Annotated in this window: 104 protein-coding genes, 4 pseudogenes, 1 riboswitch and 1 other annotated feature (1 of these 110 cut by a window edge); of the genes and pseudogenes, 29 read left to right on the forward strand and 79 right to left on the reverse strand. The window is 36.1% G+C overall.

Going from position 1 to position 92,793, the window contains the following annotated elements:
• The 5 genes from BAU23_RS03345 to dacF all read right to left on the reverse strand — a co-directional run.
• On the reverse strand, nucleotides 1-455 hold the start of the coding sequence (locus BAU23_RS03345; protein WP_000450059.1) for a sodium-dependent transporter. It extends 1,072 nt beyond the left edge of the window; the window shows 455 of its 1,527 coding nt (coding positions 1-455); the start codon lies at nucleotides 453-455; the stop codon falls past the left edge of the window.
• A gap of 143 nt (nucleotides 456-598) precedes the next feature.
• Complete coding sequence (gene sigF, locus BAU23_RS03350) at nucleotides 599-1,357, reverse strand: RNA polymerase sporulation sigma factor SigF (RefSeq protein ID WP_000350729.1); 759 nt, start codon at nucleotides 1,355-1,357, stop codon at nucleotides 599-601.
• Between the two features lie 12 nt (nucleotides 1,358-1,369).
• Complete coding sequence (spoIIAB, locus tag BAU23_RS03355; RefSeq protein ID WP_001243400.1) at nucleotides 1,370-1,810, reverse strand: anti-sigma F factor; 441 nt, start codon at nucleotides 1,808-1,810, stop codon at nucleotides 1,370-1,372.
• Nucleotides 1,811-2,161, reverse strand: a complete 351-nt coding sequence (gene spoIIAA, locus BAU23_RS03360) for an anti-sigma F factor antagonist (RefSeq protein WP_000059128.1) — start codon at nucleotides 2,159-2,161, stop codon at nucleotides 1,811-1,813.
• A gap of 165 nt (nucleotides 2,162-2,326) precedes the next feature.
• Nucleotides 2,327-3,517, reverse strand: coding sequence for a serine-type D-Ala-D-Ala carboxypeptidase DacF (gene dacF, locus BAU23_RS03365; protein WP_071733497.1), 1,191 nt, complete (start codon nucleotides 3,515-3,517; stop codon nucleotides 2,327-2,329).
• 167 nt (nucleotides 3,518-3,684) lie between these two features.
• Here dacF and BAU23_RS03375 point away from each other — a divergent pair, with 167 nt between their 5' ends.
• The 4 genes from BAU23_RS03375 to BAU23_RS03390 are packed head-to-tail and all read left to right on the forward strand — an operon-like array spanning nucleotide 3,685 to nucleotide 7,067.
• Entirely contained in the window at nucleotides 3,685-4,104 is a 420-nt protein-coding gene (locus BAU23_RS03375) for a GntR family transcriptional regulator (protein ID WP_000548048.1), read from the forward strand.
• Nucleotides 4,070-4,951 (forward strand): ABC transporter ATP-binding protein, encoded by an 882-nt coding sequence (locus tag BAU23_RS03380; protein WP_071733500.1) that lies wholly within the window; start codon nucleotides 4,070-4,072, stop codon nucleotides 4,949-4,951. The genes BAU23_RS03375 and BAU23_RS03380 overlap by 35 nt, the downstream gene beginning before the upstream one ends.
• The gene (locus tag BAU23_RS03385; RefSeq protein ID WP_071733503.1) at nucleotides 4,941-6,002 is read left to right on the forward strand and encodes an ABC transporter permease; all 1,062 of its coding nucleotides are present in this window, start codon (nucleotides 4,941-4,943) and stop codon (nucleotides 6,000-6,002) included. Before BAU23_RS03380 ends, BAU23_RS03385 begins: the two co-directional genes overlap by 11 nt.
• A gap of 12 nt (nucleotides 6,003-6,014) precedes the next feature.
• Entirely contained in the window at nucleotides 6,015-7,067 is a 1,053-nt protein-coding gene (locus BAU23_RS03390) for an ABC transporter permease subunit (RefSeq protein ID WP_071733505.1), read from the forward strand.
• A gap of 36 nt (nucleotides 7,068-7,103) precedes the next feature.
• Here the strand turns inward: BAU23_RS03390 and BAU23_RS03395 are convergent, their stop codons facing one another.
• Together BAU23_RS03395 and BAU23_RS03400 are read right to left on the reverse strand one after the other, a co-directional pair.
• Nucleotides 7,104-7,649, reverse strand: a complete 546-nt coding sequence (locus tag BAU23_RS03395; protein WP_016130220.1) for a hypothetical protein — start codon at nucleotides 7,647-7,649, stop codon at nucleotides 7,104-7,106.
• A 101-nt stretch (nucleotides 7,650-7,750) separates the two neighbouring features.
• Nucleotides 7,751-8,170: a MarR family winged helix-turn-helix transcriptional regulator gene (locus tag BAU23_RS03400; RefSeq protein ID WP_001004995.1), complete on the reverse strand. Its 420-nt coding sequence runs from the start codon at nucleotides 8,168-8,170 to the stop codon at nucleotides 7,751-7,753.
• Nucleotides 8,171-8,330: 160 nt separating this feature from the next.
• Between BAU23_RS03400 and BAU23_RS03405 the strand changes: the two genes are divergently transcribed.
• Together BAU23_RS03405 and BAU23_RS03410 are read left to right on the forward strand one after the other, a co-directional pair.
• Nucleotides 8,331-9,002 carry an SIMPL domain-containing protein gene (locus BAU23_RS03405; RefSeq protein WP_001190569.1) on the forward strand — a complete coding sequence of 224 codons (672 nt, stop codon included), beginning with the start codon at nucleotides 8,331-8,333 and terminating at the stop codon, nucleotides 9,000-9,002.
• A gap of 134 nt (nucleotides 9,003-9,136) precedes the next feature.
• Complete coding sequence (locus BAU23_RS03410) at nucleotides 9,137-10,426, forward strand: NCS2 family permease (protein ID WP_000676230.1); 1,290 nt, start codon at nucleotides 9,137-9,139, stop codon at nucleotides 10,424-10,426.
• Nucleotides 10,427-10,458: 32 nt separating this feature from the next.
• Here the strand turns inward: BAU23_RS03410 and corA are convergent, their stop codons facing one another.
• The 9 genes from corA to spoIIM form a co-directional block, all read right to left on the reverse strand.
• The gene (gene corA, locus BAU23_RS03415; protein ID WP_002094422.1) at nucleotides 10,459-11,421 is read right to left on the reverse strand and encodes a magnesium/cobalt transporter CorA; all 963 of its coding nucleotides are present in this window, start codon (nucleotides 11,419-11,421) and stop codon (nucleotides 10,459-10,461) included.
• A 61-nt stretch (nucleotides 11,422-11,482) separates the two neighbouring features.
• Nucleotides 11,483-12,787: a pyrimidine-nucleoside phosphorylase gene (locus BAU23_RS03420; RefSeq protein WP_016130222.1), complete on the reverse strand. Its 1,305-nt coding sequence runs from the start codon at nucleotides 12,785-12,787 to the stop codon at nucleotides 11,483-11,485.
• A 7-nt stretch (nucleotides 12,788-12,794) separates the two neighbouring features.
• Nucleotides 12,795-13,616, reverse strand: coding sequence for a purine-nucleoside phosphorylase (locus tag BAU23_RS03425; protein ID WP_071733507.1), 822 nt, complete (start codon nucleotides 13,614-13,616; stop codon nucleotides 12,795-12,797).
• A gap of 12 nt (nucleotides 13,617-13,628) precedes the next feature.
• Nucleotides 13,629-14,813, reverse strand: coding sequence for a phosphopentomutase (gene deoB, locus BAU23_RS03430; protein ID WP_001046076.1), 1,185 nt, complete (start codon nucleotides 14,811-14,813; stop codon nucleotides 13,629-13,631).
• 365 nt (nucleotides 14,814-15,178) lie between these two features.
• A complete protein-coding gene (locus BAU23_RS03435; RefSeq protein ID WP_033656790.1) occupies nucleotides 15,179-15,907 on the reverse strand; it encodes a FixH family protein in 729 nt (242 codons plus the stop codon).
• Between the two features lie 143 nt (nucleotides 15,908-16,050).
• Nucleotides 16,051-16,941: a site-specific tyrosine recombinase XerD gene (gene xerD / locus BAU23_RS03440; protein ID WP_000390077.1), complete on the reverse strand. Its 891-nt coding sequence runs from the start codon at nucleotides 16,939-16,941 to the stop codon at nucleotides 16,051-16,053.
• A 6-nt stretch (nucleotides 16,942-16,947) separates the two neighbouring features.
• Complete coding sequence (locus tag BAU23_RS03445) at nucleotides 16,948-17,178, reverse strand: YqzK family protein (RefSeq protein ID WP_001250436.1); 231 nt, start codon at nucleotides 17,176-17,178, stop codon at nucleotides 16,948-16,950.
• 103 nt (nucleotides 17,179-17,281) lie between these two features.
• Nucleotides 17,282-17,737 carry a ferric iron uptake transcriptional regulator gene (gene fur / locus BAU23_RS03450; RefSeq protein WP_000392654.1) on the reverse strand — a complete coding sequence of 152 codons (456 nt, stop codon included), beginning with the start codon at nucleotides 17,735-17,737 and terminating at the stop codon, nucleotides 17,282-17,284.
• Nucleotides 17,738-17,843: 106 nt separating this feature from the next.
• The gene (gene spoIIM, locus BAU23_RS03455; protein ID WP_000269098.1) at nucleotides 17,844-18,491 is read right to left on the reverse strand and encodes a stage II sporulation protein M; all 648 of its coding nucleotides are present in this window, start codon (nucleotides 18,489-18,491) and stop codon (nucleotides 17,844-17,846) included.
• 126 nt (nucleotides 18,492-18,617) lie between these two features.
• Between spoIIM and BAU23_RS03460 the strand changes: the two genes are divergently transcribed.
• Entirely contained in the window at nucleotides 18,618-19,169 is a 552-nt protein-coding gene (locus BAU23_RS03460; RefSeq protein ID WP_000803501.1) for a GNAT family N-acetyltransferase, read from the forward strand.
• A 25-nt stretch (nucleotides 19,170-19,194) separates the two neighbouring features.
• Here BAU23_RS03460 and BAU23_RS03465 read toward each other — a convergent pair whose 3' ends face one another.
• On the reverse strand, nucleotides 19,195-19,734 hold the full coding sequence (locus tag BAU23_RS03465) for an NUDIX hydrolase (RefSeq protein WP_000067049.1): 540 nt from the start codon (nucleotides 19,732-19,734) through the stop codon (nucleotides 19,195-19,197).
• Between the two features lie 74 nt (nucleotides 19,735-19,808).
• Here BAU23_RS03465 and mciZ point away from each other — a divergent pair, with 74 nt between their 5' ends.
• Both mciZ and lolS read left to right on the forward strand, forming a co-directional pair.
• On the forward strand, nucleotides 19,809-19,943 hold the full coding sequence (mciZ, locus tag BAU23_RS03470) for a Z-ring formation inhibitor MciZ (protein WP_000870297.1): 135 nt from the start codon (nucleotides 19,809-19,811) through the stop codon (nucleotides 19,941-19,943).
• 132 nt (nucleotides 19,944-20,075) lie between these two features.
• Nucleotides 20,076-20,990 carry an aldo/keto reductase gene (gene lolS, locus BAU23_RS03475; RefSeq protein ID WP_071733509.1) on the forward strand — a complete coding sequence of 305 codons (915 nt, stop codon included), beginning with the start codon at nucleotides 20,076-20,078 and terminating at the stop codon, nucleotides 20,988-20,990.
• A 29-nt stretch (nucleotides 20,991-21,019) separates the two neighbouring features.
• Here the strand turns inward: lolS and BAU23_RS03480 are convergent, their stop codons facing one another.
• From BAU23_RS03480 to BAU23_RS03490, 3 genes are all read right to left on the reverse strand, one after another.
• Nucleotides 21,020-21,847, reverse strand: a complete 828-nt coding sequence (locus BAU23_RS03480) for an aldo/keto reductase (RefSeq protein ID WP_000548010.1) — start codon at nucleotides 21,845-21,847, stop codon at nucleotides 21,020-21,022.
• 129 nt (nucleotides 21,848-21,976) lie between these two features.
• Nucleotides 21,977-22,501 (reverse strand): GrpB family protein, encoded by a 525-nt coding sequence (locus BAU23_RS03485; protein WP_001227196.1) that lies wholly within the window; start codon nucleotides 22,499-22,501, stop codon nucleotides 21,977-21,979.
• A 68-nt stretch (nucleotides 22,502-22,569) separates the two neighbouring features.
• Complete coding sequence (locus BAU23_RS03490; RefSeq protein WP_000727554.1) at nucleotides 22,570-22,833, reverse strand: YqkE family protein; 264 nt, start codon at nucleotides 22,831-22,833, stop codon at nucleotides 22,570-22,572.
• A 201-nt stretch (nucleotides 22,834-23,034) separates the two neighbouring features.
• On the opposite strand from BAU23_RS03490, the gene BAU23_RS03495 reads away from it, so the two are divergent.
• Together BAU23_RS03495 and BAU23_RS30995 are read left to right on the forward strand one after the other, a co-directional pair.
• A complete protein-coding gene (locus tag BAU23_RS03495) occupies nucleotides 23,035-24,624 on the forward strand; it encodes a bifunctional metallophosphatase/5'-nucleotidase (RefSeq protein WP_016130225.1) in 1,590 nt (529 codons plus the stop codon).
• 164 nt (nucleotides 24,625-24,788) lie between these two features.
• Nucleotides 24,789-25,379, forward strand: a pseudogene (locus tag BAU23_RS30995) (ferritin family protein).
• A 46-nt stretch (nucleotides 25,380-25,425) separates the two neighbouring features.
• On the opposite strand, the gene BAU23_RS03510 reads toward BAU23_RS30995, so the two are convergent.
• Nucleotides 25,426-25,902 carry a ribbon-helix-helix domain-containing protein gene (locus BAU23_RS03510; RefSeq protein WP_000151936.1) on the reverse strand — a complete coding sequence of 159 codons (477 nt, stop codon included), beginning with the start codon at nucleotides 25,900-25,902 and terminating at the stop codon, nucleotides 25,426-25,428.
• Between the two features lie 131 nt (nucleotides 25,903-26,033).
• Here BAU23_RS03510 and BAU23_RS03515 point away from each other — a divergent pair, with 131 nt between their 5' ends.
• Nucleotides 26,034-27,035, forward strand: coding sequence for an alpha/beta fold hydrolase (locus BAU23_RS03515; protein ID WP_000898959.1), 1,002 nt, complete (start codon nucleotides 26,034-26,036; stop codon nucleotides 27,033-27,035).
• Between the two features lie 116 nt (nucleotides 27,036-27,151).
• Nucleotides 27,152-28,471: a Na+/H+ antiporter family protein gene (locus tag BAU23_RS03520; RefSeq protein ID WP_000994775.1), complete on the forward strand. Its 1,320-nt coding sequence runs from the start codon at nucleotides 27,152-27,154 to the stop codon at nucleotides 28,469-28,471.
• Nucleotides 28,472-28,494: 23 nt separating this feature from the next.
• Here the strand turns inward: BAU23_RS03520 and BAU23_RS03525 are convergent, their stop codons facing one another.
• Both BAU23_RS03525 and BAU23_RS03530 read right to left on the reverse strand, forming a co-directional pair.
• Complete coding sequence (locus tag BAU23_RS03525; protein ID WP_000201367.1) at nucleotides 28,495-29,421, reverse strand: LacI family DNA-binding transcriptional regulator; 927 nt, start codon at nucleotides 29,419-29,421, stop codon at nucleotides 28,495-28,497.
• A gap of 114 nt (nucleotides 29,422-29,535) precedes the next feature.
• Nucleotides 29,536-30,012 carry a GNAT family N-acetyltransferase gene (locus BAU23_RS03530; RefSeq protein WP_000233417.1) on the reverse strand — a complete coding sequence of 159 codons (477 nt, stop codon included), beginning with the start codon at nucleotides 30,010-30,012 and terminating at the stop codon, nucleotides 29,536-29,538.
• 82 nt (nucleotides 30,013-30,094) lie between these two features.
• Between BAU23_RS03530 and BAU23_RS03535 the strand changes: the two genes are divergently transcribed.
• On the forward strand, nucleotides 30,095-31,018 hold the full coding sequence (locus BAU23_RS03535; RefSeq protein WP_000819301.1) for an alpha/beta hydrolase: 924 nt from the start codon (nucleotides 30,095-30,097) through the stop codon (nucleotides 31,016-31,018).
• Between the two features lie 10 nt (nucleotides 31,019-31,028).
• Here BAU23_RS03535 and BAU23_RS03540 read toward each other — a convergent pair whose 3' ends face one another.
• On the reverse strand, nucleotides 31,029-31,274 hold the full coding sequence (locus BAU23_RS03540) for a YqkC family protein (protein WP_000358701.1): 246 nt from the start codon (nucleotides 31,272-31,274) through the stop codon (nucleotides 31,029-31,031).
• A gap of 139 nt (nucleotides 31,275-31,413) precedes the next feature.
• Here BAU23_RS03540 and BAU23_RS03545 point away from each other — a divergent pair, with 139 nt between their 5' ends.
• The 5 genes from BAU23_RS03545 to ribH all read left to right on the forward strand — a co-directional run bounded on the left by BAU23_RS03545 (nucleotide 31,414) and on the right by ribH (nucleotide 35,674).
• Nucleotides 31,414-31,620 carry a CDGSH iron-sulfur domain-containing protein gene (locus tag BAU23_RS03545; protein WP_001151582.1) on the forward strand — a complete coding sequence of 69 codons (207 nt, stop codon included), beginning with the start codon at nucleotides 31,414-31,416 and terminating at the stop codon, nucleotides 31,618-31,620.
• A gap of 176 nt (nucleotides 31,621-31,796) precedes the next feature.
• A riboswitch (FMN riboswitch) is annotated at nucleotides 31,797-31,940 on the forward strand.
• A 309-nt stretch (nucleotides 31,941-32,249) separates the two neighbouring features.
• On the forward strand, nucleotides 32,250-33,362 hold the full coding sequence (ribD, locus tag BAU23_RS03550; protein WP_000131950.1) for a bifunctional diaminohydroxyphosphoribosylaminopyrimidine deaminase/5-amino-6-(5-phosphoribosylamino)uracil reductase RibD: 1,113 nt from the start codon (nucleotides 32,250-32,252) through the stop codon (nucleotides 33,360-33,362).
• Entirely contained in the window at nucleotides 33,344-33,988 is a 645-nt protein-coding gene (gene ribE, locus BAU23_RS03555; protein ID WP_071733513.1) for a riboflavin synthase, read from the forward strand. Before ribD ends, ribE begins: the two co-directional genes overlap by 19 nt.
• Nucleotides 33,989-34,000: 12 nt before the next feature.
• On the forward strand, nucleotides 34,001-35,194 hold the full coding sequence (gene ribBA, locus BAU23_RS03560) for a bifunctional 3,4-dihydroxy-2-butanone 4-phosphate synthase/GTP cyclohydrolase II (RefSeq protein WP_071733515.1): 1,194 nt from the start codon (nucleotides 34,001-34,003) through the stop codon (nucleotides 35,192-35,194).
• A gap of 18 nt (nucleotides 35,195-35,212) precedes the next feature.
• On the forward strand, nucleotides 35,213-35,674 hold the full coding sequence (gene ribH, locus BAU23_RS03565) for a 6,7-dimethyl-8-ribityllumazine synthase (protein ID WP_000230895.1): 462 nt from the start codon (nucleotides 35,213-35,215) through the stop codon (nucleotides 35,672-35,674).
• A gap of 30 nt (nucleotides 35,675-35,704) precedes the next feature.
• Here ribH and BAU23_RS03570 read toward each other — a convergent pair whose 3' ends face one another.
• The 8 genes from BAU23_RS03570 to BAU23_RS03605 all read right to left on the reverse strand — a co-directional run bounded on the left by BAU23_RS03570 (nucleotide 35,705) and on the right by BAU23_RS03605 (nucleotide 42,464).
• The gene (locus BAU23_RS03570; RefSeq protein WP_000280035.1) at nucleotides 35,705-36,025 is read right to left on the reverse strand and encodes a hypothetical protein; all 321 of its coding nucleotides are present in this window, start codon (nucleotides 36,023-36,025) and stop codon (nucleotides 35,705-35,707) included.
• Between the two features lie 178 nt (nucleotides 36,026-36,203).
• On the reverse strand, nucleotides 36,204-37,202 hold the full coding sequence (bioB, locus tag BAU23_RS03575) for a biotin synthase (protein ID WP_000815863.1): 999 nt from the start codon (nucleotides 37,200-37,202) through the stop codon (nucleotides 36,204-36,206).
• 1 nt (nucleotide 37,203) lies between these two features.
• On the reverse strand, nucleotides 37,204-38,013 hold the full coding sequence (bioC, locus tag BAU23_RS03580) for a malonyl-ACP O-methyltransferase BioC (RefSeq protein WP_071733517.1): 810 nt from the start codon (nucleotides 38,011-38,013) through the stop codon (nucleotides 37,204-37,206).
• On the reverse strand, nucleotides 37,979-38,719 hold the full coding sequence (locus BAU23_RS03585; RefSeq protein WP_000661301.1) for an alpha/beta fold hydrolase: 741 nt from the start codon (nucleotides 38,717-38,719) through the stop codon (nucleotides 37,979-37,981). Before BAU23_RS03585 ends, bioC begins: the two co-directional genes overlap by 35 nt.
• Nucleotides 38,716-39,903 (reverse strand): 8-amino-7-oxononanoate synthase, encoded by a 1,188-nt coding sequence (gene bioF, locus BAU23_RS03590; RefSeq protein ID WP_001072916.1) that lies wholly within the window; start codon nucleotides 39,901-39,903, stop codon nucleotides 38,716-38,718. Before bioF ends, BAU23_RS03585 begins: the two co-directional genes overlap by 4 nt.
• A complete protein-coding gene (gene bioD / locus BAU23_RS03595; RefSeq protein ID WP_071733519.1) occupies nucleotides 39,869-40,597 on the reverse strand; it encodes a dethiobiotin synthase in 729 nt (242 codons plus the stop codon). Before bioD ends, bioF begins: the two co-directional genes overlap by 35 nt.
• Nucleotides 40,597-41,985, reverse strand: a complete 1,389-nt coding sequence (bioA, locus tag BAU23_RS03600; RefSeq protein ID WP_071733521.1) for an adenosylmethionine--8-amino-7-oxononanoate transaminase — start codon at nucleotides 41,983-41,985, stop codon at nucleotides 40,597-40,599. The genes bioD and bioA overlap by 1 nt, the downstream gene beginning before the upstream one ends.
• Nucleotides 41,986-42,107: 122 nt before the next feature.
• On the reverse strand, nucleotides 42,108-42,464 hold the full coding sequence (locus BAU23_RS03605) for a hypothetical protein (RefSeq protein WP_002094419.1): 357 nt from the start codon (nucleotides 42,462-42,464) through the stop codon (nucleotides 42,108-42,110).
• Between the two features lie 142 nt (nucleotides 42,465-42,606).
• Nucleotides 42,607-42,826, forward strand: a binding site (T-box leader).
• 277 nt (nucleotides 42,827-43,103) lie between these two features.
• Between BAU23_RS03605 and nhaC the strand changes: the two genes are divergently transcribed.
• Nucleotides 43,104-44,477 carry a Na+/H+ antiporter NhaC gene (gene nhaC / locus BAU23_RS03610; protein ID WP_000253738.1) on the forward strand — a complete coding sequence of 458 codons (1,374 nt, stop codon included), beginning with the start codon at nucleotides 43,104-43,106 and terminating at the stop codon, nucleotides 44,475-44,477.
• Nucleotides 44,478-44,529: 52 nt separating this feature from the next.
• Here the strand turns inward: nhaC and cpdB are convergent, their stop codons facing one another.
• Nucleotides 44,530-46,941, reverse strand: a complete 2,412-nt coding sequence (gene cpdB / locus BAU23_RS03615; protein ID WP_071733523.1) for a bifunctional 2',3'-cyclic-nucleotide 2'-phosphodiesterase/3'-nucleotidase — start codon at nucleotides 46,939-46,941, stop codon at nucleotides 44,530-44,532.
• A gap of 272 nt (nucleotides 46,942-47,213) precedes the next feature.
• Here cpdB and BAU23_RS03620 point away from each other — a divergent pair, with 272 nt between their 5' ends.
• Both BAU23_RS03620 and BAU23_RS03625 read left to right on the forward strand, forming a co-directional pair.
• The gene (locus tag BAU23_RS03620) at nucleotides 47,214-47,993 is read left to right on the forward strand and encodes a GDSL-type esterase/lipase family protein (RefSeq protein WP_000755829.1); all 780 of its coding nucleotides are present in this window, start codon (nucleotides 47,214-47,216) and stop codon (nucleotides 47,991-47,993) included.
• A 72-nt stretch (nucleotides 47,994-48,065) separates the two neighbouring features.
• Nucleotides 48,066-48,512 carry a MarR family winged helix-turn-helix transcriptional regulator gene (locus tag BAU23_RS03625; protein WP_000445823.1) on the forward strand — a complete coding sequence of 149 codons (447 nt, stop codon included), beginning with the start codon at nucleotides 48,066-48,068 and terminating at the stop codon, nucleotides 48,510-48,512.
• 24 nt (nucleotides 48,513-48,536) lie between these two features.
• Here BAU23_RS03625 and BAU23_RS03630 read toward each other — a convergent pair whose 3' ends face one another.
• The 12 genes and pseudogenes from BAU23_RS03630 to argC form a co-directional block, all read right to left on the reverse strand.
• A complete protein-coding gene (locus tag BAU23_RS03630) occupies nucleotides 48,537-48,755 on the reverse strand; it encodes a hypothetical protein (RefSeq protein ID WP_000291938.1) in 219 nt (72 codons plus the stop codon).
• 58 nt (nucleotides 48,756-48,813) lie between these two features.
• Complete coding sequence (locus BAU23_RS03635; protein WP_000858888.1) at nucleotides 48,814-49,365, reverse strand: DUF2062 domain-containing protein; 552 nt, start codon at nucleotides 49,363-49,365, stop codon at nucleotides 48,814-48,816.
• A 653-nt stretch (nucleotides 49,366-50,018) separates the two neighbouring features.
• A complete protein-coding gene (locus tag BAU23_RS03645) occupies nucleotides 50,019-50,480 on the reverse strand; it encodes an Imm30 family immunity protein (protein WP_071733528.1) in 462 nt (153 codons plus the stop codon).
• A 277-nt stretch (nucleotides 50,481-50,757) separates the two neighbouring features.
• Nucleotides 50,758-51,174, reverse strand: coding sequence for a hypothetical protein (locus BAU23_RS03650; RefSeq protein ID WP_000597525.1), 417 nt, complete (start codon nucleotides 51,172-51,174; stop codon nucleotides 50,758-50,760).
• A gap of 343 nt (nucleotides 51,175-51,517) precedes the next feature.
• Nucleotides 51,518-51,838, reverse strand: coding sequence for an immunity protein Imm33 domain-containing protein (locus BAU23_RS03655; protein WP_000749723.1), 321 nt, complete (start codon nucleotides 51,836-51,838; stop codon nucleotides 51,518-51,520).
• A complete protein-coding gene (locus BAU23_RS03660; protein WP_000353925.1) occupies nucleotides 51,835-52,365 on the reverse strand; it encodes an ankyrin repeat domain-containing protein in 531 nt (176 codons plus the stop codon). The genes BAU23_RS03655 and BAU23_RS03660 overlap by 4 nt, the downstream gene beginning before the upstream one ends.
• A 16-nt stretch (nucleotides 52,366-52,381) precedes the next feature.
• Nucleotides 52,382-53,122 (reverse strand): annotated as a pseudogene (locus tag BAU23_RS03665) (GH-E family nuclease); the annotation flags it as partial.
• A 239-nt stretch (nucleotides 53,123-53,361) separates the two neighbouring features.
• A complete protein-coding gene (gene argF, locus BAU23_RS03670; protein WP_071733532.1) occupies nucleotides 53,362-54,312 on the reverse strand; it encodes an ornithine carbamoyltransferase in 951 nt (316 codons plus the stop codon).
• 12 nt (nucleotides 54,313-54,324) lie between these two features.
• A complete protein-coding gene (locus BAU23_RS03675) occupies nucleotides 54,325-55,485 on the reverse strand; it encodes an acetylornithine transaminase (protein ID WP_071733534.1) in 1,161 nt (386 codons plus the stop codon).
• Nucleotides 55,482-56,249, reverse strand: coding sequence for an acetylglutamate kinase (argB, locus tag BAU23_RS03680; protein ID WP_001286776.1), 768 nt, complete (start codon nucleotides 56,247-56,249; stop codon nucleotides 55,482-55,484). The genes BAU23_RS03675 and argB overlap by 4 nt, the downstream gene beginning before the upstream one ends.
• Nucleotides 56,250-56,260: 11 nt before the next feature.
• The gene (argJ, locus tag BAU23_RS03685; RefSeq protein WP_000598464.1) at nucleotides 56,261-57,484 is read right to left on the reverse strand and encodes a bifunctional glutamate N-acetyltransferase/amino-acid acetyltransferase ArgJ; all 1,224 of its coding nucleotides are present in this window, start codon (nucleotides 57,482-57,484) and stop codon (nucleotides 56,261-56,263) included.
• A 10-nt stretch (nucleotides 57,485-57,494) separates the two neighbouring features.
• Nucleotides 57,495-58,532 carry an N-acetyl-gamma-glutamyl-phosphate reductase gene (gene argC, locus BAU23_RS03690; RefSeq protein WP_000861259.1) on the reverse strand — a complete coding sequence of 346 codons (1,038 nt, stop codon included), beginning with the start codon at nucleotides 58,530-58,532 and terminating at the stop codon, nucleotides 57,495-57,497.
• Between the two features lie 224 nt (nucleotides 58,533-58,756).
• Here argC and BAU23_RS03695 point away from each other — a divergent pair, with 224 nt between their 5' ends.
• Nucleotides 58,757-58,942, forward strand: coding sequence for a YqzH family protein (locus BAU23_RS03695; protein ID WP_001035524.1), 186 nt, complete (start codon nucleotides 58,757-58,759; stop codon nucleotides 58,940-58,942).
• Between the two features lie 29 nt (nucleotides 58,943-58,971).
• Here BAU23_RS03695 and BAU23_RS03700 read toward each other — a convergent pair whose 3' ends face one another.
• Both BAU23_RS03700 and BAU23_RS03705 read right to left on the reverse strand, forming a co-directional pair.
• Nucleotides 58,972-59,766 carry an SDR family oxidoreductase gene (locus tag BAU23_RS03700; RefSeq protein WP_000147785.1) on the reverse strand — a complete coding sequence of 265 codons (795 nt, stop codon included), beginning with the start codon at nucleotides 59,764-59,766 and terminating at the stop codon, nucleotides 58,972-58,974.
• A gap of 9 nt (nucleotides 59,767-59,775) precedes the next feature.
• Entirely contained in the window at nucleotides 59,776-60,729 is a 954-nt protein-coding gene (locus BAU23_RS03705; protein ID WP_000125113.1) for an MBL fold metallo-hydrolase, read from the reverse strand.
• A gap of 165 nt (nucleotides 60,730-60,894) precedes the next feature.
• Here BAU23_RS03705 and proI point away from each other — a divergent pair, with 165 nt between their 5' ends.
• Nucleotides 60,895-61,734 (forward strand): pyrroline-5-carboxylate reductase ProI, encoded by an 840-nt coding sequence (gene proI, locus BAU23_RS03710; RefSeq protein ID WP_000027281.1) that lies wholly within the window; start codon nucleotides 60,895-60,897, stop codon nucleotides 61,732-61,734.
• Between the two features lie 57 nt (nucleotides 61,735-61,791).
• Here the strand turns inward: proI and sdaAA are convergent, their stop codons facing one another.
• The 4 genes from sdaAA to rnz all read right to left on the reverse strand — a co-directional run bounded on the left by sdaAA (nucleotide 61,792) and on the right by rnz (nucleotide 65,017).
• Nucleotides 61,792-62,670, reverse strand: coding sequence for an L-serine ammonia-lyase, iron-sulfur-dependent, subunit alpha (gene sdaAA / locus BAU23_RS03715; protein ID WP_000489468.1), 879 nt, complete (start codon nucleotides 62,668-62,670; stop codon nucleotides 61,792-61,794).
• A gap of 18 nt (nucleotides 62,671-62,688) precedes the next feature.
• The gene (sdaAB, locus tag BAU23_RS03720; RefSeq protein ID WP_000877440.1) at nucleotides 62,689-63,348 is read right to left on the reverse strand and encodes an L-serine ammonia-lyase, iron-sulfur-dependent subunit beta; all 660 of its coding nucleotides are present in this window, start codon (nucleotides 63,346-63,348) and stop codon (nucleotides 62,689-62,691) included.
• Between the two features lie 45 nt (nucleotides 63,349-63,393).
• Entirely contained in the window at nucleotides 63,394-63,531 is a 138-nt protein-coding gene (locus tag BAU23_RS30880; protein ID WP_321198006.1) for a hypothetical protein, read from the reverse strand.
• Between the two features lie 562 nt (nucleotides 63,532-64,093).
• Nucleotides 64,094-65,017, reverse strand: coding sequence for a ribonuclease Z (gene rnz / locus BAU23_RS03730; protein WP_000397461.1), 924 nt, complete (start codon nucleotides 65,015-65,017; stop codon nucleotides 64,094-64,096).
• Nucleotides 65,018-65,206: 189 nt separating this feature from the next.
• On the opposite strand from rnz, the gene BAU23_RS03735 reads away from it, so the two are divergent.
• Complete coding sequence (locus tag BAU23_RS03735; RefSeq protein ID WP_000656496.1) at nucleotides 65,207-65,458, forward strand: DUF3932 family protein; 252 nt, start codon at nucleotides 65,207-65,209, stop codon at nucleotides 65,456-65,458.
• A 154-nt stretch (nucleotides 65,459-65,612) separates the two neighbouring features.
• Here BAU23_RS03735 and BAU23_RS03740 read toward each other — a convergent pair whose 3' ends face one another.
• Complete coding sequence (locus tag BAU23_RS03740) at nucleotides 65,613-66,851, reverse strand: DNA polymerase IV (RefSeq protein ID WP_001208846.1); 1,239 nt, start codon at nucleotides 66,849-66,851, stop codon at nucleotides 65,613-65,615.
• A 142-nt stretch (nucleotides 66,852-66,993) separates the two neighbouring features.
• Between BAU23_RS03740 and BAU23_RS03745 the strand changes: the two genes are divergently transcribed.
• A complete protein-coding gene (locus tag BAU23_RS03745) occupies nucleotides 66,994-67,200 on the forward strand; it encodes a hypothetical protein (RefSeq protein ID WP_000809197.1) in 207 nt (68 codons plus the stop codon).
• 46 nt (nucleotides 67,201-67,246) lie between these two features.
• Here BAU23_RS03745 and BAU23_RS03750 read toward each other — a convergent pair whose 3' ends face one another.
• The gene (locus tag BAU23_RS03750) at nucleotides 67,247-68,365 is read right to left on the reverse strand and encodes a tripeptidase T (RefSeq protein ID WP_000609797.1); all 1,119 of its coding nucleotides are present in this window, start codon (nucleotides 68,363-68,365) and stop codon (nucleotides 67,247-67,249) included.
• Nucleotides 68,366-68,492: 127 nt separating this feature from the next.
• Nucleotides 68,493-69,038, reverse strand: a complete 546-nt coding sequence (locus BAU23_RS03755) for a GNAT family N-acetyltransferase (RefSeq protein WP_033656621.1) — start codon at nucleotides 69,036-69,038, stop codon at nucleotides 68,493-68,495.
• 188 nt (nucleotides 69,039-69,226) lie between these two features.
• Here BAU23_RS03755 and prli42 point away from each other — a divergent pair, with 188 nt between their 5' ends.
• Nucleotides 69,227-69,319 carry a stressosome-associated protein Prli42 gene (prli42, locus tag BAU23_RS30095; RefSeq protein WP_000549036.1) on the forward strand — a complete coding sequence of 31 codons (93 nt, stop codon included), beginning with the start codon at nucleotides 69,227-69,229 and terminating at the stop codon, nucleotides 69,317-69,319.
• A gap of 90 nt (nucleotides 69,320-69,409) precedes the next feature.
• Here the strand turns inward: prli42 and BAU23_RS03760 are convergent, their stop codons facing one another.
• The 19 genes from BAU23_RS03760 to BAU23_RS03855 form a co-directional block, all read right to left on the reverse strand.
• Nucleotides 69,410-69,649, reverse strand: coding sequence for a DUF3894 domain-containing protein (locus BAU23_RS03760; protein WP_000281171.1), 240 nt, complete (start codon nucleotides 69,647-69,649; stop codon nucleotides 69,410-69,412).
• Nucleotides 69,650-69,862: 213 nt separating this feature from the next.
• A complete protein-coding gene (locus tag BAU23_RS03765) occupies nucleotides 69,863-70,423 on the reverse strand; it encodes a L,D-transpeptidase (protein ID WP_001146552.1) in 561 nt (186 codons plus the stop codon).
• A gap of 16 nt (nucleotides 70,424-70,439) precedes the next feature.
• Nucleotides 70,440-71,408 (reverse strand): aromatic acid exporter family protein, encoded by a 969-nt coding sequence (locus tag BAU23_RS03770; RefSeq protein ID WP_071733536.1) that lies wholly within the window; start codon nucleotides 71,406-71,408, stop codon nucleotides 70,440-70,442.
• Nucleotides 71,409-71,508: 100 nt separating this feature from the next.
• Nucleotides 71,509-72,231 (reverse strand): amino acid ABC transporter ATP-binding protein, encoded by a 723-nt coding sequence (locus BAU23_RS03775; protein WP_000598461.1) that lies wholly within the window; start codon nucleotides 72,229-72,231, stop codon nucleotides 71,509-71,511.
• Nucleotides 72,224-72,883 (reverse strand): amino acid ABC transporter permease, encoded by a 660-nt coding sequence (locus BAU23_RS03780; protein WP_001046913.1) that lies wholly within the window; start codon nucleotides 72,881-72,883, stop codon nucleotides 72,224-72,226. The genes BAU23_RS03775 and BAU23_RS03780 overlap by 8 nt, the downstream gene beginning before the upstream one ends.
• Nucleotides 72,884-72,919: 36 nt before the next feature.
• Complete coding sequence (locus BAU23_RS03785; RefSeq protein WP_000735468.1) at nucleotides 72,920-73,702, reverse strand: transporter substrate-binding domain-containing protein; 783 nt, start codon at nucleotides 73,700-73,702, stop codon at nucleotides 72,920-72,922.
• Nucleotides 73,703-73,952: 250 nt separating this feature from the next.
• A complete protein-coding gene (locus BAU23_RS03790; protein WP_002008492.1) occupies nucleotides 73,953-74,366 on the reverse strand; it encodes a BrxA/BrxB family bacilliredoxin in 414 nt (137 codons plus the stop codon).
• Between the two features lie 143 nt (nucleotides 74,367-74,509).
• Nucleotides 74,510-74,917 (reverse strand): YjdF family protein, encoded by a 408-nt coding sequence (locus BAU23_RS03795; RefSeq protein WP_000366605.1) that lies wholly within the window; start codon nucleotides 74,915-74,917, stop codon nucleotides 74,510-74,512.
• 121 nt (nucleotides 74,918-75,038) lie between these two features.
• Complete coding sequence (locus BAU23_RS03800) at nucleotides 75,039-75,503, reverse strand: NUDIX hydrolase (RefSeq protein WP_000542548.1); 465 nt, start codon at nucleotides 75,501-75,503, stop codon at nucleotides 75,039-75,041.
• A gap of 70 nt (nucleotides 75,504-75,573) precedes the next feature.
• Nucleotides 75,574-76,278 (reverse strand): DUF421 domain-containing protein, encoded by a 705-nt coding sequence (locus BAU23_RS03805; RefSeq protein ID WP_000550980.1) that lies wholly within the window; start codon nucleotides 76,276-76,278, stop codon nucleotides 75,574-75,576.
• A gap of 105 nt (nucleotides 76,279-76,383) precedes the next feature.
• Entirely contained in the window at nucleotides 76,384-77,562 is a 1,179-nt protein-coding gene (locus tag BAU23_RS03810) for an FtsW/RodA/SpoVE family cell cycle protein (RefSeq protein WP_000831205.1), read from the reverse strand.
• Between the two features lie 341 nt (nucleotides 77,563-77,903).
• Entirely contained in the window at nucleotides 77,904-79,220 is a 1,317-nt protein-coding gene (locus BAU23_RS03815; protein ID WP_000257655.1) for a dihydrolipoamide acetyltransferase family protein, read from the reverse strand.
• A gap of 15 nt (nucleotides 79,221-79,235) precedes the next feature.
• The gene (gene bfmBAB / locus BAU23_RS03820) at nucleotides 79,236-80,219 is read right to left on the reverse strand and encodes a 3-methyl-2-oxobutanoate dehydrogenase subunit beta (RefSeq protein ID WP_000290070.1); all 984 of its coding nucleotides are present in this window, start codon (nucleotides 80,217-80,219) and stop codon (nucleotides 79,236-79,238) included.
• Between the two features lie 13 nt (nucleotides 80,220-80,232).
• Nucleotides 80,233-81,234 (reverse strand): 3-methyl-2-oxobutanoate dehydrogenase subunit alpha, encoded by a 1,002-nt coding sequence (bfmBAA, locus tag BAU23_RS03825; protein ID WP_000852551.1) that lies wholly within the window; start codon nucleotides 81,232-81,234, stop codon nucleotides 80,233-80,235.
• Nucleotides 81,235-81,261: 27 nt separating this feature from the next.
• Nucleotides 81,262-82,683 carry a dihydrolipoyl dehydrogenase gene (gene lpdA, locus BAU23_RS03830; protein WP_001051284.1) on the reverse strand — a complete coding sequence of 474 codons (1,422 nt, stop codon included), beginning with the start codon at nucleotides 82,681-82,683 and terminating at the stop codon, nucleotides 81,262-81,264.
• 4 nt (nucleotides 82,684-82,687) lie between these two features.
• Nucleotides 82,688-83,791: a butyrate kinase gene (gene buk / locus BAU23_RS03835; protein WP_000056192.1), complete on the reverse strand. Its 1,104-nt coding sequence runs from the start codon at nucleotides 83,789-83,791 to the stop codon at nucleotides 82,688-82,690.
• An 87-nt stretch (nucleotides 83,792-83,878) separates the two neighbouring features.
• Nucleotides 83,879-84,979 carry a leucine dehydrogenase gene (locus BAU23_RS03840; RefSeq protein WP_000171358.1) on the reverse strand — a complete coding sequence of 367 codons (1,101 nt, stop codon included), beginning with the start codon at nucleotides 84,977-84,979 and terminating at the stop codon, nucleotides 83,879-83,881.
• 35 nt (nucleotides 84,980-85,014) lie between these two features.
• The gene (gene yqiS / locus BAU23_RS03845; RefSeq protein WP_000763065.1) at nucleotides 85,015-85,914 is read right to left on the reverse strand and encodes a phosphate butyryltransferase; all 900 of its coding nucleotides are present in this window, start codon (nucleotides 85,912-85,914) and stop codon (nucleotides 85,015-85,017) included.
• 195 nt (nucleotides 85,915-86,109) lie between these two features.
• The gene (locus BAU23_RS03855) at nucleotides 86,110-88,182 is read right to left on the reverse strand and encodes a sigma-54 interaction domain-containing protein (RefSeq protein ID WP_000811011.1); all 2,073 of its coding nucleotides are present in this window, start codon (nucleotides 88,180-88,182) and stop codon (nucleotides 86,110-86,112) included.
• Between the two features lie 137 nt (nucleotides 88,183-88,319).
• On the opposite strand from BAU23_RS03855, the gene BAU23_RS03860 reads away from it, so the two are divergent.
• Entirely contained in the window at nucleotides 88,320-88,553 is a 234-nt protein-coding gene (locus BAU23_RS03860) for a DUF2627 domain-containing protein (protein ID WP_001190193.1), read from the forward strand.
• Nucleotides 88,554-88,604: 51 nt separating this feature from the next.
• On the opposite strand, the gene BAU23_RS03865 is transcribed toward BAU23_RS03860, so the two are convergent.
• A complete protein-coding gene (locus BAU23_RS03865; protein WP_000172552.1) occupies nucleotides 88,605-89,333 on the reverse strand; it encodes a glycerophosphodiester phosphodiesterase in 729 nt (242 codons plus the stop codon).
• Nucleotides 89,334-89,383: 50 nt separating this feature from the next.
• On the opposite strand from BAU23_RS03865, the gene BAU23_RS03870 reads away from it, so the two are divergent.
• On the forward strand, nucleotides 89,384-89,530 hold the full coding sequence (locus BAU23_RS03870; RefSeq protein WP_001247671.1) for a YycC family protein: 147 nt from the start codon (nucleotides 89,384-89,386) through the stop codon (nucleotides 89,528-89,530).
• A gap of 148 nt (nucleotides 89,531-89,678) precedes the next feature.
• Here BAU23_RS03870 and BAU23_RS03875 read toward each other — a convergent pair.
• The 5 genes and pseudogenes from BAU23_RS03875 to BAU23_RS29650 form a co-directional block, all read right to left on the reverse strand.
• Nucleotides 89,679-90,251, reverse strand: a pseudogene (locus BAU23_RS03875) (PRK06770 family protein).
• Between the two features lie 251 nt (nucleotides 90,252-90,502).
• Nucleotides 90,503-90,601 (reverse strand): annotated as a pseudogene (locus tag BAU23_RS30465) (sporulation initiation factor Spo0A C-terminal domain-containing protein); the annotation flags it as partial.
• Nucleotides 90,602-90,839: 238 nt separating this feature from the next.
• Entirely contained in the window at nucleotides 90,840-91,085 is a 246-nt protein-coding gene (locus tag BAU23_RS03885; RefSeq protein ID WP_033670477.1) for a hypothetical protein, read from the reverse strand.
• 69 nt (nucleotides 91,086-91,154) lie between these two features.
• Nucleotides 91,155-91,724 (reverse strand): imm11 family protein, encoded by a 570-nt coding sequence (locus BAU23_RS03890; RefSeq protein ID WP_000707096.1) that lies wholly within the window; start codon nucleotides 91,722-91,724, stop codon nucleotides 91,155-91,157.
• 34 nt (nucleotides 91,725-91,758) lie between these two features.
• Nucleotides 91,759-92,793 (reverse strand): AHH domain-containing protein (locus tag BAU23_RS29650; protein WP_244159701.1); only part of this gene is annotated, 1,035 nt, incomplete at its 5' end.

Genomic DNA, 92,793 nt, shown 5'->3' on the forward strand with positions numbered 1-92,793 from the left:
GGAATTAATACTTCCGGCACAAGCCCCCCAAACTGTCCTGGCTTATCTGCAACATGTAAATATTCTTTAAATAAAAATGATTGCGTGTCTTTCCCCCATGCTCCAGTAATCGCAAAGTACGTATACGAAATAGACCAAGCAATAATTACTGCATAATATGTTGAAACGATAAATGTTACACACATTTGCCACCATCCAATAAATTCAGCACGTGGATGAATACGGAAGAACGTAAGTGGTGCCGAACCACGATGACGATGCCCAAGAGCAAACTCGAATGCTAATAATGAAATACCAGTTGTTAATAATGCGAATAAGTACGGTAAAAAGAATGCGCCTCCTCCGTTTTCATACGCTGTATAAGGAAAACGCCATATGTTTCCTAATCCAACGGCAGAGCCGATCGCTGCGAAAATAAATCCAGCCCTCGTTCCCCATTGTTGCCTCGTTTCCATGTTTCCTTCCCCCTTTGTGACAAGTTCATACTTGGATTATATTTTAAATTAACTAAATTATCAATAAATTCTGTAAACTTTTTTTTCGAACAATAGTTGTAATCTTCCCCTTTTCATTACAATAAAAAAAATCGAATAGATAGCTATTCATCTATTCGATCTTTCATCTGTTTCAATATTTTCTTTTCCAGTCTGGAAACTTGTACTTGCGAAATGCCTATGCGCTCCGCTACTTCTGATTGGGTTTGGTCTTTATAGTAACGCAAATACACAATTAGACGTTCTCGTTCATCCAATTCTCTAATTGCTTCTTTTAAAGCAATTTTATCAAACCATTTCGTTTCCGATTGATCTGCAATTTGATCTAAAATAGTAATTGGATCTCCATCATTTTCATACACAGTTTCATGTATTGATGAAGGAGCACGACTCGCTTCTTGCGCCAGAACAACTTCTTCTGGTGTTAGTTCCAGAGCCTCCGCCACTTCATTAATCGTTGGAGCCCTTCCGAACTCTTTCGAAAGCTCGTCTCTCATCTTTCGAATTTTGTTTCCTGTTTCCTTTAAAGATCTACTTACTTTCACTGATCCATCGTCACGTAAAAATCGTTGTATTTCACCGATAATCATTGGAACTGCATATGTTGAAAATTTCACGTCGAAAGATAAATCAAATTTATCTACCGATTTTAAGAGTCCAATACATCCAATTTGAAATAAATCGTCTGGTTCATATCCTCGATTAAGAAATCGCTGCACAACCGACCATACGAGACGCATATTACTTTGAACGATTGTGTCTCTCGCTTGTTGATCTCCATCTTGACTCTTTTGAATTAACGCTTTTAGCTCGTGGTCCTTTAACTGAGGTTTCTTCTTCTCATTTTTGACCTCTATGTCCATTGGCTATTCTCCTTAATTGCATAGAGCGTTACTATTTGATAAGTATTTTGTCAAATGGATTGTTGTCCCGAAAGATTCGTTTGAAATAACTTCTACTTCATCCATAAAGTTTTCCATGATAGTAAATCCCATTCCGGAACGCTCTAATTCAGGTTTAGTTGTAAAAAGGGGTTGTCTTGCTTCATCTAAGTTAAAGATACCAATCCCTTCATCTCGAATCGTGAGTTTCACCATCGCTTCTTCCAAAATCACTGAAATATAAACAACACCTTCTGCATTTCCTTCATACCCATGAATAATTGCATTTGTAACCGCTTCTGACACAACTGTTTTAATCTCTGTTAGTTCTTCCATCGTCGGGTCTAATTGCGCAATAAAAGCAGCTACCGTAACACGAGCAAATGATTCATTCTGACTTAACGCTGAAAATTGAAGGTTCATTTCATTTCTCATCTATGCCACCCCCAACGTCGCGAGCGCATGCGCTTCACTTTCTTCTAAACGAACAATTTTGAATAGACCTGACATTTCAAATAAACGTTTAACAGGCGGTGAAATTGCACAAACAACCATCTCTCCACCTAATCCTTTTACATGTTTATATCGGCCTAATATAACACCTAAACCAGAACTATCCATAAATGATAAGTTCTCTAGGCTCAAAACAATATGATGAACACCATGTGTCTCAATCATATCTGTTACTTTCGTTCGCAACTCTTCAGCGGTATGATGATCTAATTCACCCTCCAGCCTCACACATAAGACGTCACGTTTTACTTCTAAATGCATGGAAAGACTCACACGATTTCCTCCTTATGCTCAAACTTTACTCTTTAACATAAGATTTTCGTGATATAAAATAAGAATCCTTCCTACTGACAAAAGAAGAACTATTTCGTCATAATGTGAAACCTTTCAGCAATTATTCCAGTAAATATGAACAGAAAAACGGCAAAATTTTTGCCGCTATTTTGATGTTGAAAACATCCCAAAACTTCTTTTAAATAACTCCCACCAACTCGCTGCAGCAACATCTTCTTTCGCTACAATGGTTTGTTTTAATAAAACCTCTTTATCTTTTTTAATGACAAGTGTGCCAAGTGCATCACCCTTTTTAATCGGTGCCTTCACTTTCTTTTCAGCGATTACTTCTTGTTTTACTTTGTCCATATTTTCGCCCTTCTTCATAAGAAGAGATACGTTATCTGACGCAACTAAATCTACTTTTTCTTCTTTCCCTTTTCCTACTTGTACAGTCTTAATTTTTTCACCACGTGTATACAATTTCTTTGTCATATATTGTCCAAATGCATAATCAAGCAGCTTCGTTACTTGATTGTTCCGCTCTTTTGATGTAGGTGCTCCCATAACAACTGAAATGACACGCATTCCATTCTTTTCAGCTGATGCAGTTAAACAATATTTCGCTTCTGTCGTAAAGCCCGTTTTCACACCATCTACTCCAGGATAAAAACGTACTAACTTATTCGTATTAACAAGCCAAAACTTCTTATCCGTATCTTCACGTAAATAGTCTTCATATTTACCTGTGTATTTGCGAATAAGTGGATACTTCATCAATTCTCTCGCCATTATAGCCATATCATTTGCTGTAGAATAATGATCTTTGGCCGGGAGACCTGTTGGGTTTTGAAAATGTGTATTCTTCAGTCCTAAATCTTTCGCTTTTTTGTTCATCATATTTACGAATCCTTCTTCTGAACCAGCGATATGCTCAGCTACTGCAACAGATGCATCATTTCCAGATGCAATGGCAATGCCCTTTAGCATTTCATTTACGGTCATCTCTTCCCCAGGTTCTAAAAAGATTTGTGATCCACCCATTGAAGCTGCGTGTTCACTTGCTCTAACTTTATCGGTCAGTTTTAGTTTTCCTCTTTCAACTTGTTCCATAATTAATAGCATTGTCATAATCTTCGTCATACTGGCAGGTGGTAACTTTTCATTCGGATTTTTATCAAATAAAACTTTACCTGTATCTTGCTCAATTACGATTGCTGACGACGCTTGTTCCGCTAACTTCGGCGTGGTTTCTTCTGTTTTCTCCTGCTTCGTTTTCTCAGATTGCGCAAAACTAACTGAAGTACCAGAAAGAAATAACATGAAACAAACAAGTATTCCAAAAACTCGCTTCATGACTAACCCTCCATTCTATATCAAACCTATTTTTTCCAATTTTTCATTTTTTAATACCATATTTTTCTATCATTTTTCAGTTGACAAATACATTTATCGCCTATATTGTATTAAGTGTATTACACACATTAGTACACTTAATACATAACAGGAAGGAGACATTGCTCTTGCATATTCAACTTGATCCAAGAAGCAACACTCCGATATGGGAACAAATTGTTCAAAGTATAAAAGAACTCGTATTAAAAAACATATTAGCTCCAAGTGATAAGCTTCCTTCTGTGCGCGAGCTCGCTTCTTTACTAGTTATAAATCCAAATACAGTTAGTAAAGCGTACCAAGAGTTAGAACGCCAAGGGATTATTGAAACATTGCGAGGAAAAGGAACATTTGTATCCCAATCGATTACCCCAACATTAGACGAAAGGAAAATCGCTATGGTTGAAAAGCAGTTTCATCAATTACTATTAGAAGCCTCTTATCTCGGGGTTACGAAAGATAAAATTCACGATTGGATAGATTCATACTACAAAGAGATTGGAGGAAATACAGATGTTGAAAGTGACAAGCTTGAAGAAAACAATTGATAATCAAACGATTTTAGACGATGTTTCTTTCACATTACAAAAAGGTAGTATCGTCGGATTACTCGGAAGAAACGGTGCGGGGAAAACAACTTTATTACGAACGATGGTCGGCATTTTAGACCCTGATGCAGGAACAGTTACATATGAGGATACGGATATTCATAAGCATCCTGAAATGAAGCAAAAAATCGTATATGTTCCGGATTCTACTAACATACTGAACGGATATACAGTGAAAGAAATTGTAAAGTTTTATAAAGCTGTTTATACAGCATTTGATGAACAGTATTTCTACGAATTATTAGAGCGGTTCAATTTACCAAACAAGCGAATTCGTAGTTATTCAAAAGGAATGAAAGCATTGCTTGCTATCATTTTAGCCGTTGCTGCAAAAGCAGAATATATCATTTTAGATGAACCGACAAACGGGTTGGATCCTATCGTTAAAAGGCAAATCCTCCAGTTTCTCGTTGGAGAAGTTGCAGAAAAAGAGATTACCATTTTCATCTCAACTCATCACTTAGATGAAGTTGAACAAATTGCCGATACAATCATTATATTAAAAGGCCATACCATATCTTCTATTACGTCACTAGATGATGCAAAATCACGATTTGCCAAAATACAAGTAGCTTACGAACGATCACTACCTCAAAAACTAGAAAACTTAAGTAATATTAAAATATTAAACCAAACAGGAAAAGTATATACAATCTTAATTGAGGGAAATGTGGCTACAACACTGGAGAAGTTTTATAAAGAGCAACCTATACTCATTGAAGAACTAACAATGTCACTTGAAGATGTCTTCGTTACGACACTTGAGGGGGATGAGTATGTTTCATAAGGCGCTGTGGATGTGGAATTGGAAGCGCGGAAAATATGCTGTGTTACTCTTTTTCTTTAGTTCACTTTATCTTTTATCTTTCGGATACTATAAAGCAGCCGATCGACAACTTGCTGAATATCACGATTTGCAAGAAAAGGGAACGTACTATTATTTCTATTATTTTGGATTTGGGGAAAGTAATAGCCTTTGGTTAACTGTTCTTATCATTGCTTTAGCTTGTTTATTGATGGGATGGGAACGTAGTAACCAGTCTAATACTTTACTTATGACGATGCCATTTAAAAGAAAAGATGTTTTTTTATCAAAATGGGCTTTGGGTTCATTTTGTATTGTAGGTTCATTACTTATAAATTGGATCCTTATGTATGTTATTTATAGAACAACAATCCATTTTGATTATCAATCATTCGGACCATTTCATCGATACTTTCTTTATGCAATTGTCTCTTATATTGCAGTATATACAGCTGCATTATGTATCGGTACTTTTACTGGAAGCGTTGTTTCGCAAGTCGTTTTTTGTATTCCGTGGCTTCTAATGGGGCTTACATTTATTCCATTAGTGTACACTTTTACAATAAACCATTTACATGCTACAGATACTAGAAATAACAACTTGTATGAACAACTTCATGAAATCAATCAAAAAACAAATATAGTTGCACCAATATATAATTATACGATTCGTTACCACTATGATCCAAAATCACGTAAGAAAGAAAACGATTCAACCACTTTAAGAGATCCGGCAAATCATACGTATTATTCAGCTAAGTCAGTGCTAGTTCCTATTTTCTATACGATTTTCTATTTACTACTTGGCACATATTTATATACACGATCGCCAAATGAAAACGCTCAAAAAATATTTATTTTCCAAAAACATTTACGAATATGGGTATGGGGGACAACCATTTATTTTGCATTACTAGGTGGCTATAAAATAAATCAATTTAATTTTTTACTTAACTACTATATCAGTTTGCTTCTCGCTGGAATCATTACTTATTTTGTACTATCACGTCTAACAAATTATAAAGTTTTTTAAAGGAGGGGGCCTATGTTTCAAAAAGCACTATGGCTAAGAACATATCAACAAAGTAAATATGTTGTGTGGTTGTTTTGGTTCGTTAGCTTCTATACTTTATCATATAAATACTATATGGCTTCTATTCAACAGCTATACTTTCTAAATGACAATAAAAAGTGGAACTATGTATATCACTACCACTTTGATTTAACACTTATAGACCCTGCCCTACTGTTAGGTGGTGTACTTATCGTTCTAGCTTGTACATTAATTGGTTGGGAAAGACAAAATAACTCTAGTGACTTGCTATGGTCTATGCCATTTAAACGTTCACACATCTATATAACAAAGTGGTTGTTTGGGATCTGCAACATTACAGCAATCATCGTATTAAACTGGGGACTATTCGCCATTATGAAAAAAACAACTTTTCATAATAAATATCAAATATTTTCACCATTTCATACTTATTTTCTATACATGTTAATTGTGTTAATCGCTATTTATACGCTCGCATTATGTATAGGAACAATTACTGGGAATATTCTCTCGCAGGGACTTCTTACTGCAGCTATATTCATGTTTCCATTGTTATTTCCATCCCTTATCTCAGCGGTCATCGCTGTTCACTCGAATACTGACTTTCATGAGGACAATGGCAATATTCATCGTGTTATGGAAAACATACGCATTTCGGGTCCAGCAGAAAATTTTCATATTAGATTTGATTATGATCCACAAAATGCTTATACCGATAAAGATGGAGTGCGTCATAATGAACCAAACTTTACAGAAATCCCTTCAGTAAAAACATTGATTGGACCTATTGTAAATATAATTATTCTATTACCACTCGGTATATATTTATATGTTCGTTCAGCCAATGAGCGGAATGGTAGTTTCTTACTATATCCAAAGCTTCAAAAAACATTTATGGTCTGCGCTATTTTCTGTATTGGAATTAGCGGCGGTTTAATACTTGGTGGGACCCATTCGTTGCTTAATTTTTACGTTGGTTTATTCGGAACAAGCATAATTAGCTATTTTCTTCTATCTAAAATATTGAGATTGAAGGTCTCTTGAAATTTCAAATAAAATAACCTCCTCACTAAGAGGAGGTTATTTCACATTCTCTCTCCTATCTCCATACACCATCTCTTCTTTCATCCCAAATCCATCACCATTTTGCACAATTTGCTCTGTCGGCGCGACTACACTTTCAGCAATTTTCCATTCGCCGCGCTCTTTCACAAATACTTGCAAAAAATAGTTCATGCCATTTAACTGATATGCATTTTCTCTTTTCACATTATAGTGCACCGCAATGTAGTACACTTGAATGTTTTCTTTTCCTGCTTTTGATACGTATTGCGATAATCTTGGAATGTACATTGATGCTTTCTTAAATGGCAAGTGCTTCGCTTTCACGAGCGATGAACTTGTTACATTACGCAATGTGTCCTGATTACGAATGTTATCACTATGATGAAATAATACTGCATTTTGCATAGAACGAACCCATAATTTCGAATATAGGATCGTATTATCGTTTTCAATATACTTCACTTCTTTTTGCACCACTTGGATAGGAGTATCCGCGTATAAGAATGTATTAAAACAAAAAAAACTCCCAAATAAAATGGTAAGTCCAGCAATATATTTCATAATCTTTCCTCCGATTCTTTTTAATTAAAGTATCGGAGTTTCAAAATATTTTTATTCAAAAGAAAAAGGATAGGAAAGCCCTCGCTTCCTATCCTCATTTATTATAAGACGCGGCCAAATAGTTCTAAAACCATTTCTATCTCTTGGTCGCTCCAACCTTTAAATCTCTCTTTATAATATTCTTTACGCACAGCTTCAAGTTTTTCAGTTACTTCTCGTCCGTTTTCTGTAATTTCTAAGTATACGATACGACGGTCTGAATTTGATCTCTTTCTTTCAACAAACCCTTTTCGCACGAGACGATCTGTTACAGCTGTAATATGACTGGAGGTTACGTTTACTTCACTCGCAATTTGCGAAGCCATCTGTGGACTTTTCAAAAATAACGCACGTAATACAGAGAATTCATTATATGGCATATGCTCTGAAAAACGTGTATTAATATCATTTTGTAATAAACGTATCATCTTTCGAAATGATGCAGATAAATCTAAAATCAGTGTTTCTCTATTTTCGTTCACTAGCCTCGTCCCTTTTTTATCATATTTACACATATTATAATCTATAAATACCTATGTTGTATATGCTTTCTTCCCTTAACATTCTCATTTATGTAACTTTTTTCATACGATTTTCTTTTTTGTTCACACATATACATGTAAAAAAGGATGGTGAGCATAAATGCAAAGTGGAATGAATCCGTATTTACATAATATCCGTACGACAAATACTGGTAAAGAAGCTACTATTACTGTACAAGGAGAAGGCATTATAAAAGCCAAACCAAATGTTGTTATATTAACACTAGGCATTCGAACAGATAGTAAAAATGTAAAACAAGCGCAAGAAGAAAATGCAGTGCAATCGAAACAATTGCTTGATGCACTCAAACAGCTAGGTATTGCCGATAAAGATATAGAAACCATTTCCTATACGATTACCCCTCAATACGAATATGTAAATGATAAAGCCTTACTACAAGGCTACCGTGTGGAGCATTTGTATGAAATTACCGTTTTAAATGTGCAAAAAGCAGGGGAAGTATATGATATAGCCGTTTCGAATGGTGCAAACGTTGCAAAAGGGTTACGTTTTCGAATATCTCATCCAAATAAATATTATGAGCAAGCTCTCATTCAGGCTCTACACCAAGCAGTAGAAAAAGCTCGCGCTATTGCGAGTACATACAATTTAAACATTAATCCTGTTCCCCTCTCACTCGTTGAAGAATCTGCCCAATTACCACGGGAGGTTGCATCCTATGCTACTTTACATGCACAAGCAGCCCCGCCCATTCAATCTGGAGAACTAGAAATCATTTCAACCATACGAGCCATTTTTACGTATTTATAAATAATTTCGTTTATAAGTAAACGTTATCATTTTCGTTGTTGTAAAAACATGATGTTCTGATATAATAAAGGACGGTGAGCTCTTATATAAGAGATATCACGGGTGGGAGAGGGATATGAAAAAGAAGGTTTAACATGAAAGGAATACTTGAAAGAACATTTAAATTAGACTTACACCAAACATCACCAAAACAAGAAGTTTTAGCTGGAGTTACGTCATTTTTCACGATCGTTTATATTATGATTGTAAATGCGTCAATCTTATCAGATGCCGGCATTCCTCTTGAAGCTGGAATTTTAGCAACTGTTTTTAGTTCATTTGTCGGATGTCTACTTATGGCATTTTGGGCAAATGCACCTGCTATTCTTGTCCCAGGTATGGGTGTAAATGCATTCTTCACGTACACTGCTGTGCACACGCTCGGTCTAGCTTGGCAAGAAGCATTAGCAGCTGTTTTTATCGCCGGTATTATTTTTGCAATTGCTGCTTTTACACCGATTGCTCGCGTGCTTTCGGTATCGATTCCAAAGTCATTAAAGGAAGCGATCACTGTCGGTATCGGTTTATTTTTAGCTTTCATCGGCTTGCAAAAAGGTGGTTTAGTCGTTTCGCATCCTAATACTGCTGTTGCAATGGGGAAATTAAGTAGTCCTGTCGTTCTTGCAACACTACTTACTCTTATTGTGGCACTTGTGCTATTTGTGCGTAACGTACGTGGAAACTTTTTATGGACGATTGCAATTGGAACTGGTATTGCATGGCTATTTGGCCTTGTTGATACGAGTCAAGTGGGAAATAGTTCATTTTCATTCGCTAATTACGGCGATGTGTTTGGAGCTATGTCATTCGGGAAACTTTCTTCCTTACCATTTTGGATTGCAACATTCTCCTTAAGCATGGTGCTTATTTTTGAGAACATGGGACTACTGCACGGTTTATTAGAAGATGACCGTAAATTCCCACGTGCTTACCAAGCAAATGCAATTTCAGCAATGACATGTGGTCTATTTGGCACAAGCCCTACCGTTTCAACAGTAGAGAGTGCCGCAGGTATTACTGCAGGCGGAAAAACAGGTCTGACGTCTATCGTTACAGGGTTGTTATTCTTCGCGTCACTGTTTGCGCTTCCGTTTGTCAAACTAATTCCTGATAGTGCCATTGCACCAATCTTAATTATTATTGGCGGCCTGATGATTACAAGCATTCAACAAATTCCTCTGAACGACTTTTCAGAAGGATTTCCAGCGTTTTTAATTATCGTTATGATTCCGCTCACATATAGTATCGCTGATGGCATTGCGTTCGGATTTATTGCTTATCCTATCTTGAAAGTTGCTCTTGGAAAGCGTAAAGAAGTCGCACCGTCCATGTATATCATTACATGCTTATTCTTAGCCATGTTCGTATTACACGCTATTGGCTAGTAAAAAACACCGAGGAAATCCTCGGTGTTTTTTTACTTAAACCAACCTTTTTTATAAAACCATGCCATCATGCCCCCGCCAATTAACGCCATAATTAATAGACAAATAAAGTAACTATACTTCCCGCCAAGCTCTGGCATATGCGAAAAGTTCATGCCGTATACCCCTGCAATAAATGTTAACGGCATGAAAATAGTTGAGAAAACAGTTAATGTTTTCATAATATTGTTCATATGGTGGGAATTCAATGAAAAATAACTATCTCGAATATCTGCTGTTAATTCACGGCTTGCTTCAATCATCTCAGTCAGTTTAAGCAAATGATCATGTATATCTTTAAAGTAAATTTCATGATCGCTTATACCGTAAAAACGAGTTGAATTTAAAATACGATACAATAAATCACGCATCGGAATAATCGTACGCCTTAACTTAGATAAATCTGCACGAATATCAAATACTTCTTCTAGCACGCTTCCTGCTGTCTCACCCGTTAAATTATCATCAATTGCATTTAAATGGTCTTCAATGTAATAAACAGGTGCGAAATAATCATCTACAATTTGGTCAATAATTGTATGTGCTACATGTAAAGGACTCTTCTTAATACGTTTTTTCTCACCGAGCGTTTTCCATACTCTTTCAATCGCATTATTATGAGAGAAGTGGAAAGAAACTATATATCGATCACTAACAAATAAATCGATTTCATGCGGTTCTAATCCGTCTTCTCCGAATGCATGGAGAACTAAAAAGTTATATCCATCATAAAAATCTACCTTTGGCCTCTGTACATACTCTACACAATCTTCAATCGCAAGGGGATGGAACTTGAAGTGATCTTGTAAAATATATGTATACTCCTCTTTCGTCGGCTTATATAAATCAAGCCAATACCATACGATGTTTTCTTTTTTCGTGTCTTCCAGCGAAACATCATATAAAACTTCATTTTTTTTCGTTATTGCACAAATTCTAATCATAATTTCACCCATTATTATTATAAACAAAAAATAGTAAAAAAAGCCAAGGAGAAATCTCCTCAGCTTTTTTTTATTACTTCGTTACAATACCGTGTACTAAAGTTGGTGCATCTACGTGGTCTTTAGCGATTTTCATGTTCTCATAAATTTTCGCTTTTACATCTTCAACATTTTCGCGGTTTGCGTAAATTGTAACAAGAGAGTCACCTTTTTTCACGCTATCGCCTACTTTTTTGCGAAGCATTAGACCAACTGCTAAATCAATTTCAGACTCTTTCGTTGCACGTCCTGCTCCTAAAAGCATTGCTGCTGTTCCGATTTCATCTGCAACGATTTCCGATACGTAACCGTCTTCTTTCGCTTCCACTTCAATTTTAAATTGTGCTTGTGGCAATTTAGAAGGATCATCAACAACAGATGCATCGCCGCCTTGCGCTGATAAGAACGTTTTAAATGATTCTAGCGCTTTACCATTGTTCATTACTTCAATTAACTTTTCACGCGCATCTTCTAAAGATGAAGCTTGTCCAGCAAGGTACACCATCTGACTTCCAAGCGTTAAACATAACTCTTCTAAATCTTTCGGTCCTTTACCTTGTAATGTATCAATTGCTTCTTGTACTTCTAATGCGTTACCAATTGCTTCACCAAGCGGCTGACTCATATCAGAAATAACCGCCATCGTATTACGACCAACGTTATTACCGATGCGTACCATTGCTTCAGCTAAACGCTTTGCATCTTCATCCGTTTTCATAAATGCTCCTGCTCCAGTTTTTACATCAAGAACAATTGCATCTGCACCAGCAGCAATTTTTTTACTCATAATCGAGCTTGCAATAAGCGGAATTGAGTTTACTGTTGCCGTTACATCACGAAGTGCATACAATTTTTTATCAGCAGGTGTTAAGTTTCCACTTTGACCGATAACAGCAATTTTATTTTCATTTACAAGACGCATGAATTCATCATTTTCAATTTCCACATGGAATCCTGGAACTGCTTCTAATTTATCAATTGTACCACCAGTATGTCCTAAACCACGTCCAGACATTTTCGCTACTGGTACACCTAAAGCAGCTACTAATGGACCTAATACAAGTGTCGTTGTATCACCAACACCACCTGTTGAATGCTTATCTACTTTTATCCCTTCAATGGCTGATAAATCAATTGTATCACCGCTATTTACCATTGCCATCGTTAAATCCGCACGTTCTTGATCATTCATATCTTGGAAGAAAATTGCCATTGCAAGTGAACTTACTTGATAATCAGGAATATCCCCTTTTGTGTATCCTTCAACGATAAAGTTAATCTCTTCTGTCGTTAATGCTTGTCCATCACGTTTTTTTGCAATTAGGTCCACCATTCTCATTGTGAAGTCACCCCTTCATTTGTTTTACGATTGCTTTTACTAATGCTAAGAAGTTTGCTTTAACACGTTCTGTCGTTTCAATTACTTCATCATGGTGAAGTGGCTGATCTAAAATACCAGCTGCCATATTTGAAATACAAGAAATACCAAGTACTTTCATACCAGCATGACGAGCTACAATTACTTCAGGTACTGTTGACATACCAACTGCATCTCCGCCAAGTGTACGAAGCATACGAATTTCAGCAGGTGTTTCATATACAGGACCTGTCATTCCAACGTATACACCTTCTTGTACTTTAATGTTTAAGTCTGCTGCAACTTGTTTCGCCATTTCGCGAAGTTCTGACGTGTATGATGTAGACATATCAGGGAAACGTACACCCATTTCAGAATCATTTGGTCCGATTAATGGATTCGTACCCATGAAGTTAATGTGGTCTGAAATTAACATAAGGTCACCTGGCTCGAATGATGTATTTACACCACCAGCTGCGTTCGTTACAACAACAGTTTCTACACCTAGCTCTTTCATAACACGAACTGGGAATGTTACTTTTTGCATGTCATATCCTTCGTAGAAATGGAAACGTCCTTGCATAGCTACTACAGGTACACCTTGAAGTGTACCAAATACTAGTTGACCTGCATGTCCTTCTACAGTTGATACTGGGAATTCAGGAATTTCGCTGTAAGGCACTGTTACCGCATTTTCGATTTCATCTGCTAATACACCTAGTCCAGATCCAAGGATTAGTCCTACTTGTGGTGTTTCTTGAAATTTCTCTTTTAAGTATGAAGCTGATTTTGTAATAAGTTCACGATTCATTTGTTTATCCCCCTATTTCTTTAGCTCGTTTAAGAAGCTTGTTCCGTATTCTGGCATTTTCACACCGAAGTTTTCTGCTACAGTTGCACCAATATCAGCAAATGTTTGACGAAGTGCTAATTCTTGTCCGCCTTCTTTCATGCTTGGGCTATATGCTAATAACGGTACATATTCACGTGTATGATCAGTACCAGGATGTACTGGATCATTACCATGGTCTGCTGTAATTAATAATAAATCATCTTCTTTAAGTTTTTCGAATACTTCTGGAAGACGTGCATCATATTCTTGCAGAGCTTCTCCATATCCTTGTGGATCACGACGGTGACCGAATAATGCATCAAAGTCAACTAAGTTTAAGAAGCTAAGACCTGTAAAGTCCATGTTTAATGTATCTACAAGCTTATCCATTCCATCCATGTTAGACTTCGTACGAAGTGATTCCGTTACCCCTTCGCCATCATAAATATCAGAAATTTTACCGATAGCAATAACATCGTAGTCACTATCTTTTAATTCATTCATTACTGTGCGACCAAATGGTTTTAATGCATAGTCATGACGATTTGGTGTACGTGTGAATTTCCCTGGTTCTCCAACGAATGGACGAGCGATAACACGTCCTACCATGTACTTCTCATCTAACGTTAGTTCACGGGCAATTTTACAAATTTTATATAACTCATCAAGTGGCACTACTTCTTCGTGTGCTGCAATTTGTAATACACTATCAGCAGAAGTGTAAACGATTAAAGAGCCTGTTTCCATTTGCTCTTGACCAAGCTCATCAAGAATTTCTGTTCCAGAAGCTGGCTTATTACCGATAATTTTACGGCCTGTTTTTTCTTCTAATTCATCAAGTAATTCTTTCGGGAATCCTTCAGGGAATACTTGGAATGGTGTATCAATGTAAAGGCCCATAATTTCCCAGTGACCTGTCATTGTATCTTTACCGGTAGATTTCTCTTGCATTTTTGTATAATATCCAAGTGGCTTTTCTACTTTTGAGATACCTTTCATTTCACGAATGTTACCAAGACCTAATTTCACCATGTTTGGCATTTGTAATCCATTCATATGTTCAGCAATGTGACCAATTGTGTCAGAACCTAAATCACCAAATTGTTCAGCATCAGGTGCTTCACCGATTCCTACAGAGTCCATTACGACTAGGAATATACGTTTATATTTATTCATAACTGCAACCTCCTATAAGTTCAGTTCTACTTCTTGTAGTATGTTCAAAACGCTATAAAGTGAAACTGTTATTCAATAAGAATTCTCTTTCGTTCTCATTGTCAAACAGTACTTCTTTAAATCATTCTCTAACCTATTTCGTTTTACTTGAAACGACTCAAAAACATTTCTAGTTTTTTCTAAGTCAGATGTCAGACATCTGATATTGATATCATAACATGTTTACGCTTTCTTTTTAATACATTTTCGTAGAATTTCTTATTTTATTCACACTTCTATTGTAATCCATTCTGCGAAGAAGTGCTAATTATTTTATAACATATTTCCTAATATAAAAATAAAAAGCAGCTCTAAAGAGCTGCTTTTTATTTTACTTCTACTGTTTCTTCTTTATGTTCATGTAGTTCGCCTTTTCTTACATGAACTTTCACTTTATAAGCACCATTCTCTTTGAAAGTATGCTTACTTTCGTATTCCCCTTTATTCCCCTCTTTTGCTGGAATAAATTCATGCTTTTCAACGCCGTCTTTCCAAATTTCAAGTTGTACTTCAGCACCAGTTAATGCTTCTTCTTTTTGTTTTAAATGAACTTTCATTGTTGACTCAGCATTTGCTTTAATATCACCAGCCATAAGGTGTATCATCGTATCACTTTTATGGTCTCCATGACCTTCTTCTTTTTTCGCATCTTCAACTTTTGCATTTCCTACAGCGACTTTTGTTTCTGGCATAACATGCATTTCACGTGCATTTGTATGAGGAATAATATGATATACTCCATCAGTTTCAAATGTTTTCTCTACTGCATAAACACCTTTTCCTTTATGCTTACCATCTAACATCTCGTGTTTCTCGTCGCCATCTTTCCAAATCTCAAACTTTACATCATCAGCATCCGTTACTTTTTCTTTTCCTTGTGTAACAAGTGCTTGTACTTCTGTTTTTTCACCAGGTTTAATTTCTTTCGGATTCGTTTGAACCGCTACTTTTATAGCTTCAAGTTTCTGTTCTTTTTTCGGTTCTTCTTTGTTTGTATTACAGCCAGCCAATGCTAGCATCGCGATAAATAGCGTCATAATAAGTTTTTTCATCATCATTTCCTCCTTCATACTTTCTTTAGTATAGAGGAAATACATTGTAATATTCCAGCCTTCTGCTGAAAACAATATACGAAATGTTTGTGAAGTTTCTGTGAAACGGTTTGCTCTTCTTAATCTATGAAAAAAGAGCATAGTAGCTATGCTCTCGGGTGAAACTGTTTATATACATCTTTTAATCTAGCTTTTGAAACGTGCGTATAAATTTGCGTCGTTGAAATATCTGCATGTCCAAGCATCTCTTGCACGGCACGTAAGTCTGCCCCATTTTCTAATAAATGCGTAGCAAACGAGTGGCGCAAAGTATGCGGTGTAAGCTCTTTTTCAATATTTGCCTCTTTCGCTAATCGTTTTAAAATTTTCCAAAATCCTTGTCTTGATAAGCGATTACCATGATGGTTTAAAAAGAGTGCATCTACTGCTTTTTTACCCATCAGTTCTCTTCTTCCTTTTTCAATATACTTTTGAATTGCTTCCGTTGCTAAGCTTCCTAATGGAATAATTCTTTCTTTATTCCCTTTCCCTATGCAGCGGACAAATCCCATAGTTAAGTGTACATCTTCTAAATTTAATGCAATTAATTCTGAAACACGAAGTCCTGTTGCATACAATAACTCCAACATTGCCTTATCACGAATCCCAAAAGCACTCACCGCTTTCGGAGTCTGTAGTAATGCTTCTACTTCGTCAATCGATAATACTTTTGGTAATTTCCGTTCCCCTTGCGGCGTTTCAATATGTACCGATGGGTCATGCTCCACCGCTCGTTCACGAAGTAAAAATTGGTGAAACGAACGAATCGATGCAATATGACGTGCCAATGTTTTTGAAGATTTTCCGTTTTCTTTTAAATACTGCAAGAAGTTAACAATGTGTATGCGCGTCACTTCATGAAATGTCTTCGTCTGTTCTACATTTTGCAAATACTTCACATAGCTTTTCAAATCACGTTCATAAGATACAACTGTATTTTTTGCTAACCCTTTTTCAACAATCATATAATGAATAAAATCTTTTAATTGATCTTCCAATATACACTACTCCCCATTTTCATAGAAAAACATCATTCTATTTACGAAAGCATCCTTTGCTGGCTCCTCATTCCCTGATACTTTTTCTACAGTCTCTTCTTTTGGCTTTTCATAACGATGGTAACTTTCATATTCTTCATTTATCCATAGTATAGCGAAATAAAACAAAATCGTACAACTCGTAAATAATAAAAATACTTTCATCCCATCAAAAGTTAATTTTAAAGCTCGGCGCATTGTAAATTCCTCCAAAATATAAGTTATTACAACATATGCCAAGCTTTCACCAATTTATACCTTATTCAAATAAAAAACCTCTTCCTAGTTAAATAGGAAAAGGTTATTTTTCATCCGTTTCATTTTCTTGACAATTTTTACAAATCCCATGGAATGTTAAACGATGATCTTTCACCTTAAAGCTCCAGTCTCGTTCTACTTTATTCTCCACTTCACCAAGTAAATCTTCTTGTATTTCTTGTACAGCACCGCATTGTGTACAGATTAAATGATGGTGGAAACGCTGTGCACCTTCTTGGCGTAAGTCATAGCGCGAAACACCGTCTCCGAAGTTAATCTTATCGACAACTTTTAACTCAGACAATAACTCTAGAGTTCGATAGACGGTTGCTAATCCGATCTCTGGCGACTTTTCTTTTACAAGGAGGTATACATCTTCTGCGCTTAAATGATCTTCTTCATTCTCTAGCAGCACACGAACTGTTGCTTCACGTTGTGGTGTCAATTTATAGCTCGCTGCATGTAATTGTTTCTTAATTCGTTCAATTCTTTCTTCCATTCGGTACTACTCCCTCCTCGCCACTCTTACACCATTATATCAGAAGAAGGGCTTCTGTCAAAAGAAAAACAATAAAAACAAATTGATAATTATTCTCAAAAAGTATTTATTGTTTGTTAATAGCCTCCACGACTTCTTTCATTAAAACTGGTGATGCATATGCCTCAACACTAGAAGCAAGAGCTAATACCGCTCCGATCACTAGAAAGAAGCATGTATAACGAATTAATAATGGTAATAGTGGCTCGGTTATTTTCCTAATAAACTGATGCCTAATCATGCGTAAGGAAAAGCTTGCAGCAATTGTTGTCATAATGAGAAATACAGGAATTATAATTAAATTTTGCGGCAATACAGACACAAACGCTAACAATAATCCATTCCATCCGTGCTGACTTACTAAAAAACCTACTGTAAATCCAACAACTACTCCTTTTAAAAATAATAAGATAAAAATGAGTGGTAACCCAATAATCGAAATCCCTAAAATCCAAATAAAGCCGATGTATTTTAATTGCGAAAAGTAACTTTCTCGAAACATTTCGCCCGCGATAGCAAATTCTCCTTTAGAAACTTGTCCAAAAAAACGTTGTAAATAAAATGATAAATCTTGCTTTTGGTTTATTTGTAAACTATTCACAAGAATCGCTCCAAATATTACTCCCATCAATAATAAAACAGCATTAAATATATATAATGAAGAGTTTTCCTGTATGTGAGACATTACACGGTCTTGCCAAGTTTTTCGCCACATTTTCCTTCCCTCCGTTCACACTCTTACTAAAAATGTATGAAAGAAAGAAAAAAAGTATGACGAATTAACATTGAAATTCCGCTCTACTTTGCTAAACTAAATAGTAGAGAATAGGAGGGATTTCTCTTGAAACCATTATTATTAGATTTTCCAACGTTATTTCAAACTGAGCGCTTGCAAGTACGTAAGCCGTTTCCGGGTGACGGTACAGAAGTATATGAAGCAATCCAAGCTTCTCTAGAAGATTTATTACCGTGGATGCCAATTACAGCTGAAACAGAAGAGAGTGCGGAAGAAATTGTTCGCGAAGCTCACGGACAGTTTTTACTTCGTGAAACACTTGTTTTTCACTTATACGATAAAGTATCTGGTACATTCATCGGAGCTATTACTCTTAAGCCTGAAAACTGGGACATTCCAAAGTTTTCACTTCACTTCTGGTTACATAGCGCCTATACAAAACAAGGCTACATGACAGAAGCTGTTAAAGGTGCGATTCAATTCGCTTTTGATAAGCTAGGTGCTAGAAGGATTGAAATTCGTACTGATGCAACAAACGTGAACGCATGTAACTTAGCAGAACGTCTAGAATTCATTTTAGAAGGTACTATGGAAAATGATTTCCTAGCACCAGATGGTAGCTTACGTGATGCACGTGTATATGCAAAAATTAATTAAAAAAACACTCGCCAAGGCGAGTGTTTTATTTTTGTAATTGTAAATATTGCACAGCGAACATCGTCTTCGCATCATGAATGCGAAGGTCTTTCATAAGATCAATCGCTTCTTCTAATGACACTTCCATTAACTCCACAAATTCATCTTCATCTAAAGCTGCTTTATTTTCTTTTTGTTTTAATCCTGTCGCCTTATATACATATAAAATCTCATCTGCAAAACCAGGTGATGTATAAAAAGATGTAATAAGCTCCATATTTTCACACACATATCCTGTTTCTTCTTCTAATTCACGAACTGCTGTTACTTCTGGCTTTTCTCCAGGTTCTAATTTCCCAGCAGGGATTTCTACAATTGCCTTTTCAAGAGCTTTACGATACTGCTCGACAAGTACAATTTTCCCTTCATCAGTAATAGCAATAATAGCAACTGCCCCAGGGTGATTTACGATTTCACGTTTACTCATTTCTCCATTTGGTAATACTACTTCATCAACACGAACTTTTATAACTCTACCATCAAAAATCGGTTCAGTTTTTACTGTTCTTTCTGCAAGATTACTCATACTACTTCATCTCCCTGTTCTATTTCCTAATCGTTCTTCATACATTTTACCACATTGAAAGGAGCGTGATAGAAATGAAAGTTTATATTTTACCAAATCGCGTCACTTTAGTCGGCAAAGCGTGGCAAATTCGTCATAAGCTAAAACAATACGGAAAAGAGTATACAACTGTACAAGAGTGGATTACAGCAAATAAAGTGAAACTTTAATCAGAGGGGGGCATCCCCTCTGATTATTAGCCCACACCAATTGGGCTTTTACGGGCAGTTAATGCGGGGCAAAAAGTAAACGTTTGTCAACCTCTTTTCCCTTGCGTACAATAAAGGTAAGGAGGTTGACCTATGAAAAAACGTCAATTAGGAAACTCAGATTTATATGTTACGGAAGTTGGATTTGGCTGTATGTCTCTCGGTACATCTGAGGCTGAAGCTATGCGTATTATCGATGAGGCTATCGATTTAGGAATTAACTTTTTTGATACAGCTGACTTATACGATTATGGATTAAATGAAGAATTTGTCGGCAAAGCTCTGAAAGGAAAACGAGATCAAATTGTCCTTACAACAAAGGTTGGAAATCGATGGACAGAAGAAAAAAACGGCTGGTCTTGGGATCCTTCTAAAGCTTACATAAAGGCCGAAGTAAAAGAGAGTTTACGTAGACTTCAAACAGATTATATTGATTTGTATCAACTGCATGGCGGGACGATTGAAGATCCGATAGATGAAACAATTGAAGCCTTTGAAGAATTAAAAAAAGAGGGTATCATTCGCCATTACGGTATTTCTTCTATACGTCCAAATGTCATCCGTGAGTATGCCAAACGTTCAAATATCGTTAGTGTACTAATGAAATACAGCCTTTTAAATCGTCGCCCTGAAGAATGGTTCCCACTTCTCAATGAACATCAAATTAGCATTATTGCTCGTGGACCACTTGCAAAAGGAATTCTAACTGACAAAAATGCAAGAAAGATAGAAAGAGTAAAAGAAAAGGATTACCTTTCTTATTCTTACGATGAATTATATACGACACTCGCGAGTGTAAAAGAAATAACCCAAGAAAGCTCTTTAACAGGAACAGCTATTCAATATTGCTTACATAACGAAACTGTTGCAGCTGTTATACCTGGTGCAAGCTCTATTCAACAATTGCAGGAAAATGTACAGGCTAGTAAACAAACACAGTTAACAACAGCAGAATATATACAACTTCAGCAAATTGCTAAATGTGATACCTACGCTTTACATCGTTAAAAAGACGCTACCATACTGGTAGCGTCTTTTTATAGCGTATCATATTTATCAGGATTCGTTCCTACATGTAAATTACGATTTAACGTATTAATTTGAGTCATCTCTTCTTCCGTTAGTGAGAAATCAAAGATAGTAAAATTCTCCTTAATGCGAGATGGTGTAACAGATTTAGGAATCGTCACTACCCCGCTCTGAATATCCCATCTTAATATAACTTGCGCAGGTGTTTTTTCATATTTGGTAGCAATATCTTGAATAATCGGATGCTGGAATACTTCGCCGCCTCTCATTAAAGGACTCCAAGCTTCCATTTGAATTTGCTCACCTTGACAGAAATCACGCAATTCAAATTGTGCTAACATTGGATGAAGTTCCACTTGGTTTACCATCGGCTTCACTTTGCAATTTGGTAATAACAGTTCTAAATGATGTTTATGAAAATTAGAAACACCAATGGCACGCACTTTACCTTCTTCATATAACTTTTCTAGAGCACGGTACGTATCAACATACTTCCCTCTTATCGGCCAATGGATTAAATATAAATCTACATAATCCATTTGTAATTTCTTTAAACTTTTTTCAAACGCCTCAAGAGTCTCCTCATACCCTTGATCGTCGTTCCAAACTTTTGTTGTAATAAACAAGTCTTCGCGCGGGATTCCAGATTCACGAACTGCTTCTCCGACACCGCTTTCATTTTCATATACAGTTGCTGTATCAATTGAACGGTATCCAACTTCTAACGCTGTTTTTACTGCTTGTTTAACTTCGTCGCCTTCTTTCGCTTTATAAACGCCTAGACCAATCATCGGCATTTTCACACCATTATGAAGTGTAGTTGTTGGAATATGCACAGTCTTTCTCCCTTTCATTGTTACATTTTTATAAACCATAACTTTATTTCAACAAGATTCATTCAAAATGTCAAAACATACGTACAGTTTACATAATAATTTTATACCCCTTTAGAAAGTAACATGAACTCAATCGTTCACGTTACTTTCTATCCATTCTTTCGCTTTTTCATCAACATTACGTACAAATTCATTTTTCCCTTCTGTATACAACGTGCCATCATATGTATATTTTTCAGCTAGTTCTTTCTTTAAAGTCGCATACGCCTCTGCTTCTTCACAATGAACCATCATATAATCACGAAATGCTAAATGCCTTACTATCTCAGGATTTCCTTTTTCAAACACGTGTAAGTGATACGAGCGTTTTTCCTCCGTCCCATGAATAAAATAACGACGTCTTGAAATACCATTTTCCCCTTTTACGATATAACCAAGCTTTTCAAAACGTTCATTCCAATGATCTACTCTGTCGATACTCTCTACTTCCATAATCATATCTATAATTGGTTTAGCTGCCAGTCCTGGCACTGATGTACTACCAATATGATGGATTTTCACCGTTTCTGGCATCGCCAATTTTAATCTTTCGGCCTCCATTTGAAATTTCTCACTCCAGTGATTTTCATACGGAACGACTACAATTTTCCTCATTTTAGCACCCCTTTTCTTACACACACTCGTCAAAAAATGATCAGTGGCATTTCACTGATCATTTTTTATTATTTAAAGTCTTTCCAAGTAAGGTTACTTTCACTTAACAGTTCTTCAAATGATTTATTCTTTTCACGTTCTTTTTGTTCTTTACGCTTTCTTTCTTGCTCCGCTGCCTCTTTTTTCTCTTCTCTCACTTGCAACTCTTTTTTCTTATTCTTTAATTGTTGCATGAGTGAATCGTTCAATTGATCACCTAGTGTAAGCGATTCTTTCTCTGGTTGATTCACTTGAGATTGTCTTTGCATTTGTCTTTGCTTCTTTTTCTTCATAATGCTCACCTTTTACTTTTTTCTCCATTATAGAGGATACATAGGGAAATCGACAATAAAAAAGGTTCCCTACTCTATTATTCATCTTTTGTAAATATGTTAATTTTTCGAAAAAACTAAATTTTTATATAGATATAATCCTATGAATCTATTAAAATTATGTCGTATGATGTCAGATTATAAAAAAAGGAGAAATTAATTATGTGGAAAAAAATTATTCCTGCTGTTGCTGTTTTAAGTACTATTACTTTTTCAAGCGTATTCGCTGCTCCTCCATCTCAGACTCCTGTCGAACAAAACCGATACATAGACGTACAAATGCTTGGTATTAATGATTTACATGGTCAACTAGATACTGTAAAAAAAGTTAACAATAAAGAAGCTGGTGGCGCTGATTATTTAGCTACTTATTTAAAAGAACGTAAAAAACAAAACCCTAATACACTTCTCGTACATGCCGGTGATATTGTCGGAGCCAGCCCACCAGTTTCCGCATTATTACAAGACGAACCAACAATTGAATTTTTAAATGACTTAAAGTTTGATGTTGGTACAATCGGAAACCATGAATTTGATGAAGGTATCGATGAAATGAAACGCCTCATTTACGGTGGATATCACGAAAAAACAGGGAATTTCAAAGGAGCAAACTTCCCTTATGTCGCTGCAAACTTCTATAATAAATCAACTGGCCGCTTATTTTTACCACCATTCACTGTAAAAATGGTTGACGGAGTTCCTGTAGGGTTCATTGGAGTTGTTACAACGGATACACCAAATGTCGTTATGCCTACTATGCTTAAAAATGTAGAAATCACTGATGAAGTAGAAGCTATTAATAAATCCACACAACAATTAAAGCGTCTCGGCGTTAAATCTATCGTAGTCCTTGCACATGTCGGCGGAACAACTGATGAGTCTGGTGTAACAAATGGAGACCTCACTCGAATTGCAAATGAAACAGATCCAGAAGTTGATGTTATTTTCGGCGGACATAGTCATACGTATGTAAATGGTACAGTTAATAATAAACTTATCGTCCAAGCGAACTCTTACGGAACGGCTTTCTCAGATGTAGATGTAACAATTGATCGTAAAACAAAAGATGTTGTAAAGAAAAAAGCTGAAGTTATTACAACATATCATGAAGGTGTAGAGCCTGATAAACAAGTACAACAAAAGTTAAATCAATATAAAGAAAAAATTGCACCACTTGTAAATGAAGTAGTCGGAAAGTCTACAGCACCTATCGACCGGAAACAAAACGACGCTGGTGAATCTACTCTTGGAAATTTAATTGCCGACGCACAGCGCCAAGCAATGCAAACGCAAATTGCTCTTATGAATCCTGGTGGCATTCGTAACGATCTAGACGCTGGAGATATTACATGGGGCGAATTATATGGTATTCAGCCTTTCGGAAATCAATTAATTAAAGTAGATTTAACAGGTCAAGATATTCGTGATATTTTAAATCAACAATGGCAAAAAGGAGCTACGAGAATGCTCCAAATTTCAGGTATCCAATACACTTGGGATGCAAATAAACCGACTGGCGAAAAGGTTACGAATATCCGTTTAACAAATGGGGAAGAATTAGTTTCCTCCAAAACGTATAGCGTAGTTGCAAATGCTTTCCTAGCTTCTGGCGGTGACGGGTTTGTATCCTTTAAAAATGGAAAAAATGCTGAGACTGGTCCAAACGATTTTGAAGCGTTAGTCGATTATGTAAAACAAATAAAAGAACCAATTCAGCCGATTATTGATGGACGTATTCAAAAAATCAATTAAACATTATGCGAACTAGTGCGTAACAATCGAAAGAAGAAGCTCTTTTATATACAATGAGCTTCTTCTTTTAGATTCATATTGTTGTATTCTTCTAGTGTAGTAATGGATAAGCACATAGCCCTTATTTCCTCGTAGTATATAGAAGATATAATAGGAGGGTTCATATGTATTTCCAACCAAACAATTACGATGCTTTATATCGACAAAACGACAAACTCATTCGTAATATTGAAACAGCAATGAATGGAGAATACTACGCCATTCATTGTTATGCTAAATTAGCTCTCGACATAAATGAGCTAAATCAAACCCTTGAAATCCGGCAAGATGAAATAAAGTGAAACTATAATCAGTGGGGGTTTTGTTCATCCCCCCACTGATTATAGTTTCACCAATCGGGCGTTTACGGGCAGCCCGACCCCCACCTAACTCCTTTGCTTCAGCCGAATTTTGAGGTGGGAGTTTTACTGCCCGCAAATAGCGGGATAAAACACTTCCATCAATTTGTACAAATCTACACTCTTTTAACGAGTAAAAATCCTCAGCCCCAAATCACGGAAGAATGTCCAACTCTTTATTTGAACGGATTAGAATTCGCTATACAAGATGCGCAGCGATCAGTTGATTTTTACTTAGAAATTGCAGATGCAGCGACAGACCAGCAAATAAAAGAAGTATTTCGGCGTGTAGCAGCTGATGAACAAAATCATGCGGTTTGGTTCTTATATTACTTTTCGAAACAAAACAAAAAATAAGCTAAAAAGGATACACGCTCTTATAAGGAACTTAGTATCCTTTCTTTTATTTCTCTATGTGTGATTCATCATCTATATCATACCGTTGTAAAAATCTCTGTAGCGCTTCTTCCACAATTTTAGATTTTTGAATCCCTTTCGATTCCGATATAGTATCTAGTCTTGCTAATACTTCTGTATTAAGAGAAAAGGTTCGTTTCTTTTTCTCCGTACTCTTATTTATAATTTGAACCTGCCCCTCTTCTCTTTTGCTTAACAACTCATAAATGCTTTGTAATTGTTCATAAATTAATAATTGATAATCTATTTTTGCAGATTGAAGGGCAGTAGCTTCTTGGATTTGTAAATGACGCGGCTCTTCTCCATCACCTATAAAGATGCGCTTCTTCTGCCCTCCATCATATTCATATCCAATCATTCTTAATTTCTTTGATAATGTATATGGGCTCATTTCAAGCCGTTTTGCTATAATTGCGATTGATTCGCGTCTATTTAAAGAATCAATAATTTCTCCAATCGTCACATTCTCCCTCCTCTCTTAATCGCCTAAACTTGAAACCTGACCAGTATGTTATGATACAATGATTTTCTAGTAGTATATGCAAAAGAAAGAGCCTGTGCGCTTCATACCATTTAAGAAAAGGAGGTTTACATATGCTTTTTCGTAGCTATACACCTCAGTTTTATAACGAAAAGAAGCAATTAATCCCTAACAGTATCGCTACGATAGAAAGCGTTATGATTAATGACCGGAAACAATCTCTCCTTATACGCGGGCAAAACGTGGAACAGCCTATTTTATTATGCTGTCACGGCGGGCCTGGTATGGCACAAATTGGCTTTATTCGTCATTTTCAAAAAGAGTTAGAAAAGCACTTTATCGTTATTAATTGGGATCAACGCGGGGCTGGTAAATCCTTTTTATGGCGAGATATCCAAACAAATTTTACGATTGATCAATTTGTTTCAGATGCAAAAGAAGTCATTCAATATCTTCTTAAAAGGTTCAATAAGAAAAAATTAATTCTTGCCGGTCATTCATGGGGAAGTATTATCGGACTAAAAGTCGCTAGTCAATACCCTGAATATATCGAAGCATACATCGGCATCGGTCAAATCGTACATATGAAGCAAAACGAAGAATTACTATATCAACATTTAATTAGCTCTGCAAAAAAACATGACCATAAAAAAGCATTAGCTTCTCTTTTAAAATTAGGGAAACCGCCCTTTTTAGATACACGACGTCTCATCATTCAAAGAAAGTGGCTTGGCACATTCGGCGGAGCAATCCAAAACGGATCTTCCTTTTCTTTCATACGAAAAGGTTTCTTTTCTCCTGAATATACGCTATTAGATTGGTTCAAATTTCTCGCAGGAAATTTAAAGTCAGGAGTTTTATGGGAAGAGATGCTAACAATCGATTTCTTTTCGTCTATTTCAAGTTTATCTGTTCCGGTTTATTTTTGTTCTGGTCGCTATGATTATCAAACTCCTTACGCACTCGTTCAACAATATTGCGATATTATTCACGCTCCGATAAAAAAAATGATTTGGTTTCCAAACTCGGCACACTCTCCAGATTTAGAAGAGCCTGAACTATTCGCTCAATCTTTACAATCAATTAAACAAGAGCTATCTTTTCAACATGCATAACGACAGGCTCTTTTACATTTCATAAAAAACATTTTATAATAATATGTCGCAAGTATATGTCACTGCAAACATTTGCTTGCCTTAACAGAATAAAAATTAGGGAGATTACATTTATTATGAACGCTGTACTCATCGCAGTAGCAGTCATGCTAGTGCTTAGTTTGTTACGTGTCCAAGTCATTGTCGCCATTATCGTTGGAGCTTTAACAGGCGGACTTATCGGCGGACTCGGTATTTCAGAAACAATTAGTACTTTTACAACCGGTCTTGGGAACAGTGCTCCTATCGCATTAAGCTACGCAATGCTCGGTGGATTTGCTATTTCACTTTCAAAAACAGGACTTCCTGATGCAATGATCCAATCAGCTTTAAAATGGATCGGCAACGAACAAGACACGAAAAAACAAGTCTATTCTAAAATACTCATATTATTTATCATTTTAACAATGGCTTGTTTCTCACAAAATATTATCCCTGTTCATATCGCCTTCATCCCGATCTTAATTCCAGCACTTTTAAAAGTATTAAATGAGCTGAAGGTGGATCGTAGGCTTGTAACATGTCTTATTACATTTGGATTAATTACCCCTTACATGTGGGTCCCAGCAGGGTTCGGAAAAATTTATCATGACGTATTGCAAACAAATGCTGCGCAAAGCGGGCTTACATTTGATGTCGCTCTTATTCCAAAAGCAATGACTATTCCAGCAATCGGTATGATTATCGGATTATGTGTAGCGGTTTTCATTACATATCGAAAACCACGTACGTATGAAACGGAACAAGTTCATGCTACACATAATGAAATCGTTCCCTATACAAAAAGAAGCATTACTTTTGGTTTATTATCAATAATCGCTACATTAACTGTTCAATTAGCAACAGAATCAATGATTTTCGGTGCTTTAGCAGGTATTATCGTCTTATCAGTTAGCGGTAGTCTCCCTCTTAAAGAAGCCGATGCTATTTTAACGAGCGGAATGCGTATGATGTCCTTTATCGGATTTGTTATGATTTCTGCCGCTGGATTTGGCGCTGTTCTTCGAAAAACTGGACATGTTGAATCTCTTGTGCAAACGAGTGCACATATAATCGGAAATAATAAACCGCTTGCTGCATTTCTTATGCTCGTTATTGGACTTCTCGTTACGATGGGAATTGGTTCTTCCTTTTCAACCATCCCAATATTAACAACAATTTTCGTACCATTATGCGTCCAGCTTGGATTTAGTCCAATGGCAACAATCGCCATTATCGGTACAGCTGGTGCACTAGGTGATGCAGGTTCTCCAGCATCTGATAGTACACTTGGACCAACGTCCGGTTTAAATGCTGATGGTCAGCACCACCATATATGGGATACATGTGTACCAACTTTTCTACACTATAATATACCGTTACTTATATTCGGCTTTATTGCCGCAATTACACTATAAAAGGTGCGTTTTATACGCACCTTTTACTTTGTTGTTTCTCTCTCAATACACCTAAATTCTGTTTCCACTTCTTCTTTTCCCACTTGTTTCTTCTTTATTTTTCCTATTAACTGCTGAAATGCTATTTCCCCATTTTCTTCGATATAACTTCCAATTGTCGTTAACGATGGGCTTATCCATTCACCCTCTGCACTCCCGTTAAATCCAATGATTTGCAACTTATCTGGTATATGAATATTAAGCGTTTTCGCCGCCCTGATTAGCTCAATAGCGATCTTATCACTTGAAGCTACAACCCCATCTATGTATGGATGTTTTTGTAACAATTCAAGAAACTGTTGATTCGTATACCCTTGTACAATTTCCTCTCGATAAGAAAGTCCTTCTTTCCAAGCAGTATCTAAAAACCCTGCCACATGCTCTTCCATTTCTTCACTTTCTACTCCCTCGCCAATATAAGCAAGAAACTGGCAGCCTTTCTCTTTCAATAAAGAAACAGCTTTCTGCCCACTTTCATAATAACTAGTCAGAGATTGTCGTTCTTCAAGCACAGCGAAAGGCAGTGAGATTTCTCCTATACTTTGAAAAACAGATTTCGTCATTATAACGCCTGCCATGTTATTTTGCACCAACATATCTATGTATCTATTCTTATTTTCTATATTACAAACTACTACTTGATACCCTTCTTTATATGCTATTTCCTCAACGAAACGGAGCAAAGTGATGTATGATGGATTATGCAAATTATCTACCAGTAATGCAATCATTGTTGAAGGTTGTTTAAATAAAGGCTTTGCTGTAGCATTCGGTCTATATTGTAACTCTTCAATTGCTTGCTTTACTTGTTTTACCGTATCTTCATGGACATATCCTTTTTCATTAATAACTCTTGAAACGGTTGCAACTGAAACACCAGCCAATTTTGCAACATCACGTATAGTTGCCACATCGTCACCCCTTAATATGGTAATAGATTACAATTTTAAACTAAACCAAAATATAACATTCGTCAAGAATATTGTTTTATATTTCTGAAAATTGTTACACAACTTTCACTTTGCTTACAAAATATATTCCAACTGAATTTCATGTAAAATTGCAATATTATCATAACCAATAAACGGAATTTCTTTCTTTATTTTTCGTGCTTCCTTTACGGCGTCCATGTATAAGTTCGTCATTATGAAATTACGTTTTTGATAAAATCGGAGTGCGTTCATATTATCATTCGTCGTAATGAGCCACACTTTTTCACACTCATTTTCCCTTGCCATTTGCAATACACAATCCACCAGTTCTGTCCCAATCCCATTTCCCTCCTCAAAACTATCTAACGACACAATTTCACACATGTTTTTTAGCACTTCACACGTTATAATTCCCACTATTCTGTCATTTTTAAGCGCGATAAAACCAGGTAATTGTTCTAATTGATGTGCTCTGCCTCGCGAGACCATCATTGAACTCCCCCAGTTTTCACACATAAACACCCGAATTGTTTCTTTCATTTCTGGTGTAATTTTTTGTATATGAACCATATACGATTTCTCCCCTTTTTATATCATTGTGATACAATGTAAGTGTATCATATGTAGAGGTATTTGGAGGATGAGGTAAAGTATGAAACGTTTTTTTACAGCATTGTTTACTATACTAGGTGCAATAACTGCGATTGGGATTTTCTTTACAAATAAAGTTATGTACTTGAAGAAAAAGACAGAGGAAGAAGTTTTAGAGCGTGAAACGAAAAAGCATTTTCATTTGGACGATTTTAACGCTATTCAAAAAGAAGAAATTCACATCTCTTCTCAATTTGGATACGAACTTCACGGATACTACATGCCAGCTGGGCATTCCAATAAATTTATGATTTTTTGCCACGGTGTGACTGTAAATAAAATGAATTCCGTTAAGTATGCAAACTTATTTTTAAGCAGAGGATATAACGTATTTATTTATGATCATCGCCGCCATGGTAAAACAGGTGGTAAAACAACAAGCTATGGATACTATGAAAAACACGATTTAAAGTCAGTAGTTGACTGGCTAAAAGGTCGTTTTGGAACGAATATTATCCTTGGAATTCATGGTGAATCTATGGGGGCTGCAACCCTTCTTCAATATGCAGGGCTTGTAGAAGATGGTGCCGATTTTTATATTGCAGATTGTCCTTTTTCTGATTTTTACGGGCAATTACAGCACCGTTTAAAGGTTGAATTCCATTTACCTAAATGGCCTTTATTACCTTTAGCAAATGCTTTTTTAAAAGTGCGTGACGGTTATACGATTCGTGAAGTTTCACCAATCGATTGTATAAAAAACATTAACAATCCCGTTCTCTTTATTCATAGTAAAGATGACGATTATATTTTAGCTGATATGACGAAAGCGTTATATGAAGCGAAAGAAAATAATAAACAACTTTATATTGCAGAACACGGTGCACACGCTTGCTCTTATAACGAAAATAAAGAAGAATATGAAGCAGCCGTTGATCAATTTTTAAACTCATATGTAAAAGAAACAAAAAACAGGCTTGCATAAGCCTGTTTTTTTACTGCGCTAAAACGTCTGTAACTTGTTCCATGTTTTCAGAAATCCACTTTATTGCCTCATCTAGCGTCGGAAATTCCGTCGTTTGAAAGGTCACCTCATCTTGCAGTAACCAAACATCTTTCGGTTCTTGTCCTACACCTGCGATTGACCAATGAAGTAAACTATATGGATGATTATCATTCAAAAATGATGCCCACGTGCGCTCATTTGCAATATTTTGTAGTGTTCGTAATTTTTTATCCATCTTTCGTCACCTTACTCTAGTCAGTTATAAAAACTATTATAACACTCTCTTCTCTCTCAAACAAAGTGCTCTTTTTGTATTGTCAAGTACTCTCCCTGATTATATGATGAGATTAAGCGTTTGGGAAGGAGGGATTAGGTTGGCAAAAGTACAAATCAAAGTAAATGATAATGGCTCTTTTCGCGTTACAGGGGACGTGGAATTAGTTGACTCGCAAGGGAATGTATTTCCAGCAAAACCAGCATTTTCTTTATGTCGTTGTGGTTTATCGAAAAACATGCCTTATTGCGATGCTTCGCATAAAGGCAAATTCGAATCTGTTGTTAGAGCACCAGAGGCAGAATAGTTTTGTACGTAACATGCACATTTTTTGTGCATGTTTTTTCACTATTAACACCGTATACTTTCAACATTTCTACTGATTTTATCCCCATTCCTATTACATCTATTTTCACACAATTCTTCACATTCGAATATTTTTTACTTTGCTTTTTTCTTTTTTGTGCTATAATGTGAGCAAACAACATCCTTCGGGGTCGGGTGAAATTCCCAACCGGCGGTGATGAAGCGAGAGCTTCTAAGTCCGTGACCCGTTTTCAACTCGAAAACGGTGGATCTAGTGAAACTCTAGGGCCGACAGTATAGTCTGGATGGGAGAAGGATATGTTTTCTAGTAATTTTATATAGCGAATACACTTTTATTTCAGTATGCATATTTTTAAAGTTTCATTTTGAATCTTTATATATGTTTTATTTTGTATACTTATGTTTCTATACTGAAATAAAAAGATACGACTAGCGTTGAAAGAATTTGATATTTTGCTAGGTTTTTTCCTTATGCCAAAATATCAGTCATCGTTAGGTTTCTTTCCTATACTTTCGTATTCGAACTATATTTCTAGAAATCACGTCTCCCAAACCCCAAGGATTTTATATCCTTGGGGTTTTTTGATTTTTTCAGGAGAGGTGAAGAGAATGACTGATCAAGAATATATGGCGCTTGCCTTGCAGTTAGCACAAGGTACATCAGGACAGACCAGTCCAAACCCTATGGTTGGTGCCGTTGTTGTTAAAGATGGAAAAATTGTTGGAATGGGTGCCCACATGTGTGCTGGTGAAGAACATGCTGAAGTTCATGCTCTTCACATGGCTGGTGAAAGAGCAAAAGGCGCTACTGTTTATGTAACACTTGAACCATGTAGCCATTTTGGAAAAACACCCCCTTGCTGTGAATTACTCATTGAAAAGGGAGTTCAGCGTGTTGTAATTGCTACTCTTGATTGCAATCCACTCGTTTCCGGCAATGGAAAAAGGAGATTAGAAGAAACTGGAATCGAGGTAACTACTGGTGTTCTTGAGGCGGAAGCCACTTTATTAAATCGATACTTTTTTCACTATATGAAAACGAAACGTCCCTTTGTAACAATAAAAACAGCAATGAGCTTAGATGGAAAAACAGCAACTGTAACCGGTGAAAGCCAGTGGATTACAGGCGAAGAAGCACGCGCTGATGTTCACCAATATCGTCATATGCATGATGCTATCCTAGTCGGTGTGAATACAGTTCTAACTGATAATCCACACTTAACAACACGAATTCCAAACGGAGGTAAACATCCTATACGCGTTATTTTAGATACCCACTTAAGAACGCCGCCATCTTCTCATGTCATAACAGATGGCTTAGCTCCGACATGGATTATTGTCGGTAAGGATGTAAACAAAGAGAAAATAGCGTCTTATGAATCTAACAATATAGCTGTATTCCAAATGAAAACACAGCAAATTGAAATACAAGATGTCCTATCCCTACTCGGTGAGAAACAAATTCTTTCTCTGTTCGTTGAAGGTGGTCAAACGGTGCATGCAAACTTCTTAAAAACAAATAGTTTTAATGAAATTGTGACCTATATAAGCCCAAAATTAATTGGCGGAAAAGATGCACCCACCTTATTTGGCGGAGCTGGTTTTTCGAAGTTACAAGATGCACTTTCCTTAACAATTCAAGAGATGAAACAAATCGGTAATGATATAAAAATTGTTGCAACCTTAAAAAGCGAGGTGACGGAATGTTTACAGGAATCGTAGAAGAGTTAGGAACGATATCAAGCATGACTCAAAGTGGTGAAGCAATGAGGCTAACTATTAACGCAAACCAAATTTTATCAGATGTCAAATTAGGCGATAGTATCGCAGTTAATGGCATTTGCTTAACAGTAACTACTTTTACGACTACTTCATTCACTGTCGACGCAATGCCTGAAACAATGAAAGCAACATCACTTCGTATGCTAAAGCCCAGTGCCAAAGTGAATTTAGAACGGGCGATGGCTGCAAATGGACGATTCGGTGGACATTTCGTCACCGGACATATCGATGGCATCGGTACGATTTTAACTAAAAAACAACATTACAATGCCATCTATTACAAAATAGCAATTTCTGATGAATTACTACGCTATTGTTTGCATAAAGGATCCGTTGCTGTTGATGGCACTAGCTTAACAATATTTGATATAGACGAATCTTCAATTACAATCTCACTCATCCCGCACACAGTAAATGAATCTGTCATCGGAGAAAAAAAAGCCGGGGACATCGTAAACATTGAGTGTGACATGATTGGAAAATATATTGAACGCTTTATTTCAAAGCCCGCAAAAAGAACTGATTCAATGACCGAAAGCTTTTTACAAGAAAACGGATTTCTATAAGGGGGAAGCACAATGTTTCATCGTATTGAAGAAGCTCTAGAAGATTTAAAACAAGGAAAAGTCGTTATCGTATGTGATGATGAAAACCGAGAAAATGAAGGCGACTTTATTGCTTTAGCAGAGTACATTACACCAGAAACGATTAATTTTATGATTACACACGGTCGTGGTCTCGTTTGCGTACCAATTACGGAAGGGTACGCAAAACGTCTACAGTTAGAACCAATGGTTTCTCATAATACGGATTCACATCATACTGCTTTTACAGTAAGCATCGATCACGTTTCTACAACAACAGGCATTAGTGCTCATGAGCGCGCTACGACAATACAGGAATTATTAAATCCCGCATCTAAAGGAACTGATTTTAACCGCCCTGGACATATCTTTCCATTAATTGCGAAAGAAGGTGGTGTCCTTCGCCGCGCGGGTCATACAGAAGCTGCTGTCGATTTAGCAAAACTTTGCGGAGCTGAGCCAGCTGGCGTCATTTGCGAGATTATAAATGAAGATGGGACGATGGCACGTGTACCTGATTTACTAGAGTGCGCCAAACAATTTGATATAAAAATGATTACAATTGAAGATCTAATTGCTTATCGCCGCCATCATGAAACACTTGTGACGAGAGAAGTGGAAATTACATTACCTACAGATTTCGGCACTTTTCATGCAATTGGCTATTCTAACTCATTAGATATGAAAGAACATATCGCGCTCGTAAAAGGTGATATTTCAACAGGCGAGCCTGTACTTGTACGCGTTCATTCAGAATGTTTAACAGGAGATGTATTTGGTTCGTGCCGCTGTGATTGCGGACCACAGCTACATGCTGCACTTGCTCAAATTGAGCGTGAAGGAAAAGGTGTTCTTCTCTACATGAGACAAGAAGGACGCGGCATTGGCCTTCTTAATAAGCTTCGTGCTTATAAGTTACAAGAAGAAGGGCTAGATACTGTAGAAGCAAATGAAAAGCTTGGGTTCCCAGCTGATCTTCGTGATTACGGTATTGGCGCTCAAATTTTAAAAGGTTTAGGCTTACAAAGTTTACGATTATTAACGAATAATCCACGAAAAATTGCTGGCTTACAAGGTTACGATTTAGAAGTAACCGAGCGTGTACCGTTGCAAATGCCAACAAAAGAAGAAAATAAAACGTATTTACAAACGAAAGTAAGCAAATTAGGACATTTACTAAACTTATAATTAAGGGAGAGATAAATTATGGTATTCGAAGGTCATTTAGTTGGTACAGGATTAAAAGTTGGGGTTGTTGTTGGACGTTTTAATGAATTTATTACAAGCAAGTTACTTGGCGGTGCTTTAGACGGATTAAAGCGTCACGGTGTAGAAGAAAATGATATTGATGTTGCATGGGTTCCTGGTGCATTCGAAATTCCTTTAATCGCTAAAAAGATGGCTAGTAGCGGAAAGTATGATGCTGTTATTACATTAGGTACAGTAATTCGCGGTGCTACAACGCATTACGATTACGTTTGTAATGAAGTAGCAAAAGGTGTTGCCTCTTTATCACTACAAATGGACATTCCAGTTATTTTCGGTGTATTAACGACAGAAACAATTGAACAAGCGATTGAACGTGCAGGTACAAAAGCTGGTAATAAAGGATATGAATCAGCAGTTGCTGCAATTGAAATGGCTCACTTGTCAAAACAATGGGCATAAAAAAATAAAAAAGAGGCTGCGGCCTCTTTTTTATTTTTTTACTTTTTTCCGTACATCTTTTATTAATTCATCCATTGTTTTTCCTTCTGTTTGTATACGAAGTGTTTGTGCTGTTCTCCATACATTCTCTCTTTTTTTCGCTTCTTCTATAATAGAAATTTCCTTCCTCACTTCTTTTAAATCTTTTCCTTCTGTTTCAAGTCCAAAATGTTCAGCTTTTGTTCGAAAATGTTGTTCAATTCTTTGTTGCATTTCTTTTTGTTCAGGATTTTCAGCCGCCTTAACTGGATCAGCACTTATCGCTTTTATTAAAATCAGACAAGTCATAATGGTTAATATGTATTTGTACATGTAAAATCCTCCGCCCCGATATAAATTACATTTTTACTATGTACAATTGGGGCTTGGAAAATTCGTCCACAAAAATTTTTTTTCGTTCAAAAGCCACTACTATCAAGCCTCAACGGCCTTTTATTACATTTTATTTACAAAAAAGCAAACCCTTTAAAGAGTTTGCCTTTCATCTATGTTATAGCGCACATTCTTCAATCTCAAAACCTAAATCTTCAATCATACCCCAGTCCGCAGTCGGTTCTTGTCCAGCTGTTGTTAAGTAATCCCCTACGAAAATAGAGTTTGCCGCAAATAAACCGAGTGGCTGTACAGAACGTAAATTAAGTTCTCGGCCGCCTGAAATACGAATTTCTTTTGTTGGGTTTACAAAACGCATCATTGCCAGCACTTTTAAACATTCTACAGGCGTTAATTCTTTTTGTCCTTCAAGCGGAGTACCCTTTACAGCAACAAGGAAATTACATGGAATAGAATCCGCATCTAAACGTTGTAATTCAAATGCAATTTCCGCTCGCTGTTCAATCGTTTCTCCCATTCCGAAAATCGCCCCTGAGCATGGAGAAATGCCAGCTTGCTTCGCTTTTTGGACTGTATCAACACGATCGTCATACGTATGCGTTGAACAAATGCTATCGTAATTATTTGCATGTGTATTTAGGTTGTGGTTATAACGATGCACACCAGCATCTGCTAAAAGCCCTGCTTGATCTTCATTTAAAAACCCTAAACAACAGCAAATTTTCAAATCTGTCGTTTCACGAATTTCCTTAACTGCTCCAATAACGTGATTTACTTCTTTATCTGTCGGACGACGACCAGATGCAACAATACAATATGTACCTGCTTTACGACGAATTGCTTCGTGTGCTCCCTCAACAATTTTCTCTTGTGTTAACCATGCATATTTATCAATCGGTGCTTCTGAAATAATAGACTGTGAACAATAACCGCAATCTTCAGGACATAATCCAGATTTCGTATTTATAATCATGTTCAACTTTACTTTCTTACCAAAATGATGATGGCGAACGATGTAAGCTGCATTCATAATTTCTAAAACTTCTGTATCATCAGCTTCTAATATTGCAATTGCATCTTCTTTCGTAATCATTTTTTCTTCTACTACGTCGTATGCAAGTTTTTTCCAATCCCTTTTTGTTTGTACTTGTTTCATTTCATCTCTTCCCCTCTTTTGTTATATACGCAAATAAAGCATGATATGTTGCCATTATCCCTTCTTTTCCCGTGAAGTCTCTTTCGTATATACGAAGCATCGTACGAAAGAGTGAAGGGCTTTGACAGTAAGACTCTTCATTACTATTGGTTGCCCCTACTTTTCGAATAGAATGTAGAAACTCCCTAACTTCTGTAAAGCTTTCTATGTAACACGTTTCAGAAACATGTACATTTCCTAATGGGTTTTTGCATATATTCACTAACTGTTCTTTCGAAACGAATCGTTGTCCTATTGAAGTACAATTGTGTATCCCCTTTTCTTTCTTAGCACGCCGAAAAGACGTATGCAATTCTTGAAAAGTCGTATTACCAAACGTGGAAAATAATAATATTCCTTCTTCAGACAAATAGTTAAATAAATTTTCCACTGCCCCTTTTAAATCATTAAGCCATTGAAATGTAGCATTTGAAATAATGACATCATATGAATTTTCTAATTTTAATTGTTCAATATCTTCACATCGAAACATCACATTTCCCACATTTTTTCTAGTTTTCGCGACTGCAATCATCTCATCGGCAAAATCCACAGCTGTAATATGCGCCTTCGGAAATAAATTTGATAATTGCTCTGTTACATATCCTGTCCCGCATCCAAGTTCTAAAATACATATCGATGATGTTTCACTATATCGTTCCTTCAATGTAGAAAGTAAGGAATGCGCCATCTTTTTTTGTACATTTGCATATTGATCGTAGGATACAGCCGCCCCGTTAAACCGTTTTTGCAGTAACGTTTTGTTGATCATGTCGTATCCCCTCTACAAATTGAATGATTTCATTTGCGCAATATTCAAAATTCGTTACACATAATGCATGCCCCGCCTCGCTTACTACTTTTAACGTAGCATTCGTATTCTCTGTCATACTATGAGCTGCGGATAATGGACATATCACATCCTGTTCTCCATGAAGAAGTAACAAAGGGACTTTTACACTTGTTAATTCATTTCTCATATCTGTTCCTATTAAATAATCTAAGCCTAATTGTAAAGACTGAATCGAATCTCCTTTAAACTTCAGCGCAATCTCTTCAAAATTCGTATTCTCCTTCAGCTCACTTTTTGTAAACATATTTTCATAGAAACGCTTCAAAGTATCTTCTTTCTTTCTCGTTAAATTCTTTTTCATACGTTCTACATGTAGGGAATTCCATCCACTTGTATAGTCACTTGTATTGGTAAATTTAGCGGTACCACCAATTAGCACCATACCTTTCGCCTTAACCTTTTTATAAGCTTGTACTGCTGCTAACGCTCCTAGTGACCATCCAACTAAAATTACATTTTCATCCTGCGCTACATCTATTATTCGCCCCGCAAATTCACTTTGTTCTTTCACGTTACGCCAATCTATGCATTGAACAGAATATCCTTTAAAATACGGCAGAACTAAAGTCCAAACACCTTCTTCCATTCCCCAACCTGGAATAAAAATAAGTTTTAGCTCTTTCATACTAAAAACCCCTCTTCTTTACCAATGCGTATAATATGCTGAATAGCCCATTTTAAATCGGCTATTGTATGTTGTGACGTAACTGCAAAACGGACTCGAGAACTACCAACCGGAACAGTCGGCGGACGAATTGCAATGGCTGCGATACCTACCTCTTGTAACCTTTCACTAAACCGTAAAGTATTTTCATTTGACCCAACCACAATCGGTACAATATGAGTTGAGCTATTCCCAATATCAAAACCAGCTTCTTGTAAATGCGTCCTGAAATATGCACCATTCTCTATAAGTCGCTCTCTTCTTTCGTTATCTTCTTTCACAATTTCAATTGCTTTTCGCATCGCCCCTAATGTTCCTGGTGGTAAAGCTGTAGTAAAAATCAAGCTTCTCATCATATTTTGTAAATACTCTATATAAATGGAATCACCCGTTAAATACGCACCATAACACCCTAAAGCCTTACTAAACGTCCCCATATGTATATCAATTTTTTGAGCAATATCTTTTTCTATATGAGATAGTCCAGCTCCACCGATCCCATATATTCCACTTGCATGTGCTTCATCAACTATAATGATTGCTCCGTATTTATCTTTAAGCTGAACTAAGCCTCTCAAATATGCAATATCCCCATCCATACTAAAAACTGTATCTGTTACGATTAATTTTCTCTTTTCTGGTGACGCTATTTTCAACATCTTCTCTAAATGATCCAAATCATTATGGCGATATCTTTTATGCTCTGCTCCGCTTAATATAATCCCATCAACGATACTTGCATGGTTTAATTTGTCACTAAAAACAATATCGCGGCGACCAACTAACGAAGAAATCGCCCCAACATTCGCGGTATATCCACTATTTACAATTAAGGCTTTTTCAGTGCCTTTCCAATCGCATATACTTCTCTCAACCTCTTCATACAGTGGATAATTTCCTACAACGAGACGAGATGCTGTCGCTCCAGTTCCATATTTTCTTGTACAGGCAATAGCAGCTTCTTTCAACCTTTCATCTCCAGCTAATCCTAAATAATTATTCGATGCTAAATTTAGCATCTTTTTCTTATTTCGAATAAGCCACGTCTCTTCGGATTGCTCTGTTACATGTAAATTACGATACTGCCCTTGCTCCTTTAATTGTTCTACTTTAGATTGAAGATGCGCGTGCCACATTTGATTCATTTTGGATGAGCTCCTCTAATTTTGAAATCATAATATGCTCTTTTGCCGATTCTAATAATTCTTCCTTTGTAAACTCTCCTTCAAGGAATGGTAATAACCCTAAAACCGGCACTCCACTTAGCTCCTCAATCATTATTTTATTTTCTTGCACTCTTTCTTTTTCATATTCTTTACATCCAGATAAAATTACACCTGCTACTTTTAATCCATGTGCTTTTGCATAAGAAATTGTTAAAATAGTATGATTAACTGTCCCAAGGGTAGGACGCGCTACTACAATAAGAGGAAGCTGTAATTCTTTTGCAAAATCAATCACTAAAGCATCTTCTGTATATGGGACAGCAAGCCCACCAGCCCCTTCTACAAATAGGCTATTAAACTCTTTTAATAGTTCATTATAGTGATTAGTAATTTCTTTTAACGTTACTGTCCTTCCAACTCTTTTCATAGCAAGTCTCGGAGCAAGTGGTTCTTCAATGGAATAAGGACAAATTTTATCTTCTTTTGTCGGTACACCCGATAACGCTTTTAATCTTGCTGCATCACCCTCAGGATTTGATGCAACATGTCCACTTTGCAACGGTTTATATACACCAACATTATGTCCACGCTCTCGAAATATACCTGCCAATGCTCCTGTCACTACCGTTTTGCCGACTTCTGTATCCGTTGCTGTTATAAAGAAACCACTCATTACTCTCCCTCCGTAACATCCGAGATTGCTTTATATAAAATGCGTAACATCTCATCAATCTCAGCCACCGTAGATGCAAGAGGAGGCATAAATACAATAGTGTTACCGAGTGGACGTAAAATCATCCCTAACTCTCTTGAGCGTTTACACACTTGAACACCGACTCTTTCTGTCCATTCAAACGATTCCTTCATTTCCTTATTCTTCACAAGTTCAATACCAATCATCAGCCCACACTGACGAATATCTCCTACGTGCTTATATTCATTAAGGGGTTCTAATTGTGCTGCTACATATTCTGCTTTATGCGCAACATCTTCTATTAAATTAGTTTTTTCATATAGTTCTAAATTTGCAATTGCTACTGCACACCCTAATGGATTCCCTGTATAACTATGACCATGGAAGAATGTTTTTTGTTCTTCATAGCCCCCTAAAAAGGCATTATAAATTTCATCTGTCGTTACCGTAATTGCCACCGGTAAATAACCACCTGTTAAGCCTTTTCCCGCAGTTAAAATGTCTGGCGTCACATCCTCGTGTTCACATGCAAACATTTTCCCGGTACGCCCAAATCCAGTCGCTACCTCATCTGTAATAAATAATACATTGTATTTTGTACATAAATCGCGAAGCCCTTTTAAGTATCCTTTTGGCATTGTAATCATCCCACCAGCACCTTGCATTAGTGGCTCCACAATAATAGCTGCTACTTCTTCATGTTTTTCTTGTAACAATTCTTCCATTTCTTCTAAATGTTTCTTTACAATTTGTTCCTTATTATCTCCATAAGGAGAACGATATGTATATGGATACGGCATTTTAATTGCCTCAAATAATAGTGAACTATACACTTGGTGAAACAAGTCTATGGCTCCTACTGAAACAGCACCTATCGTATCACCGTGATATGCTTCTTTTAATGTAACAAACCTTTGTTTTTTCGGTTTTCCTTTATGCTGCCAATATTGAAATGCCATCTTAATTGCAATTTCAACGGCGCTAGAACCGGAGTCTGAATAGAATACTTTCTTCAATCCTTCTGGTACAACTTCAATTATTTTTTCTGCTAATAAAATAGATGGAACGTTAGCAAGCCCTAGCATAGTAGAATGAGCAATTTTATTTAATTGCTCATGAATTGCCTCATCTAATTCTGGTACTTGATGTCCATGAACATTTAACCAAATAGACGAAACACCGTCCCAATATTCATTTCCATTTACATCGTATAGCTTTCTTCCCTCTCCACGTTCAATAATGACAGGATCTTCTTCTAAATAATCCTTCATTTGTGTAAATGGGTGCCATACATAAGCTTTATTTTTCTCTGATAATTCTTCATATGTATAAGACGATTTTTCAGTCGTATTACTATTAACAGTCACAATTGTCACCCCTAATGTTAACTAGTTTATAAATATAGTTAACATTAAAAACAAATGACTGTCAATTATTTTTAAATCAAATGGTTCTTAAAAAAGAACAACTTATCATACGATAAGTTGTTCTACTTTCCGTGTTGTATCTTTCCGATTTCTAAAATAATCTCTTCATCTTTTTTTCCTTCTGTATCAATTCCAAGTTGCTTAGCATGCTCAATTAATAAATCATGGCGCTGCTCAAACCTAGCTTTATCTACTTCTTTCGTAACCTCTTCTTTTGTTTTCCCTTCAGTAGAAACTCCTAGTTTCTCAGTTGCTTTTTCCATCGATTGCTTCTCTTCAGCTTCTTTCACTTTCTTCACTTCTGACTGCTGTATTTGCTTTTGTTTCGACTGCTCTGATTCAGCTGCAAAAGCTGTGTAAATTCCAGCACTTCCGCCAACGACTAGTAAGGTGGTAAAAAGAATTATTTTTTTCTTCACTCTTTCCTCCCCTTTCAAATTCATTATAACGCACATTTTTACAGTATGAAAAACATTTCTCCTTTATTTCCCTAAAAAAATATTGAACATTTTTATTGACATGTAAGACGAATATATGATAAAAATTTAACTAACATCATATGAATCGGCATTGATAGGATTAGTAGTATTTCGATTTCTGATTTCAGAGAGCTGGTGGTCGGTGCGAACCAGTACAGAGCGAATTATGAATTACCCCCTGGAGCTTCTTTTGCGAAACGTACGGAGTAGTGAAAGACGGTTATAGACCGTTATATCTAAAGAGTGGTGAAACGACACTGTTTCACAATTTAGGGTGGTACCGCGAATTTTTCGTCCCTGCATATATTGCAGGGGCGTTTTTATTTTATTAGCGCATATCATACGACCCTTTATTTTGTGATACATTCATTTCACAAGCTAGGGTGGTACCGCGATTTCTTCGTCCCTGCATAATTATATGCAGGGACGTTTTTTTATCCAATCATTTCCGTATCATATTGAAGAACCAACAATTACCGGTAATTTGTCACAAAATTCTAAAATTTAGAAGGAAATAAACAATATTGGCGAATTTTATATAAAAAAGAGTTATTTTAGATTACTTAGGAGGGGAAAACAATGGTTTCAAAAATTGAATCTGTTCTTTTAACATTATTTATCTTTTTCTGTATTGGCTTTAGTGTTATCAAATTAGGAGTTTCACCACACATCCCAATTTTATTTGGTATCGTTCTTTTATTAGCATTTGGATTTATGAAAAAAATCTCTTGGTCTACTATGGAAAAAGGGATGATCAGTAGTATTTCAGCTGGTATTCCATCTATTTTTATTTTCTTACTTGTAGGCGTATTAATTAGTGTTTGGATCGCTGCCGGAACAATTCCAACTTTAATGGTATACGGCTTCCAGCTTGTATCTCCTAAAATTTTCGTTCCAACTGTTTTTGTTGTTTGTGCAATTGTTGGAACAAGTATCGGTAGTGCCTTTACAACTGCCGCAACTGTAGGACTTGCCTTTATGGGCATGGGTAGTGCTCTCGGATACGATCCGGCTCTGATCGCTGGTGCAATTATTTCTGGTGCATTCTTTGGAGATAAAATGTCTCCTTTATCTGATACAACAAACTTAGCTCCCGCTGTAACGGGTGTAGATTTATTTGAGCATATTCGTAACATGCTTTGGACAACAGTTCCAGCTTTCATTATTGCTTTTATCGCATTTTTCATTTTAGGAGGCGGCACTAGTGGAAACGTTGACTTCACAAACTTTATTAGCACATTAGAAAAAAACGCGACGATTTCTATCGTTACACTTATTCCAATTTTATTACTGTTCCTATTCGCATTTAAAAAAGTTCCAGCAGTTCCAACATTACTTGCAGGAATTGTGGTAGGAATTATTATTCTCTTTATTTTTAAACCTAGCACTTCTTTAGCTGATTTAATGAAAATTATGCAAGACGGTTACGTTTCTAAAACTGGTATAAAAGACATTGATAGCTTACTATCTCGCGGTGGTCTACAAAGTATGATGATGTCGATTGCCCTTATTTTCCTAGCTCTTTGTATGGGAGGATTATTACAAGGAATGGGTATTATCTCGCAGCTGATGAATATCATCTCTAGCTTTGTAAAAAATAGTACACGCTTAATTATTTCTACTGCTTCAACTGCAATTGGTGTAAACTTCTTACTTGGTGAGCAGTACTTATCAATCGTTTTAACAGGACAAGCATTCGCTAATAAATACGATGAAGTCGGTTTAGAACGTCGTAATTTATCACGCGTATTAGAAGATGCAGGTACAGTTATTAACCCGCTCGTACCATGGGGAGTAAGTGGTGTATTCTTATCGAATGTCCTTGGCGTTCCGACATTTGATTACCTTCCATTCGCAATTTTCTGTTTAGCTTGCCCAGTCTTAACAATTATTGTTGGTTTCACTGGATTTGGTCTTTCGTGGAAGAAAGAAAAAGCAGTACCTGTTTCATAATGTACACATAAAAAAAGGATTACCGTAATCGGTAATCCTTTTTTATGCTTTACTATCTATTTGCTTTCTTTCTTCTAAATAACAGAAGTAATCCCGCTCCAACAAACGCCAAACCTGCTCCAATTGTAGAAACAACACTTGTACCTGTTTTCGGTAAATCACGTTCTTCTTTATTTTCACTTACAGTTGTTGTTTCTTTTGAGTTTTGATTATCCGTTGTAGTTTGTCCAGATCCTGCATTATTTCCATCTTGTTTTGGTTCATTTCCATTATTACCTTCACCTGTTGGTGGTGTTGTTGGATTCTCTCCGTTATTGCCTTCACCTGTTGGCGGTGTTGTTGGATTCTCTCCGTTATTGCCTTCACCTGTTGGTGGCGTCGTTGGATTCTCTCCGTTATTGCCTTCACCTGTTGGCGGTGTTGTTGGATTCTCTCCGTTATTGCCTTCACCTGTTGGCGGTGTTGTTGGATTCTCTCCACCAGTTTCCTTATCATCATTCTTCTTCGTTATATCAATTGCATATTTAGCAAATTCATTTTCAGATGGTCCAACATATGATATCTTTCCATCTTTCTTTATATGGTTTTGTGCATTTGGTGAAGAATCAAATGTTGTATTTAATTTATCTGCAACAATCGGCTTAAACGTCCAATTTTGATCTGCTGCTGGATCAATAATTGGAGTTTCTTGCATATATTTCACAATGATTTGACGTGTTTCATCTTGTGATTGGTATACAACTTCCCCTTTACTTACACCAGGGAACGTTTGGCTACTTCCACGATAGTTATTTGTAGCTACGATGAACTCTTGATTGTCAGCTACAGGCTTACCTTCATACGTCATATTTACAATACGATTCGTATTTCCATTTACAACTTTACCATCTTTATCGTATTTCGCTGGTTGCGTCACGTCAATTTCGTATTTTAGACCATCTAAAATATCAAAATTATATGTAGGATAACCTATATTTACTAGTGGCTGCTCTTCTGTTTTCGCTGGATCAATTTGATTAAACTGACCAGCAGACATTTCAAGCCATTCTTTTACTTGTGCCCCGTTTACTTTTACAGCATATAACGTATTTGGATATACATATAAATCCGCTACGTTTTTAATCGCTAACGTTCCTGCTGGAATATCTGTATAATATGTAGCACCGTTTCGGCCACCTGCTTTAAATGGTGCTCCTGCAGATAATACTGGAATTCCTTTATATTTACTATATTGTCCGTTTTCAGCGAATAGCTTTTCTACATACCATTTTTGTGCATTTGTCACAAGTTGTACAGAAGGATCATCTTGTACTAATGAGAAATAACTATTAATTGGCGCTGTCGTTTTTCCTACAGCTGTATTCACATAATCAATTGTCGCTTGATGATCATCCTTAATTTCATTAACTAATTTTTGATCAGATTGTACTAATGGGTTCCCTTTACTATCAGCAATCGGACGAAGTTGCGGCTTCGATTGCTCTTTTTGTACTTCCCATTTTCCGTTTACCTTTTTCAATTGCATATCAATAATACCTAAGTTACTTCCAAACACACCAGGCATTACAACAGGAACACCATTAAATACATCCTTCACTTCAGTATGTGAATGTCCCATTAATACTGCATCTACACCAGGAACTTCTGTTAAATAATATGAAGCGTTTTCCATGCCAACATTGTATCCACTCTTATCAACACCGGAATGCGCTAGTGCAACGATAACGTCTGCACCCTCTTCTTTCATTTTCGGTACCATTTTCTTCGCTGTTTGAACAATATCTTTTGCTTTTACTTTTCCTTCTAAATTTGCTTTATCCCAGTTCATAACTTGGGGCGGAACAAATCCCATTACACCAATTTTCACCTTTTGCTTTTGACCTGATTCATCCTCTACTTCTTTTTCAAAAATATGATATGGTTTAAAGTAATTTTGGTCATTCTCTTCATTATTATCTTTATCGTCTTTATAGACGTTTGAGTTAATAACTGGGAATTCTGTTTTACTAATCACTTTGTTTAAATAATCTAAACCGTAGTTAAATTCATGGTTCCCAAGAGAGATGACGTCATACTTCATTAAATTCATTACACGATATAATGGATGTACATAACTCGGATCCACAGGCTTCTTCGAATCATTTATTTTATTCGCCACATAATCCCCAAGTGGCGTACCTTGTAATGCATCCCCATCATCAAATAAGACAGAGTTCTTCGCTTCTTCACGCGCTTTATTAACAAGTGTTGCAGTTTGCACGAGACCTACTTTATTATCTGTTTTCGTTTGATAATAATCGTAATTCATTAAGTTAACGTGAATATCTGATGTTTCTAAAATTCGTAAGTTAACTGTACTCTCCCCAGCTTTTTCCTCTGCTTGAGCTGTTGTTGGCAGCACTTGCGGTGCTATAACACCAATAGCAATTGTTGCTCCAGCTAACATTTTTTTTGACTTTTTCACAAAAAATCCCCCTTATACGATTACCCCAAAATAATGAAGTGAATCTCTATCAGTCCCTAACCACATACCTTTTTTCTTCTATTAGAGCAATGATCTTCACCTTATCTGACATTATCATATCTAAAGTACTTTCATATCGTCAATATTTTTTGACATACTTCTACAAATTTTCTGTAAAGTTATTGTAAAATTTTCATAAACATATAACATGCCCTTACATTGCTTATACTGCTGAATATGATACAATTACCAATTACAAGGAGGATGAATTTATGAAAAAAGTCATCTTAACAATTGTTTGTCTCCTCCTTCTGATCATTTCTTATTCTAATTTTGAAAAGAACGATGAGACAAAACAAAAAGAAAATGAAAGAAAAACAGAAAAAACATCTGCTCCCAATTGGATTGATAAGCAAACGAATGACTCCTTTTATCACCTCGTATTAGGTGATTCACTCGCAAAAGGATATGGCTCAACACAAGGGGGATTTGCCGAATTAGCCTCTAGACAACTAGAAGGACAAATTCATAAACCAATTACGGTAGAAAACCTCGGTGTAAATGGTCTCACTACAGATCGTCTCGCTAAAAAAGTCCAGTCAGAAGAAGTTCAACAAAAGATTAGGGAAGCAAATATAATTACTATTAATATTGGAGGAAATAATTTATTCCGCTTAAATCGTGATGTAGGTGTTATAGATGGTATTAAAATTTTAAATAAGGAAAAAGCCCGTTTTGAAACGGATGTAAAAAATATTGTAAAGACCGTTCGAGATCAAAATCCGAATGCTTTACTCATTCTCTCTGAACTCTATAACCCTTTACAACTAGATGACTCCATCTCAAGTTATGCAGATATGTTTTTAGATGGTTGGAATGATTCTGTTTATTCTATTTCAAAAGCAAATCAACCGTCGATCGTTTTACCAATTCGCAAATTAATATCGAATGATAAAAAAGAATTACTATTTGACCAAGTACACCCAAATGATAACGGTTATGCGATAATTGCCAATACATTTACAAAACAAGTGTTATCCTACAAATATTAAGGTTACCGTGAAACAATTCTATTTTTATACCTTGTCTTTTTTGTTACAATGATAGTGGAAGGGGGCCGTTATATGGAATCACGCGAGTGGGAACGTATTGTTGATCATCTTCTTTCGCTAGTGCCTCTTTTTTATCGCAAATTTATGCTTCCTGGAGAGTTTTCTTCTCAAAGACATATGCCGCCATCACATACGCAAGTGTTACTGCTTTTGCATGAAAATGGTACATTAGCAGTTTCAGAAATTGGCAAGCGGCTAGCGATTTCACGGCCTAACATGACCCCTCTATTAAACAAACTTATTCAAGAAGAACTAATAGAGCGTCATTATAGCGAAAAAGATCGACGTGTCATTTTAATTTCCCTAACAACTGAAGGGAAATTACTAGTAAATCAGTATCAACAATTCATTTTAGACAAACTAAAAGAAAATTTTCAAACATTATCTGAGGAAGAGCGCGAAAAGCTCATTCATTCTCTTCAAACCATTCAAAATTTAATTTTGAAAACAAACGCATAAAGCTGCTTCTAAATAGAAGCAGCTTTATGATTCGTAATAATTACCATAGTACACATTTGAATATGGCCATGTCATTAAATACGGCTTTCGTTCTTGAACAGGTTGCTGCTCGGGCTGTTGAGGCTGCGGCTGTTGCATTTGCTGTATTTGTTGCTGCGGATATACGCCGAATTGCTGCCTCATATCATTTACAGGATAATAATTTATATATGGATATACTTGCGGTACATAGTAATAATACATTCATTCTCTCCCCCTTTTCCTTAAACATATTCAAAGGGGAAAATGAATGTGACATTCTTTATATTTGCACAAGTGGTTCTCTAACTTGTTTCTTTCTTTTCTTCAAACGTAACTTACGATTCTTTTCATATAAATAATGCACAACGAAATATGAAATTACCCCAAACACAATTCCTATTATCGTCATACCAATTAATACATATACTTCACTCTGTAATAAGCTCTTTAACATCGTAAAAATATGGCTCGAAAACAAATCTGATATCGTAAATGGTTCATGATGTATTTTCTGTACATCAAATGGATAAATCATTTTCCCTAACGCATAAGCAAACGGAAATAAAAATACTGGGAGAAACGATATTTTCCCAATAATATTACCAATGACTGCGGCTGGAAAAGATCCTTTTGCTAACCTGACAATTGGATAAAATATTAAATATACGAGCGATGCCGTATAAATTACCAACATTTCTAAACCAAATCCAATCGCAAAACCTAACGACACTTTCTTTGCTCCTTCTGGTGATCGAAGCAACTTATAATATTGAAACTTTAATATTCTCCACATCCGCTGAAAAAACGAATATGTTTTCTTAGTTGTTTTCAAATTCATCATCTCTTTAACTATATTTTTTCTATCTAGTATGTCCTTACATGATATGAAAAACAAATGTAGTTTACTCTTTTTATTATAAATGATATAGAGATGGTTAACCAAATATACATACGACATTTCAATATAAAAAAGCACACCTCTAATTGTTATTCGTGTCTAAAAATTTGAGGTGCACTTTAGTTGGACGGCTTTTTTCTTATTTATTCTCCTAATGTTTGTCCCATGTCATTTATTTTTATATCAAGACGAAAAAAGCACTTGTTGCCTTTAATCGACAACCCAGTGCTTTAAGTTCATCTGTTTTTAAGTAGCATAGATTTCTAAGTTTTGTAGTAACAGTTTGACAGCCTTTATATGTTGTGACAACTACTACGTTAAAACTTACGAGTTTGTACGAGTTCATTAGTTTTATGTCCATTCCATGTGTTTTTCATCATCCAGTAAAATGTCATCTCGCCTAAGCTCGTACTTCGTTTTTCTATTCTATCATTGCACACAGTACTCCATGATGGTACAACCATCATGGAGTATGTACTTTTTAATAGCTTATTCTTATTCTTTTTCTTTCCACTCCAATAATAAATTCTTTTCTGTTAGCTTGCCTTATGTGCTTATATATCGTTTCAACTTTAAACATTAGATGGTTAGATGCTCTTAATTACCTCATTAACAGATTCACTAAACATATCAGGGTCTTCATTTTTTATATCAATCAATAATTCTTTAATACTAATCGTAATTGATGGATCAAATCCCGAAAGTACTTTTCCATATGCTAATCTTACTTGAGGGTAATTAAGAATTCTATAATGTAAAATTTCTACCCATTCTTTAGCTGAGTTAATCATCTTTGGAAAAGCTTTAACAATACATACAAGTCCTTCTTCTATGTTATTTTTATATAAGCTCTCTATTCCATGAATCAAACCAAACATAACCTCAAATTGCTCGGTCTCATCATCCAGAACTAAACATAACTCTGCAATAACAGAGACGTCGTTATACGCTATTACTTCCATTAATGACTCATTAAAATCTCGTATCTCATTCTCACTTTCTAATAAACGATTATCGTATAATCTTTTTAAATGACTCTTTATATCCAAAGATAATCACCCTTTCCATATTTTATTTATCAAATAAATGCAGATACAGCTCTTTGTTTCTTTTAATAACTCCTCGTAAACCCTCTCTTATATCCTCAGTATACAAACCATCTTTTATATAAATTCTTCGAGCATCCAAACTATCATGAGCTAAGGTTTAAATACTCCTTTGATTTTCTCCTGATAGACCATATATATATATTTCACGATGTCTCCCACCGGTTTCTTCATTTTAAAATGTTTCTTTTATCATAGTTCATTTATTTTTTTGCATAACTTAATCCTCTCGAACTAAATAGCTTTTATTCTTATCTTCCCAGTTATTCGGAATATATTCTTCAAAAGATATTGATTCCGGATAATTAGAATAAAAAATTAAACGATCAAAATCTATTAAAAAACATGGGTTATAATCATAATAGGCTTCTTCTCTATTAGCTCTTAATTCCCTTAAAAATTCAAACCTAATATCTTCTGTAAATTTTTCATATTTTTCTATCCTTTCTAAAAAATCAGCTATTGTAGTCTCATTTAAAATACAAATGCCTTTTCTTTCTTCTCGATATTCACTAGGAGCGTACCCAGCTTGATTATAATCTAAATACCATAAATCCGATTCAGTTATATACCAATTAAATTTATTTTTATATTTTACACCTACTATAATATTTTCTGCATATAAAGACTTAATCATTTAATTAGTTATCCTCTCTTACTTAATAAGTTTAGCGTTTTTTAATAATATACCAACTATCGACTAATGGGGGCGGGTAATTCTTATACAACACCTTCAAATCCATATTTATCAAAGCGTTGTCGTTAAATTTGAATATTAATTCAAATCCATAAATTTTTATGTAATTTTTTATATTACTAAAAAACCTTGAAAGACATATAGCCAATCAAGGTTTCAATAGTATTTTACCCAATCCCATAGTATAGATTATCTATTCCTTTATTTTTTTGAAACATATACTTATATGCATAAAGTTTTATGCTAGTAGATATATAGCTGTACTAATCACTAAAATACCTTCTTAAAAATCTACTTTTTCTCCCGAATCAGTATAAACAAAATACTTTTTATTATTTTCATTTAGTAAAGTAATATCTGTGCCAATTGGCATATTAAAAATATTCATTACCGCTGGTTCTATTTCAATAATAGTTCCCCAATCACAAATTGACATATTTGATGCATCAGCAAGATATTCATCTGTATCTATTTCTGACAAAAATCTCCATCCATTGTCGATAGCATTAACTGGTTGTTCTTTAATACACCATTTCACATTCCCTTTATTTTGTAAAATATTCTTAGATACAACGCTACCACCTAATCCACTACTCTTTTTCAAATAATCATCTCCAGAACTTTTTTCATATCATCTGTTCCACGTTCTTCAATTAAATACCTTAATGAATTTCCAGATTTATTTTCATCATTAGTATTCGGTCGTTTTCCTAAACATTTTACAATTAAATCATTTCCTTCCTTTGTTCTTTTTTTTAATACTTCTTGACATAAAGACCATATTGCAGAATTACCAAATTTTTCATCTTTCAAATTCAAATCTACCCCCATATCAACCAGCCTACAAGCTACTTCAACCGCACCTGGACAATTAATATTTGCTGCTAAATAGTGCAATTCATTACATTCATCATTAGAAATTATATTAACCTTTGCACCATTGTCCAATAGAAAGTTTGCTATATCAAACTTTCTACTAATTAATGATTTTTCAAGTAAACTAATACCATTTTTATCAATTGAATTTACAATCTCTTCAATACAGTTTCCCTCAATTCTTAGCTTCTCTAAAAATAATTCAAGATTCCCGAGCTTTATAATAGTCCCATAATCAGCTTTATTAATATCCATTTATACTATCCCCCTCTCATTCATACTTATGGCTTCGGTTAGTACTTGGCAATTCCGGTCGATAGTTTTCAGGCTTTCTATACCACTTTAAGAACTCTTTTTTTGTAATAATCTCGTTCATATATAATTCATGCATATCAGAATATTTCTCTCCTGGTATATGCCCCATATCCCATTGACCACTTCTTCGTTTAGATTTATCCCAAATTATTTCTACACCTGATGGATCATAAACTTTCCCATCGATAGAATCTTTCGCATTTTCCCACACTTGTTCAACCTGACCTTTTCCATAACTAGGCCTGCTTTTACTATATGGTTTTTTAGTAGCGATACCATCCTCTGTAGCTTTTACAGTATTCTTAACTCCATTGACTTTCTCCACAGGTACTTTTTTAGCTTTATTCACAGCCTCAGCAGCCTTAGCAGTCATTTTAACTCCTTTACCTACTTTAGCTATCTTTCCAAAGGGTGTAAGGCCGGCTACAGCCATGACACCTGCCCCAGCACGTTCCCACCCCGAAAGTTTTTCGCCAGTAGATGGATCAATACCATCCCAAACACGACGAACATCATACTCCCCACTTATTTCACCCGCTATATCCCTAGCTAGTTTTTTACCATCAAAACCCTCTTTTTCTGATGATAGTGGTCCACACATTGCACCTTTTTCCATTGTAACATCTTGATTATCTGTATTGCGGAATTTCTCAGCAATTCGTTTCAAATCTTCTTCTACTTTTACAAGTGAATGAAGCCTATGTTTATGTGAAGTAAAGGGCCTTCCTGGTGAACAAGGCCCAAAAGGTTAGACAAAAAATTAAGTAGCTATTTCTCTAATGGATATCCCTCGTCTATCCATATAATTAAGTACATTCAGTGTATACTGAAGGGAATATGTTTTTATTTCATTTACTTTTCTTCTAGTAAGAATTTAACCATAAAAAAATACACCTCCAATTGTTATTCGTGTCTAACAATTGGGGTGCACATCATTTAGGAAGGCTCTTCTATATTTTTAAATAAACTTACTAATAATGCTTTTTGCGCATGCAATCGGTTACCAGCTTGCTCAAAGACGATAGACTGCGGTCCATCTATAATTTCTCCTGTTACTTCCTCTTCACGATGGGCAGGTAAACAGTGTAAGAAACGATACGTTTGCTTCGCATGCATAACAAGTTCTTTATTAATTTGGTAAGGTTGAAATAATGTATATTTCTCTTCTTCTCCCTCTTGCCCCATGCTCATCCAAACGTCAGTATAAATAAAGTCTGCTTCGTTTACCGCTAATTTAAGGTTATGCAAAATTTCAATTTCAGCCCCTGTTTCTTCAGCAATCGCTAACGCTTTTTTTACAATTTCCTCATTCGGTTCATACCCTACAGGCGTTGCAACAGTCATATTCATTCCGACTTTCGCACTCGCTAACAACAATGAATGACATACGTTATTCCCATCACCTACGTAAGCCAATTTAATTCCTTTAAATGTCTTTACTTCTTCATAAATCGTCATTAAATCTGCCAACGCTTGACATGGATGATGATCATCCGTTAATCCATTAATTACAGGTATGCTCGATTCTTTTGCAAGCTCTTCTACATCGGCATGTGAAAATGTACGTATCATAATCCCGTCAATGTAATGAGACAATACTTTCGCAGTATCTGAAACGCTCTCCCCTCTTCCAATTTGCATCTCTTTCCCACTTAAAAACATGCCATGTCCTCCGAGCTGTACCATTCCTGCTTCAAAAGATACGCGAGTACGAGTTGAATGTTTATCAAAGATAAGCCCTAATATTTTCCCTTGTAATAAAGGCTCCTGCTTATTCTTTTTTAAATATATAGCGAACTCAATTAAAGAAATAATTTCTTCTTGCGTCAGTTCTTCTAGTGTTAAAAGATCTTTCGTATTTAATTTCGGTACTTGTACAGTTGACATGAAATTTCCCCCTTATATGATTGATGCATTTTTTGTACAAACCACTTTTTTTATCATATATACTGCCTGTTCCAGCTCTTCATTCGTTACAATGAGTGGCGGTAATAGTCTTATAACATTAGGCCCTGCTTGTAATACGAGAAGTCCTGATTTTTCTAGTTGTTCTATAAAACTTGAAACTTCATGCTTACACTCAATTCCAATCATAAGCCCCTTACCACGTATATTTTGAATATATTCGACATGTTGTAATTCCTCTTGCAACTTCTCTAATACGTACTCGCCCTTTTCTTGTACTTCTTTTAAAAACGATGGTCTTTTACTTACTTGTAATACTTCTTTCGCTGCAGCCATCGCAATATAATTCCCGCCAAAAGTTGAACCGTGTGATCCTGCAGTGAACGACGTTCCGAGTTCTTTCCGGCCAATCATCGCTCCAACAGGAATACCATTTCCTAGTGCCTTTGCAACGGTAACGATATCAGGTTTTATTCCCATTTGTTCGTAAGCGAATAGTGTTCCTGTTCTTCCTATCCCCGTTTGTACTTCGTCTATAATAAATAAGGAGCCAAACTTATTACATAATGCTTCAATTGCTTTCAAAAAAGATAAATCAGCAGGTATGACTCCTCCCTCTCCTTGAACAACTTCTACCATTATCGCCGCAACTTCTTCATTCATTACTTCCTCTAACGCCTTTATATCGTTAAAAGGGATATGTAAAAAAGACGGAAGGAGCGGACCAAATCCTTCTTTCACTTTATTTTGCCCCGTCGCACTCATCGTTCCGAATGTTCTCCCGTGAAAAGACTGCTCACATGTTACGACGAGAGATTTTCCAGTATGCTTACGGGCTAGCTTCAAAGCTGCTTCATTCGCCTCTGCCCCGCTATTACAAAAGAATACATGATCTAATGCTATATTTTCTGTTAATAATGACGCGACTTCTTCTTGTAAGCTGTTTTTAAACAGGTTAGATATATGCCATATATCATCAAGTTGCTCTTGTACAGCTTTCATCACAGTAGGATGACAATGTCCTACATTACATACTCCAATACCGGAAGTGAAATCTAAATATTGCTTACCATTTGTATCAATAACTTTCGTTCCATTTCCCTTTACAAACTCAATAGTTCTTCTCCCATACGTTTGAAAAAGATGACTTGTCATACAATACTCACTCCTTTCGTTACCGTCGTTCCAATACACTCTCCGGTAACTTCAGCAAAGTCTTTTGTACCATTCACGACACTTACCTTTTGCACTCCCATTTTTAATGACGCTAGTGCCGCCTGTACTTTCGGAATCATCCCGCCTGTAATAACCCCTTTTTCAATAAAAGTATCAATTTCAAATTCGTCCGTTTTCTTTACTAATTTTCCTTCATGTAATATTCCATCTACATCTGTAATAAAAATGAGTTCCTTTGCAGATAATGCTGCCGCAATTCCAGCTGCAGCATTATCTGCATTTATGTTATAAATCTCATTTTCATTTATCCCGATTGGAGCAATAACAGGAATATAATTCATATTTATTAACCCTTTTAGTAAGGCTGTTTCGACATAACTTACTTCTCCCACATATCCTATCTCCTTGCTGACAGGTTGAACTTGAAGTAAATTGCCGTCACATCCTGAACAACCTACCGCAAGTAAATTATGCTTTTGTAAATTCATTACGAGTTTTTTATTCGTACTTCCACATAGCACCATTTGAACAATATCCATAACTTCTCTCGGTGTTACTCGTAACCCATCTCTTTTCTCTACTTTGATGTTACAATCTTTTAATTTGGCATCAATTTCTGGACCACCACCATGAACAATCACTACCTTATACTTTTGTTGCAATTTCTTTATACAATCAAAAAACACATCATTTAATTGATCCAACATACTACCGCCGCATTTCACTACAATATAATCGCTCATCTTCCCTCTCCTTATGTACGATAACAAGCGTTTATTTTCACATATTCATAGCTTAAGTCACAGCCCCAAGCAGATCCGTTCTCTTCTCCTAAATGTAAATACACATCAATAATAATTTCATGTTCTTGTAATTTCTTTTTCATTTCCTCTTCAGAAAACATTTGAGGCTCACTATTTTTTAACACTGCGATAGATTGAAGAGTAATATCAATTGTATTCGGATTAATCTCTACTTCACTTTGTCCAATACTGCTAATAATTCGCCCCCAATTTGGGTCTTCACCATATATCGCTGTTTTCACAAGACTCGAACCGACTATTTGCTTTGCAATTTTCTTTGCCTCTTCATTTGTTAGAGCTCCTAGCACATTTACTTCTATTAACTTCGTAGCCCCTTCACCATCTTGCGCAATTTTTTTGGCTAAATCTTCACATACCTTCTGTAAAGTAAATACGAAAGTTTCCCAATCTTTATGTTCCATAGTTATTGGTTTCGTTTCTGATAATCCACTTGCCATTACGATGACCATATCATTTGTAGAAGTATCTCCATCCACCGTAATTTGATTAAATGTATGATTCGTTATTTGTGATAATGCTGTTTGCAATACTTCATGCTCTATGTTGATATCTGTTGTAATAAAACTTAGCATCGTTGCCATATTTGGATGAATCATCCCTGAACCTTTTGCGACACCCGCAATCGTCACTTTCTTCCCATCAATGATCATCTCATAGCAAGTTTCTTTCGTTATAAGATCCGTCGTTAAAATCGCTTCAGAAAAAGAATGTGCTTCACTTACTGCCTTCGCCGGTGTAAGAGTCGAAATTCCCTTTCGGATTATATCCATCGGTAAAGGCACACCAATTACACCTGTTGAAGCTACTGCAACGTAGTTTTCTTTCACTCCAAAATGTTCCGCCCCTAATGCGCGCATCTCGTATGCATCTTGTAATCCTTTCGTTCCCGTACAAGCATTTGCATTTCCACTATTGACGATAATTGCTTGTAATTTCCCCTCAGCCGCTATACTATCTTTCGTTACTTGCAGGGGTGCTGCTTGTATTTGATTTGTTGTATAGACGGCGGCGCATGATGCTGGCACTTCACAAATGATTACACCTAAATCCCTTTTTTCTTTTTTCAAACCATTTGCAGTACCGATTGCCGAAAAGCCTTTTGGCATTACAATTGAACCATTTTCTAATTTTGTAATAGACTCTACTTTAATCATCATGTCCCCCTTATAGATAAAGCGGCATATGTTGTAAACCCGTTGTTTCTTCTAGTCCCGCTACTATGTTTGCATTTTGAATCGCTTGCCCAGCCGCACCTTTCATCATATTGTCTATAACAGAAACGACCGTCACTCTTCCTGTTCTTTCATCGTAAGCTATCCCCATATCACAATAATTTGAGCCCCTCACTTCTTTCGGACTTGGAAACTCTCCTTGTGCGCGAATTCGAATGAAAGTCGATCGTTCATACGTTTCTTCATATAATTTTTGAAGTTGTTCTATTTCCATTTCTCGTTTTACTTTCGCATAAAGTGTAACCATAATCCCCCGTGATATCGGTATTAAATGTGTACTAAACGTGATTGGCTTCGTTTCCCTATTCCACTCTGCAAGCATTTGCTCAATCTCAGGAACGTGTTGATGCTCATTTACTTTATAAATGTGCAAGTTATCGTATAACTCGGGAAAGTGAGTCATTGTTGTTGGCGTTTTTCCCGCTCCAGATACTCCTGATTTCGCATCAATAATAATTGAATCTTCTTCAATCATGCCGCTACGTACTAACGGCAATATCGCTAATAATGCAGCTGTAGCAAAGCATCCTGGGTTTGCAATTAAATTAGCATTTTGAATCTCGGACCTTTTCCATTCACTTAACCCATATACTGCTTTCCTAAGAACTTCTTCTTTTGCAGCTGCCCTTTTATACCACTGTTCATATGTCAAAGGATCTTTCATACGAAAGTCTCCAGATAGGTCAATTACTTTTAAACCTACTGCTAATAATTTCGGAGTTAACTCTGCGGATACTCCTGCTGGGGTTGCTAAAAATACAATTTCAGCTTCCTTCTCTATCTTCTCCGCATCAATTTCTTGTAACGTATGGACAAGAATATTTCGAAAATGCGGGTATACATTTGTTATAAATTCACCAACTTGTGAAAAAGAATGGAGAGATGCTATCGAAAAATATGGATGTTGCTCTAATAACCGAATTAATTCAATACCTCCATATCCAGTTGCTCCAATAATTGCGACTTTCATAAGCTCCTCCTCATATCTATTCTTTAAATTAAGTATGATTATAATATTGCATAATTATAAAGTCAATTAAATATTTATAATTTTTAAAAACTTCGAAATATTAATTCCACTACGAAAGCAATATATACGAGTGGATTTTTATACAAAAACAGTGCATATTAGTATTTTCATTTCACTTCAAGTACAATAAAACAATACATGTATACATACAGGCGGGGAAAAACATGAATAAAAAATTAATTGAGAAAATGATTATAAAAAGTTTTCGGCAATATCAATGTAATCATGTTTCAAAAGAGGATCAGGAAATGCTAATTAAACATATTCAAATGATAATTCATTCAAATACTGAAATTGATGTATACGAGGCTGTTGAGGATATCGTTTACGATTATGTGACTGGAAAATAAAAAATAGGAGATTTCCATATGGAAATCTCCTATTTTTTACTTAATGATTTGCCTGCAACTCGTTCAAATAAACCTGGGAATAATGCGTAGAGCTTTGGCCCCATTCCCATCCACTTCGGCAAGTTCACTTCACGTTTTTTCGTTTGCATCGCCTTTACGATTTGTTCTGCTACATATGTTGGTTTTAACATGTAACGTCCCATATTTTTTACGTATGTACCTGATTGATCGGCTATTTCAAAAAAGTTCGTATCTATCGGTCCTGGATTAATTGCTGTTACAAAAACATTTGTATTAGATAACTCCATGCGTAAACTATTCGTAAATCCTAATACAGCGTGTTTTGTTGCTGCATAAGCACTCGACTTCGGAGTTGCAATTTTTCCAGCTAATGAAGCAATGTTAATAATTTGCCCTTCGTTCTTTTTTACCATATAAGGTAATACCGCTTTCGTACAAGCTACTAATCCAAATACGTTTACTTGAAACATATCCTTTACTTCATCCATTGATGCATCTTCAAACGTTTTAAAAATACCAAATCCCGCATTGTTTACCAATATATCAATACGTCCTACTTCTTGTAATACCTTTGAAAAAACAGATTGTACTTTCGTTTCTTCACTTACATCTAATACATAGTAATAGCAAGGCGTATTATAAGTTGCTTTAATTTTGTCTGCTAATGCTTGTAGCTTCTCTTCTGTTCGAGCCATTAATACCGGCGTCGCCCCTTGCTCCGCAACCTGCATTGCAACTTGCTCCCCAATTCCACTAGAAGCACCTGTAATGACGATTACCTTTTCTTGTAAACGTCCAGTCATTGCTGTCACCTACTTTGCATAATAAATCCATTGTTGTGAAGATTCATCAATCATCACTTGTTGATTATATGCTAAAAAGTCTAATTGTCCAACAGTTTCTGAGATAGTAAGTGGCAATTGCTCTTTATATAATACCGGAAATAATTTTACACATACTTCAAATGCTGTCATTGGCTTTTCCTTTAATAGCTCCAGCACTTTAAAAGCTCGTGTCTCTTGCTTTTGTAATCTTGTTTCAATAAGTTGTTTCACATTCAGAACATCTTCCCCATGCCCGGATAAAATACGTGAAATATTCATTTCACTTAAACGTTTTAACGTTTGATTGTACTGCAATAAAGGACGCGCTCTTTCTGTTTGACCTTCATATGGTGGTTCTAATATTGGATTTGAAGAAATATGACTAATGAGAGCATCCCCACCAATTAATATTCCATCTGATTCTCTATATAATGAAATATGAGTGGAAGCATGACCTGGGGTTTCAATCACTGTAAATCCAGGTAACGAATCTATACGATCTCCCTCTCTCACAGTATGTGTTAACGACCTATTACAAGAATATTTAAGTGTCTTCGTCGTCAATAACGCCTCACCATTCAAAAATGCTGCTGGAACGCCGAACTGCAAGGCCGTCTCTTTAAAAAATTCATGATACCTCTTTAAAAATTCGGCATTCTGCGTGATCCACGGTTCATTCCAAGGATGTCCAATAATCTTTGTTTTTTCAGAAAATGTATTTAAAAGTCCACAATGATCCGCATGGTGATGCGTAATCACTACTGTTTTAATATCTTCTATCTTATACCCTAATGCACCTAATTGACTTTCTAGTGCCTGCTTTGCTTCTTCTGTATTTGTCCCTGTATCAATTAACGTTAATGTTTCTCCCTCAACTAAAAACACGTTCACTGTCTCAACTGCAAATGGAACAGGAATCTCCATTCGATGAATCGCCGTCATGCTTAGCCCCCCTGTCTTTTTCCGGTTCAAAAATGAATACCTCTTCAGTTTACAACTTCCCTATAAATTTGTCATTATTTTCAGATAAAAAGAGGTGTTTTCCGTAAAAAAACGAATGTATGTACATTTATAAGCATTTCTAACCAAATTTAAAGGAGGAACATCATGTCTATTCAAAACATTTCCTTTCTCGGTGCAGGCTCTATTGCCGAAGCGATTATTGGTGGTTTATTAAACGCAAATGTTGTTAAAGGGGAACATATTACTGTAAGTAATCGTTCTAACGAGACCAGATTACAGGAGTTACATACAAAATACGGTGTTAAAGGTACACATAATAAAAAGGAATTACTTGCTGATGCAAATATTCTTTTTCTAGCTATGAAGCCAAAAGATGTCGCAGAAGCGATGATTCCTCTTAAAGAATACATACATAATGACTTGCTTATTATTTCGTTATTAGCAGGTGTTTCTACTCATTCAATTAGAAACCTACTTCAAAAAGACGTTCCGATTATTCGTGCAATGCCAAATACATCTGCGGCCATTTTAAAATCCGCTACCGCTATCTCACCTTCAGAACACACAACGGAGGAACATATTCGCATTGCAACATCGTTATTTGAAACGATTGGTCTCGTCTCTGTTGTAGAAGAAGAAGATATGCATGCTGTCACTGCATTATCCGGGAGTGGACCAGCTTATATTTATTACGTAGTAGAGGCGATGGAAGAGGCCGCAAAAAAAATTGGTTTAAAGGAAGATGTCGCAAAATCACTTATTCTTCAGACGATGATTGGCGCTGCTGAAATGCTAAAAGCAAGCGAAAAACATCCTTCTATTTTGCGAAAAGAAATTACTTCTCCTGGTGGAACAACTGAAGCAGGTATTGAAGTGTTACAGGAGCATGATTTTCAACAAACATTAATTTCCTGTATTACACAAGCAACGAAACGATCACACGATCTCGGAAAAACATTAGAAAAAATAGCAAAAGAAAAATAAAAAACGGAGCTCAACTTTATTTGAGCTCCGTTTTTACTTTAATCATATGATATGCTTTTATTTATTACTCTTACCAAAAATCTCTTCTTGCAAACGACGACCTGTCGGTGTTGCTGCAAGTCCACCTTCTGCTGTTTCACGAAGTGCTACTGGCATCGATTGTCCAATTCTAAACATCGCCTCAATGACTTCATCACATGGAATTGTACTAGTTACACCAGCTAATGATAAATCAGCTGAAATCATGGCATTCGCAGCTCCTGCTGCATTACGTTTTACACAAGGTACTTCTACAAGCCCTGCAACAGGATCACATACTAAACCAAGCATATTCTTTAATGAAATCGCCATCGCTGTAGCTGCTTGATCTTGTGTTCCACCAGCCATCTCAACTGCTGCCGCTGCTGCCATTCCACTTGCTGAACCTACTTCAGCTTGGCAACCTCCAGCCGCGCCGGAAATACAAGCATTATTCGCAACAACCATACCGAAAGCTCCTGCTGTAAATAAAAATTCAATCATTTCTTCGCGTGTCGGCTGTAATTTTTCTCGCAGTGCAAACAGTACACCTGGCACTGTTCCAGCAGATCCTGCTGTTGGTGTTGCACAAATGATTCCCATCGCCGCATTTACTTCATTTGTTGCGACAGCTTTACTCACTGCGTCCAAAATCGTATCTCCAGATAAGCCTTTTCCACTCTGCCTATACGCTTGGACTTTCACAGCATCCCCGCCAGTTAAACCAGTTGGTGATTTTACACCACGAATACCGCGTTCTACTGCTTGTTCCATCACGACTAAGTTCTTTTCCATTCCAGCAATTACTTCTTCACGTGTGATACTTCTTGTTTCCATTTCACATTGAATCATAATTTCTGCGATTTTTACATTTTGCTCTTTAGCTTGCGCCACTAGTTCCGCTGCGTTCCGAAACATGGTGTGTCCCCCCTGCAATTAATCCATAATAGTTACTTGACAAATATTTTGTTGCCCATTTATTTCCGCGATTACTTCATCTGCTAATAATTCATCTGTTTCAATGACCATAAGCGCTCTTCTTCCTTTTTCTTTACGAGAAACACTCATTGTACTAATGTTAATCTCGTGTTTTGCAAGGATTGAAGCTACAGCTGCGATAGCACCGAAGCGATCGTTATTTACAATAAGTAGCGCTGGACTCGTTCCTGATAGTTGAAGATCGAATCCATTTAATTCTACAACTTCGATTTTACCACCACCGATTGAACAAGCAACAACTTCAATTTCCTCTTCTCCTTTATACAGACGAATTTTCGCTGTATTTGGATGAGGAGCATTTGCATCTTCCTCAATGAATTCCACTTCAATTCCGCGTTCTTTTGCTATGTCTAGCGCCTCTGGAATACGTAAGTCATCTGTTTCAAATCCTAATATTCCACCGATTAGCGCTACATCCGTACCATGTCCTCGATACGTCTTTGCAAATGATCCATATAATGAAATGCTTACTCTTTCTGGTTCATGACGAAACAGCTGGCGAGCAACTTGCCCCATTCTTGCTGCGCCTGCTGTATGTGAACTTGATGGACCAATCATAACTGGACCAATAATATCAAATACTGAGCGATACTTCATCATAACTCCCCCTAAACCTCTATGAAAAATTTTTTTACTATTCTATTAAGCTACCGAATCGGTTGCTGTTCCAGTCATACCACGAATTTGTTCCGCTGTACGAATTGGATAGTTTTTGAATAACAGTGAAGCAATATATCCTGAAATAATACCAGTTATCATAATAAATAAGAAACTTAGCATTACCTTCATTTAAAAATAATATAAGATAATCCACAATAAAGTCTGGTAGCAATCCAAAGTTTAACACAGAACCCCTTACAAGCATAGCATAAACAAGTGAAACTCCCATTGCTTTCATACCTTTTGGTGTTTTAAAGCTAAAAAGTGAAAAAAGACTTAGTACAAATAATAGTAATATCCTTCCTATTATAATTTCCATGTTGCTCTCTCACGATTTAGTCAACTTCACTTGTTACGACAAATGGCTAAAACGCATGTAGCCTACACTTAAATTATAATCTGCCCTCATTATAGCTTGTTTTTAATAAAACGCTTACTTTTAATGAATTTTAAAAGTTCTGAATAACAATCTGTTTTTGCTATTTGTACCACTCGTATGTCGTCTGACTTATATAACAGTTTTTCTAAACAATCGGTCTTATGTATTTTTATCCTATCTCTTCACATCATTAAAACTTTCTGTTTCATCCAATATAAACATAAAATGATAACAGTTTTATTTTAAAATTTTTTTAGAAATAAAAAAATGGCAACCTTTCGTCACCATTTTTTTACGCCATTATTATCTTTCTACTGGAAATGTTTTCAAGTCCGTAGCTATTTCTGTATTAGAAAATAGCTCTCTTGCCTCTTTCCATAATTCCTTATATGTATCTCCTTGATAACGAGAACTAATATGAGTCAATATTAAGCGTTTTGCATTTGCCTGTAGTGCAATACTCGCAGCTTGCTTAGATGTGGAATGAAAATAATCGTACGCTTGTTGTTCATCTTCTGCCGCAAAAGTTGCCTCATGAACAAGTACGTCAGCGTCTTGTGCCAGCTCTCTACTCGCTTCACAATATCTTGTATCACCTAAAATAGTAATGATTCTTCCCTTTTGAGGCGGACCAATAAAGTCTTTTCCATTTAGTATCGTACCATTTTCTAATTCAACTACTTCTCCATCTTTTAAACGTTTAAAGAGTGGACCGGGTTTCACACCCATCTCCAGCAGCTTATCGACTAAAAGAGCACCTTGTATATCTTTCTCTACAATACGATATCCGAAACATTCGATTCCATGTGATAACCTTTTTGTTTCTACATAGAATTCATTATCCTCAAACACAGTACCTTCTTCCGTTATCTCAACGATTTCAAGTGGATATTTCACATGTGTCGTACTTACTGATAATGCTACTTCAATAAATTGTTTAATTCCTTTTGGTCCGTACACCGTTAACGTTGTTGTTCCACCTTGAAACGAACGACTTCCTAATAAACCAGGCAACCCAAAAATATGATCGCCATGTAAATGCGTAATAAATATTTTTTCAATGCGTCTTGGGCGCACAGATGTATGTAAAATTTGATGCTGAGTCGCTTCACCACAGTCAAATAACCAAGTCTGTCCTCGTTCTTCTAACAATTGCAAAGCAATTGCTGAAACGTTCCTTCCTTTCGAAGGAACACCTGCACCAGTTCCTAAAAATACAAATTCCACTTTCTTTCCTCCAGCTCTTTATATAATCTATCTCTCATCTTACGGAATGTTATTTCAAATGGCAAATTGAATATGCATAACCAATCATCTAGACAACTATATAACACGAACATTACACTTAAAAAACTTAGCAATCGTTCGTGTTTTATGTTAAAATGATTATACTACATTTTAAGGGAGCGTTTTATTATGAAAGAAGCATTTCGTTTACAAACTGATTTTTCATCTTCATTTGATCGCTGGGTAAGTTCTTTCGTGTCTGACCACCCAGCACAATTAGAATGGACGACTTTGAAAGAATTAATCCATGAATATACAACAACACATACAAATGATTCGTTACCAACATATATTTCTTCAGCTTTAACATATTACGCACAACGCGTTTCAACAACAAACAGTTCAGAAATTGTTATTTTTGAAAATGATACAATCTCATAATCTATAATAAAAAGCACTGTAATCAGTGCTTTTTATTTATATCCATACCTTTTGTTTTAACTTGGCATGAACCCGAAAAAGGATTTGACCGCTTCTAAGCATGGTTGAATTCTCTCTTCCATCTAAAAAAGAAAAGTTAAATCCATGACACCTTCTACATAAACTTATTCTCTAATTTTTGTTGAAACGACTTTTCTTGCTTACGCAATAATTGGCTACCTCGTTGTAAAAGTGGCGTTCCATACTTATCATTAATTTGATCAATGACAGCAAGTAGCGGCTCTTCTTTCGCATCTTTTTCAAATGAAAACAAATCTAATTGTTTCACCGATTCTGTTTTCCACTCTATTTCAGTAGCCGTAACACCTAACAGGCGAACAGAATCACCATCCCAATGTTGCTTCCATAAACGTGATGCCGCTTGAAAAATATCACGTTCTTCCCAAATTGCATTTTTCAATTGCTTACTCCGTGTAACCGTCCGCCTATCATGGTATTTAATCATAATTTGAATGTTATAACTAACAAGCGTTCGTTTTTGTAGCCTTTTGCTTACTGATTTCGATAATCTGTCTAACATATCAAGTAATTCTTTTTCTTCGTCCATATCCTTTGAAAAAGTCATCGAATTACCAACGCTTTTATGCTGTCCTATTTGATCCGGATCAACTTCCCTATCATCCATACCTTTTGCCCGCTGTTGTAAATCAACACCGTGCTTTCCAATTTTAGCGCGAATGATATGTTCGTTTCCTTTTGCTAACTGCTCAATTGTTTGTATATGAATATCATTTAATTTTTCAGCTGTTTTTTCTCCAATTCCATGCATTGCTCCAACTGGAAGTGGCCAAATCATTTCTGGAATATCTCGTTTTCGAAGCACGGTAATACCGAGAGGTTTTTTCATATCAGAAGCTGTTTTTGCTAGGAAAAGGTTTGGAGCAATTCCGATGCTACACGGAAGCTGTAACTCTGTTAATAACGCCCCTTGAATCATCTTCGCTATTTCAAGGGGCGTACCGAGCGCATAGCAATCTGTAATATCTAAATACCCTTCATCTATAGAAACCGGTTGTATTTTTTCTGTAAAACGGGAAAGAATTTGAAACATTTGAAATGAAGCTTCTCGATATAATGTAAAATTAGGACGCCTCACAACTAATTGCGGACATAATCGCTTTGCTTCCCATAAGGGCATCGTCGTACGTATTCCATATTCTCTCGCCTCATAACTACATGTTATGATAATCCCTTTTCGCTCTTTTTCATTCCCGGCAATCGCTAATGGCTTTCCTTGTAATGATGGGTCATGAGCAATTTCAACAGATGCGAAAAAACAATTCATATCTACATGTAAAATAACACGACCATTTTTCGGATACATTTCTCGCATACTACTCACCCCTCAAAGAACATTTGTTCTTTCATTATATCAAATTTCTTTACACGTTATAATAATTATTGGCTTTTCTCTATCTATTTTTTGTTATACTGTATGTAACAAATGGATATTATTGTAAAGGAGATGAATCGTTATGAAACAACATAATAAACTCAATTATGTATTTATTATTATTATAGTAATCCTTGCAATTAATTATTTGTTACTTCCCCTTTTTAACATTAACATTTACGCTTTAGGAATCTTCTCTCATTTCATACGTTTTACAACAACTTATGTACTTCCGTGGGTCTTCTTATATTGGCTTATCCGCCTTGTGAAAGCAATTGAATCAAAATAAAAAAAGACGTGTAAACCATAATTGGTTCACACGTCTTTTTTATTACTTACTTCGCTACTTCTTCAATAATAGCTACAACTAATTCTGCTGTTTTCGCTAATTCTTCAACAGGAATTTTTTCATTTGTTGTATGAATCTCTTCATAACCAACTGCTAAGTTAACTGTTGGGATACCGTGTCCTGCGATTACGTTCGCATCACTTCCGCCACCACTTTGGTGAAGAGAAGGTGTACGGCCAATGCTTTCAGCAGCGCGTTTCGCAACTTCTACAACGTGATCTCCATCAGCAAACTTAAAACCTGGGTACATAACATTTACTTCAACGTCTGCATGACCACCCATTTCTTTTGCAGTTGTTTCAAATGCTTCTTTCATTTTTGCAACTTGTACTTCCATTTTCTCATTGATTAAAGAACGAGCTTCTGCAAAAATTTGAACATGATCGCAAACGATATTTGTTTGTGTGCCACCTTCAAAACGCCCAATATTTGCAGTTGTTTCAGAATCAATACGACCAAGTGGCATCTTTGCAATTGCTTTTGCTGCAATAGTAATTGCAGATACACCCTTTTCTGGTGCTACGCCAGCGTGCGCTGTTTTCCCACGAATAATCGCATTCACTTTCGCTTGTGTTGGCGCTGCAACTACGATTTCACCAACTTTTCCATCGCTATCTAATGCATAACCATATTTCGCTGTAATGCGCTCGCGATCCAACGCTTTTGCACCAATAAGACCCGATTCTTCTCCAACTGTAATAATAAACTCAATTTTACCATGAGGGATGTTTTTTTCTTTTAAAACACGAATTGCTTCAAACATAGATGCTAAACCAGCTTTATCATCCGCTCCTAAAATAGTAGTCCCATCTGATACGACATATCCATCTTTAATAGAAGGCTTAATTCCATTACCAGGAACTACTGTATCCATATGAGAAGTGAAATAAATTGTATCAACACCGTCTTTTGTTGCTGGTAAAGTACAAATTAAGTTACCTGCACCATGACCAGTCACGCCCATCGTGTCATCCTCAAATACTTCTACACCTAAAGCAGTAAATTTCTCTGTTAACACTTTGCAAATTTCTGCTTCAAATTTTGTTTCAGAATCTACTTGTACTAACTCCATGAATTCATTTACTAAACGTTCTTGATTAATCATAAGACTGCGCCTCCTGCACTACCATTATGTATGTAACAATATTAATTATAACAGAATTTCGCAAAAGTTTCGAAATACAAGACAAAAAACAGATGGTTCATACATCTAGATACCCATCTGCCTTCTATTACTCGTTTAACAACACCCAGCGCATATGATCTTCCCAAACACCATTAACCATTAGCATTTTTCGAGATACACCTTCATATTGAAATCCTATTTTCGTCACTACTTGTATAGATGCTAAATTACGCGGCATGATCGGTGCTTCTATACGATGTAAATGAAATTCTTTAAAGGTAACTTGAATTGCTTTTCTAAGCGCTTCTGTTGTGTAACCTTTATTCAATTCTTCCTTATCTAATTTATAGCCAAGTACACAAGATTGATAAATTCCGCGAACAATTAGATTAAATGAAATGCATCCAATAATTTTTGTATCATCACCCTTTTTAAAAATCCACAGCCTGATGATCTTACCTTCCGCGAACTCTTTTCTGTCCTTTTGTAACTTTTTCTTTTGGTAATCTAACGTAAAAAAATCATCCGGTCTATACTCTTCCCACGCTTTTAAAAAATCACGATTTTTGTCGTAATATTGAAGAACTTTTTCCGCATACGACTCATCAATTTCCCTTAAATGTAAACGCTCTGTTTCGTATATTTTCATCATCGTATCTCCATTCTTCATGCTTGCATAACAAAAACTAATAATCTACCTTTTAACATATTCTCTACGTATGCTCAAATTTCCTGTTATATTTTGCACCCCCTTCCCGAATTTTGTCCTTTCTCTCCCCTTGTCCACAATTTCATTTCTCGTTACAATGAAATTGTACTGATTTGCAAGGAGGTTTAACGATGCATAAAAAAGCTCAAAAAATTATGGTTTATATAATGCTAATTTCTATGCTTGTAACAACACTACTTACTGGCGCAAGTATGTTTTGGTAAAAAGGACGATTCACTCGTCCTTTTTTTACTGTTTACACATACAAAATAGACCATCTCGAAATCGAGATAGTCTATCTTCTAATGAATATTTTATTTTATATATAGTACAACTGCTACAATACTAAAGGAAAAAGCCATTACAAGCGCTATTACAAAGCTTGTATATTGTTTCTGCTGAAATGCCCCAATAACAAAAGTAAGATTGAGTAATGCCATAAATACAATCGCTACAACGTAAGAACATATATTAAAAGTTGCCAATATGAATGTAATAACAAATAGAAAACCCACAAAAAACTGCATATAAGAAATTCTCGGATTCAAGTACATATGAGCAACCCCTTTACCTATTTTTATCCCGCATTAACGGGCAGTAAGACTCCCACCTCAAAATTTGGCTAGGGCAAAGCAGTTAGGCGAGAGATCAACTGCCCGTAAATGCCCGATTGGTTCAACTAATAATCAGCGGGTAATAACCTCCCACTGATTAAAGTTTCACTTTATCTTTCTATATTTTCATTAACGCATGGTTATGTACACATGTCAAGACAACTTATAATAAAAGAAAAAGCCAACTTTTGTGTCGGCTTTTTCATATGCAATGGCTCCTTTTTCTTTTGCCAATTGCTGAAATGATTTTTTCGATTTCACAATCCATACTTTCGTTCCAATTGGAATACGATCAAATAAATACTCCACATCGTTTTTCTTCATTCTTATACATCCTTGTGAAATATACTTTCCAATTGAACTAGGTTGGTTTGTTCCATGTATTCCATATTTACTCCCATCTGTTCCTCGTGCATTAAATCCAATCCACCTTGACCCAAGTGGATTTTTCGGTGATCCACCTGGAATATCCTTCGCAATATAATACGGATCCTTTGCTTTCATTACAATATCAAAAGTTCCCTCTGGGGTTAATTCATTCGTTTTTCCTGTCGCTACTGGAAAAACCTTTTGGATTTTCCCATCGTCAATATAAGCTAACTTATTCGTCGCTTTATTTACAATAATAAAAGGATCTCCGGTACGCGGATTATCACCAAGAGGCCAGATCGGTGATAAAGAAAGACATAATATGAAAGAGAGAAGATACGGCATATGTAATTCCTACCTTCTATATAAGTTCTTTTATATTATCCTTTCCCTTAAAGCGACTTTTAATGAGTAAATATTGCTCCATTTCATACACAAGTTGAACAAGTTTCGCACGTATCTCAAATTCTTCACGTGTAACTGGCAATGGCATGTCTCTAAATAATTCTCGCATTTCTTGAAGTTGTCTTAACGAAATGACCCCTGTACTTTCAGGACGAATAGAGTTCCCTATATTTTCAATTACATCTGCAATCATATCGGCTTGTTCATACGTCCAAGATAGTGACGCAGCTAATGGTATCATGCGCTCCAAAATTTCAAATTGTTGCATGCGCATATCAAAATAACGATAATAATAGTCATCTTCACGCATAAACTCATTCTCAAGTTTTTTAAATGATAAATCTTTTGCTTCTTTCAGCATCCTTTCTGTTTCAATTAATTCGGCTCCACTCCAATTACTATCTCGATTTCGTAAATAAACGACCATTTCAAACAAAATTGTTCTGAAATACTCTTCTATTTTTTCTTGATACTCTTTCAGTTTATTCTCACTGCTTGGCATGTACATGTTTACTAATAAAGCGACGCTAATTCCAATCGTTAGTATAGCAATTTCATTACCAACTATAGACCATGTAATTTGCTTTAATGAATACAGATGCATAACAATAACCGAACTCGTGACAATGCCTTCTTGAATTTTGCACATAACTGCAGTCGGAATAAAGGTAAGTAGTAATACACTAATCGCAAGTGGTGTATAACCAATCGTTTCAAAAATACAAAACGCAAATACCATTGATAATACACAAGCTAAAAAACGGTGCAACGATACTTGAACGGATTTTCGTTTCGTATTTTGCACGCATAATATAACTAAAATACCCGCTGAACTATAAAATTCTAACCCTAATAACTGAGCAATAAAAACTGCGGCGCCTGTCCCTATTGCTGTTTTTACTGTACGGTATCCAATTCTGAACATAGCATTGCTCCTATATGTATAAACGTATTTACAGTTAGTATAAAAAAAGGATGACACAATGTCATCCTTTTCTACTTATTATTCACGTAACCTTGACATATTACAATATTTTTTGTAAAAATTGTTGCGCACGCTCACTTTTCGGTGCCGCAAAAAATTCTGCTGGCGCACTATCTTCTACAAGCTTTCCACCATCTAAAAAGAGAACGCGGTCTGCTACTTCTTTTGCAAATCCCATTTCATGTGTAACGATTGCCATCGTCATTCCTGTCGTAACTAATGATTTCATAACTTCTAACACTTCTTTCACCATCTCTGGATCTAGCGCAGATGTTGGTTCATCAAATAACATCACTTCTGGTTCCATCGCTAACGCTCTCGCTATTGCTACACGTTGCTTTTGTCCCCCTGAAAGACGATTTGGATATGAATCTTTCTTATCAAGCAGTCCTACTTTATCCAAAAGTTCCTGAGCCTTTTTCTCAGCCACTTGCTTCGTTACTCCTTTTACATTAATAGGAGCATACGTAATATTTTCTAATACAGTCATATGAGGGAATAAGTGAAAATGTTGAAATACCATTCCGACATTTTCACGAACGTGCATAATATTTGTTTTCGGATTCGTTACTTCTTCCGTTCCAATCCAAATGTGACCATTTGTCGGTGCTTCTAGTACATTCATACAGCGTAAAAATGTTGACTTTCCAGATCCAGACGGTCCGATAATTGCAACAACTTCCCCTTTTTCAATCGTTGTCGTAATTCCTTTTAATACTTCATTTTTCCCAAATGACTTATGAAGGTTTTCAACTTTAATCACTTTTCTTCATTCTCCCTTCAATGGCTTTCCCGACTAATGTAAGAATAATTACTAATATATAATAAATAAGTCCAACAAACAGTAATGGTTCAAGATATTTAAACGTTTCACCGCCTACAATATAAGCACGGCGCATTAAATCTGTTGCTCCAATTACAGTTACTACAGCCGATTCTTTCGTAAGAGTCGCAAATTCATTTACAAGTGCTGGTAATATATTTTTTAAAGCTTGAGGAAAAATAATATTTCTCATCATTTTACTGTACGGAATCCCTAAAGCCATAGCTGCTTCTGTTTGCCCTTTATCAACCGCTTGAATGCCGGCACGGATTACTTCTGACATATATGCACCTGAATTTAAACTAAATGCAAGTACAGCTGCTAAAAAGGCTGGTATCTCATATCCAATCATTTGCGGAACACCGAAATAAATAATCATTAATTGCAATACTAGCGGTGTACCACGAAATATTGAAGTATATATATCTGCTGCAATATTTAATGCTCGTATTCTAGCAATTTTGCACAGTGCTAATAACGTCCCTAAAATAAATCCTGCTAAAGCTGATGCAGCTACAATTTTCAATGTAACTTCTAAGCCCTTTAATATATATGGTATTGAAGGCGTAATTGCCGAAAAATCTAGATTCATCCTTTTCATTCCCCTCACAGAAAGGTGAAAGGCAGCTTATTTTCCGCTGCCAAACCATTTCTTCACTAATTTATCCATCTCTCCATTTTCTTGCATTTTCTTAATTACTTTATTAAATTCTTCTGTTTTATCACTATTTTTTGGAAGAGCAATCGCTGCACCTACTTCTTCTGGTGCTTCTTGAATTTCAATTCCTTGTAGTTCTTTCATTTTTTCTAAATAATTTTTTGCAACCGTGTCTTCTATAATTGCAGCGTCAAAACGACCAGCTTTAATTTCTTGTACGATTTCTGGTATACGGTCACGTCCCTCAGCTTTGAAATCGACTTGTTTCTGAAATTCTTTTGCCTTTTCTTCTTGAATTGAACCTGTTTGTACCCCTACTTTTTTCCCTTTTAAATCTTCTAACGATTTAATATTAGAGCCCTTTTTTGAAACAATCATATTTTTAGCAACAAAATATATATCTGTGAAATCAGCATTATTCTTACGATCTGCAGTTGGCGTCATTCCCGCCATAACGAAATCAACTTTTCCTGAATTAAGAGATGCTAATAATCCGCCAAAATCCATGTCTTTCACTTTCACTTCGTATCCAAGTTCTTTTCCGATATATTTAGCAATATCAACATCAAAGCCGATAATTTCATCACTTTTTGAAGCTTCCACGTATTCATACGGTTTATAGTCTGCTGAAGTCCCCATAACGAGTACTTTTTTATTTTTGCTATCCGCCGCCTTTTCTTCCCCATTACTACAAGCACTGAACATACTTACGATTAAAATAAGTGCAAATGATATTGATAATAACTTCTTCATCTTTCTTCCCCCTAATAATGTATATTTAAAAGTTTAATAGAATATTTATTCGATGTTTGTATTGTATCAGCACTTTCATTTTTATGCAATATATAAAATAAAAATAAATAAAATAACAATATAAACAACGTTTATTATGTATAAAATAATGCATAAAATAACACAACTATGCATGTCCCACAAATTTTAATATTAAATAAAAAGGCGGTACACCCACTTCATCGTGGACGTACCGCCTTTTCACTTATATTTATAGTTCTTCACAATTCTCTTCGAAATAAGATTGTAGTTTTGCAATAACTTGCATTGGTTCATGACCTTCAATTTCATGACGTTCTACCATTGTTACAATTTTTCCATCTTTTAATAAAGCGAATGATGGAGAAGAAGGTGGATATCCTTCGAAATATTCACGAGCTGTTGCTGTTGCTTCCTTATCTTGACCTGCAAACACCGTTACAAGATGGTTAGGACGTTTATCATAATGTACGGAATGTGCAGCAGCAGGGCGAGCAATGCCACCTGCACAACCACATACAGAGTTTACCATTACAAGTGTTGTTCCATTTCTTTTAAATGCTTCTTCTACTGCTTCTGGCGTCGTCAATTCTGTATATCCAGCAGAGACAATCTCTTCACGCGCTTGGCGGACAACATCATTCATAAAAAAGTTAAAATTAATCAATCTTTTCCCTCCTCTAAAATTACCTATTTGTATCTTACCAGTTAATGTTTATGAAATACAAGTAAGTTTACTTGTATTTAGGCATAGAAAAGGTGTTAGAGCCCTTGCTCTAACACCTTTTTTTAATGGCCACGATGCTTTTTCTTTGCTTTTTGTACTTTAATTAAACGTCTTCTTTGTTTTTCAGCTTCTCGCTTCTCTTTAGACTGCACTTTCTTTTCTTGCTTATACAATTCATAAGATAAACTAATCGCTTCTTGTGCCTTAGTAAAACGTTTTACATTTACTTCTTTTGCCGCTTGTCGTATGATACGTTTTATATTTTTGGGACGCTGTTGTTCTTTCACTTCCACACCGCATTTTGCAACGTGCTGGAAATATGCTAACATTGGACCATTCACAAATATAAGTACTTCTTCATCTGAAGGTTCCATTCCAAAAATATACCTTGCTCCATACAATTTCCCTTTTTCTTTATGCGTAATAATTCCTACGAAAAATTGACCATCGTGATATACTGTCAAATCCATTGACAGCCCCTCCTTTAAAAAAATTAGAAATACTGGACATCCCGGAGGGGAAGGTTACTGACATGAAATCATGCGTCTGGACTACCGACCAGAACTGTGTTTTTGTATCTCTTTCATTAAATTATATCTTATTTCCCATGATTTTTATATATTCACCAATCATTTTTTTATGCGATCCTACAATATAGTCAGGTAGTTCTGTTACTGGGAAGAATTTAAGCTGAACCGCTTCTTCTTTATTCATAACAAAGTTCCCTTCATATTCATCGGTATAATAAGCTGTCGTTACAGATTGAAATTCATCACCGTTTGCTAATTTTGTAAAATAGTTCGCTCCAGAAAATACATTAATTAATCGTAAGTTCTTCACTTCTATCCCTGTCTCTTCATATACTTCGCGGTAAGCTGTTTCTTCTGGTGATTCACTAAGTTCCATGAGCCCGCCAGGCAGCCCCCATTTTCCGTACGGCTCTGTTCGTTGCTGTAATAATACATATCCATTTTCATTTATAACGAGTACAACAGCACCAACTAAAATTAAAGGGCGATGACCAACTATTTTTCGTAATTCTTCTACATATCCCATCGTATCGCCTCCTTTTTCGTTGTCCACACTATTGTATCATATGTATGAAACGACAAAATGCGTATATTTTTCATTTTTTTAACAAAATATTTATTTTATGCGCTTCATCTACTGTAGCTAACATAATAGATTCGACTTCTGTACTCTCCTCTAGAAATTTTCTCGCCCACTCTTCTGTTTTTCCTAATAAAGCAAGAACATCTTGCTGAATCCTCCCATCCTTTACTAATACAAAAGAAACTGGAGATTTTTTTCCCGCCACTTTAAGATCAAGCCGCGAAACTGCTTCATATTCTGGATACTGAAATAGAGAAACAACACCGCTCGCTTCCCATAACGCTAATTTAATCGTTTGAATATCGCTCACATTTCGCATGCGAAGTTCCGAAAATAAATATTCCACCGTAATTCTCGCTTTTTTCAAATTGCTAAAATCAATGGAACCATTGTGTATAAGAATAATAGGTGCTGGCTCTAAAAAGCGTCTCCATCTATCCCATTTCAACATTAAAACAGAGCTTACAATATGTAATACAACGAGTATGAACGTTGTAATCATTGAACCGAGTAATCCAACCTTTTCATCAGATAATGCGTTAGAAATATTCCCTCCTAATAATAGCACTAATACAACGTCTAAAAATCTTAGTTGCGCAATGGACCTTTGCCCCATCGCTTTCGCAACAAGAATTAAAAATATATAAGCTATAATCGCCCGGATAACCCATTCGCCATTAGAAAGATGCCGTGTTCCTTCAAAAATATGCATATGCATCATTTTGCACTCCTTACATCCCAAACTGCTAGTCTGTTTTAGTTTGCAACGTTTATGAGCATATATGTAAAAAAGCTGGTTCGTTTAAAAACGAACCAGCTTTTTTTACTTAACTGAAAACATATATTTTTTATAAGTTTTCCGTACCGATAATATGAGCCCCATCATAATCATATTCGAGAATAAGGAACTTCCCCCATACGATAAGAAAGGTAATGCGATACCTTTTACAGGCATTAATCCCACGATCATACCGATGTTTTGGAATATTTGAACGGTTAATATACCTATAGATCCAGCACATAATAATGTACCGAATAAATTATCAGCAGAATAGCCGATGATAATTGTTCGATATAAAAGTAATAGGAACAAGAATACAACTAACGCTGCTACTATAAATCCACCTTCTTCGGCAATTGTAGCGAAAATAAAGTCAGTATGTTTCTCCGGGATATAGACGTTCCCTTCGCCAAACCCTTTCCCTTCCATACCTCCACTACCTACAGCTAAAATCGATTGCTGCGTTTGATAACCTTGATCTGCATTTTCAAATGGATTTAACCAACCTACAATACGCGACTGTTGGTGAGGTTTTAGTAAAGTAACTAAATTATTAAAGAAGAAATCCTCATACCTTACGTAAATAAATATTAACGTAGATAATACGGTCACCGGAATAACTGTACATAACGCTATCAATTTCTTCTGAATACCTGACATAAATAATATACATGCAATTGCAGCAGCATATAAGAACACCATCCCTGTATCCGGTTGGCTATATACAACAGCCATAGGCGGAAGGGACACTAGCATAATTTTACCTACTAATTGTAAATCCGTTTGGAATGTTCTTGCCATATACTGTGCATTATGCTTCACCGCTATACTTGCTACTACGAGAAGCAATGAAATTTTGAAAAACTCAGATGGTTGAATTTGTCCAACTAACGGAAACACAAACCATCTTTTTGCACCTAATTTTTCAGGTGTGAAAGTGGAAACCGGTAGTATTTTCAACAGAATAAGTGAACCAAATCCAATGATATAAAGTGGCCAAGACAATTTTTGTAATTGATCTAAGTCGATGCTTGCAACAAGCAGTAACAATATAACTCCAATTATGTAGTTCAAACCCTGTTTCATCGCAAAGTTTGCCTCTCCATATTGGCCAGTTTGCTGACTGCTATATATAGCAGCTATACTCGTAACACATAGTGCACACAGAATTAAAATTAATTTTACATCTAAACTTCTTAGAAACTCGGTACTTCTTTTCATGACATCCTCCTGAAACATTGTTACAGCAAAATAAAAAACCAGGAGTCAACATTCTTCATGTTTTGACGACTGATTACACATTATCTATAAAACACTTATATAGAATAACTCTCTTTTTCATACAATACAATATATTATACTACAGTTTCATCAGTAAGATTTGCCAAAAAAAATTATTCTTTTCTTATTTTATATCTATATACCATATATCAGCAATGTATTTTCGTAAATTCCTAATACATAATCGTTCATTGTAAGATTACTGGGAAAAGTTTTGTACATATAGTAGGATGTAGATGAAGAAATAAGATGATAAAAAGCTCGCATAAGCGAGCTTTTTATTAATATACAGATGTATTATTTTCTGACGTATTTTCTAAAATTTCTTTTACACGTCCTAAGAACTTACCACAAATTAAGCCATCTAGTACACGGTGATCAAGTGATAAACATAAGTTAACCATGTCGCGAGCACCGAACATACCATTATCCATAATTACTGGGCGTTTTACAATTGATTCAACCTGTAAAATAGCCGCTTGAGGGTAATTAATAATACCCATAGATTGAACAGAACCGAATGATCCTGTGTTATTAATTGTAAATGTTCCGCCTTGCATTTCGTCCGCTTTCAACGATTTCGTACGTACTTTTCCTGCAAGCTCTGTAATTTCACGAGCGATACCTTTAATCGTCTTCTCGTCCGCGTGTTTAATTACTGGTACAAATAGTTCGTCCTCTGTTGCAACAGCGATAGAAAGGTTAATATCTTTCTTCTGAACGATCTTATCGCCAGCCCACATTGAATTGATTTGAGGATATTCTTTTAACGCTTGTGCTACTGCTTTTACGAAGAAAGCAAAGAACGTTAAGTTAAAACCTTCGCGCTTTTTGAAATCACCTTTAATTGAATTACGATATGACACAAGGTTTGTCACATCTACTTCAATCATCATCCAAGCATGTGGCGCTTCATGTTTACTACGTAACATGTTCGCTGCAATTGCTTTACGCACACCTGTTACTGGAATTTCGATATCGCCAGGCATTGTTGGTACAGAAACTGGTTTCGCAGCTTCTACTTTTTGTGCTACTGGCGCTGCTTTTGGTGCTTCTGGACGCGCTTCTACTACTGCTGCTACCGCTTCCTCTTTTTTCGCACCAGCTTGCGGAATATTTCCAGATTCCACTAGTTTTAAAATATCTTTACGAGTGATACGGCCATTTGCTCCCGTACCTTCTACTAGATCTAAATCAACGTTATGCTCACCCGCAAGTTTTAACACAGCTGGTGAAAAACGTGGTTTTCCATCAGTTGGTTGTTTTGCTTTCGGTGCCTTTTCAGGCGTAGCTACTTCTGCCTTTGGTTCTTCTTTTGTTTTTTCCTCAACAGCTGTTGCTGCTACTTCATCTGCGCCTTCTACTTGAATAACGCAAACTACTTCACCTACAGCTAACGTATCACCTTCACCAGCGATTAACTCTTTCACAATACCAGTGAAAGAAGATGGTACTTCAGCATTTACTTTATCAGTCATTACTTCTGCAAGCGGATCATACTTATTTACGTGATCGCCAACATTAACGAGCCATTTACTAATTGTGCCCTCTGTAACGCTCTCCCCGAGCTGAGGCATTGTAATATTTTCTACAGCCATGTATAGTCCCCCCGATTAAAATTCCGCAAGTTCACGCATTGCTTTTTCAACTTTATCTGGATTTACCATAAAGAATTTTTCCATTGTTGGTGCATATGGCATTGCCGGAACGTCTGGGCCTGCAAGACGTGCAATTGGTGCATCTAAATCAAACAGACAATTTTCAGCAATAATTGCTGCCACTTCACTTATAATACTTCCTTCTTTATTGTCTTCTGTTACAAGAAGAACTTTACCTGTTTTAGAAGCTGCTTCAATGATTGCTTCTTTATCTAATGGATATACAGTACGTAAATCAAGAATGTGTGCAGAGATACCATCTTGTGCTAACTTTTCAGCTGCTTGAAGAGCAAAATGAACACATAATCCGTATGTGATAACAGTAATATCATCACCTTCACGTTTTACATCTGCTTTTCCAATTGGTAATACGTAATCATCTTCTGGCACTTCACCTTTAATTAAGCGGTATGCACGTTTATGCTCAAAGAATAATACTGGATCTTCATCACGAATTGCAGCTTTTAATAAGCCTTTCGCATCATATGGTGTAGAAGGGATAACAATTTTTAAACCTGGTTGGTTTGCAAACATCGCTTCTACAGATTGTGAATGATACAACGCACCGTGAACACCCCCACCAAATGGCGCACGAATTGTAACTGGACAAGTCCAATCATTATTAGAACGATAACGAATTTTTGCTGCCTCAGAAACAATTTGGTTTACTGCTGGCATGATGAAATCAGCAAACTGCATTTCAGCGATTGGACGCATACCATACATTGCTGCACCAATTGCTACACCAGCGATTGCAGATTCTGCAAGCGGTGCATCAAGCGCACGATCTTCACCAAATTGATCATATAATCCGTGTGTCGCTTTAAATACGCCACCTTTTTTACCAACATCTTCTCCTAAAACGAATACTTTCTCATCGCGTTCCATTTCTTCGCGCATTGCTAATGTAATAGCATCAATATAAGACATTACAGCCATGAAACGTTCCCCCCTATTCTGCGTATACGTGCTTCAATGCATCTTCAGGTGCTGCATACGGAGCATTTTCTGCATATTCTGTTGCTTCGTTTACGATATGCATAATTTCGTCTAACATTTGTTTTTCAGATTCCTCAGTTAACACGCCAGCTTCTTTTAAATAAGCTGCAAATGTTATAATTGAATCTTTTTTCTTTGCTTCTTCTACTTCTTCTTTATCACGATAAACACGATCATCATCGTCACTAGAATGTGCTGTTAAACGATATGATACTGTTTCAATTAAAGTTGGGCCTTCACCACGTCGGCCGCGGTCTGCTGCTTCTTTTACAGCTTTATATACTGCAAGCGGATCGTTTCCATCTATTGTATATCCAGGCATACCGTAACCAATTGCACGATCTGATACGTTTTTACATGCTAATTGTTTTTCAACCGGAATAGAGATTGCATATTTGTTATTTTCACACATGAAAATAACAGGTAGTTTGTGTACACCAGCAAAGTTTGCCCCTTCATGGAAGTCACCTTGGTTTGAAGAACCTTCTCCAAATGTAACGAACGTTACTAAATCTTTCTTCTCCATTTTTCCAGCTAGTGCAATACCAACTGCATGTGGTACTTGTGTTGTTACTGGAGATGAACCTGTCACAATACGATTTTTCTTTTGACCGAAGTGACCAGGCATTTGACGACCACCAGAGTTTGGATCTCCAGCTTTCGCGAAAGCTGATAACATAAGCTCTTTAGCTGTCATGCCAAACGCTAGTACAACACCCATATCACGGTAGTATGGTAATGCATAATCTTTCTCTCTATCAAGAGCGAACGCTGCTCCAACTTGTGCAGCCTCTTGTCCTTGACAAGAAATTACGAATGGAATTTTACCTGCACGGTTTAATAACCACATACGTTCGTCGATTTTACGTGCAAGCAACATCGTACGGAACATTTCTAATACTTGCTCATCACTTAAGCCAAGCTCTTCATGGCGCTTTTCTTTTACTTCTGCCATTTTTCATAACCTCCTAAATCCACATTTTTATGCGTGTAACGCTCTTCCATCTACAGCTAATGCTGCTTCACCAATCGCCTCAGATAATGATGGATGCGGATGAATTGTATGTGCTACTTCCCAAGGTGTTGCATCAAGTACTCTTGCAAGACCAGCTTCAGAAATCATATCTGTTACATGTGGTCCAATCATATGAACACCAAGAATGTCATTTGTTTCTTCATCAACTACAAGTTTTACAAATCCATCTGATTCTCCGTATACAAGCGCCTTTCCGATTGCACGGAATGAGAACTTACCTACTTTTAACTTATAGCCTTTTTCTTTCGCTTCTTGTTCTGTTAAGCCTACAGAAGCAACTTCTGGACTGCTATATACGCATTTTGATACCATAGAATAATCAATTGGTGTAACTTCTTTACCAGCGATATGTTCTACTGCTACAATTCCTTCATGAGAAGCAACGTGAGCAAGTTGTAAGCCACCGATTACATCTCCAATTGCGTAAATATGAGATTCTTTCGTTTGATAAAACTCATTTGTTTGAATGTATCCTTTTTCCACAACAATATCTGTGTTCTCTAAGCCCATATTTTGCGTATTTGCTTGTCTTCCTACAGATACAAGCATTTTTTCTGCTTTAAATGCTTTGTTCTCACCGTTATGTTCAGCTTGAATTGTTACTCCATTATCTTTTACCAATGTTTCTGGTAATACTTTTGCACCAGTTACCACTTTAATACCTTTTTTCTTGAATAGACGTTGCATTTCTTTTGAAACGTCATTATCTTCTAGTGGTAATATGTTTTTCGCATATTCTAATACAGTAACTTCTACACCGAAGTCAGCAAGCATAGATGCCCACTCAATACCAATTACACCGCCACCAACAATAATGATCGAACTAGGAAGCGTTTCCATTTTTAAAGCATGATCTGAAGACATTACATACTCTCCGTCTAACTCTAATCCTGGTAATGAATTTGGACGAGAACCTGTAGCAACAAGTACATTTTTCGGAATTAACATTTCATTTTCTTCTCCACTTGCAAGTTCAACTGAAATTGTCCCTGGCATCGGAGAGAAAATAGATGGGCCAAGAATACGGCCAATACCTTCAAACACATCAATTTTACCTTGTTTCATTAAGTGTTGAACGCCTTTATGAAGCTGCGTTACAATCTTCTCTTTACGCTCTTGTACTTTAGCAAAGTTTAGTTCTACATTACTTGCAATAACCCCAAACTCTTCTCCTTTTTTAGCAGTTGCGTATACTTCCGCACTACGTAAAAGAGCTTTACTAGGAATACATCCTTTGTGTAAACAAGTACCACCAAGATTTTCTTTTTCAACAAGTGCAGTTTTTAAACCTAGTTGTGATGCACGAATAGCAGCAACATATCCACCAGTACCGCCGCCAACGATGACTAAATCATATTCTTTTGCCATTATCTCAACCCCTAGCTACCGTTTCTTTTTCACGTACAACATATTCTTTTGGAGCTTCTTCTTCACGTAATACACGAAGTGCCCCCTCTGCTAATGCTTGTAATTCATCTTCTCCTGGATGTACGATAACATCTGCAATCCAATCTACTCGTTCTTTTATTTCATCGACAAGAATTTTACTATATGCAAGTCCACCAGTTAATACTATTGCATCGATTTTCCCGTGAAGCACAGCACTAGCTCCGCCAATTTCTTTTGCAACTTGATATGCCATTGCTTTATAAATAAGCGTTGCTTCAGGATCACCTTTTTCAACCATTTGTTCTACTTTAATTGCATCGTTTGTACCGATAAGACTTACAAGTCCACCTTGTCCAACAAGTTTTTTAACCATTTCGTCTCGGTAATACTCACCAGAGAAACACATTTCAACTAGTTGTCCTACTGGTACTGTACCAGCACGTTCTGGACTAAATGGTCCTTCTCCGTTTAAGCCATTGTTAACATCGATAACTTTTCCTTTTTTATGAGCACCAACTGTAATGCCTCCGCCCATATGTGTAACTAATAAATTTAAATCCTCGTATTTGTGATTTAATTGTTCAGCCACTTTACGAGCAACTGCTTTTTGGTTTAATGCATGGAAAATACTTTTACGTTCCATACCAGCAATACCGCTAATACGAGCAATCGGATCCATTTCATCTACAACGACAGGGTCCACAATGAATGCCGGAATGTTTAATCCAGAAGCAATTTCATAAGCCAAAATGCCTCCAAGATTTGAAGCGTGATGACCGCTAAATCCTTTTTTTAAATCTTCTAACATTGAATCGTTTACTGTATACGTACCGCCTTCGATTGGACGAAGTAATCCACCACGTCCACAAACAGCGTTCAATTTTGAAATGTTAATACCGTGAGAATGTAGAACTTCTAAAATCGTTTCTTTACGAAACTCATATTGATCGATAATTCGTTTATATTTTCCAATTTGTTCTTCGTCATGACGAATAGTTTCTTCTAAAACAGGTCTTTCATTATCAAAAACACCAATTTTTGTGGATGTACTACCCGGATTAATAACAAGAATTCGATTTAAAGACACTGTTGCTACCTCCACTAATAAATTCAAAAGGAAGTGGAAACCTCATAAGAGGTAACCACACCTTTTGTAAAAGTTATATATGAATGATTAGCGACGGCTAATAATGTCGTGACCGTTGCGTAAGTATGTGCTACGAGAGTTTTTCAAGCTTGCAATGCGCTCTTCAGCTAGACGATCTGCTGCTACATAAGTTGCTATGCCATCGCGTTTTGAAATTTCGATTACTTTTGCAATTGTGTCATAGATAGACTCAACACGTTTTAGTGCACGTTCTCTATTGTATCCATATAATTCGTCTGCTACGTTAATTACGCCACCTGCATTAATAACATAGTCTGGTGCGTATACAATACCCATTTCATGAATGAGGTCGCCGTGACGATTTTCTTTTAATTGGTTATTTGCAGAACCTGCGATTACTTTTGCTTTAAGTTGTGGAATAGTTTCATCATTAACTGTTGCGCCTAATGCACATGGTGCGTAAATATCACATTCAACACCATAAATTTCATTTGGCTCAACTGCTGATGCACCGAACTCTTCTACTGCACGTTGTACAGCTTCTTTATTAATATCTGTTACGATTAATTTTGCTCCTTCAGCGTGTAAATGTTTGCATAGGTGATATGCTACGTTACCAACACCTTGAACGGCAATTACTTTTCCTTCTAGGTTATCTGTACCGAACGCTTCTTTTGCAGCTGCCTTCATACCACGATAAACACCGTATGCAGTTACTGGAGATGGGTTACCAGAAGAACCGAATGAAGGAGAAATACCTGTTACAAAGTCAGTTTCTTCATGGATAATATCCATATCATCTACTGTTGTACCAACATCTTCAGCTGTAATGTAACGTCCGTTTAGTCCTTGAATGTAGCGTCCTAATGCACGGAACATCGCTTCGCTTTTATCTTTACGTGGATCACCGATAATTACTGTTTTTGCACCACCTAAGTTTAAACCAGCTGCTGCATTTTTGTATGTCATCCCTTTTGCAAGACGCAATGCATCTTCAATCGCCGCTTCTTCAGAATCATATGTCCACATTCTTGTTCCACCAAGAGCTGGTCCAAGTGTTGTATCATGGATTGCAATGATTGCTTTTAAACCAGATTCTTTATCTTGACAAAATACCACTTGCTCATAATCATATTTTTCTAAGTATTCGAAGATTTCTAATGTCATTGTCGTTTCCCCCTAATTGTTTTACCCTATTTGGTTTATTTTGAAGCAGTCGCAACTGCCAATGCTAATGAATATACTTTTGTTTCTGCTGAATCAGCACGTGATGTTAAAACAATCGGTGCTTTAGCGCCAGCAATCATAGCTCCTACTTTTGCATCTGCAAAGTATACGAGTGATTTATATAGCACATTTCCAGCTTCAATCGTTGGGACGAGTAAAATGTCTGCCTTACCTGCTACATCACTTACTATGCCTTTATGTTCTGCTGCAATTTGTGATACTGCATTATCTAAAGCAAGTGGTCCATCAACGACACAATTTTTAATTTGTCCGCGGCGATTCATTTGAGTTAACATCGCTGCATCAATTGTCGCTTGCATCGCAGGATTAACAACCTCTACCGCTGCAATTGGCGCTACCTTCGGCAAATCTATTCCTATTGCCCGGGCAACTTCTACAGTATTTTGTATAATGGCAGCTTTTTGTGTTACATCAGGCGCGATGTTCATCGCTGCATCTGTAACGAAAATAAGACGATCGTAATTTGGAACTTCAAATGCTGCTACATGTGAAAGTACGCTACCTTTACGTAACCCCCACTCTTTATTTAACACAGCCTTTAAAATATTTGCTGTTGGGATGTTACCCTTCATAAGCACGTCTGCTTCACCGTTTCTCACAGCTTTAACAGAAAGCTCTGCAGCCTCAGCATTTGACGCTGCTGCAATCACTTCAATGTGTTCTGAAGTTTGTAAACCATGTTCTTGTAGCATCCCCATTATTTTTTCTTGATTTCCATATAGACGAAATTGAGCTAGCTGCAATTTAATCGCTTTCGCTACAGCTTCAATTACTTCATGATCTTCAGCTACTGCTACAGCTACAGTTTTTTTAGGCTGTCCTGCTGCTTGATCAATTAAGTGTTCTAACTTCATATTTTGTAATCAACCCTTTCCGTCGTCCCTCGTTTATTTATAAAGCAAATACCGTGCCAACTTTTCAAAGTGGTCTTACCAATAATGAAAACGCATTCAAAATGCAGTAAAATCAATACTTTGGAAAACAACGCAATATTCTGTCTTGTTTTGTCGCTTTTTGTATACCATGCAATAAATTGCACGGTACGCAATTTATTGCATGCTATTTTTTGCGCAGTCGTACTTTTCTAGCTTGTAATATAAGTTTCGAACTGAAATTCCTAACGCTTTTGCAGTCTTCGTTTTGTTCCCATCAAATTTATCTAAATATTCACGGATAATATTCCCCTCAAATTCTGTCACTAGGTGTTCAAGGGCCTTCTCTTCTAATTCAGGTAATAAATTATTTTGTTTCGTCTCTACTTGTTCTTCCTTATGTAAAGGCGGTAAATGATGTACGTCAATATATATCTCGTTATAATTCATAAAGATAATAGCTCGCCCTAAAATATTTTCAAGTTCCCTAACATTTCCTGGCCATTCATATGATTGTAAATACGAAATGGCTGAATCGGTGAGTCCTTCTACATTACGACCATAATCTTGATTAATTTTTTGAATTAATCTTTCTGCAATCGCTGGTATGTCTCCTTTACGCTGACGAAGGGAAGGAATTTGAATCGGGATTTTATTTAAACGATAATATAAGTCCTCTCTGAACTTTCCTTCTAAAATAGCTTTTTCTAAATTCACATGCGTCGCAGCGATCACTCGAACATTAATAGGTATCGCTTTCGTTCCCCCTACTTTCACAATTTCTTTTTCTTGTAGTACACGAAGAAGCTTCGCTTGCGTATTTGCAGACAACTCTCCGATTTCATCTAAAAAAATACTTCCATTATTCGCTTCTTCAAAGAACCCTCGTTTCCCGCCTCTTTTCGCTCCAGAAAACGCACCTTCCTCATAACCGAATAATTCACTTTCTAATAACGTCTCGGAAATAGCAGCACAGTTTACTCGGACGAACTTATTGTATTTTCGATTACTACCATTATGAATCGCGTGTGCAAACAACTCTTTCCCTGTACCTGATTCCCCTCTAAGTAATACCGTTGCTGGTGTATTCGCTCCAAGTTTTGCTTGTTCAATAGCTGCCGTCGTTTCATCTGAATCGCCAACAATATCATCAAATGAATATTTCGCTTCTAACGTTCGAATAATTTGTCTTGCCCTATTCAATTCATTTGTTAACTTTTGAATTTCTGATACGTCGCGAATTACCCCGACGCTTCCTTTCAATATTCCATCAACAATAACCGGCGCTACGTTTACAATTACATCTCGCTTTTTTTGCCCAATCTTCATATGTATCCCTCGTACTGCTCGGCGCGTCCGAAGTACTTTCATATGCATACTTTCACCTTCTACAATATCAGTTGTAGCTGGCTGCCCAAGAATATCTTCTTCCGTCAAACCCGTTAACTTCGTATAAGCAGGGTTTATAACTAGTCCTCTTCCTTTCTCATCAACAACCGAAATCGCTTCCTCAGATGAGTTAATAATCGCCTCAAGTAGCGTTTGAATTTCTTTTAAGTCTGTAACTTCTTCCGCTAAATCTACAACTTCTGTAATATCTTTAAAAATCGCAAATGCCCCTTGAACCTCTCCGCCTTCTTTTAATATCGGAATACGCGTTGTAATAATCTTTTTTTCATTCTCTAACGTCAGTTCATGATTCACTTCTATTTTTTTCGTGCGTATAATACGAAGCAACTTACTCGTTGGAATAACTTCTAAAATATATTTTCCTATCGCCTCTTCTTTCTTATATCCGATAATACGCTCTGCACTTTTATTAAACAGACGAACTTGTCCCTCTTGGTCTATAACAATCATACCGTCATGCGTTGAATTTAAAATTAAATTCCCTTGTTGCGTTTGTTCCTCTAGCTGTCCGATCAAACCTTCCTTCTCATGCGCTAATCTCGTAACAATTTTCGCAATATCCCCTGGTATAAGAAGAGTATCTTTATGCTTACTTCCCAATAACACTTTATGTAAATCATAATCACCTGTCATATCAAACATTACATCAATATGCATAGAAAGAAACGGAGTTATACTATCACCAATCGGAACCCCATATTCCTTTGCGATTTGTAACCCTTTCGCAATTGGATTAATATCAATAACCCCTATAATTTGAAATATATTCGAATTTTGCAACAGACTCAGCAGTGTACTCCCACCTTCACCCGCTCCAACAATTAACACTTTTTGTTTCATACATTACACTTCCTCTCGAAGTATCTCTGCAAAATTTTTCACATTCTTATCTTACTCGTTCAGCAACCTCTTGACAAACCCCCATTCCATATAACATCATTAAAATAAACAAAATAATCTGAAAAGGAGCGTTATGTATGCAGCGTTACCTCGCTCTATTATTAGCACTCATCCCCATTTCATTAGCCGTGCTTGGTATTAAACTAATGAGAGATACTGTATTTGGGATTTTGTTCTCCCCAATCCCTATATTATGGTTACAATTTTTAATCGGCGCTCTTTGCTTCGCACTCGGGTTTTATATCTTCGGCGGCTTCGTCTTACACAGAGATCGTAAGAGAAATAAAGTACAAGCACGCTTCAGAAGATAAAACAAAGTTTTCACATATCATAAATAAAAAATGAGACCATTATATTAGGTCTCATTTTTTTATCGGTAATAAAGTTCTTGCTGTTTCAGGATAATCAGTAATAATCGCTGATATATTCATATCAAAATATTTACGCATAAGCGTTTCTTCATTTATCGTGTAAGGACGAACCTCCACACCACTTTCCATCGTTAATTCAGCGATAGCATCTTGAAGATAACGATAATTCGGATGTACTGCAGTAGCACCCATCTTTTTTGCATATGCCCACGGGCTATGCAAACCTTCACGATATAAAATAGCTGTTTGAATATCAGGAGCCATCATATGACATCGCTTCATACTATAGTGATTAAAAGAAGAAAATACAATCCGATCCTCTAGACTAAACTTACGTACAAGTGTTATAACCTCTTCTTCTAAACCTCTGTATGGGATTTTATTATTTTTCAGTTCAATATTGAGTAGCAATGTCGTTTTTGCGAGCCATTCTAACACCTCTTCTAGAAGAGGTATTTTGCAAAAACCTACTTTGTCACCGAATTTATAACTCGCATCCAACTTACATAAATCTTCATATAAATAATTTCGAACCGCACCTTTTCCATTTGTTGTCCGATCCACCGTTTCATCATGAATGACGACAACTTTTCCGTCTTTCGTGAATTGAACATCGAGTTCAATTCCATCTGCTCCGAAAGCCTCCGCCGCTTCAAATGAAATCATTGTATTTTCCGGATATGTTCCCGCTGCACCACGATGTGCAAATATAAGAGTCATCCTCACTCCCCCAATCTTATGCTATACTATACGAAAAAGGAGGTACTTCTATGAGACCATTACAAATTTCTCCAGACACTGCAGTCCGCCTATCAAAAGCGTTAGGTGTTCCACTTGAACAACTTATGCATATGCCACAGCATATTTTAATCCAAAAGTTAGTTGAATTAGAAAAACAAAATAAAGACGAAGAATAATATAGTCCTGTTTTGCAGGGCTTTTTATTATTTTCTATTATATCATGGATAACTTACCCACTAAAATTATGAATGCATGGAACAACAAAATAAAAAGCCTCTATAGAGAAGCCTTTTTCCACAAATTGCAATTTTAAGTTCCACCAATCTATTGAAGGTCTCCAGATTTATGTAATTCACCTGTTACTACATCTCCAAAATTGTTTAAAGAAAAAGTTTGCTCTTCTAGCGAGTCCATAACTCCTATCGCTTTTCCGATATTACCACCTTGCAGTTTCCAAAAGTAGTTATGATCGTCCACAACTTTACTAAAATCTTTGTTTATCCATCTTTCAGCAATCGCTAAAAGTTCTTCTTTCGTTTCAAAAGCACTCTCATTTAAGATACTTCTTACTTTTTCAGTATTCTCTTTAGACATCGGGATTGCTCCCCATTTTTGCTCAGCTATTACTTTTTGGTGGGTCATACTGTGCATCGCTTTAACTACTTCTTCTTCAGTAGAATCTTTTGTAATTTGGAGTTTCGCACTTGCACCACCAATCTCACCAAACTACGCTTCTTTTTCTTTTGGAACTGTTTTATATTCGCTTGTATCTATTTCAGCACTAGCTTGTTTTTCCGCCGGATTATCTGCAAGTTCCAACATTCCAAAAGTTATACCAGCAGTAAGCCCGACTAAGCCTATTGCACATCCAATCCAAATTAAAATTTTCTTTTTCATATAAATATCCCCAAATATTTCTAGTTTGTTCCTTAACAAATTCTATATCAAGAAATATCCCTTTATAGATATTTTTACTAAATATATGTTTTATTTTCCATATAAATCAATAAATCACCTTTGAATGTGTCATAATCATATTTCTTATGAAATACGACTTCAATATTATTCTTATAACAAAATAAAAGATCAACGAGTGTTTTAAACTCCTTGATCTTTTATAAAAAAAATTTATTTTGAATATACTACTCTCAACTAGCCTTATGTTCAAGTATTAGCTTATCCGCAACCATTGCGATAAACTCAGAATTCGTAGGTTTTGCTTTTGACATGGATACTGTATAACCAAAAGCTTTAAACCTTGATATGTATACGTTTCTAACATTTTCTTTTCGTCCAATAAATACGCTAAATTTCACGCCCTTTATTGGTTTAGTTTTCCCTAATTCATTGGTAACATTACGTTACTAATGTGTATAGGAATATGCTACATAACCACAGGGGCAAACGTCAATAAAATTAAATGACATTCGTGTACTATTATTCATTTCATCAACTATCTGGTACGACTTTATCTCAAAATATAAATCAATGTATAGATGATTGACGATTCTTAATCATTTCTAATGGAACTTGAACACTCCCATAAGATACGCCACAAGTGAAAATATGTCCTATCATACTCATTATAGCTTCATGCTTTTCTTTTTCGGTTCTAAACTTATTATTCAGTATCGTATCTATCATTTCTTCACATTGTTTATATTTCACCATTGCTTCAGCTTGAATCTGTTCAAAAATTTCTTTTTCATTTCCCCCATAATTGTTTAACATTCTTAGAATTTCTGAAACCAAACCTTTGCGTCCATGTTACTAACTCCTGTCAGTTATTTTAGGACCTTTTTACATGTCCGTTTCTGAATCCCATACCTCTACAAATTCAAAACCTTTTAAATCACTTTCTAACACTGTATTTTTAAATTCTTCAGATACAAAAACAGCAGTAGGATGAATCCTTTTATTTACATATACTTTAAAAATCACTTCATTTTGAATAACATTAGGAGTAAATGCAAATTTTTCACACCCTATTATTAAACCTGTAATTAGTTTTTTAAAAATTGCTTTATCACTATCAATTGCATCTAATACATTTAAAACATGAACTACATAATATACTTCACCCGTTGTATTGTTAATAAGTGGAAGAAACTCAACGTTAGCACCTATTAAAGGTTCTAATAATTTTTTCGCTTGTTCACTAACCATTGGTGCACCAGTTTCTCCCCAAAAATAAGGAAAATCACTATGATTTCCTTCTTCTAGACATTCAATAAATATTTCTCCCCATGAATCTAGTAAAATTGTAGTGGAGTTGAATTTTCCTTCAAAATATTTCTTATCCTTTTTATAATTTAATAGTTGGAAAGACTCATAGTTATCAGATGAACTCTTCAATTCCCAAATTTTCATTTTCCTTCTCCTTTATATTTAATCTATTCATAAATTATTTCGGGCTATTTAATTTTAAGCTGCCATCTAATAAACGTGTTCTTATGTCATGTAAAGCTGCAACAGCGTCTGCTTGAGTACCACCATATTCTTTAACTTCTTTTAGTACCTTAGTTACCTCTTTCATATAATCCGTACCATGGTTACCTATATGTAACACTTCAGTAGTCACATATTCATTTACTTTATACGGTAAAAATACTCCATTAGCAGCAGAATCATGGTGTATTCCAAATTCTTTTAATAATTCTTGTGCTTCAATAGCCCTTTTATCATTCCAAGGTGTTAGATGATGTGCTGCATTAGAATATGGGGGTGGTTCAATCCCTGCATCCTTAAGTTCTTCACGTAATTTTTGAGATGCTGTATACGAATCGGGATAATCATTTTTTACATCTACTCTATCAAAAACTTTATCCGCATAATCTTTTATTACTTCTTGTACACCTTTAACTCTACTTTTTCCACCAGTTTCGGAAAACATAAATGTATCACGGGCTTCTTGTAAAGCTTCAAAAGCTTTTATCTGATTGCTACCAAAGCCACTAGTACCTGCAAATGCAAATCGGTCTTTCAATGGTAATTGATTCGAAACAGACGAGATACCTTCTGAGAATTTTGTTAGATTCGTACCTTTTGCGAGTGTAGTTACTTTCCCTACTTTACTTATTCCTTTATCCCCAAGCCATCCCAATCCAAGCCCCATAAAAACACTCGTTCCCCATTTTGTACGACTTTCCGCATCACCATGCCAAAAATCATTCATAAATGAATCCGAAACAGCATTCCAAGCAGTAAAGGTTGTCTCTATAGGGTGACCTATAGCATACTTAATGTTTTCTTTTGTTACTGTATCGTCTAGTGAATCAAACCCTTCCACAATCCCCCCAATAACTTGCCCAGAACCAACATATATACCGTCCCAAATTTTTTTAAGCATAGATTTTTCAGAGGGTTTGCCGCACATTGCCCCTTCTTCTACCTTTTCATCTGATAAATTCCCATCAACTAAATTACCATCATAACGTTC

This window comes from Bacillus nitratireducens (assembly GCF_001884135.1).
In the GTDB taxonomy this organism is placed as follows: domain Bacteria; phylum Bacillota; class Bacilli; order Bacillales; family Bacillaceae_G; genus Bacillus_A; species Bacillus_A nitratireducens.

Coding starts and splice junctions, on each gene's coding strand:
- sigF (WP_000350729.1), bottom strand. CDS start 1,357: ATGGACATAGAGGTCAAAAATGAGAAGAAGAAACCTCAGTTAAAGGAC.
- spoIIAB (WP_001243400.1), bottom strand. CDS start 1,810: ATGAGAAATGAAATGAACCTTCAATTTTCAGCGTTAAGTCAGAATGAA.
- dacF (WP_071733497.1), bottom strand. CDS start 3,517: ATGAAGCGAGTTTTTGGAATACTTGTTTGTTTCATGTTATTTCTTTCT.
- BAU23_RS03380 (WP_071733500.1), top strand. CDS start 4,070: ATGTTGAAAGTGACAAGCTTGAAGAAAACAATTGATAATCAAACGATT.
- BAU23_RS03385 (WP_071733503.1), top strand. CDS start 4,941: ATGTTTCATAAGGCGCTGTGGATGTGGAATTGGAAGCGCGGAAAATAT.
- BAU23_RS03390 (WP_071733505.1), top strand. CDS start 6,015: ATGTTTCAAAAAGCACTATGGCTAAGAACATATCAACAAAGTAAATAT.
- BAU23_RS03395 (WP_016130220.1), bottom strand. CDS start 7,649: ATGAAATATATTGCTGGACTTACCATTTTATTTGGGAGTTTTTTTTGT.
- BAU23_RS03405 (WP_001190569.1), top strand. CDS start 8,331: ATGCAAAGTGGAATGAATCCGTATTTACATAATATCCGTACGACAAAT.
- BAU23_RS03410 (WP_000676230.1), top strand. CDS start 9,137: ATGAAAGGAATACTTGAAAGAACATTTAAATTAGACTTACACCAAACA.
- corA (WP_002094422.1), bottom strand. CDS start 11,421: ATGGGTGAAATTATGATTAGAATTTGTGCAATAACGAAAAAAAATGAA.
- BAU23_RS03420 (WP_016130222.1), bottom strand. CDS start 12,787: ATGAGAATGGTGGACCTAATTGCAAAAAAACGTGATGGACAAGCATTA.
- BAU23_RS03425 (WP_071733507.1), bottom strand. CDS start 13,616: ATGAATCGTGAACTTATTACAAAATCAGCTTCATACTTAAAAGAGAAA.
- deoB (WP_001046076.1), bottom strand. CDS start 14,813: ATGAATAAATATAAACGTATATTCCTAGTCGTAATGGACTCTGTAGGA.
- BAU23_RS03435 (WP_033656790.1), bottom strand. CDS start 15,907: ATGATGAAAAAACTTATTATGACGCTATTTATCGCGATGCTAGCATTG.
- BAU23_RS03445 (WP_001250436.1), bottom strand. CDS start 17,178: ATGCGCCGAGCTTTAAAATTAACTTTTGATGGGATGAAAGTATTTTTA.
- fur (WP_000392654.1), bottom strand. CDS start 17,737: ATGGAAGAAAGAATTGAACGAATTAAGAAACAATTACATGCAGCGAGC.
- spoIIM (WP_000269098.1), bottom strand. CDS start 18,491: ATGTGGCGAAAAACTTGGCAAGACCGTGTAATGTCTCACATACAGGAA.
- BAU23_RS03465 (WP_000067049.1), bottom strand. CDS start 19,734: ATGAGTAATCTTGCAGAAAGAACAGTAAAAACTGAACCGATTTTTGAT.
- mciZ (WP_000870297.1), top strand. CDS start 19,809: ATGAAAGTTTATATTTTACCAAATCGCGTCACTTTAGTCGGCAAAGCG.
- lolS (WP_071733509.1), top strand. CDS start 20,076: ATGAAAAAACGTCAATTAGGAAACTCAGATTTATATGTTACGGAAGTT.
- BAU23_RS03485 (WP_001227196.1), bottom strand. CDS start 22,501: ATGAGGAAAATTGTAGTCGTTCCGTATGAAAATCACTGGAGTGAGAAA.
- BAU23_RS03490 (WP_000727554.1), bottom strand. CDS start 22,833: ATGAAGAAAAAGAAGCAAAGACAAATGCAAAGACAATCTCAAGTGAAT.
- BAU23_RS03495 (WP_016130225.1), top strand. CDS start 23,035: ATGTGGAAAAAAATTATTCCTGCTGTTGCTGTTTTAAGTACTATTACT.
- BAU23_RS03515 (WP_000898959.1), top strand. CDS start 26,034: ATGCTTTTTCGTAGCTATACACCTCAGTTTTATAACGAAAAGAAGCAA.
- BAU23_RS03520 (WP_000994775.1), top strand. CDS start 27,152: ATGAACGCTGTACTCATCGCAGTAGCAGTCATGCTAGTGCTTAGTTTG.
- BAU23_RS03530 (WP_000233417.1), bottom strand. CDS start 30,012: ATGGTTCATATACAAAAAATTACACCAGAAATGAAAGAAACAATTCGG.
- BAU23_RS03535 (WP_000819301.1), top strand. CDS start 30,095: ATGAAACGTTTTTTTACAGCATTGTTTACTATACTAGGTGCAATAACT.
- BAU23_RS03540 (WP_000358701.1), bottom strand. CDS start 31,274: ATGGATAAAAAATTACGAACACTACAAAATATTGCAAATGAGCGCACG.
- ribD (WP_000131950.1), top strand. CDS start 32,250: ATGACTGATCAAGAATATATGGCGCTTGCCTTGCAGTTAGCACAAGGT.
- ribE (WP_071733513.1), top strand. CDS start 33,344: ATGTTTACAGGAATCGTAGAAGAGTTAGGAACGATATCAAGCATGACT.
- ribBA (WP_071733515.1), top strand. CDS start 34,001: ATGTTTCATCGTATTGAAGAAGCTCTAGAAGATTTAAAACAAGGAAAA.
- ribH (WP_000230895.1), top strand. CDS start 35,213: ATGGTATTCGAAGGTCATTTAGTTGGTACAGGATTAAAAGTTGGGGTT.
- BAU23_RS03570 (WP_000280035.1), bottom strand. CDS start 36,025: ATGTACAAATACATATTAACCATTATGACTTGTCTGATTTTAATAAAA.
- bioB (WP_000815863.1), bottom strand. CDS start 37,202: ATGAAACAAGTACAAACAAAAAGGGATTGGAAAAAACTTGCATACGAC.
- bioC (WP_071733517.1), bottom strand. CDS start 38,013: ATGATCAACAAAACGTTACTGCAAAAACGGTTTAACGGGGCGGCTGTA.
- BAU23_RS03585 (WP_000661301.1), bottom strand. CDS start 38,719: ATGAAAGAGCTAAAACTTATTTTTATTCCAGGTTGGGGAATGGAAGAA.
- bioF (WP_001072916.1), bottom strand. CDS start 39,903: ATGAATCAAATGTGGCACGCGCATCTTCAATCTAAAGTAGAACAATTA.
- bioD (WP_071733519.1), bottom strand. CDS start 40,597: ATGAGTGGTTTCTTTATAACAGCAACGGATACAGAAGTCGGCAAAACG.
- nhaC (WP_000253738.1), top strand. CDS start 43,104: ATGGTTTCAAAAATTGAATCTGTTCTTTTAACATTATTTATCTTTTTC.
- BAU23_RS03620 (WP_000755829.1), top strand. CDS start 47,214: ATGAAAAAAGTCATCTTAACAATTGTTTGTCTCCTCCTTCTGATCATT.
- BAU23_RS03625 (WP_000445823.1), top strand. CDS start 48,066: ATGGAATCACGCGAGTGGGAACGTATTGTTGATCATCTTCTTTCGCTA.
- BAU23_RS03630 (WP_000291938.1), bottom strand. CDS start 48,755: ATGTATTATTACTATGTACCGCAAGTATATCCATATATAAATTATTAT.
- BAU23_RS03650 (WP_000597525.1), bottom strand. CDS start 51,174: ATGATTAAGTCTTTATATGCAGAAAATATTATAGTAGGTGTAAAATAT.
- BAU23_RS03660 (WP_000353925.1), bottom strand. CDS start 52,365: ATGGATATTAATAAAGCTGATTATGGGACTATTATAAAGCTCGGGAAT.
- argF (WP_071733532.1), bottom strand. CDS start 54,312: ATGTCAACTGTACAAGTACCGAAATTAAATACGAAAGATCTTTTAACA.
- BAU23_RS03675 (WP_071733534.1), bottom strand. CDS start 55,485: ATGACAAGTCATCTTTTTCAAACGTATGGGAGAAGAACTATTGAGTTT.
- argB (WP_001286776.1), bottom strand. CDS start 56,249: ATGAGCGATTATATTGTAGTGAAATGCGGCGGTAGTATGTTGGATCAA.
- argJ (WP_000598464.1), bottom strand. CDS start 57,484: ATGATTAAAGTAGAGTCTATTACAAAATTAGAAAATGGTTCAATTGTA.
- argC (WP_000861259.1), bottom strand. CDS start 58,532: ATGAAAGTCGCAATTATTGGAGCAACTGGATATGGAGGTATTGAATTA.
- BAU23_RS03695 (WP_001035524.1), top strand. CDS start 58,757: ATGAATAAAAAATTAATTGAGAAAATGATTATAAAAAGTTTTCGGCAA.
- BAU23_RS03700 (WP_000147785.1), bottom strand. CDS start 59,766: ATGACTGGACGTTTACAAGAAAAGGTAATCGTCATTACAGGTGCTTCT.
- BAU23_RS03705 (WP_000125113.1), bottom strand. CDS start 60,729: ATGACGGCGATTCATCGAATGGAGATTCCTGTTCCATTTGCAGTTGAG.
- proI (WP_000027281.1), top strand. CDS start 60,895: ATGTCTATTCAAAACATTTCCTTTCTCGGTGCAGGCTCTATTGCCGAA.
- sdaAA (WP_000489468.1), bottom strand. CDS start 62,670: ATGTTTCGGAACGCAGCGGAACTAGTGGCGCAAGCTAAAGAGCAAAAT.
- sdaAB (WP_000877440.1), bottom strand. CDS start 63,348: ATGAAGTATCGCTCAGTATTTGATATTATTGGTCCAGTTATGATTGGT.
- BAU23_RS30880 (WP_321198006.1), bottom strand. CDS start 63,531: ATGCTAAGTTTCTTATTTATTATGATAACTGGTATTATTTCAGGATAT.
- BAU23_RS03735 (WP_000656496.1), top strand. CDS start 65,207: ATGAAAGAAGCATTTCGTTTACAAACTGATTTTTCATCTTCATTTGAT.
- BAU23_RS03740 (WP_001208846.1), bottom strand. CDS start 66,851: ATGCGAGAAATGTATCCGAAAAATGGTCGTGTTATTTTACATGTAGAT.
- BAU23_RS03745 (WP_000809197.1), top strand. CDS start 66,994: ATGAAACAACATAATAAACTCAATTATGTATTTATTATTATTATAGTA.
- BAU23_RS03750 (WP_000609797.1), bottom strand. CDS start 68,365: ATGATTAATCAAGAACGTTTAGTAAATGAATTCATGGAGTTAGTACAA.
- BAU23_RS03755 (WP_033656621.1), bottom strand. CDS start 69,038: ATGATGAAAATATACGAAACAGAGCGTTTACATTTAAGGGAAATTGAT.
- prli42 (WP_000549036.1), top strand. CDS start 69,227: ATGCATAAAAAAGCTCAAAAAATTATGGTTTATATAATGCTAATTTCT.
- BAU23_RS03760 (WP_000281171.1), bottom strand. CDS start 69,649: ATGTACTTGAATCCGAGAATTTCTTATATGCAGTTTTTTGTGGGTTTT.
- BAU23_RS03765 (WP_001146552.1), bottom strand. CDS start 70,423: ATGCCGTATCTTCTCTCTTTCATATTATGTCTTTCTTTATCACCGATC.
- BAU23_RS03770 (WP_071733536.1), bottom strand. CDS start 71,408: ATGTTCAGAATTGGATACCGTACAGTAAAAACAGCAATAGGGACAGGC.
- BAU23_RS03780 (WP_001046913.1), bottom strand. CDS start 72,883: ATGAATCTAGATTTTTCGGCAATTACGCCTTCAATACCATATATATTA.
- BAU23_RS03785 (WP_000735468.1), bottom strand. CDS start 73,702: ATGAAGAAGTTATTATCAATATCATTTGCACTTATTTTAATCGTAAGT.
- BAU23_RS03790 (WP_002008492.1), bottom strand. CDS start 74,366: ATGAATGATGTTGTCCGCCAAGCGCGTGAAGAGATTGTCTCTGCTGGA.
- BAU23_RS03795 (WP_000366605.1), bottom strand. CDS start 74,917: ATGGATTTGACAGTATATCACGATGGTCAATTTTTCGTAGGAATTATT.
- BAU23_RS03800 (WP_000542548.1), bottom strand. CDS start 75,503: ATGGGATATGTAGAAGAATTACGAAAAATAGTTGGTCATCGCCCTTTA.
- BAU23_RS03805 (WP_000550980.1), bottom strand. CDS start 76,278: ATGCATATGCATATTTTTGAAGGAACACGGCATCTTTCTAATGGCGAA.
- BAU23_RS03810 (WP_000831205.1), bottom strand. CDS start 77,562: ATGAAAAGAAGTACCGAGTTTCTAAGAAGTTTAGATGTAAAATTAATT.
- BAU23_RS03815 (WP_000257655.1), bottom strand. CDS start 79,220: ATGGCTGTAGAAAATATTACAATGCCTCAGCTCGGGGAGAGCGTTACA.
- bfmBAB (WP_000290070.1), bottom strand. CDS start 80,219: ATGGCTGTAATGTCTTATATTGATGCTATTACATTAGCAATGCGCGAA.
- bfmBAA (WP_000852551.1), bottom strand. CDS start 81,234: ATGGCAGAAGTAAAAGAAAAGCGCCATGAAGAGCTTGGCTTAAGTGAT.
- lpdA (WP_001051284.1), bottom strand. CDS start 82,683: ATGGCAAAAGAATATGATTTAGTCATCGTTGGCGGCGGTACTGGTGGA.
- BAU23_RS03840 (WP_000171358.1), bottom strand. CDS start 84,979: ATGACATTAGAAATCTTCGAATACTTAGAAAAATATGATTATGAGCAA.
- yqiS (WP_000763065.1), bottom strand. CDS start 85,914: ATGAAGTTAGAACACTTAATTGATCAAGCAGCAGGACAGCCTAAAAAA.
- BAU23_RS03855 (WP_000811011.1), bottom strand. CDS start 88,182: ATGAAACAAAAAGTGTTAATTGTTGGAGCGGGTGAAGGTGGGAGTACA.
- BAU23_RS03860 (WP_001190193.1), top strand. CDS start 88,320: ATGCAGCGTTACCTCGCTCTATTATTAGCACTCATCCCCATTTCATTA.
- BAU23_RS03865 (WP_000172552.1), bottom strand. CDS start 89,333: ATGACTCTTATATTTGCACATCGTGGTGCAGCGGGAACATATCCGGAA.
- BAU23_RS03870 (WP_001247671.1), top strand. CDS start 89,384: ATGAGACCATTACAAATTTCTCCAGACACTGCAGTCCGCCTATCAAAA.
- BAU23_RS03885 (WP_033670477.1), bottom strand. CDS start 91,085: ATGTTAAACAATTATGGGGGAAATGAAAAAGAAATTTTTGAACAGATT.
- BAU23_RS03890 (WP_000707096.1), bottom strand. CDS start 91,724: ATGAAAATTTGGGAATTGAAGAGTTCATCTGATAACTATGAGTCTTTC.